The sequence below is a fragment of the Streptomyces sp. NPDC051310 genome (assembly GCF_044455245.1).
Classification (GTDB): domain Bacteria; phylum Actinomycetota; class Actinomycetes; order Streptomycetales; family Streptomycetaceae; genus Streptomyces.
Genome location: NZ_JBITEO010000016.1, coordinates 1 through 115,343 on the forward strand (window position 1 = coordinate 1; position 115,343 = coordinate 115,343).

Annotated in this window: 90 protein-coding genes, 4 pseudogenes and 2 riboswitches (1 of these 96 running past the window's edge); of the genes and pseudogenes, 46 read left to right on the plus strand and 48 right to left on the minus strand. The window is 73.4% G+C overall.

Annotation, left to right across the window (positions count from 1 at the left end):
- Together dnaK and grpE are read left to right on the plus strand one after the other, a co-directional pair.
- A pseudogene (gene dnaK, locus ACIA79_RS22550) lies at positions 1-241 on the plus strand (molecular chaperone DnaK); the annotation flags it as partial.
- Positions 238-846 (plus strand): nucleotide exchange factor GrpE, encoded by a 609-nt coding sequence (gene grpE / locus ACIA79_RS22555; protein WP_399430131.1) that lies wholly within the window; start codon positions 238-240, stop codon positions 844-846. The pseudogene dnaK and the gene grpE, both read left to right, overlap by 4 nt.
- A 189-nt stretch (positions 847-1,035) precedes the next feature.
- Here the strand turns inward: grpE and ACIA79_RS22560 are convergent, their stop codons facing one another.
- Positions 1,036-3,258, minus strand: coding sequence for an NADP-dependent isocitrate dehydrogenase (locus tag ACIA79_RS22560; RefSeq protein WP_399430132.1), 2,223 nt, complete (start codon positions 3,256-3,258; stop codon positions 1,036-1,038).
- Between the two features lie 314 nt (positions 3,259-3,572).
- On the opposite strand from ACIA79_RS22560, the gene ACIA79_RS22565 reads away from it, so the two are divergent.
- From ACIA79_RS22565 to ACIA79_RS22580, 4 genes are read left to right on the plus strand one after another with little or no spacing between them, the layout of a single operon-like run.
- Positions 3,573-6,041: a nitrate- and nitrite sensing domain-containing protein gene (locus tag ACIA79_RS22565; RefSeq protein WP_399430133.1), complete on the plus strand. Its 2,469-nt coding sequence runs from the start codon at positions 3,573-3,575 to the stop codon at positions 6,039-6,041.
- Complete coding sequence (locus tag ACIA79_RS22570) at positions 6,038-6,439, plus strand: roadblock/LC7 domain-containing protein (RefSeq protein WP_399430134.1); 402 nt, start codon at positions 6,038-6,040, stop codon at positions 6,437-6,439. Before ACIA79_RS22565 ends, ACIA79_RS22570 begins: the two co-directional genes overlap by 4 nt.
- Positions 6,439-6,804, plus strand: coding sequence for a DUF742 domain-containing protein (locus ACIA79_RS22575; protein WP_399430135.1), 366 nt, complete (start codon positions 6,439-6,441; stop codon positions 6,802-6,804). Before ACIA79_RS22570 ends, ACIA79_RS22575 begins: the two co-directional genes overlap by 1 nt.
- On the plus strand, positions 6,791-7,396 hold the full coding sequence (locus ACIA79_RS22580) for a GTP-binding protein (protein WP_399430137.1): 606 nt from the start codon (positions 6,791-6,793) through the stop codon (positions 7,394-7,396). Before ACIA79_RS22575 ends, ACIA79_RS22580 begins: the two co-directional genes overlap by 14 nt.
- Here the strand turns inward: ACIA79_RS22580 and ACIA79_RS22585 are convergent.
- Positions 7,368-8,642, minus strand: coding sequence for a Tm-1-like ATP-binding domain-containing protein (locus tag ACIA79_RS22585; RefSeq protein WP_399430138.1), 1,275 nt, complete (start codon positions 8,640-8,642; stop codon positions 7,368-7,370). The two genes, ACIA79_RS22580 and ACIA79_RS22585, sit on opposite strands and share 29 nt — an antisense overlap.
- Positions 8,643-9,091: 449 nt before the next feature.
- A riboswitch (cyclic di-AMP (ydaO/yuaA leader) is annotated at positions 9,092-9,255 on the plus strand.
- Between the two features lie 2 nt (positions 9,256-9,257).
- Between ACIA79_RS22585 and ACIA79_RS22590 the strand changes: the two genes are divergently transcribed.
- Positions 9,258-10,052 (plus strand): transglycosylase SLT domain-containing protein, encoded by a 795-nt coding sequence (locus ACIA79_RS22590; protein WP_399430139.1) that lies wholly within the window; start codon positions 9,258-9,260, stop codon positions 10,050-10,052.
- A 178-nt stretch (positions 10,053-10,230) separates the two neighbouring features.
- Here the strand turns inward: ACIA79_RS22590 and ACIA79_RS22595 are convergent, their stop codons facing one another.
- A complete protein-coding gene (locus ACIA79_RS22595; RefSeq protein ID WP_399430140.1) occupies positions 10,231-11,247 on the minus strand; it encodes an isopenicillin N synthase family dioxygenase in 1,017 nt (338 codons plus the stop codon).
- A gap of 499 nt (positions 11,248-11,746) precedes the next feature.
- On the opposite strand from ACIA79_RS22595, the gene ACIA79_RS22600 reads away from it, so the two are divergent.
- Complete coding sequence (locus ACIA79_RS22600; protein ID WP_399430141.1) at positions 11,747-11,980, plus strand: DUF5133 domain-containing protein; 234 nt, start codon at positions 11,747-11,749, stop codon at positions 11,978-11,980.
- A 129-nt stretch (positions 11,981-12,109) separates the two neighbouring features.
- Here ACIA79_RS22600 and ACIA79_RS22605 read toward each other — a convergent pair whose 3' ends face one another.
- The 7 genes from ACIA79_RS22605 to ACIA79_RS22635 form a co-directional block, all read right to left on the minus strand.
- On the minus strand, positions 12,110-12,397 hold the full coding sequence (locus ACIA79_RS22605) for a hypothetical protein (protein ID WP_399430262.1): 288 nt from the start codon (positions 12,395-12,397) through the stop codon (positions 12,110-12,112).
- A 145-nt stretch (positions 12,398-12,542) separates the two neighbouring features.
- Positions 12,543-13,148, minus strand: a complete 606-nt coding sequence (locus ACIA79_RS22610) for a hypothetical protein (RefSeq protein ID WP_399430142.1) — start codon at positions 13,146-13,148, stop codon at positions 12,543-12,545.
- 165 nt (positions 13,149-13,313) lie between these two features.
- Positions 13,314-14,069, minus strand: coding sequence for a class I SAM-dependent methyltransferase (locus ACIA79_RS22615; protein WP_399430143.1), 756 nt, complete (start codon positions 14,067-14,069; stop codon positions 13,314-13,316).
- Between the two features lie 42 nt (positions 14,070-14,111).
- The gene (locus ACIA79_RS22620; RefSeq protein WP_399430144.1) at positions 14,112-15,302 is read right to left on the minus strand and encodes an aminotransferase class V-fold PLP-dependent enzyme; all 1,191 of its coding nucleotides are present in this window, start codon (positions 15,300-15,302) and stop codon (positions 14,112-14,114) included.
- A 1-nt stretch (position 15,303) separates the two neighbouring features.
- On the minus strand, positions 15,304-16,626 hold the full coding sequence (locus tag ACIA79_RS22625) for a pyridoxal-phosphate dependent enzyme (RefSeq protein ID WP_399430145.1): 1,323 nt from the start codon (positions 16,624-16,626) through the stop codon (positions 15,304-15,306).
- On the minus strand, positions 16,623-18,101 hold the full coding sequence (locus ACIA79_RS22630; RefSeq protein ID WP_399430146.1) for a Y4yA family PLP-dependent enzyme: 1,479 nt from the start codon (positions 18,099-18,101) through the stop codon (positions 16,623-16,625). The genes ACIA79_RS22625 and ACIA79_RS22630 overlap by 4 nt, the downstream gene beginning before the upstream one ends.
- A gap of 267 nt (positions 18,102-18,368) precedes the next feature.
- A complete protein-coding gene (locus ACIA79_RS22635; protein WP_399430147.1) occupies positions 18,369-20,318 on the minus strand; it encodes a M28 family metallopeptidase in 1,950 nt (649 codons plus the stop codon).
- A gap of 320 nt (positions 20,319-20,638) precedes the next feature.
- On the opposite strand from ACIA79_RS22635, the gene ACIA79_RS22640 reads away from it, so the two are divergent.
- On the plus strand, positions 20,639-22,336 hold the full coding sequence (locus tag ACIA79_RS22640) for a M4 family metallopeptidase (RefSeq protein WP_399430148.1): 1,698 nt from the start codon (positions 20,639-20,641) through the stop codon (positions 22,334-22,336).
- 133 nt (positions 22,337-22,469) lie between these two features.
- On the opposite strand, the gene ACIA79_RS22645 is transcribed toward ACIA79_RS22640, so the two are convergent.
- The 4 genes from ACIA79_RS22645 to ACIA79_RS22660 are packed head-to-tail and all read right to left on the minus strand — an operon-like array spanning position 22,470 to position 25,525.
- A complete protein-coding gene (locus tag ACIA79_RS22645) occupies positions 22,470-24,137 on the minus strand; it encodes a polyamine aminopropyltransferase (protein ID WP_399430149.1) in 1,668 nt (555 codons plus the stop codon).
- Between the two features lie 10 nt (positions 24,138-24,147).
- Positions 24,148-24,585: a DUF350 domain-containing protein gene (locus ACIA79_RS22650; protein WP_399430150.1), complete on the minus strand. Its 438-nt coding sequence runs from the start codon at positions 24,583-24,585 to the stop codon at positions 24,148-24,150.
- Positions 24,586-24,632: 47 nt separating this feature from the next.
- On the minus strand, positions 24,633-25,034 hold the full coding sequence (locus tag ACIA79_RS22655) for a DUF4247 domain-containing protein (protein WP_399430151.1): 402 nt from the start codon (positions 25,032-25,034) through the stop codon (positions 24,633-24,635).
- Positions 25,031-25,525, minus strand: coding sequence for a DUF2617 family protein (locus tag ACIA79_RS22660; protein WP_399430152.1), 495 nt, complete (start codon positions 25,523-25,525; stop codon positions 25,031-25,033). The genes ACIA79_RS22655 and ACIA79_RS22660 overlap by 4 nt, the downstream gene beginning before the upstream one ends.
- 297 nt (positions 25,526-25,822) lie before the next feature.
- On the opposite strand from ACIA79_RS22660, the gene ACIA79_RS22665 reads away from it, so the two are divergent.
- Together ACIA79_RS22665 and ACIA79_RS22670 are read left to right on the plus strand one after the other, a co-directional pair.
- A complete protein-coding gene (locus ACIA79_RS22665; protein ID WP_399430153.1) occupies positions 25,823-26,722 on the plus strand; it encodes an oxygenase MpaB family protein in 900 nt (299 codons plus the stop codon).
- A gap of 179 nt (positions 26,723-26,901) precedes the next feature.
- On the plus strand, positions 26,902-27,555 hold the full coding sequence (locus tag ACIA79_RS22670) for a maleylpyruvate isomerase N-terminal domain-containing protein (RefSeq protein WP_399430154.1): 654 nt from the start codon (positions 26,902-26,904) through the stop codon (positions 27,553-27,555).
- Between the two features lie 40 nt (positions 27,556-27,595).
- On the opposite strand, the gene ACIA79_RS22675 is transcribed toward ACIA79_RS22670, so the two are convergent.
- The gene (locus ACIA79_RS22675; RefSeq protein WP_399430155.1) at positions 27,596-29,017 is read right to left on the minus strand and encodes an MFS transporter; all 1,422 of its coding nucleotides are present in this window, start codon (positions 29,015-29,017) and stop codon (positions 27,596-27,598) included.
- Between the two features lie 87 nt (positions 29,018-29,104).
- Here ACIA79_RS22675 and ACIA79_RS22680 point away from each other — a divergent pair, with 87 nt between their 5' ends.
- Positions 29,105-29,233 (plus strand): hypothetical protein, encoded by a 129-nt coding sequence (locus ACIA79_RS22680; protein WP_399430156.1) that lies wholly within the window; start codon positions 29,105-29,107, stop codon positions 29,231-29,233.
- Positions 29,234-29,492: 259 nt separating this feature from the next.
- Here ACIA79_RS22680 and ACIA79_RS22685 read toward each other — a convergent pair whose 3' ends face one another.
- The 4 genes from ACIA79_RS22685 to ACIA79_RS22700 form a co-directional block, all read right to left on the minus strand.
- A complete protein-coding gene (locus ACIA79_RS22685) occupies positions 29,493-30,419 on the minus strand; it encodes a hypothetical protein (RefSeq protein ID WP_399430157.1) in 927 nt (308 codons plus the stop codon).
- Between the two features lie 2 nt (positions 30,420-30,421).
- Positions 30,422-30,835 carry a hypothetical protein gene (locus tag ACIA79_RS22690; protein WP_399430158.1) on the minus strand — a complete coding sequence of 138 codons (414 nt, stop codon included), beginning with the start codon at positions 30,833-30,835 and terminating at the stop codon, positions 30,422-30,424.
- Positions 30,822-32,615, minus strand: coding sequence for a hypothetical protein (locus ACIA79_RS22695; protein WP_399430159.1), 1,794 nt, complete (start codon positions 32,613-32,615; stop codon positions 30,822-30,824). The genes ACIA79_RS22690 and ACIA79_RS22695 overlap by 14 nt, the downstream gene beginning before the upstream one ends.
- A 112-nt stretch (positions 32,616-32,727) precedes the next feature.
- Positions 32,728-33,606, minus strand: coding sequence for a nuclease (locus ACIA79_RS22700; protein ID WP_399430160.1), 879 nt, complete (start codon positions 33,604-33,606; stop codon positions 32,728-32,730).
- A gap of 575 nt (positions 33,607-34,181) precedes the next feature.
- Here ACIA79_RS22700 and ACIA79_RS22705 point away from each other — a divergent pair.
- Positions 34,182-34,685, plus strand: a complete 504-nt coding sequence (locus ACIA79_RS22705) for a potassium channel family protein (protein ID WP_399430161.1) — start codon at positions 34,182-34,184, stop codon at positions 34,683-34,685.
- Positions 34,686-34,698: 13 nt separating this feature from the next.
- On the opposite strand, the gene ACIA79_RS22710 is transcribed toward ACIA79_RS22705, so the two are convergent.
- Together ACIA79_RS22710 and ACIA79_RS22715 are read right to left on the minus strand one after the other, a co-directional pair.
- Positions 34,699-35,130, minus strand: coding sequence for a hypothetical protein (locus ACIA79_RS22710; RefSeq protein WP_399430162.1), 432 nt, complete (start codon positions 35,128-35,130; stop codon positions 34,699-34,701).
- Between the two features lie 147 nt (positions 35,131-35,277).
- Positions 35,278-36,063 (minus strand): response regulator, encoded by a 786-nt coding sequence (locus ACIA79_RS22715; protein ID WP_399430163.1) that lies wholly within the window; start codon positions 36,061-36,063, stop codon positions 35,278-35,280.
- 242 nt (positions 36,064-36,305) lie between these two features.
- Here ACIA79_RS22715 and ACIA79_RS22720 point away from each other — a divergent pair, with 242 nt between their 5' ends.
- Complete coding sequence (locus tag ACIA79_RS22720; RefSeq protein ID WP_399430164.1) at positions 36,306-36,653, plus strand: STAS domain-containing protein; 348 nt, start codon at positions 36,306-36,308, stop codon at positions 36,651-36,653.
- Between the two features lie 75 nt (positions 36,654-36,728).
- Here ACIA79_RS22720 and ACIA79_RS22725 read toward each other — a convergent pair whose 3' ends face one another.
- Positions 36,729-38,426 (minus strand): GAF domain-containing protein, encoded by a 1,698-nt coding sequence (locus tag ACIA79_RS22725; RefSeq protein WP_399430263.1) that lies wholly within the window; start codon positions 38,424-38,426, stop codon positions 36,729-36,731.
- Positions 38,427-38,492: 66 nt separating this feature from the next.
- On the minus strand, positions 38,493-39,449 hold the full coding sequence (locus ACIA79_RS22730; RefSeq protein ID WP_399430165.1) for a LysR family transcriptional regulator: 957 nt from the start codon (positions 39,447-39,449) through the stop codon (positions 38,493-38,495).
- A gap of 70 nt (positions 39,450-39,519) precedes the next feature.
- Between ACIA79_RS22730 and ACIA79_RS22735 the strand changes: the two genes are divergently transcribed.
- The 3 genes and pseudogenes from ACIA79_RS22735 (at position 39,520) to ACIA79_RS22745 (ending at position 44,306) form a co-directional block, all read left to right on the plus strand.
- Positions 39,520-40,140, plus strand: coding sequence for a maleylpyruvate isomerase family mycothiol-dependent enzyme (locus tag ACIA79_RS22735; protein WP_399430166.1), 621 nt, complete (start codon positions 39,520-39,522; stop codon positions 40,138-40,140).
- Between the two features lie 64 nt (positions 40,141-40,204).
- Positions 40,205-40,351 (plus strand): annotated as a pseudogene (locus ACIA79_RS22740) (hemin transporter); the annotation flags it as partial.
- A gap of 562 nt (positions 40,352-40,913) precedes the next feature.
- Positions 40,914-44,306: an amidohydrolase family protein gene (locus tag ACIA79_RS22745; RefSeq protein ID WP_399430167.1), complete on the plus strand. Its 3,393-nt coding sequence runs from the start codon at positions 40,914-40,916 to the stop codon at positions 44,304-44,306.
- A 59-nt stretch (positions 44,307-44,365) separates the two neighbouring features.
- Here ACIA79_RS22745 and ACIA79_RS22750 read toward each other — a convergent pair whose 3' ends face one another.
- Positions 44,366-44,752, minus strand: a complete 387-nt coding sequence (locus ACIA79_RS22750; protein WP_399430168.1) for a VOC family protein — start codon at positions 44,750-44,752, stop codon at positions 44,366-44,368.
- 177 nt (positions 44,753-44,929) lie between these two features.
- Entirely contained in the window at positions 44,930-45,223 is a 294-nt protein-coding gene (locus ACIA79_RS22755; protein ID WP_399430169.1) for a hypothetical protein, read from the minus strand.
- Positions 45,224-45,403: 180 nt separating this feature from the next.
- Between ACIA79_RS22755 and ACIA79_RS22760 the strand changes: the two genes are divergently transcribed.
- Complete coding sequence (locus ACIA79_RS22760; protein ID WP_399430170.1) at positions 45,404-45,952, plus strand: DUF2165 domain-containing protein; 549 nt, start codon at positions 45,404-45,406, stop codon at positions 45,950-45,952.
- A 57-nt stretch (positions 45,953-46,009) separates the two neighbouring features.
- On the opposite strand, the gene ACIA79_RS22765 is transcribed toward ACIA79_RS22760, so the two are convergent.
- From ACIA79_RS22765 to ACIA79_RS22775, 3 genes are all read right to left on the minus strand, one after another.
- The gene (locus tag ACIA79_RS22765) at positions 46,010-46,315 is read right to left on the minus strand and encodes a hypothetical protein (RefSeq protein ID WP_399430171.1); all 306 of its coding nucleotides are present in this window, start codon (positions 46,313-46,315) and stop codon (positions 46,010-46,012) included.
- Positions 46,316-47,034: 719 nt separating this feature from the next.
- Positions 47,035-48,348, minus strand: coding sequence for a cation:proton antiporter (locus ACIA79_RS22770; protein WP_399430172.1), 1,314 nt, complete (start codon positions 48,346-48,348; stop codon positions 47,035-47,037).
- A 78-nt stretch (positions 48,349-48,426) separates the two neighbouring features.
- Positions 48,427-49,326 carry a YihY/virulence factor BrkB family protein gene (locus tag ACIA79_RS22775; RefSeq protein ID WP_399430173.1) on the minus strand — a complete coding sequence of 300 codons (900 nt, stop codon included), beginning with the start codon at positions 49,324-49,326 and terminating at the stop codon, positions 48,427-48,429.
- 369 nt (positions 49,327-49,695) lie between these two features.
- On the opposite strand from ACIA79_RS22775, the gene ACIA79_RS22780 reads away from it, so the two are divergent.
- Both ACIA79_RS22780 and ACIA79_RS22785 read left to right on the plus strand, forming a co-directional pair.
- Positions 49,696-50,412 carry a GNAT family N-acetyltransferase gene (locus ACIA79_RS22780; protein WP_399430174.1) on the plus strand — a complete coding sequence of 239 codons (717 nt, stop codon included), beginning with the start codon at positions 49,696-49,698 and terminating at the stop codon, positions 50,410-50,412.
- Positions 50,409-50,915, plus strand: a complete 507-nt coding sequence (locus ACIA79_RS22785) for an NUDIX domain-containing protein (RefSeq protein WP_399430175.1) — start codon at positions 50,409-50,411, stop codon at positions 50,913-50,915. Before ACIA79_RS22780 ends, ACIA79_RS22785 begins: the two co-directional genes overlap by 4 nt.
- A gap of 41 nt (positions 50,916-50,956) precedes the next feature.
- Here ACIA79_RS22785 and ACIA79_RS22790 read toward each other — a convergent pair whose 3' ends face one another.
- Positions 50,957-52,171, minus strand: a complete 1,215-nt coding sequence (locus ACIA79_RS22790) for a PucR family transcriptional regulator (RefSeq protein WP_399430176.1) — start codon at positions 52,169-52,171, stop codon at positions 50,957-50,959.
- 223 nt (positions 52,172-52,394) lie between these two features.
- Here ACIA79_RS22790 and ACIA79_RS22795 point away from each other — a divergent pair, with 223 nt between their 5' ends.
- The 4 genes from ACIA79_RS22795 to ACIA79_RS22810 all read left to right on the plus strand — a co-directional run bounded on the left by ACIA79_RS22795 (position 52,395) and on the right by ACIA79_RS22810 (position 57,273).
- Entirely contained in the window at positions 52,395-54,002 is a 1,608-nt protein-coding gene (locus ACIA79_RS22795) for a hypothetical protein (RefSeq protein ID WP_399430177.1), read from the plus strand.
- A gap of 220 nt (positions 54,003-54,222) precedes the next feature.
- Positions 54,223-54,419, plus strand: a riboswitch (cobalamin riboswitch).
- A gap of 72 nt (positions 54,420-54,491) precedes the next feature.
- Positions 54,492-55,487, plus strand: coding sequence for an ABC transporter substrate-binding protein (locus ACIA79_RS22800; RefSeq protein WP_399430264.1), 996 nt, complete (start codon positions 54,492-54,494; stop codon positions 55,485-55,487).
- Positions 55,484-56,497, plus strand: coding sequence for a FecCD family ABC transporter permease (locus ACIA79_RS22805; protein WP_399430178.1), 1,014 nt, complete (start codon positions 55,484-55,486; stop codon positions 56,495-56,497). Before ACIA79_RS22800 ends, ACIA79_RS22805 begins: the two co-directional genes overlap by 4 nt.
- Positions 56,494-57,273 (plus strand): ABC transporter ATP-binding protein, encoded by a 780-nt coding sequence (locus ACIA79_RS22810; protein ID WP_399430179.1) that lies wholly within the window; start codon positions 56,494-56,496, stop codon positions 57,271-57,273. The genes ACIA79_RS22805 and ACIA79_RS22810 overlap by 4 nt, the downstream gene beginning before the upstream one ends.
- 58 nt (positions 57,274-57,331) lie before the next feature.
- Here ACIA79_RS22810 and ACIA79_RS22815 read toward each other — a convergent pair whose 3' ends face one another.
- On the minus strand, positions 57,332-57,811 hold the full coding sequence (locus ACIA79_RS22815; RefSeq protein WP_399430180.1) for an AAA family ATPase: 480 nt from the start codon (positions 57,809-57,811) through the stop codon (positions 57,332-57,334).
- 278 nt (positions 57,812-58,089) lie between these two features.
- Here ACIA79_RS22815 and ACIA79_RS22820 point away from each other — a divergent pair, with 278 nt between their 5' ends.
- Positions 58,090-60,234, plus strand: coding sequence for a SpoIIE family protein phosphatase (locus ACIA79_RS22820; protein WP_399430265.1), 2,145 nt, complete (start codon positions 58,090-58,092; stop codon positions 60,232-60,234).
- Positions 60,235-60,311: 77 nt separating this feature from the next.
- Here ACIA79_RS22820 and ACIA79_RS22825 read toward each other — a convergent pair whose 3' ends face one another.
- The 6 genes from ACIA79_RS22825 to ACIA79_RS22850 all read right to left on the minus strand — a co-directional run bounded on the left by ACIA79_RS22825 (position 60,312) and on the right by ACIA79_RS22850 (position 66,534).
- Positions 60,312-61,940, minus strand: coding sequence for a cation acetate symporter (locus tag ACIA79_RS22825; protein WP_399430181.1), 1,629 nt, complete (start codon positions 61,938-61,940; stop codon positions 60,312-60,314).
- On the minus strand, positions 61,937-62,452 hold the full coding sequence (locus ACIA79_RS22830) for a DUF485 domain-containing protein (protein ID WP_399430182.1): 516 nt from the start codon (positions 62,450-62,452) through the stop codon (positions 61,937-61,939). Before ACIA79_RS22830 ends, ACIA79_RS22825 begins: the two co-directional genes overlap by 4 nt.
- Before the next feature lie 600 nt (positions 62,453-63,052).
- Positions 63,053-64,471 carry a DEAD/DEAH box helicase gene (locus tag ACIA79_RS22835; RefSeq protein ID WP_399430183.1) on the minus strand — a complete coding sequence of 473 codons (1,419 nt, stop codon included), beginning with the start codon at positions 64,469-64,471 and terminating at the stop codon, positions 63,053-63,055.
- A gap of 150 nt (positions 64,472-64,621) precedes the next feature.
- Positions 64,622-65,737, minus strand: coding sequence for an AI-2E family transporter (locus ACIA79_RS22840; RefSeq protein WP_399430184.1), 1,116 nt, complete (start codon positions 65,735-65,737; stop codon positions 64,622-64,624).
- Positions 65,738-65,785: 48 nt separating this feature from the next.
- Positions 65,786-66,118, minus strand: a complete 333-nt coding sequence (locus tag ACIA79_RS22845) for a winged helix-turn-helix domain-containing protein (protein WP_399430185.1) — start codon at positions 66,116-66,118, stop codon at positions 65,786-65,788.
- A complete protein-coding gene (locus ACIA79_RS22850; RefSeq protein ID WP_399430186.1) occupies positions 66,115-66,534 on the minus strand; it encodes a hypothetical protein in 420 nt (139 codons plus the stop codon). The genes ACIA79_RS22845 and ACIA79_RS22850 overlap by 4 nt, the downstream gene beginning before the upstream one ends.
- Before the next feature lie 220 nt (positions 66,535-66,754).
- Between ACIA79_RS22850 and ACIA79_RS22855 the strand changes: the two genes are divergently transcribed.
- Positions 66,755-67,210: a VOC family protein gene (locus ACIA79_RS22855; protein ID WP_399430187.1), complete on the plus strand. Its 456-nt coding sequence runs from the start codon at positions 66,755-66,757 to the stop codon at positions 67,208-67,210.
- 21 nt (positions 67,211-67,231) lie between these two features.
- On the opposite strand, the gene ACIA79_RS22860 is transcribed toward ACIA79_RS22855, so the two are convergent.
- Positions 67,232-68,647 (minus strand): amidase, encoded by a 1,416-nt coding sequence (locus ACIA79_RS22860; protein ID WP_399430188.1) that lies wholly within the window; start codon positions 68,645-68,647, stop codon positions 67,232-67,234.
- Positions 68,648-68,783: 136 nt separating this feature from the next.
- A pseudogene (locus ACIA79_RS22865) lies at positions 68,784-69,155 on the minus strand (VOC family protein); the annotation flags it as partial.
- Between the two features lie 377 nt (positions 69,156-69,532).
- Between ACIA79_RS22865 and ACIA79_RS22870 the strand changes: the two are divergent.
- Positions 69,533-69,694 (plus strand): annotated as a pseudogene (locus ACIA79_RS22870) (GTP cyclohydrolase I); the annotation flags it as partial.
- A gap of 105 nt (positions 69,695-69,799) precedes the next feature.
- Entirely contained in the window at positions 69,800-70,342 is a 543-nt protein-coding gene (locus ACIA79_RS22875) for a DUF488 family protein (protein WP_399430189.1), read from the plus strand.
- On the opposite strand, the gene secD is transcribed toward ACIA79_RS22875, so the two are convergent.
- From secD to ACIA79_RS22895, 4 genes are all read right to left on the minus strand, one after another.
- The gene (gene secD, locus ACIA79_RS22880) at positions 70,315-72,627 is read right to left on the minus strand and encodes a protein translocase subunit SecD (protein WP_399430190.1); all 2,313 of its coding nucleotides are present in this window, start codon (positions 72,625-72,627) and stop codon (positions 70,315-70,317) included. The genes ACIA79_RS22875 and secD overlap by 28 nt on opposite strands.
- A 75-nt stretch (positions 72,628-72,702) precedes the next feature.
- A complete protein-coding gene (locus tag ACIA79_RS22885; RefSeq protein WP_399430191.1) occupies positions 72,703-73,110 on the minus strand; it encodes a hypothetical protein in 408 nt (135 codons plus the stop codon).
- A gap of 92 nt (positions 73,111-73,202) precedes the next feature.
- Positions 73,203-73,865 (minus strand): response regulator, encoded by a 663-nt coding sequence (locus tag ACIA79_RS22890; protein ID WP_399430192.1) that lies wholly within the window; start codon positions 73,863-73,865, stop codon positions 73,203-73,205.
- Positions 73,858-74,823, minus strand: a complete 966-nt coding sequence (locus ACIA79_RS22895) for a HAMP domain-containing sensor histidine kinase (protein ID WP_399430194.1) — start codon at positions 74,821-74,823, stop codon at positions 73,858-73,860. The genes ACIA79_RS22890 and ACIA79_RS22895 overlap by 8 nt, the downstream gene beginning before the upstream one ends.
- A gap of 424 nt (positions 74,824-75,247) precedes the next feature.
- Between ACIA79_RS22895 and ACIA79_RS22900 the strand changes: the two genes are divergently transcribed.
- Entirely contained in the window at positions 75,248-75,574 is a 327-nt protein-coding gene (locus tag ACIA79_RS22900; RefSeq protein WP_399430195.1) for a TraR/DksA family transcriptional regulator, read from the plus strand.
- Between the two features lie 61 nt (positions 75,575-75,635).
- Entirely contained in the window at positions 75,636-76,007 is a 372-nt protein-coding gene (locus ACIA79_RS22905) for a TraR/DksA family transcriptional regulator (protein ID WP_399430196.1), read from the plus strand.
- Here the strand turns inward: ACIA79_RS22905 and ACIA79_RS22910 are convergent.
- Positions 75,988-76,518: a hypothetical protein gene (locus ACIA79_RS22910; protein ID WP_399430197.1), complete on the minus strand. Its 531-nt coding sequence runs from the start codon at positions 76,516-76,518 to the stop codon at positions 75,988-75,990. The two genes, ACIA79_RS22905 and ACIA79_RS22910, sit on opposite strands and share 20 nt — an antisense overlap.
- Positions 76,519-76,664: 146 nt before the next feature.
- Between ACIA79_RS22910 and ACIA79_RS22915 the strand changes: the two genes are divergently transcribed.
- The 4 genes from ACIA79_RS22915 (at position 76,665) to ACIA79_RS22930 (ending at position 82,737) form a co-directional block, all read left to right on the plus strand.
- Entirely contained in the window at positions 76,665-77,363 is a 699-nt protein-coding gene (locus tag ACIA79_RS22915) for a helix-turn-helix transcriptional regulator (RefSeq protein WP_399430198.1), read from the plus strand.
- A 175-nt stretch (positions 77,364-77,538) separates the two neighbouring features.
- A complete protein-coding gene (locus ACIA79_RS22920; protein WP_399430199.1) occupies positions 77,539-79,254 on the plus strand; it encodes a GMC oxidoreductase in 1,716 nt (571 codons plus the stop codon).
- The gene (locus ACIA79_RS22925) at positions 79,251-80,798 is read left to right on the plus strand and encodes a patatin-like phospholipase family protein (protein WP_399430200.1); all 1,548 of its coding nucleotides are present in this window, start codon (positions 79,251-79,253) and stop codon (positions 80,796-80,798) included. Before ACIA79_RS22920 ends, ACIA79_RS22925 begins: the two co-directional genes overlap by 4 nt.
- Before the next feature lie 82 nt (positions 80,799-80,880).
- On the plus strand, positions 80,881-82,737 hold the full coding sequence (locus tag ACIA79_RS22930; RefSeq protein ID WP_399430201.1) for a hypothetical protein: 1,857 nt from the start codon (positions 80,881-80,883) through the stop codon (positions 82,735-82,737).
- Between the two features lie 113 nt (positions 82,738-82,850).
- On the opposite strand, the gene ACIA79_RS22935 is transcribed toward ACIA79_RS22930, so the two are convergent.
- Both ACIA79_RS22935 and ACIA79_RS22940 read right to left on the minus strand, forming a co-directional pair.
- A complete protein-coding gene (locus ACIA79_RS22935; RefSeq protein ID WP_399430202.1) occupies positions 82,851-85,196 on the minus strand; it encodes an MMPL family transporter in 2,346 nt (781 codons plus the stop codon).
- Between the two features lie 48 nt (positions 85,197-85,244).
- Positions 85,245-92,717: an SDR family NAD(P)-dependent oxidoreductase gene (locus ACIA79_RS22940; protein ID WP_399430266.1), complete on the minus strand. Its 7,473-nt coding sequence runs from the start codon at positions 92,715-92,717 to the stop codon at positions 85,245-85,247.
- Positions 92,718-93,243: 526 nt separating this feature from the next.
- On the opposite strand from ACIA79_RS22940, the gene ACIA79_RS22945 reads away from it, so the two are divergent.
- From ACIA79_RS22945 to ACIA79_RS22970, 6 genes are all read left to right on the plus strand, one after another.
- A complete protein-coding gene (locus tag ACIA79_RS22945; RefSeq protein ID WP_399430203.1) occupies positions 93,244-94,644 on the plus strand; it encodes a hypothetical protein in 1,401 nt (466 codons plus the stop codon).
- 37 nt (positions 94,645-94,681) lie between these two features.
- Positions 94,682-95,500, plus strand: coding sequence for an SDR family NAD(P)-dependent oxidoreductase (locus tag ACIA79_RS22950; RefSeq protein ID WP_399430204.1), 819 nt, complete (start codon positions 94,682-94,684; stop codon positions 95,498-95,500).
- Positions 95,497-97,284 (plus strand): ABC transporter ATP-binding protein, encoded by a 1,788-nt coding sequence (locus ACIA79_RS22955; protein WP_399430205.1) that lies wholly within the window; start codon positions 95,497-95,499, stop codon positions 97,282-97,284. The genes ACIA79_RS22950 and ACIA79_RS22955 overlap by 4 nt, the downstream gene beginning before the upstream one ends.
- Positions 97,285-97,417: 133 nt before the next feature.
- Positions 97,418-98,566, plus strand: coding sequence for an SDR family oxidoreductase (locus ACIA79_RS22960; protein ID WP_399430206.1), 1,149 nt, complete (start codon positions 97,418-97,420; stop codon positions 98,564-98,566).
- A 51-nt stretch (positions 98,567-98,617) separates the two neighbouring features.
- Positions 98,618-106,078 carry an SDR family NAD(P)-dependent oxidoreductase gene (locus tag ACIA79_RS22965; protein WP_399430207.1) on the plus strand — a complete coding sequence of 2,487 codons (7,461 nt, stop codon included), beginning with the start codon at positions 98,618-98,620 and terminating at the stop codon, positions 106,076-106,078.
- A 95-nt stretch (positions 106,079-106,173) separates the two neighbouring features.
- Positions 106,174-106,317 carry a hypothetical protein gene (locus ACIA79_RS22970; RefSeq protein WP_399430208.1) on the plus strand — a complete coding sequence of 48 codons (144 nt, stop codon included), beginning with the start codon at positions 106,174-106,176 and terminating at the stop codon, positions 106,315-106,317.
- A 347-nt stretch (positions 106,318-106,664) separates the two neighbouring features.
- Here the strand turns inward: ACIA79_RS22970 and ACIA79_RS22975 are convergent, their stop codons facing one another.
- The gene (locus ACIA79_RS22975) at positions 106,665-107,024 is read right to left on the minus strand and encodes a cold-shock protein (protein WP_399430209.1); all 360 of its coding nucleotides are present in this window, start codon (positions 107,022-107,024) and stop codon (positions 106,665-106,667) included.
- A 301-nt stretch (positions 107,025-107,325) separates the two neighbouring features.
- On the minus strand, positions 107,326-107,697 hold the full coding sequence (locus ACIA79_RS22980; RefSeq protein WP_399430267.1) for an STAS domain-containing protein: 372 nt from the start codon (positions 107,695-107,697) through the stop codon (positions 107,326-107,328).
- A gap of 141 nt (positions 107,698-107,838) precedes the next feature.
- Between ACIA79_RS22980 and ACIA79_RS22985 the strand changes: the two genes are divergently transcribed.
- The 3 genes from ACIA79_RS22985 to ACIA79_RS22995 all read left to right on the plus strand — a co-directional run bounded on the left by ACIA79_RS22985 (position 107,839) and on the right by ACIA79_RS22995 (position 110,890).
- Positions 107,839-108,168 carry a helix-turn-helix transcriptional regulator gene (locus ACIA79_RS22985; protein ID WP_399430210.1) on the plus strand — a complete coding sequence of 110 codons (330 nt, stop codon included), beginning with the start codon at positions 107,839-107,841 and terminating at the stop codon, positions 108,166-108,168.
- Between the two features lie 1,532 nt (positions 108,169-109,700).
- Positions 109,701-110,087, plus strand: a complete 387-nt coding sequence (locus tag ACIA79_RS22990) for a DUF2637 domain-containing protein (protein ID WP_399430211.1) — start codon at positions 109,701-109,703, stop codon at positions 110,085-110,087.
- 644 nt (positions 110,088-110,731) lie between these two features.
- On the plus strand, positions 110,732-110,890 hold the full coding sequence (locus tag ACIA79_RS22995) for an AAA family ATPase (RefSeq protein ID WP_399430268.1): 159 nt from the start codon (positions 110,732-110,734) through the stop codon (positions 110,888-110,890).
- 205 nt (positions 110,891-111,095) lie between these two features.
- On the opposite strand, the gene ACIA79_RS23000 is transcribed toward ACIA79_RS22995, so the two are convergent.
- On the minus strand, positions 111,096-111,479 hold the full coding sequence (locus ACIA79_RS23000; protein ID WP_399430212.1) for a hypothetical protein: 384 nt from the start codon (positions 111,477-111,479) through the stop codon (positions 111,096-111,098).
- Positions 111,480-111,744: 265 nt separating this feature from the next.
- On the opposite strand from ACIA79_RS23000, the gene ACIA79_RS23005 reads away from it, so the two are divergent.
- The 3 genes from ACIA79_RS23005 to ACIA79_RS23015 form a co-directional block, all read left to right on the plus strand.
- A complete protein-coding gene (locus ACIA79_RS23005; RefSeq protein ID WP_399430213.1) occupies positions 111,745-113,469 on the plus strand; it encodes a hydrogenase maturation protein in 1,725 nt (574 codons plus the stop codon).
- Positions 113,470-113,525: 56 nt separating this feature from the next.
- Positions 113,526-114,614 (plus strand): hydrogenase expression protein HypE, encoded by a 1,089-nt coding sequence (locus ACIA79_RS23010; protein ID WP_399430214.1) that lies wholly within the window; start codon positions 113,526-113,528, stop codon positions 114,612-114,614.
- Between the two features lie 80 nt (positions 114,615-114,694).
- Positions 114,695-115,343, plus strand: the 5' end (the start) of a protein-coding gene (locus ACIA79_RS23015; RefSeq protein WP_399430215.1) for a nickel-dependent hydrogenase large subunit. The gene runs 1,133 nt beyond the window's last position; the window shows 649 of its 1,782 coding nt (coding positions 1-649); its start codon is at positions 114,695-114,697; the stop codon falls past the right edge of the window.

A 115,343-nucleotide genomic window follows, 5' to 3' on the forward strand; every position in this document is an offset into this window, starting at 1 on the left:
GGAGAAGCTGAAGGGCGAGGACACCGCGGAGATCCGCACCGCCACCGAGAAGGTCGCGGCCGTCTCCCAGAAGCTCGGCCAGGCGATGTACGCCGGCGCGCAGGGGTCCGCCGGCGCCCAGGCCGCCGGGGGCGCCGGCGGTGCCGGTGAGGCTCCCGGTGCCGCGCAGGATGCCGCTGCCGACGACGTGGTCGACGCCGAGATCGTCGACGACGACAAGCCGAAGGGGGACACGGGGTGAGCCGCCTGACCGACGTCTCCAGCGGGCCCGGCACCCCGCTGATGCTCACCGGGCCGGGTCCCGCCCGCGCCCCCGCGCCCGCCGAGCGGCCGGCCCGCCGGGAGCGCCCGCCCCGGGCCGTCGGCCCCGCGCCGGTCCAGGACCCCGCCCTCCAGGCGACCCTGCGCGAGCGCACGGCCGACCTCCAGCGGCTGAAGGCCGAGTACGACAACTACCGCAAGCGGGTCCGCCGCGACCGCGCCGCGGTGCACGGGATCGCCGTGGCCAATGTGCTCGCCCGGTTCCTGCCGGTGCTCGACGCGCTGGACGCCGCCGCCGACCAGGGCGAGGTGACCGGCGGCTTCCAGCAGGTGGCGCGGGCCCTGGAGACGGAGCTGAGCGCGCTGGGCCTGCTGCCCGTGGGCGCGGTGGGCGACCCGTTCGACCCGCTGGTGCACGAGGCCGTCGCGTACCACCCGTGCCACTGGTTCGACCGGCCCACGTGCACCGTGGTGCTGCGGCCGGGGTACGCGGTCGGCGAGCACCTCCTGCGGCCGGCCACGGTCGTGGTCGCCGGGCCGCCGCCCGGCGAGCGGACGGCCACCGCCTCGGGGCCCGTTCCCTGAGCGCGGTGTTCCGACGAGGGGGCCGGGGGTGACGGCCCGGCCCTCTCGGCCGCGCGCCTGCCGCGGACCCCTGTCCTTGCGGAACGGACCGCCCGGAACACGACCGCCCGGGAACACGACCGCCCCGGCCGGGCAGGATGCCGGCCGGGGCGGAACGGTGCCTCAGGGGCGCGCGGAGGGACGCCGGGCTCAGGCCAGGGTCGCGAGAACCTGGTTGAGGGTCTCCGACGGGCGCATCACGGCCGCGGCCTTGGCCGGGTCCGGGTGGTAGTAGCCGCCGATGTCGACCGGCTTGCCCTGGACCGCGATCAGCTCGTCGACGATCTTCTGCTCGTTGTCGGTGAGCGTCTGGGCGACCGTGGCGAACGCCTTGGCCAGCTCCGCGTCGTCGGTCTGCTTGGCCAGCTCCTGGGCCCAGTACATGGCCAGGTAGAAGTGGCTGCCGCGGTTGTCGATGCCGCCGAGGCGGCGGGAGGGCGACTTGTCCTCGTTCAGGAACGTGCCGGTCGCGCGGTCCAGCGTGTCCGCGAGGACCTGGGCGCGGGCGTTGCCCTCCTTCTGCGCGAGGTGCTCGAAGCTGACGGCGAGGGCGAGGAACTCGCCCAGGCTGTCCCAGCGCAGGTAGTTCTCCTTGACCAGCTGCTGGACGTGCTTGGGGGCCGAGCCGCCGGCGCCCGTCTCGAACAGGCCGCCGCCGTTCATCAGCGGGACGACCGAGAGCATCTTGGCGCTGGTGCCGAGCTCGAGGATCGGGAACAGGTCGGTGAGGTAGTCACGCAGCACGTTGCCGGTGACGGAGATCGTGTTCTCGCCGCGGCGGATGCGCTCCAGGGAGAACGCGGTGGCCTCCACCGGCGACATGATCTCGATCTGCAGGCCCTCGGTGTCGTGCTCCTGCAGGTACTGCTTGACCTTGGTGATGAGCTGGGCGTCGTGCGCGCGGCTCTCGTCGAGCCAGAACACGGCCGGGTCACCGGTGGCGCGGGCGCGGGTGACGGCGAGCTTCACCCAGTCCTTGATCGGCGCGTCCTTGGTCTGGCAGGCGCGGAAGATGTCGCCGGCGGAGACGGTCTGCTCCAGGACGACGTTGCCGGCCTGGTCGACCAGGCGGACGGTGCCGGTGGTGGGGATCTCGAAGGTCTTGTCGTGGCTGCCGTACTCCTCGGCCTTCTGCGCCATCAGGCCGACGTTCGGCACGGAGCCCATGGTGGACGGGTCGAAGGCGCCGTGGGCGCGGCAGTCGTCGATGACGGCCTGGTAGACGCCGGAGTAGCTGCTGTCCGGCAGGACCGCGAGGGTGTCGTGCTCCTGGCCGTCCGGGCCCCACATGTGGCCGGAGGTGCGGATCATGGCCGGCATGGAGGCGTCGACGATGACGTCGCTCGGGACGTGCAGGTTGGTGATGCCCTTGTCGGAGTCGACCATGGCCAGCTCGGGGCCCTCGGCGAGCTCGGCCTCGAAGGAGGCCTTGATCTCGGCGCCCAGGTGCGGGACGCCGTCCAGGCCCTTGAGGAGGGCACCCAGACCGTCGTTCGGGGACAGGCCGGCGGCGGCCAGCGCCTCGCCGTACTTCGCGAAGGTCTTGGGGAAGAAGGCCCGTACGACGTGGCCGAAGACGATGGGGTCGGAGACCTTCATCATCGTGGCCTTCAGGTGCACGGAGAAGAGGATGCCCTCCTCCTTGGCGCGCGCCACCTGCGCGGTCAGGAACTCGCGGAGCGCCGCGACGCGCATGACCGAGGCGTCGACGACCTCGCCCGCGAGGACCGGGACCGACTCGCGCAGGACGGTGGTGGTGCCGTCGTCGCCCACCAGCTCGATGCGCAGCGCGCCGTCCTCGGTGACGACCGTGGACTTCTCGGTGGAGCGGAAGTCGTTCTCGCCCATCGTCGCGACGTTGGTCTTCGACTCGGACGTCCACGCACCCATGCGGTGCGGGTGGGCCTTGGCGTAGTTCTTGACCGACGCGGGGGCGCGGCGGTCGGAGTTGCCCTCGCGCAGGACCGGGTTCACGGCGCTGCCCTTGACCTTGTCGTAGCGGGCGCGGATGTCGCGCTCCTCGTCGGTCTTCGGGTCGTCCGGGTAGTCCGGGAGCGCGTAGCCCTGCTGCTGCAGCTCGGCGACCGCGGCCTTCAGCTGCGGGATGGAGGCCGAGATGTTCGGCAGCTTGATGATGTTGGCGTCGGGGGTCTTGGCCAGCTCACCCAGCTCGGCGAGCGCGTCGTCGATGCGCTGGCCCTCCTGCAGGTACTCCGGGAACCCGGCGATGATCCGGCCCGCCAGGGAGATGTCACGCGTCTCCACGGTGACACCGGCCGTCGAGGCATACGCCTGGACCACGGGCAGGAACGAGTACGTCGCCAGGGCCGGGGCCTCGTCGGTGTGCGTATAGATGATGGTCGAGTCAGTCACCGGGTGCTCCGCTCCACGTCTGTAACATTGCTCGACATCAAGATATCTCGTGATCGACCCCTGTTCGACAGGACCCCGGTCACGGATGTCGCCCGCCCGGTCCCGCGATCCGGCACCCGCCCGGCCGAACCGTCCCGGCGCCCTACCACGCAGGGAGCACGGAGGCAACGTCTCCCTTTCTGCGCGTGGCTGGTTATGATCGGCATCCTTCTCGTCCCCGCGCCGAAGCCGGACCGGCCGTCCCCGAGCCCCTCCCCCAGGGCTGCGCCGTGCCCGGCTGCCGGTCGGTCCCCGCTTCTCCGCTCCGAGGGCTGATGTCTCCCATAGAACCCGGCACCGCACCCGAAGGACCGCCGACCCCGCCGGAACCACGCCGGCGCCGGCGCACCGTACGCCTCCGGACCCTCCTCGTCCTGCTGGCGGTGGTGCCCACCGTGGCGATGGGCACCCAGGTCGCCGTCACCGCGGACCGGTTGCTGGACCAGTCGCACCACCTGCGCGCGGACGTGGCGGCGGGCCAGCGGATCGGCGCGCCCCTGTACCGGCTGCTGGGCGCGATGCAGGCCGAGCGGGCGGCGAGCGCCGCCCGCTGGTCGGGCGCGTCCGTGCCGGAGCAGGAGCTGGAGGACCGGCGGGCGGCCACCGACCGCGCGGTGGCGGAGTTCCGCCGGGCCGCGGGACCGGGCGCCCGGTCCGAGGAGGCGCGCCGACGCCTCCAGGAGGTGACGGAGGGCCTGGACGACCTGGCCCCCTACCGGGAGCGGACGGACCTGCGCACCGGCAGCGCCGACAGCACGGTCGTGTACTACACGAACGTCATCGGCCAGATGATCCGGTTCTACCAGGACGAGTTCAGCCACACCGAGGACGCCGAGCTCACGCTGGAGAGCCGGGTCGTGGTCACGATGTACTCGGCGTCGGAGATGCTGGCGCGGCAGGACACGCTCCTGGCGCTGGCCGGGCCGTCCCGGGAGCTGAGCGCGACGCAGTTCTCGGACTTCGTCAACGCGGTCGGCGCCCACCGCTATCTGTACGACACCTGGGTCGTTCCGCAGCTGCCGCCCGCGGAGAGCGAGCTGTACGCGCAGCTCGTCGGCTCGGACGCGTGGCAGACCAAGGTCCGTATCGAGAACACCGTCATGTCCGACCACAAGGACATCGAGTTCGGCGTGCGGCTGCCGCGCGAGGTCACCGGCTGGCGGGCCGCGCAGGCCGTGTGGGGCGCCCGGCTGGACGCGCTGAACACCGCGCGGTCCCAGGGGCTGCTGGCGCGTGCCGACGCGAAGGCCGACGAGCTGGAGTCCGAGGTCACCTGGCTGATCACGGCCAGCGCGGGCGCGCTGCTGCTGGTCGCGGCGGGCGTCGTCGTCATCACGCGCTCGATGCTGCGGCGTCTGCGCCGGCTGCACGAGCGCACGGTGACCATCGCCGAGGAGACCCTGCCGGACGTCGTCGACCGGCTCCAGCGCGGGCTGCCCGTCGACTCCGGCGCCCTGCCCTCGGTCACCGGGAACCGGGACGAAGTCGGGCGGATCAGCGATGCGTTCGCGCGGGTCGTCGCCGTGTCCGTGGACGGCCACCGGCAACTGGCGGCGGAGCGTCACGGTTTCGGGATGTTCGCCGCGGGCATCGCCTCCCGCACCGGCAACCTGGTGAGCCGGCAGCTGACCCTGACCGAGGAGCTGCAGGACACCTTCGGGCACGACGAGACGCTGCTCGCCCGGTTGATGCGGTCCGACCAGCTGACGGTGGGGATGCGGCGGCAGATCGAGAACCTGCTCATCCTCGCGGGTGGGGAGATCCCCGATCCGCACACCGATCCCATGCGCGTCGCCGATCTGCTGCGGGAGGCCGCCGCGGAGGTGGAGGACTTCCGGCGCATCGAGCGGCAGGCACTGGACGAGATCAGCGTGGAACCGCGGGTGATCAGCCAGATCAGCCATCTGCTCGCCGAGCTGCTGGACAACGCGACCCGCTTCTCGCCGCCGCGCTCGAAGGTGGTCATCCGGGCCGAGCTGGTCACCGACGGGCTGTCGGTGGAGATCGAGGACCGGGGGCCCCGGGTCACGCCCGCGGCGTACGAGGAGATGAACGGGCGCCTGCACTCCGCGCCGCCGTACGCCGTCCTCGCCGAGAACGCCCACCGGCTCGGGCTCTTCGTCGTCGGCCACCTCGCCGACCGGCTCGGAGCCACGGTGACGCTGCGCCGGTCGGTCTACGGCGGGACCTCGGCCGTGGTGATCGTCCCGGCCGAGCACCTCGTACCGACCGGGCCCGGGAAGGACCGCGACGGCCGCGGCGCGGCGGGGAGCGGCGGGGAGCGGGAGCCGGTGCGCGCAGCGGTGACACCGCCGTCCGCGCCCGCCTCGGCCGGCGGACCGGCCACCGCGCACGAGACCTCCACCGCTCACGAGCCCGCGCCCGAGGCCGCGCGGGTGCCCGCGCAGCCGGGCCGGGCGGCTCTGCCGCGCCGTGCGGAGGGCAGTGCCGGGCCGGTGCCGCTCGCCGGCGCCGCCGGGCTGCCCGTGCGCCGCACGCAGCAGCGGGCGCAGGACGCTCCGCCGGTACGGCCCGCGGCGCCGGGGGACGGAGGCGGCGCCCGGCCGCCCCTCCCCGAGCGCGTGCCGCAGACCCACATGGTCCGGCAACTGCGCGAGCCTCGCGCACCGGAAGCAACGGTCGCCCCCGACACGGCGACCCCCGAGGAAGTGGCCGACGCCTGGTCGGACTACGAACACGGAACCCAGCAAGTCGAACAAGAGCTCCGACGGGATCAGCCATGACGACACCGAACGACATGATCTACAGCGTCCTGGACAACAACCTGAGCAGGATCGCCGGCATCCAGGGCGCCGTGCTGCTGTCCAACGACGGGATCAAACTCAGCGCCTACCTGCTGGACCGGCCCCAGGCCGAGCGCGTCGCCGCGGCGGCCTCCGGCATCGCGGCCACGATGAAGGCGATCTCCCGGGAGATCGACGGGGGCCGGGTGATCCGCCAGCTGGTGGAGATGGACGACCGGTACCTGTGCATCGTGGGCTGCGGCGAGGGCAGCACCCTCATCGTCGTGACCTCGCGCAAGGCGCGCCTCGGCGAGCTGGGCGGCGAGGCCGTGCGCACCGCGCAGGCGCTGGGCGAGTGGCTGGGGACGCCCGAACGCACCGAGACGTCCACGTCGTAATGGCGGACGAGCCGCCCCGCGCGGGCCGCCGGCGGACGCGGCTGTACGCCCTGACCGACGGCCGTACGGCAGCTCCGCACACCGCCCTGACCATGGACACCACGATCACGGCGGCCGTCGCCGCGGACGCGCGGGGCGGCCTGCCCTCGGAGTGGCAGGCCGTCCTGGCCATGTGTCCGCCGCCCGGCGGGCTGGCGGTCGCGGAGATCGCGGCCCGGATGCGTATGCGCCTGACTCCGACGACGCTCCTCCTCGGCGAGCTCGCGGACCGCGGGCTGATCCACCACCGGCCGCCGCTGGAGGAGTCCGAGACCACCGATGCCCGTCTGCTCATGAGAATCAGGGACAACCTTGCCCGTATCTGACCCCCGGTCCCCGTCCCGGGAAGCGCCGTCCGCGGAAGCGGCCCCCGTCAAGATCCTCGTCGCCGGGGGCTTCGGCGTCGGGAAGACGACACTGGTCGAGACGATCTCGGAGATCGAGCCGCTGCGCACGGAGGAGCGGCTGACGGCCGCGGGCGTCGGCGTCGACGACCTCGACGGCATCGAGTCCAAGGCCGTGACCACGGTGGCGATGGACTTCGGCCGGATCACCCTCACCGACGCCGGTGTGGTCCTCTACCTGTTCGGTACGCCCGGCCAGGAGCGCTTCTGGTTCATGTGGGACGACCTGCTGAACGGCGCGCTCGGAGCGGTCGTGCTCGTGGACACGCGGCGCCTGGACCGCAGCTTCCCGGCCGTCGACTTCTTCGAGAGCCGGGGACTGCCCTTCGTCGTGGGCGCCAACTGCTTCCACGGCGAACAGCCCTACACCGTCGAGGAGATCAGGGCGGCTCTGCGGCTGGGCGACCCGGACACGCCGGTCCTGCTGCTGGACGCCCGGTCACGGGGCGACGTCCGGGACGCGCTGCTGTCGCTGCTCGACCTGCTCATCGCGAAGGCCTCGGCACCTGCCTGACCGGTGCGCCGCTGATCATGCGGTGCAGCAGGTCGGAGGCGGCACGGCCGAACGCCGGGTCGTTGATGTGCGTGTCGATCTCGACGACGTCGACGGCGCTGCCGCGCAGCCCGTCGCGCAGGGCCCCGAACAGCGCTTCGTCCGCGGCCGGGTCGTGGTACGGCCCGCCCGGCTCCCCCAGCGTGGACAGTCCGCGCAGGGGCAGGCACACGGCGGCCGGGCCGGTGGCGGTCCGCAGCTTCGCCGCCACGCGGCGGCCGAGTTCCGCGCACTCCCGCGGCGTCGTGCGCACCACCGTGATGGACGGGTTGTGCACGCGCATGTCCCGGTCGCGCATCCGCGCGGGAACGGTGTCGGCCGGGCCGAACTTCACCATGTCCAGCGCGCCCGGGGCGACCACCTGGGGGATGCCGCGGCGCCCGGCGGCCTGGAGCCGGTCCGGGCCCGCGGTGAGGATGCCGCCGCAGAGGTCGTCGGCGAGCTCGCTGAGCGTGAGGTCGAGGACGCCCGCGAAAAGTCCCTGCCCGGACAGCGTTTCGAGGGTGCGCCCGCCCGCGCCGCTGGCGTGGAACACGAGCACTTCGTAGCCGAGTCCGGTCAGCCGTTCGCGGGCGGCGTCGACGCCGGGGGTCGTCACGCCCGCCATGCTCGCGGCGACGAGGGGGCGGCCGCCGTTTGCACCGGGGCCGGTGGGCAGCGGGGCCCGGCCGGCCGCGGCGAAGCCCTTCGCCATACCCGCGACGGCGTCGGCGGCGTTGGCGAGGATCGGCGCGGAGACGCTGTTGACGCCCGCGATGTCGACCACGCTGTACATCATGGTGATATCCGCGGAGCCGACGTACGGCGAGACGTCGCCCGCGGCCATGGAGGACACCATCACCTTGGGCACGCCGAGCGGCAGCGCGCGCATGGCGCGGGTCGCGATGGACGTGCCGCCGCTGCCGCCGAGGGCGAGCACACCGTGCAGCCGGCCCTCCCCGTGGAGGCGCAGCACGGTCTCGGCGGCGCCCCGGGCCATCGCGGTGACGGCCGCGCCGCGGTCGCCCTGGGCCCGTAACCGCTCCAGGTCGGCGCCGGCCGCCCGCGCCACGTCGGCCCGGGGCACGTCGGCGGGTATGCGGGGGGATCCGGCCACGCCGGTGTCGACGACCACGACGTCCACGTCGTGGCGCAGCAACCGCTCGCGCAGCCATCCGTACTCCAGCCCTTTGGTGTCCAGGGTGCCCACCAGTACGACGATCGCCATGGAGGCAACTGTCCGGGACATGCGGCGGAGCGGCAAGGTGCGTGCGCGGGGAAGATCGCGGTGCGTTCCCCGCCCGGGTCCGCCGCGGCCGGGGCGGGCGGAGCTCCTCGCGGGTGACCGGCCGACCGCTTCCCGTCACCTCGCCGGATCGGGCACCTTTCGCCTGAATGTCCCGATTACGGATGAGTCAGCCATCTTGCTTGGTTTCCCCCGCATGCCAACATAATTGCCCCTTATACACCGGCCGTGATATGACTCACCTCCGAACCCGGCCTCCTGGAGTCCTCCCCCCTCCATTTCCGCTGTTCGGAAAGAAAGTTGAGTTTCCGGGAGGACGCGAACGATGGCGTTCCCGTAACCGGCCGTGCGTAATTCAGGACTTGTTCGGCCGCGTTGCTCTCGCTTACCGTCACGGTCAATCCGGTCGGACCGCCGAATCCTGCCGCCGCCCGGAATCCGCACCCATCCACTGACGTACGGCAGGAGCGGGGGACCCAGGTAAGCCGCCGGCCCGGAAATACGGGACGGCTCGGGGTGAAGTCGCGCGCTGCGCGGCCGGGCATCTCCAGCCCGAACCCGACAGCTCACCTCGCAGGCGACGGAGAGGAATGTCCCATGCCCGCAAAGGGTAAGCACCGCCGCCCCGGCAACCATCCGATCACCCGGCGTCTCGTCGCCGCGGGCACGGGCGGCGCCGCCCTCGCCCTGCCGCTGTTCGGCGCCACCGCGGCCGAGGCCGCGCCGAACACGGCTCCCTCCGCCGTCGTGGAAAAGGCCGTGACCTCGCCCGTCACCTATTCCGTGATCGCCGGTGACACGCTTTCCAAGATCGCCCGGACACACGAGGTGACCGGGGGCTGGAAAAAGCTGTACGAGGACAACCGCAAGGCCGTCGGTGACAATCCGTCCCTCATTCACCCGGGCCTCAAGCTGACGATCGGCGCCAAGCCGAAGCCGAAGAACGAGGCGAAGGCCGCAGTGAAGACCGCGGTGAAGACCACGGCGAAGGCGAAGGCTGTTTCCACCGCCCCGGCGGAGCGGGCCGACCGCTCCACGCGCACCAGCCTCGCCCCGAAGCCCGTGGCGTACGCGGACAATCTCGACGGCTGGATCAAGGAAGCCCTGGCCATCATGGCCGAGCGCGGAATTCCCGGCACGTACGAGGGAATTCACCGCAACATCATGCGTGAGTCCTCGGGCAACCCGCTGGCCATCAACAACTGGGACTCCAACGCCGCGGCCGGAACTCCGTCCAAGGGCCTCCTCCAGGTCATCGACCCCACGTTCCGCGCCTACCACGTGCCCGGGACGTCCACCGACCCGTACGACCCGGTCGCCAACATCACCGCCGCCTGCAACTACGCCGCCGCCAGGTACGGCTCCATCGACAACGTGAACGGCCCCTACTGACGGGCGCCGTCACTCCCGTCGGGGGCCGGTCCGGGGAACTCACCCCGGACCGGCCCCTTTTGGCGCGTGCGGCGGCCACGCCGACCGGTCCGCGTGCCGCCGTGGACGGCGACGGCCATGAGCGGTGCTGCTCCGGCTCCGTGCAGGCTCCGGCGGGGCGCCCTCCCGCGTCCCGGGGTCAGCCGGCCACGAGTTCGGGGTGGTGACGGCGCGCCACCTCGGGGTGGGCCCGCACCCAGCCCTTGAGTTCGTTGCGGCCGTACTCGGCGTGCAGCGGGTTGTCGAGGTCCTGCGCGACGCCCGGCGCGTGCTCCAGGTAGGCGCCGGGCACGGTCCTGATCACCGCGTCGAGCCGCGGGTTGTAGAAGAACGGCACCGAGAACCGCTCCACCGCACCGGGTGGGCTGACGACCCGGTGGTCCGTCGCGGACAGGTAGCCCTCGGTGGCTATCTCCAGCAGCTCGCCGAGGTTGACGACGAAGGCGCCCGGCAGGGGCGGTACGGCGATGTAGCCGTCTCCCGACCGGACTTGGAGACCGCCCACCTCGTCCTGCAGCAGCAGGGTCAGGAACCCGTAGTCCTTGTGCGCGCCGACGCCCTGGCCGGCGCCCGAGGGGGCCGATCCGGGGTAGCGGATCAGCTTGGTGTGCAGGTGCGGACGGTCGGCGAAGTCCTTGTCGAAGAAGTCCCCGGGCGCACCCAGGGAGGCGAGCAGCTCCCGCAGCAGCCGGTGGGCCACCGCGGCCAGCCGGTCCTGCCAGGCGAGCACGACGGAGCGCAGCTCGGGCAGCGCGGCGGGCCACTGGTTGGGGCCCTCCAGCCACAGGTACGGCGGGTCGCCGGGGCCGATGGGGGGCGCCGGCCGCTCCGCACCCACGTCGAGCTGGTCGCGCCAGTCCGACCGGCCGCCGGTGAGTTCGTGGCCCACGCGGGTGTAGCCGCGGAAGTGGGGCGAGCGCAGGTTGGCGATCGCCAGCCGGTCGGCCTCGGGCAGGGCGAAGAACGCCCTCGTCACGGCCAGGACGCGCTCGGTCTCGGCCGGGCTCACGCCGTGTCCGGTGAGGTGGAAGAACCCGACGTCGCGTGCCGCCTCGTGCAGATCGCGACGGAATGCCGCCCGGGTGAGCGGATCGTCGGCCCGGGACAGATCGATGACGGGGAGGCTGGTGGGCAAGGCAGCGGGCATGGACGGCATGGTGGCCTTCCGTTTCTGGTCTGACGAGGGCCCTGCTCCCTGGGATGGCGGGATCGCGGCGTGCGGAAAGCGGTCGACAGGGGTGAGCCGTGCGTCGTCGGGCGTCCGCGGCAGGGCCGGGTGGAGAGGTGACGGGGTGATCAGGCCTGGGGCGGACAGCCCATGGTCGTGACGCGCGCGTAGTCCACGTGCCGGCGCATCACGAGAAGAGTCACGCGGCGATCATACGACGAATGCCCGGCGCGGACGATGTCCCGCTCGTCACATCACGCCAGCCGGGGCGCCGCCGCCCGGGCCCGCGCCCTCGGCCGGCCGCGGCCGGGAAGTGGCGCATGCCCGCCGATCCGTGCGCCGCACCGAACGCACGACGTATCGCATGCGCGACGCACCGAACGCGCCACGTGTCGCATGCACGACGTGTCGGACGCGGATCGCCGGGTAACAGGTGCGGCACGCGAGACGGAACAGGCACCTGCGGGTGCGGAAAAGGAGAACCGGCGTGCTGATGGCCCACCCCGCGGTCCTGAAGAACCTGGTCGAGCAGTACGAGACGCTGAAGCTGCTGCAGGCCGACGAGGCCGCCAGCCCCGAGGTGCGCCAGCGCATCGACGACATCGCCTACACGCTGTGCGTCTCGACCGGCACGCGCGATGTGGACGCGGCCCTCATCGCGGCCCGCTACCGGCTGCCGGGTGCGCGCCCCGAGGACGACTCCCTGCTGACCAGCGGCTGACCCCGGCTCCCGTCCGGCCGGGCAGCCACCGGGCCCCGGTGGCCCGCGCCGGGGCGACCGGCCCCGCCGGACACGGCGCAGCGGAGGCCGGGCGGCCCCTGCGACCGGTCAGCGGTCAGCGCTCAGGGCTCAGCGGTCGAGAGCTCCGGAGGCCGGGACGGTGGCTCCGCCTCCCGCGCGGACGGCCGCCACCACGGCCTCGTGCAGGACCCGGCTCTCCTCCTCCGTCGTGCACGCCACGGGGCTGCCGGTCATGGCGAACCAGTCGGAGGCCCCGCTGTGCTGCACGGCCACCCGGGCCTCGCCGTCGACCCACGTCGTGTGCACGTCGAGTTCACCGGTGAGCACACCGGCCGTCTCGGTGTGCACACCACCGCGGCCCGCGAAGACCCGGACTGTCGTCCACGATGCCCACATCACGTACCCATGCTCACCCCGCGGGGCCGCTCGCGCGACCCGCGGGCGAGCACGGGATCGGGGCACCCGGGACGCTGCCACGGACCGTTCCCCGCCGTGCGCGGGAGGTCGCGGCGGCCGGCCGCCGCCGGGAGGCCGCGGTCGCTCAGGAGCCGAAGCCGGCTATGCCGAACCCCTCCTTGGCCCGCGCCTGCCGCATCCAGTCCACGCAGGACTCGACGGCCTCCAGCACCTCCGGGTCGAGGGCTTCGCGCTGCTCGGGCGTGCTCGCCTCCCACTGCGCCAGGCCCTGCGCGCACTGCTCCGCGCTCCACTCGCCGTAACCGGGCAGGTCGCGGTGGGGCAGCGGAGCCGGCACGGACCCGTACATGAAGTCGGTGACGGCGACCGCCGTGATCCCCAGGGCGCTCAGCCCCGCGTCCACCTCCTCCAGCCAGGAGCCGCGGAACGGTGAGAAGTGGTTGTTGAACAGGAACCGCCCGTGGAACTCGCAGATCATCCGGTACGCGTAGCCGTACTGGAACGCGAACTCGGGGGCCGCGTCGAACGGTCCGCCGTCGATCACCGCGCGCAGCGCGTCGTACCGGGTGGGGGCGCCGCGCTCGATCTGGTCGGCGAAGTAGTCGTCGTCGTGGGCGAGCCGCTGCTTGAAGCGGCCGCCGATCATCCGTCGCAGCTTCGCGTCGCCGGAGCCGACGGCGCCGCGCACGACGGCCAGGTCGACCAGGTAGGGGCTCAGGGAATAACTCATGATCGCAAGAGTAGAAGGCGCCACCGACAACGCCCCCATGGCCCGCGCCGGTTCACCGCGCGGTGCGGTCCCGCAGCGCCGCCCGCAGGGCCGGCGCCGGCCCCTCGGGCCCGGACTCCGCCGCGGCGCGGAGCCGGCCCCGGGCGGGAAGTGCGTCCCGACGGCTCAGCGGACGGCGACCAGGACGTGGCCGGTGCCGAACTGCCAGACCGTTCCGGCGTCCCGGAAGCCGGCCTCCCGCAGCAGGGCGAGGTGACCGGAGAGGGACAGGTCGTTGCCTTCGCAGCGCGGGTGGCGGCGGTCGTCGTGGGCGGCGAAGAGGGCGGCCAGCTCGGGGTCGGCCGCGACGCCGGACCACCAGGTGTCCCAATCGTCGTGCGCGCGGGCCAGGCGCCGCTCGGTGCGGCGGCGCCCGATGTGCAGGGCGATCCCGGCGACCCCGGCGGAGTCGGGGCGGATGTGGTCGCCGTTCACGAGGACCCCGCCGGGGCGCAGCCGGGCCGCCAGGTCCCGGTAGACCCGGCGCAGGGTGCGTTCGCCGAGGTAGTGGAGGGCCGTCGAGGAGACGGCCGCGTCGAGCGGGCGGGCCGTGCCGAGGGCGTCGAGCCAGCCCGGCGCGCCGATGAGGGCCTCCACGTAGTGGACGGCGGGACCGTAGTGGGCGCGGCCCAGCTCCAGCAGCCGGGGGTCGGCGTCGACGGCGAGCACCCGGGCGCGGGGCATCCGTTCCGCCAGGCGGGCGGCCAGGGAGCCGGGTCCGCAGCCCAGGTCGGCGACGAGGGGCGCGGACCGGTCCGCCGTGACGGCCTCGACCACGTCGGCGATGACCGTGAACGTCTCCTCCCGGTCGACCGCGTACCGCTGTTGCTGGCTGTCCCAGCGCTCCACCCAGCGCGCGGCCGCCACCGTGCTCACACCCATGTTCGCTCGCGCCTCTCCCACACCCGGAAACGGTCATGGAAATCATTGCAGACTGGCGAGCGCGACAAGGAGTCCGTCGACCTCTTCGGGGGTGCTGTAGACGTGCAGGCTGACGCGGACCGAGCCGTCACCGGGGCCGGTGCCCGCCTGGCAGTGGCCGTCGGAGCGGACCATGAAGCCGTGGCTGTACAGGATGAAGCCGAGGTCGTGGGCGCTGATGCCGCGGTGCCGGAAGGTCACGATGCTCCGGCGGCGCTGGACCTCGGAGGCGGCGTCCAGGCTCGCCCGGCAGCCGAGCACCTCGTAGGAGTCCATCCTGGCCAGGCCGTCGGTCAGCCGGGCGGCCAGGGCGACGGTCCACCGTTCGATGCGGTCCGTCCCCGCCGCGTCCAGCCAGTCGAGCGCGGCCGCCAGACCGGCGATGCCGGCGGTGTTCGGGGTGCCCTGCCAGCCGCCGGGCCGCAGTTCGGGGCCGCGCCGGCCGCGCGCCCAGATCGCACCGGTACCGGGCGGCGCCAGCACCTTGTGGCCGGAGAACACGACGAAGTCCACGTCCAGTTCCCGTACGGACACCGGGAGGTGCCCGGCGCTCTGCGCGGCGTCCAGGCAGATCGGCACGTCCGGGCCGACCACCCGGCGGATGCGGTGCACGTTCATGTCGGAGCCGTAGACGTGGTGCACATGGGTGGCGGCGACGAAGCGGGTGCGCGGTCCGGCCACCCGGGCCAGGGCCCGCTCGTCGTAGTCGCCGGAGCCCGTCTGGTACGGCAGCTCCCGTACCCGGACCCGGATGCCCTGGCGTGCCAGCAGCCGGGCCGCCTCCAGCCAGGGCGAGAGGTTCGCCTGGTGGTCGGCGAAGGGGACGACGATCTCGTCGCCGTCGGACAGCAGCCCGGGGAGCCAGTCGCGGGCGACGGTCCGCAGGCCCTCCGACGCCCCGCTGGTGAAGTGCACGGCCGAGTGCGCGGGGTCCGGGTCGTCCAGGAACTCCTTGATCCGCTCCCGGACCCTCTCCACCAGGGCGGTGGTGTGGTTCGCCCACGGGTAGGAGCCGCGGCCGGCGTTCGCGTTCGAGGTGGTCAGATACGTCATGACGGCGTCCAGTACGGCCTGCGGCTTCTGTGCCGTCGCCGCGCTGTCGAGGTACGCCAGCTCCGGATGCCCGGTGATGATCGGGAACTGGGCGCGCAGCGGACGCTGCCAGGGGGTCAGCAGCTCGATGTCGTCGCCCATGTCAGTCCCGGACCAGCGGGGCGCCCGCGTCGCGCCACGCGATGATGCCGCCCGCGAGGCTGCGGACGTCCTGGTGGCCCATGCGGGTCAGGAGCGCGGCGTACCGGGCGGACTTCTCCCCGACCGGGCAGGCGAGCAGGACGGGCTGCCGCCTGCCGAACGGCAGGCCGCCGCGGACGAGTTCGTCGAACAGCTCGTCCACGATGTTGACCGAACCCTCGATGTGCAGCGCCCCGTACGCGAAGGGGCCGCGCAGATCGATGATCAGGGGGCGCTCCGCCGCGATCCACTTGCGGGCGTCGGCGACGTCGATGGAGGCGGCCGAGCGCACCTCGCTGTCGGTCAGTGTGGCCACCGAGTTCCTCGCGGGCGGCATCCCCAGCAGCTCGGGGCGGCGGGTGCGGACGTATCCGAGGTAGCTCTCGACGCGGTCGCAGACGATGAACACGGCCGTGCGGCGCCGCCCGGTCCCCTCGTCGTCCAGTGCCCGCAGGTGGCGGACCGCACCGTGGTAGGCCGCTCCCCCGGTCGGGCCGGAGAGGATGCCGCAGCGCCGGATGAGGGTGAGCATCCCGTCGATGGCCTCGTCGGCGCCGACGGTGTCGATGGTGTCGTACGTCGCCGGGTCGAACAGCCCGACCTCCTGCACCTCGTCGATGGTGCGGATCCCGGGTATGAAGTCCGTCTTGCGGGCGACCAGCCCGACGACCCCGACGGACGGGTCGTGCGCGCGCAGCGCCCCGGCCACGCCCGTGGAGGAGCCGGCCGTGCCCACGCAGGCGATGAACCAGTCGGGCGCCCGGCCGTCCAGGTCGGCGATGATCTCCGGGCCGGTGCCGGTGGCGTGCGCCTCGGTGTTGAGGGTGTTGAAGTACTGGTCGGTGTGGAGGTGGGCGCTGCCGGGCGCGTTGAGCCGCTGGTGGAAGAGGGTGAGCGGGTCGTCGGTGGCGGTCGGGTCGAGGCATTCGCTCTGCCCGGGCAGCTCCTCGATCTCCGCCCCCAGCAGCAGGAGCAGGTCCTTGATCTCGGGGATGCGCATCCGGTTGGTGACGCTCTTGAACCCGATGCCGTGCATGCCCGCGATGAGGGCCAGCGCCTTGGCCGTGTTGCCGCTGGAGAGTTCCACGATGGTCTCGCCGCGCTCCCGGGCGCCCGGCAGGCCGGCGCGCACCATGTTCCAGGCGGCCCTGTCCTTGACGGACCCGAAGGGGTTCAGCATCTCCAGCTTCGCGTAGAGGTCGATGCCGCGCAGGCCGTGCACGGCCGGGTCGATGCGCACCAGCGGGGTGTCGCCGATGGCGTCGGTGATGCTCTCGTACCTCATGCCTGTGGTCCCCCTGTGCGTGTGATCGGCCAGTACTGTTCGTCCAGGCACCAGTGCCAGGAGCCGTCCGCGTCCCGGCGTACGGCGGCCTTGCGGGCGACGGGCTGCTGCTGTGCGCGGGTGGCGCCGAAGTCCATGCAGTAGCCGGCGGTGTTGGCGAAGGCGAGCAGGTCGCCGGGGCGCGGCAGCCGGGGCAGGAACACCGTCCTGCGGGTGATGAGGTCCGCCTCCAGGCACAGGTTGCCCATGAGATGGACCCCCACCGGTGCGTCCGCTCCGGCGGGCGCCGGGGCCCGCGGCACCAGTACGGGGTCCATGAGGACACCGTGGTCCTCCAGGCTGACGTCGCCGGCGTTCATCGCCAGGCGCACCAGGTGCTCACCGCCGTCGGTGCCGCGTTCGTCGAGCACGCGGGCCAGGGAGATCCCGCACTGGTCGGTCAGGGCCCGGCCGGGTTCGGTGTACAGGTCGTAGAGGCCCTCCAGGAGCAGGGTGCCCAGGGGGCGGTCCAGGCCCGGGGCGGGGCGGGAGAGCAGGTCGTCGAGATAGGCGGCGCCCGTGATCTCGCGGTGGGCCGGGTAGAGGCCGAGGGTGCCGCGCAGGGTGCCGCCCTCGGCGTGCAGGCCGTAGCCGTGACCGCCCCAGGTGAGCGGGGGGCGGCGGCCCAGGACGGCGTCGGTGAGGGCCGTGGTGTACCGGTCCCACTGGGCGGCGTGCGCCAGGTAGCCGACGCCGAAGCCGCCGCCGATGTCGAGGGCGCGCGGGTCGAACCCGCGCAGGCGTAACTCCTCCGTCGCCCGCAGGCAGCCGGCGAACGCGGTCGCCTTCTCCTCGGGGCTGGTGGTGTCCAGGTGGTAGGCGACGCCGATGGGCTCCAGCTGGTCGCGGTGGCGCTCGACGGTGTCCAGCAGCCGGCCGAGCGATCCGGCGGGCGAGCCGAAGCGGCTCCTGCGGGACAACTGCCTCACCCCGGAGGGGGCTTCGAAGCCGGACAGGCGCAACAGGACGCGTACGCGCCGCAGTCCGTGCGTACGGACGAGGGCGGCGGCCTGCTCCAGTTCGCCGGCGCTGTCGGCGTTGAGCGTGACACCCGTGAGGAGGGCGAGCCACAGGAACTCGGGGTCCTTGGGGCCGGTGGCCACGATCCGGTCGGCGCCGAAGCCGGCGCCCAGGGCGTGCTGGAGCTCGCCGAGCGAGGCGACGTCGATCCCGGTGCCGGGGCCGGTCGCGGCGAGGTGCCGGATCAGGGCGCTGGACCGGTTGGCCTTGTGGGCGAAGAGGATCCGGCCGGAGAGGCTGTGGCGCCGGTAGACGTCGCGGAACCGCCGGGCGTTCTCCGCGATCTGCTCCGGCAGCACCACGTTGAGCGGCGAGCCGAGCGCGTCCACGAGCGTGTGCAGGAACGCGCCGTTCGCCAGCAGCTCGGCCGGCCGCCGCGCCAGCCGTGGCTCCAGGTACAAGGGGGCATCGCTCACGCAGCAGTCCTCCCCGACGAGGAATGCCGACGGCCGTCACGTCGGCACTGGGGTCCTATCCACGCCGACGGGTGTTAATGCCCGCCGGCGCGGCGTGATGGCGTGAACCCGGCCTGCCGTGCAGGCGCGTCGGGCGTCGGGGACCGGCCCGGGCGGTGCGGGCCGGTGCATCTCCCGGCGGCGGTGCGGGTGCACTTCCGCCGGCCGGCGAGGCCGGTGCGTCTCCGGCCGGCGGTGCCGGGCCGACGGCGGGCGAGGCCGCCGGCGTCACAGACCGGCGAGCGTCAGCGCGGCCGCGGTGACGGACTGCGCGACCGTCGCCGCGAACTGCGGGTTGTGGTCCTCGTCGAGGAGGGTGTCGCCCGGTGTGTGGTACTGCCGGGTGCCGGTCCCGGGCGTGCCGTCGGGGGTGGCGAACAGGTCCTCGGAGACGGCGACGGCCGCCCAGCCCCGCTCGTGGAAGCTCGCGTGGTCGCTGCGCCCGACCGCGGGGTCGTCGGGGCCGGTGAGCTGCTGGACCGTCAGCGCGGGGTCGATGACCGGGACGGCGCGTGCGACGCGGCCGCCCAGTTCGTCGGAGGCGTTGACGACCGGGCCCGGCACCAGGGAGCCGGCGTGGATCTCGATGACGGGCGCGCTGCCGCGCTGACGCCCCGCGATCATGTCCATCTGGAAGACGCCGGCGATGCGGTCGCCCGCCGCGGCGGCGGCCCGGGCGTAGTACTTGCTGCCGACGAGCCCCTGTTCCTCGGCGTTGAAGAGGACGAAGCGCACGCTGCGGGCCGGGACCCTGCCGTGCTGGAGCAGCGCCGTCAGGCACTCGGCGGCGGCCATCACGGCCGCGGTGCCGCTCCCGTCGTCGTCGGCCCCGGGCGCGGGGTCCACCGCGGGATCGTACGGGCGCGGCTCGCCGTCGGCGTCGGTGAAGACGCCGTTGCCCGCGGTGGAGTCCATGTGGGCGGTGATGAGCACGGTGGAATCGGCCCCGGCGACCCGGTGTTCTGCTTCGACGTTGAAGAGGCGGTGCCCGTGCCAGGGGAACGGATGCCGCCGGACCGTCAGCCCGAGGTCCTGGAACCGGCGCGCCAGCGCGTCGACGACCCGGACGTTGTCCTCGGCGGCCGCGTCCCGGCTCCGGACCTTCAGCGGAAGGCCCTCCTCCAGCGGCTCGGCGCCGGAGATGTACGCCACGTGCCGGCGCAGCACGTCGGGGGTGACGGCGGCACGCACCGCGTCGATGGTCGGACCGGACGGCAGACCGTCGCCGAACACGGCGGCGAGGCCCTCGGGGAGCGTCGTGCCGCGGCCGGCGAGGAGCGCCGGGTCCGGCAGCAGCCGCTCGGTGTGTCCCGGTTTCGCGCCGGGCAGATGCAGCTCCTCGACCGGGGTGCCGGCGGGCGCGGCGAGGTACACCCCGCCCGGCGCGGGACCCAGCGGTGTGACCGCGAGGGCCGCCGTGGCCGCCAGTCCGTCAGCGACGTGGCCGAAGACCGCCGTGGCGCGCCGCGCCGTCGCGGCGGCCGGACCGGGCGCGGCGTCCGCGGCGGCGCCGGCGGCCGGGAGGGGACGGTTGTCGCGGACGAGGAAGGCGGCCGTGTCGTCGACCGGTGCCCGCAGGTCCACCCGGAAGCCGGCGTCCTCGAGGGCGCCGGCGCCGCGGGTGGTCGTCATGGCGAGCACGAGCGTCGCGGAGGTGACGTGCACCGGGACGACCTCGGTCTCCTCCGCGACCGCCGCCAGCCGGGACAGCCGGTGCCCTTCGGGCAGTTCGATCCGGGTCCAGAAGACGGGCCTGTTCTCCAGAGCGGCGAGGGTGAACACGGGGCCGGGCGCGGTACGCATCCCCGCCTCGCGGGCGAACGCCCGCTCCTGGGGGTCCTCGCCCACGAAGACGCACTCGTCCGCCGAGTGCGGCCGCGCTGCCGCACCGGCCGCGCTCGTGACCGCCTCGTCGAAGAGCCGGCGGCTGTCCTTCGGGCCCCAGTGCACGAGCCGGTCGTCCGTGAAGCGGCCGGGGAAGGCCGCGTGGAGCGCGGCGGCGGCCGTCTCGGCGGCGCCTTCGTGCGTCCCGGGGTGGGAGAGGATCCCCTGCGGAACGTCACGGAAGGCGTCGAGCACGGCCAGGACGCGTGGCCGCGGCGTGAGCTCCAGCGAGCCGTCGGCCTCGATACGGGCGTCCGCCAGGGTCGCCCCGATGTCGAAGAAGAGCACGGACATATCGGATCCTCCGCGACCCGGAAGCCCGGGGGGCCGGCGGCCCGGCGCCGCGGCTCTCGACCGTGCACGCTGCTCCGGGGACAGGCTCCCGGCCACTCCATCCTCGTCCTGCGGTTGCGTGCCCGCATCCCGGGACGTAGGAGGATGCGGGCACGCGCCGGCCGTTCAACAGGCCACAGTTGAAGGGGATACGAGCGCGAGGGGGCTTACCGTCCGGTTGCCGTTCGCACAACCCGGTGTGAGCTTGGAAGGGGGGCGTGCGAGCAGGGAGGCGGCACGGGGGTCACCAGGAGCGAGGGGCGCAATGAGGGGTCGCAGTCATGGCTGCTTTGGAAAGATACCGCTATCACTTCGCCGATGACCCGCTGGCGCGCGGCGCGCCGCCCGGGCCCGAGGCGATCCGGGGGCTGGAGGCGCCGGAAGGCGCGGAGAGCCGGACGGGCTTCAACTCCCCCGAGTCCGCCGCGCGGTTCTACCTGGCCGAGAAGCTCGCCCAGGAGGAGGCGCCGGCGCTGCGCGGGGCCGTCCGGGAGGACCGGCCCGAGCGGGTGCCCGATCTGGCCCTGAGCACCGAGCGCCGCCAGGCCGGTACGGGCACCACGCTGGTGCGCTTCGAGCAGACGCAGAAGGAGATCCCCGTCTTCGGTGCCGAGGCGCTGGTCGAGATCGACGAGGACCAGCGGCTGGTGTCGATGGACTGCCGGCTAGGCGAGGTGACCGGCGTCGGCTCCGTGCCGGAACTGTCGGGCACGGAGGCACTGGAGCGGGTCAGGGCGGTGACCGGGAGCACGGTCACCGCCGAGGAGCTGCCGCCGCCGACGCTGGCGTACGTCAGCCGTGACGACCACTGGCACCTGGCGTGGCATTTGCGCGGGGTGCCGGCCCAGCTCCCGGAGAACCGCCGTGAGGAGGGCCAGCGCGGCCACGGCCTGGACGCGTCGCCCCGGGAGGACCACCCGGTCACCGGCTACCTCGTCGACGCGTACTCCGGCGAGATCCTCAGGTCGTACGGGATGGCTCCGACGATCAGGGTGCCCACCCGGCTGGAGGGCGAGGACGAGGCCCAAGTCCACCACCGGTTCCAGGGGAGCCGCCAGGACGGATCCTTCCTCCTCCACGACCAGTGGCGCGAGATCGCCACGTACGACCTGGACTTCGCCGACCTCGCGACCGCGGCGCCGCCGGCGGCGGCGATCGGGTCCCCGCAGGCGGACTTCGGCGGCGGGCACCGGGCCGGGGTCTCGGCGCACGTCAACGCCGAGCGGGTGGAGAAGTTCTACCGCGACCAGCTCTTCCGCAACGGCATCGACGACGCCGACATGGACCTGGTCTCCACGGTCAACTGCATCTACCGCGAGCACGGGCCGGGGCCCGAGTGGGTCAACGCCGTGTGGTGGAACGGGCGGATGTGGTACGGCCAGCGGTCGGAAGGAAACCGGCTGGTCAGCCTGGCGCGCTATCTCGACGTCATCGGGCACGAGATGACCCACGGGGTGATCGAGACCTCCAGCGACCTGGTCTACCAGGACCAGTCCGGTGCCCTGAACGAGTCCCTGGCGGACACGATGGGCGTGATCATCGCGAACTGGTACCAGGCGTCGGACCGCGAGGACGTGCGCACCTGGACCTGGGAGATCGGGCCCGGGCTGGGCGGCGGCGCGCTGCCGCTGCGCGACATGAGCGATCCGCGGCGCACCGGCGATCCCGACCACATGGACGACTACCTGGACACGCCGCACGACAACGGCGGGGTGCACACCAACAGCAACATCCACAACAAGGCGATGTTCCACCTGCTCACCTCGGTGGACGCGGTGGGCAAGCCGGTCCTGAAGGCCGAGGAGTGGGCACTGCTGGTCTACCTCGCCCTGGTACGCCTCCTGCGGCACTCCGGCTTCTCGGACATGCACCAGGCGCTGCGCGACGTCACCGCCACGTACCTCGCGGGGAACACCGCGCTGCGCACCGCCGCGCGGGCGGCGATCGACAGTGCCTACCGGAAGGTGGGCATCGCCTGACCGTCACGCGGGGGCCGTGGCCACGGACGGCCGGGCCGGGTCCCGGAAGGGGCCCGGCCCGCACCGCGCCGGGGACACCGCGGGGCGGGGTGCCCCCCTGCCGGTGCGGGGACGGGTGACAGGGCGTCGGGCCTCAGTAGTTCTTCCACTCGTCGCTCGTGTACTCCAGCACCGCGGGATCCATCAGGGTGCTCGCCCGTACGTCCTGGGGGCGGCGGTCCACGGGGAAGACGGTGGCGGCCGCGAGGACGGTGTCGTCCAGGAAGCGCAGGCGCGGGGCGTCCTCGGCCAGGCGGAGCGGCGGCGGGCCGCCGGTGCCCGGAGCCGCCAGGACGTAGCCCCAGTTGCCGAAGCTCGGCACGTCCACCTGGTAGGCGGTGGTGGCGTACCCCGCCTCGCCGATCGTCGTGGCGATGGACCAGTACGACTTGGGCGCGAAGAAGGGCGAGCCGGCCTGCACCACGACCCGGCTCCCGGGCGTGAGGACGTGGCCGAGCAGGTGGTAGAACTCGACGCTGTAGAGCTTGGCCAGCGCGGCCGTGTCCGGGTCCGGGAAGTCGATGAGGACGGCGTCGTAGCGCCGGCGGGCGTCCCGCAGCCAGTTGAAGGCGTCGGCGTGCACGACGGTGACCCGCGGGTCGGCGAGGGCCCGGTCGTTGAGGTCCCGCAGGGGGGCGTAGGTGCGCGCCAGCCGTGTCATCGCCGGGTCGAGGTCGACCAGCGTGACCTGCTCGACGTCGTCGTACCGCAGCACCTCCCGCAGGGCGAGCGCGTCGCCGCCGCCGAGGATGAGCACGGAGGAGCGCTTCCCCGACAGCGCCGGGTGGACCAGGGCTTCGTGGTACCGGTACTCGTCCACGGAGGAGAACTGCAGGTCGCCGTTGAGGAACAGCCGGGTGTCCGGCTCGCCGGTGAACGCGGTGGAGCGGGTGAGGACGATGTCCTGGTACGGCGTGGTCTCGGCGTGGATGATCGGGTCGCGGTAGAGCTGCTGGCGTGCGGTGACCTCGATGTCGTCCGCCAGGACGTACACCGTGCCCAGGATCGCCAGGACGCCGGCCGCCCCGGCCAGCAGCGCGGCCCGCACCACGCGGCGGGTCTCCTTGCGGAAGATCCACAGGACGACGACCACCCCGGCCACGGCGTTGACCGCTCCGACCACCAGCGCGCCCTTCAGCTGGCCGAAGGCGGGCAGGAGCAGCAGTGGGAAGCACAGCCCGCCGATCAGCGCTCCGACGTAGTCCGCGGCGAACATGTCCGCCACGGCGCTGCCGGCCTCCTGCCGCCTGATCCGCTGAAGGAGCGTCATCAGCAGCGGGATCTCCGCGCCGATGAGCAGACCGACGGTGAACGAGACCACCACCATGGCGGGCATGTAGAGCCGGAGCCAGGCGAACGCGGCGTACAGCACGAGGACCGACAGGCCGCCGACGAGCGCGAGCAGGATCTCGACGAGCGCGAAGGCGCCGACCGCCCGGTGCTGGAGCGGCTTGGCGGCCAGGGAGCCGATGCCCATGGCGAAGACCATGACCGAGATGACCACGGAGGTCTGGGTCACGGAGTTGCCGATGAGGTAGCTGCCCAGCGCCGTCAGCGCCAGTTCGTAGACCAGGCCGCAGGCGGCGCAGACGAACACCGCGAGCAGCAGCAGGAACCGCTTCCCCCGCGCACCGCCGGCCGCCCGCGGCGGTGCGGCGTGAGCGGTCTCCGCGCCGCCGGCGGCGTCCGTCCCGTCGGTGGAGGCAGCGGCGGAGTCCTTGTCGGCGGGCCGGGGGGTGTGGTCCAGGAGAGGGCTGCTCATGGCGGGCGGCTCAGGAGACGGCGGCGCCGACCATGAAGGCCGTACCGATGTACATGGCCGCCTGGACCCAGGCCGCGGGATGGGGGGCGACTCCGTTGTCGTCGAGCACGGCGGCGCCCATGCGGCCGGGGGTCAGCCAGCCCACGAGGCAGGAGATCAGCGTCATCACGACGACGCCGGCCAGGCCGTACAGCAGGGTGCTGAACAGGCCGTAGCCGAGGCCGAGCTCGGACTCGCTGGCGCGGATGGACTGCTCGATCACCAGGCCGATGGCGATCATCTGACCGGCGAGGAGGACCGCGGCGCCGCGGTTGCGCTCGGTCCACACCACGTGGAAGAGCTTTCCGGGCGTGACGAGGTCGAGCGCGATGAAGCCGACCACCATCACGACGAAGCCGACCAGGCCGTAGAGCAGGGCGACGCCTGCCGACTCGAAGATCTCTGCCACGGGTGTGCCTTTCGGGGACGTCGTCGAAGGGTGCGGGAACGGAGGGACTACTTGCCGGAGCCGGGGCCGCCGCCGCGGAAGGAGGCGCTGTCGGGATCCGGCCAGACGTTCCCCAGGCGGGGCTTCCAGCGGTGGTAGCCGGTGCGGTAGTCCGCGATCTCGATCAGGCTGCCGGTGCGGTACGGGGAGATGGCCACGATGTCGTCCCGGTAGCGCAGGAAGACCATGCCGTCGTCGCTGTGGCGGTCCTGGGCCGAGGTGTTGCCGTGGATCTCGTCGGCGACGCGTGACGTGGGGTCGCTGCTGTCGACGTAGCCGGTGTCGGCGGGGGTGTACGTCTCGCGGATCCAGCCGGACGGTACGGCGTTGCCCTCCTCCGGCTCCTCGGAGCACGCGGTGAGCGCGGCCGCGGCGAGGAGTACCGCACTGATCCGTCGAACCGTCTTCATCGGGCCTCCAGCCGGGTGTGCGTCGCCACGATCCGGCGGCTCTGCGGGTAGGTGTGCCAGGTTTGCCAGCTCAGGCCCGGGCCCTGCCGCTCGACGGTCAGCGCGGTGACCGCCTCGGGCGAGCCCGGGAAGACGCCGTGCAGGGCGCGGGGGTGGTCCTCCGCCAGGCTGCGGATCCGCGCCACCCGGGCGCTGAACTCCGCCGGCGCGAAGAGCCCCACCTCGGCGGTGAAACGGTACGCCCAGTCGTCGAAGTCCTGCTCCGCCGCGGCGGGCAGGCCGCCCGCGACCCCCGGCAGGCAGGCGACCGTCTCCCGGACGGGCCCGGCGAACACCTGGTGGGACGCGCCCAGGAGCCTCAGCTGCACCTCGGTCCCGCCGATCGTCAGGTCCCGCACGGCGAGCGCCTCGTGCGCGGGGCGTCCGAGCGTGAAGGAGAGCTGGTCGGCGTCGGTGTCCAGGTACGGGGTCGCCAGGGCTATTCCGCTCATCGCGGGCCACCGGGGCGGCGGCCGGCCGGCGTCCCGCGCGCGGCGAGCTTGACGTTCATCGAAAGATCCCCCGACTCCCGGAAAGGGCAAAGAGCGCGGCTGAGTATGGCACAAGGGAAAATCACGCCACTTCGAGGGGACCTCCGGCGCTGCCTGTCGTCAGCCTGCCGGGCTCCGTGCAAGGCCCGGAGGGGCGCCTCGCACTCCCCCGCGGCGTCGTCCCGGCGGCCGGCGCGGTCGGCGCGGCCGGCGCACAGGGCTTGCCCCGGCACGGGGCCGCGGGCGGATACTTGACGGGTGAACGTGTCCGCGCCCGGCCTGGCCGAGCTGCGCGAGCGACTCGGCAGCAGCCTCTTCACCCGTGTCGCGGGCCCGTCGGGCCCGGACAACCGCGCCCGCATCCACGGCACGCCGGGGCCCCGCTGGTTCGGCCCCGAGCGGCCCGTCCGCAGGGTGCACGGCGACGCCTCGATGTTCATCGGCGGGCTGCGCGCCCTGCTGCTCCAGTCCCTGCACCCGCTGGCCATGGCCGCCGTGGCGGCGCACTCCGGCTTCCGGGGCGACCCCTGGGGACGCCTCCAGCGCACCAGCACCTTCCTCGCGGTGACCACCTACGGCACCGCGGACGACGCCCAGCGCGCGGTGGACCGGGTCCGCGCCGTGCACCAGCAGGTGCGGGGCGTCACCGCCGCCGGGGAGCCGTACCACGCGGCCGACCCCCACCTGCTCGCCTGGGTGCACATCGCCGAGGTGGACAGCTTCCTCTGCGCGCACCAGCGCTACGGGGCCCACCCGCTGGACCCGGCCGGCTGCGACGCGTACGTCGCCGACATGGCGCGCGTCGCGACGGCGCTCGGCGTCGTCGACCCGCCGCGCGACCATGCCGAGCTCGCCGCGCGGCTCGACTCCTACCGCCCGGAGCTGCGCGCCACGCGGGAGGCCCGCGAGACGGCGCGTTTCCTGCTGCTGCACCCGCCGCTCCCGCTGCTCGCGCGGCCGCCGTACGCCGTCCTCGCCGCGAACGCCGTGTCCACGCTGCCGAGGTGGGCGCGCGCGCCGCTCCGGCTGCCCTATCTGCCGGGGCTGGAGGACACCTGCGTACGGCTGACCGGACACGCACTGACCAGGACGATCCGGTGGGCCATGACGCCTCCCCCGGCCGCAGTCCGCCCGCGGCCGGCCGCGGGCGGGGAGTGAGGGGGTAGCAGGCCGCCGCGCTCCGGTCCGGCCGGACGGCGGACGGCGCGGATGGCGCCGACGGCTGATGGCGGTCGGCGGGCGGCACGTCCGCCGACCCGTACAGGTGCGCGGGTGTACGGGCGGGGACCGTCCCTGAGCGGTTGTGGGCCGTTCCGGCCAGGCACTACCGTGCCGGAGTGGATCTCTTCTCGCGCTCCTGGACGGCGTTGCGCACGGCGGTCGACGCACTCTCCGACGAGGACTGGGAACGGCCCTCCGGCTGTGCCGGCTGGCTGGTGCGGGACCTGGTGTGCCATCTGGTCATCGACGCCCAGGACGTCCTCATCACGCTGGTCACGCCCGCCGATGCCGAACCCACCGTGGATGCGGACACCTACTGGGCCCTCGTCGAGCCCCCCACCGGCGAGGACCCCCTCGACGCGCTGGTGCCCCGGCTGGCCGCCGCGTACGGCGAGCCGAGGTGGCTGAAGTTCCACTTCGACGACGTCGGCTCCGCCGCCGGGCGCGCCGCCGTGCTCGCCGACCCGGCCCTCCGCGTCAGCACGCGCGACGAGGTGCTGACCGCCGGCGACTACCTGGCGGCGTACGTCATGGAATGGACCCTGCACCACCTCGATCTGATCGCGCACCTGCCCTCGGCCGCCGAACCGCCCGCCGAGACCCTCGCGGCCGCCCGCGCGTCGCTGGAGCGGATCGCCGGCACGCCGTTCCCCGCGTCGTTCCCGGACAAGGACGCGCTGCTGGTGGGGACCGGACGCCGTGCTCCGACGGATGCCGAGAGGGCCGCGCTGGGCGGGACGGTCGCGCGGATCCCGTTCGTGCTCGGCTGACCGGGCCGGGCGGGAGCCGGGCTGCGGCAGGCGGCGGGGCTCAGCGCGCCGGCGGGGCCGCGGGGCGGGCGGTGTCCTTCGTCTCCGTCCGCGACACGCGCGCCACGAGGAGCAGGAGCACTCCGCAGGCGGCCACCAGGAGCCAGCCGGGACGGGACGCCCGGGCCAGTTCCGCCGGTCCGGCGGCCGCGACGAGACCGCCGGCGACGGCGATGCCGAGCGCGGAGCCGAACTGGCGCGCGGTGGAGGTGATCGCCCCGGCGACACCCGCGCGGTCCGCGGGCAGTCCGCTCACCGCGGTGTTGGTGATCGGAGCGTTGGCGAAGCCGAACCCGATTCCGATGAGCAGGTAGGCCGACAGCAGCAGCCAGACGCTCGTGTGCCGCTCGAGTCCGACGAGGCAGAGTCCGCCGGCCGTGGTGAACCCGCCGGCCAGGGCGAGGGGCAGGCGGGGTCCGAGCCGGCCCACCAGACGGCCGGACCACGGTGCGCAGAAGGTCGCCCCGGCCGCCATGGGCAGGGTCGCCGCCCCCGCCGCCAGCGGCGTCCAGCCCCGGGCGTGCTGCAGGTAGAGGGTGGTGAGCAGCAGCGTCACGTTGAGCGCGACGAAGACCGCCACCGCGCCCAGGACCGCCCCGCTGAAGACCGGTCGCCGGAAGAGCCGTACGTCCATCAGCGGCTCCGGCCGGCGGGACTCGACGCGCACGAAGGCGACCGCCGCCACGACGGCGGACGCGTACAGGGCCAGCGCCGCGGGCGAGGTCCAGCCGATCCGGGGCCCTTCGATGAGGACGCCGACCGAGACGCCGATGACCACGGTCAGCAGCGCCTGACCGGGCAGGTCGAGCCGCTGCGCCCGCCGTGCCCGGGACTCGGGCACGAACAGGGCGGTGAGCACCAGGGCCGCGGCGATGACCGGGGCGTTGATCCAGAACACCGACCGCCAGCCGAAGGCCTCGATGAGGGCGCCGCCCGTGACGGGCCCGGCGGCCATGCTGAGCCCGAACACCGACGCCCAGACGCCGATCGCCCGCGCCCGTTCCCTCGGGTCGGGCATCGCGTTCACCACGATCGCGAGGGCCACGGGACTGAGCATCGAGGCGCCGATCCCCTGCACGGCGCGGGCCGCGACGAGTACGCCCAGGGAAGGGGCGACCGCGCAGACCAGCGAGGCCGCGCCGAACACGGCCAGTCCGGTGCGGAACACCCGCCGGCGTCCGAACCGGTCGGCCAGGGCACCGGAGGAGATCAGGCAACCGGCCAGGGCGAGGGTGTACGCGTCCACGGTCCATTCGAGACCGCGCGTCCCGGTGCCGAGGCCGTGCCCGATGGCGGGCAGCCCCACGTTGACGATGGTGGTGTCCAGGCCGACGAGGAACATGCTCAGGCAGCAGACGGCCAGCACCGTCCGGCGTCGGCGCACGCTGAGAAGGGGCTGAACGGGGTGGGTCGTCGTGGTCACGGGCTGCCTCTCACGTCGGGAGCATCTGCCCGGCAAGACTCCGGCCGGCCCCCGCTCTCCGCCCAGCGATGTTGCCGGGACGGCAACATGAGCTCCCTGGACGCGCGTGCGCACCGCGCCGCGCCCGGCCGGCTGGTGGCCGCAGCGGCCGGCGCCGAGCCGCGGGTGCACCTGCTCCCCTGCACGCCCTCCGGCGACGCCCCGCCGGTGGCATGACGCCCGGCGGTCTCCCCGTCCGCACGCCGTCCAGGGGCTCTTGTCCGTAGGGCCGGAGCCCGGCGTGACCGGCCAGACAGGGCCTAGGCCCTGTCGTCACATTCCCGTCTGCCCCGCGACGCCATGCACGCACTCTCGCCGCACCGGGCCCAGACCCGAGTACATCCAGTACGAGGGTCAGGCCCCGGCACACGCGAGAGCACGCACCTGACGCCGCAGGGCCGCCCTTCGGGCGACGACGGGAATGTGACGACAGGGCCTAGGAGGCCGCTCCCGGGGCGTAGAAGGTGGACAGCATCGTGTCCATGACCTCGCGCTGGCGGGGCCAGTCCGTGCCCGGGCCGGCGACCTGGACGCCGTAGACGGTGCCGTCGGGCGCGGTGAAGACCCGGTAGAGGCCGCGCCGCCGGGAGCCGTCCGTGGCGTCGTACGCGAAGTCCACCTCGACGGCCGCGCCGGGTCCGTCGCCGACCGGGCCGAGCGCGGTCTCCGTGTAGTTCGGCCAGACGGACCTCACCGCGGCCGAGAAGGCGCGTGCCGCCTCCGGCGGATCGGTCGCCGCGGGTGCCGGGCTCACCTCCAGGAACGAGGCGTGATCGGGGGCCACGTAGCCGTGCGCGGTCCCGTTGACCTGGTACGACCAGTCCCGCGGGACCGCGAGGCTGACGCCGCCGGGGCCGTCGGCGATGCGGTAGTCGCTGCCGGGGGCGGTCGGGGAGGCGGTGGGGAAGGCCGTCGAGGCGGGCCGGCCCGCCGCGCCCGGACCGTCGCCGTCTCCGGTGGCCAGCCACCACGCGGCCGTGGCCACGAGCGCCCCCGCGGCGATGCCCGCGACCAGCGGGCGCACTTGGCGGGCCCCGGCCCGGGTGCGGGGGCGCGCGCCGGCAGGACCGGGGGCCGCCCCGTCCGCGCCGCGACCCCGCTCGTCGGCCAGGGCGTCCTCGCCGGGCGGCTGCCAGGGGACCGGCGGCCGCGTCAGCGGGCGGCGGCCGGCACCGTGGCGCCGGGTGTCCGGCGAAGCCGCCTCCGCGGGTTCCGCAGGGCCGGGCGCCTCGGTCCCGGTCCCCGCACCGCACACCGCCCCGGGCGCCTCGGCCCCGGCGTCGGGCACCGCCCCAGGCTCGTCGCCGGCGTCGTACTCCCAGCTCTGCGCGCGGGCGTTCCAGCGCGGCGGACCCGGGTACACCCTCAGCCGCCCAGCAGGGCCGCGACGGCGGTGGCGACCGCGCCGCCGGAGGCGAGGAGCTCGACCACGGGCGCGGCCGACACGAGCGCGGCGCGCAGACGGGCGAGCCGGCCGGTGGCGACGGCGTCGCCGGTCTCGATCTCCTCCTCCACCGCGACCAGTTCGGCGTCGAGCACCGCCACTTCCGTCCGCTGCGTCACGGCCGATGTCAACCGCGCCAGGTCGGCTCGCAGCTCCCGTACGGCGGTCAGCAGCGCGGCCGTCTGCTCCTCGGTCGCCGACGGCCCGGCCGGCGGGCCGTTGACCGTCCTGACCTCGTTGTGGTCACCGACAGCGAAGGCGCTGCCGGTGACGGAACCGATGTGCACGGCTCTCCCGGGGCGCTCCGTCTCCGGTCCCGGCTCAGGTCGTGTCACCCTTGGCTCTCCTTTCTCCCCCGGCCGTGCGGGTCGACGCGGTGACGGCGTTGCCGTCGCCGATCCCGACGGCGCTGTTCTGCACCGACTGGATCCACACCGCGCCCTCGCCGAGGTGCACGGCCTTCCGTTCGAACTCGGCCGTCTGCCAGCCCGCCTCGTACAGCGCGAGCTGCACCCCGCGCGCCACCCGGTCCTGGACGGTCTTCAGGTAGCGGTCGACGTCCATCGCCTGGAAGAGCGAGGCGTCCGGATCCGCGCCCAGTTCGCGGACCGCGGCGCGCGGCCCGGCCGCCGGCGCACCGGAATCCGCGGCCGTCAGCACGAGCCAGAGGCTCCGCAGCGCGCGGGCGAGGGCGGCCAGCGCCGTCCCGAGCGCCCGGGGCGCCTCGACGAGGGCCCGCAGCGCGAGGGCCGCGGCGTTGTCGCCGGTCAGCCGCTCGGCGGCGCGGGCGTCCGCGTCCCGGAACCGGCGCCGTACGGGCCGCAGCACGTGCGGCGCGACCTCCAGCATCAGCATCCCGCCCTGCGTGTGCACCCGTACGAAGACGGTGACGACGATGTCCTCGTCCCAGCCGCCCACCCGGATGCGCAGGAAGTGCCGGCGCTTCTCGCCGCCCTCCTCGATGGCGCACGCGCGGTGCTCCTCGAAGTCCTCCTGGGCGAGCGGTACTTCCTCCCGCCGGAGCAGCCCGGCCACCGGGAGGAAGACGCACTCGTCCACGACGAGTTCGCGCAGCCGGTCCAGTACGGCGGCGGCGGCCTGCGGAGAGCCGTGCGGGGACGGCACCCGCAGCGCCTCGACCAGCGGGACGACCCGGCGGAGGATCTCCTCGTTGTCCACGGCCTGGGGCTCGGGGGCGCCGGGGTCGGTGCGGGGCCTCAGCTCGACGGACAGGTGCCAGGGCTTGAAGGGCATCCCCGCGCCGCAGAACGGGTTCTCCGTCGCGTACATCACCAGGGGCCAGTGCTGCTCTCCGCGGATCAGCTCCTGGACGAGGAGCAGACGGGCGTTGCGGGACCGTTCGGCGGGGTCGTGCGCGAGGTCCGGGTACCTCCGGGGCGACAACGGCCCCGACATGCTGCGGGCCACCCGCTCGCGCCGCAGGCCGACGAGCACCGCGAGCAGCAGCAGGAAGCCGAGGACGAGGTACGGCGCCGGCACCAGGCCGTCGTCCGGGCGGTGGTAGAGGGTGAACCGCCACTCCTCCGGCATGATCCGGTACTGGAGGTCGACGACGGACTCGGTGGTGTGGAGCAACTCCACGAGCCGGTTGTCCAGCAGGTCGCGGTCCGCGCGGATCAGCGGGGCCACCGCGGTGGTCAGCAGCAGCAGTCCGAGCAGCACCCGCGCGTACAGCCGCAGGCCGCGGCTCAGCAGACGCAGGGCCGGGGCCGCCCGGGTGACCTCGACCGCGCGCCCGGCCGCGCTCAGCAGAAGGCAGGGAAGCAGCAGCAGTACGGCGAACCAGCCGTCGGTGACGAGCGAGGCGACCACCCACACCGCCGCGATCGCCGCCGACCAGCCGACCTCCTCGCGCCGCGCACGCAGCGCATGCGCCAGGACGCGGGCCGCGTCGATGCCGTAGCTCGGTGCCGTGACGCGTTCGTCGTGGACGTACAGCTCGTCGATGACGCGGTCCCGGAAGCCCGGGTCGAGGTACGTGCCGGCGCAGAGCAGCCGGCCCGCCTCGCTGGCGGCCGGGTCGACGGGCGCCTGCCCGGACGGGAGGGGATCGCGGGCATCCGCCGTCGGGGAGGGAAGCGCCGTCTGGCTCATCCGGGTGACGATAGGGGCGCGCGAGGGGGTGCCGACAGGCGGAATCAAGCCACGCGCGGGCCGGCGCCGGCGGGCAGCCCCGTCGCGGGATCCCGGCGGGCGACCCCGTACGTCACTTCTCGACGATGACGATGTCCTCGATGAAGCGGGTCATCCTGATGGTGTTGCCGGTGATCTCGACGATGTGCTGCAGACCGTGGAGGGAGTCCTTCTGCCCGGCGATGAGGAACTCCTCGTACTCACCGGCCAGATAGGCGGGGAAGCAGGTCAGGGACGGGCCGAAGAGGCGGATGTGGTCCGCGAGGCGGCGGAACAGCTTCGGCAGGATCACCTGGTACTCGGTGATCGATTCCAATTTCTCGATCGTGGCGCCCCGCTCGAAGGTCACGTCGTGGGCCCACACGCCGTCAGGGGCCTTGGCCTCGCGCGCCCGGCGGGTGGTCTCGGCCATGTCCTCGCGCAGCTCCTCGGGGAACCTGCTGTAGAAGGTCGGATAGACCAGGCCGCGTTCGAGCAGGTGGTGGTTGGCGGTCTGGTGGAGGTGGTCGATGGTCACCACGGCCCGCCGGCCGTTCTCCAGGTCCTGGGGCAGTTCGCCCCGGCCGACGAGGGCGACGCAGCGCTGGAACGTGTCGGTGCCGCCGGCGAGGATGTAGCCGGGCACGGTCTGCGGGGTCGAGGCGGTGACCTTCTCCTTCTCGTTCATGACGACGTCGGTGAAGCCCAGCCAGCGGAGCAGCTCCTTGCGGGCGGCGCGGGCACCGAGATCCAGTGGCTGGTGGACCTCTTCGGGGCCGACGCCCTCGTAGTGGGTCTCCAGTGCGTCGATGGCGTCCATCCGGATCTTGCCGGCTCCGCGGACGTTGCGCTTGACCCGCTTCCCGGGCACGTCGCACCAGAAGGCGGGGTCCTGCGGCAGGAAGGAGAGGGTGTCGCCGTCGGGCCGGGTGTCGATGATCCGGAAGGTTCCCTTGATGGGCAGCATGGTCATGGTCGTCTCCGGTAGAGGGGGGGGTGGGGGCTGGGGGGGACATTGTCGTTCCGCGGTGCGAACGGCCTGGTCAAGGGCGGCAGTCCCGGGAGCCAGGGGACCTGCGGGAGCGCGCCGGGGGGCGCGCGGGGAGGCGGTGGCGCCGCGTGCCAACGGGTGAGCCGTTCGCGTGCCCTCCGCCGTGGACCGGACGGCGACGGCGAGCCGACCACGCGTGGGTCCCACCCGCACAGCCCCGCCCGTACCCCGCGGATTGCGCCCCGCGCCGCCCCGGCGTTGACTGATGTGCCATGCGGCGACCGCTCCGGCGCTGTTCGGCCGCACGTTCCGAGGGAGCAGCCATGCGCAGCGTCGCCACGCCGTTCGGGGTCGGGTACGGCCGGCCCGCGGGACGCGGTGGGCCCGGAGGCACCGGCGGGCTCGCGGCGAGGCCCGGATGACCGCCTCCCGGGCGCGGGGACCACGGCGGACGGCACGCTGCCGCTGCGGGGCCTCCCGGCCGGCCGCGGCCACCGGCGTCCGCTGCTGCTGCTCCTGCTCCTGCTCCTGCTTTGTACGGCGGAGGTGCGGCGGCCGTGAGGGGGTTGCGCCTGGCGGCGCCGGCCCTGGTGACGGCGGCGGTCGCGGGGTACTTCGTCCTGCCCATCGACGGCCTCGGCCCCCGCCGTCCCGTACTGAGCTGGACGCTGTTCGTCGTGGCGCTGGGCCTGATCGCCGTGCTGCTCCTGCGGCAGATCCGCGCCGTGCTGACGGACCGTCCCCACACCCGCCCCGGGCTCGTCATCCCAGTCCTCATGTGCCTGTCGGTGCTCGTCTTCGCCGGCGGATACCTCGCCCTCGCCCGGCATCCGGGGGAGTTCTCCGGGCTGCGCACACGCGTCGACGCGCTGTACTTCACCGTGGTGACCCTCGCGACCGTCGGCTACGGCGACATCACGCCGCGCGGCCAGACCGCCCGCGTCGTGGTGATGCTGCAGATCGTCTACAGCTTCGTCTTCCTCACCGCGGCCGCCACCGCGCTGAGCCGCCGGCTGCGCGCCCTCGTCGTCACCCGGCGGGGCCGCGGTGAAGGACCGTGACGGCAAGGCGCGCCTAGGAGCGGTCGTGTGCGGGGTGGGCCAGCACGGCCCACATGACGAAGAAGCCGGTGAGGATCAGGACGATCGACCAGAACGGCTGGTACGGCAGCCACATGAAGTTGGCGATGATGCTGAGCCCGACGATGACCGCACCCGCCGCCCGGGCCCACGGCGCGCCCTTGATCAGCCCCGCCCCGGTGACGACGACGATGATGCCGACGATCAGGTGGATCCACCCCCAGGACGTGAGATTGAACCGGAAGACGTAGTCGCCCAGGCGGGCGTACACGTCGTCCTTGGCGATGGCGGTGATGCCCTGGAGCACGGCGAGGACGCCGTAGACGATCATCAACGCCCCACCGAACGCCCGCCCTCCGGCGGCCAAGCCGTTGGGCGTCCCCCCAGGAGCCGAGCGGGTCGGGGGCTGGTGTGCGGAGCTGCTCATGACTGCCTCCACGATCGATGGGCCCCGAGGCTCCCCACTGTGGTGCGGACGGGGCCGGACGGCCCACAGGGAGTACGCCATACGAGTGAACGCGGCGCCGGACGCCGCGCCGCCCCCGCAGCGCCGACGTGTCCATGCGAGGTGCCCTCAGTACCCCGGGCGGCCGTCACACCCCGACGTGGCCGTGCGGGCAGCCCTCAGTACCCCGGGCCGGCCGTCACGCCCCGCAGCAGCGCGGCCGGGCAGCCCCGTCGTACGGCCTGACAGGGCCTGCGTCGCGATGACCGCGGCCTGCACCCGGCGTTCCACGCCCAGCTTGGCCAGCAGCCGGGAGATGTTGTTCTTGACGGTCTTCTCCGCCAGGTACAGCCGCTCGCCGATCTGCCGGTTCGTCAGCCCCTCCCCCACCAGGGCGAGGATCTCGCGCTCCCGGCCGGTCAGCTCGGGCAGCCCCCGCGGGTCCTCCTGCGGGGCCGGACCGCCGCGCAGCCGGGCCATCACCCGCGCCGTGGCGCCGGGATCCAGCATGGACCGGCCCGAGGCGACCGTACGCACGGCGTGGACCAGGTCGGTGCCGGTGATCTGCTTGAGGACGTATCCGGAGGCGCCCGCCATGATCGCGTCGAGCAGCGCCTCCTCGTCGTCGAAGGACGTCAGCATCAGGCACGCCAGGCCGGGCATGCGGGAGCGCAGCTCCCGGCAGACGCTCACGCCGTCCCCGTCCGGCAGCCGTATGTCCAGGACCGCGACCTGCGGGCGCAGCGCCGGCACCCGCACCAGTGCCTGCCCGGCCGTACCCGCCTCGCCGACGACCGTGAGGTCGGGTTCGTCGTCCAGCAGGTCGCGCACCCCGCGGCGCACCACCTCGTGGTCGTCCAGGAGGAAGACCGTGACGGGCTCCGTCCGGCGGGGGCCGCCGCTGCTGTCGGTCATCACGCGCTCCGTGTCGTCGGGCTCCGCCGTCCGAAGGGCGGATTCCCGTCCATCGTCCCGCGCCGCGGGGACCCGGGGCAGGGCCGGACGGCCCCGATCCCGGACCCGGGGGACCTTCGGCACCGCCGGGAGGGTCCAAGGGCCCTGCCGCCCGCCGCCGCGTCCCTGATGGACTGCCGGACATCGGCATCCGCCGGGGCGGCCGGCCCCGGGGCCCGCCCGGACGAAAGAGGGCTGTCGCCATGAGCACGGCGCGGATCAGCATCACGACGACACCGCTGGACGAGAGGACGCTGGCCATCGCCCTGGCCGGGGAGCTCGACATCGACACGGCGGAGCTCATCGAGCCGGCGCTGAGCCGCCTGACCGGCACGGCCCCGCGGGAGCTGGTGCTCGACCTGGCGGACGTCAGCTTCTGCGACAGCTCCGGCGCCGCCCTCTTCGAGCGTCTGCACCGGCGTTGCGCGGACGCGGGCGTACGGCTGTGCCTGTGCCGCATCCCCCGCCTCACCGCGCTGGTGATCCGCACGCTGGGCGTGGACCGTACGGTGCCCTGCTCCTTCGCGACCGACCGGCCGCGGCACCCGTGACCCGCGGTGGTGTCCCGTGCGGCGGGACCCGGACACATGAGAGCGGTGCGCGGCCATCCGGCGCCGCGGGTGAGGTCACCCGGCCGGGCCGGGCGGCAGCGGCGCCCGCCACACCAGGCGGCTGCCTCCGCCGGCGGGGCGCTCGATCTCCAGGGAGCCCCCCAGGGCGCGGGCGCGCTCGTCGAGGTTGCGCAGACCGCTGCGCCGGCCTCCGGCGGGGATGCCCCTGCCGTTGTCGGCGGCGGTGAGGACGACCTCGCCGGACGCGGCCTTCAGGGAGACCTCGACCCGCGTCGCACGGGCGTGCCGGGCGGCGTTGCTCAGCACTTCGGTGAGTGCGGCCAGCACGTGGTCGGCGACCTGCGGGGGGACGTCCGTGTCGAGCAGGCCCTCCATGCTGAGGCGGGGCGGGAACCCCAGGGTCGTCGCCGCCTCGCCGACCGCGCGGGCGACGCGGGCCCGCAGGCCCGGGCCGGTCCCCTCCTCGCGGCTGCGCAGTCCGAAGATCGTGGAGCGGATGATCTTGATGGTTTCGTCGAGGTCCCCGACGGCGCGCCCCACGCGTTCGGCGGCGCCCTCGTGGTCGATGAGCCGGGCGGCGCTCTGCAGCGTCATACCGGTCGCGAACAGCCGCTGTATGGCGAGGTCGTGCAGGTCGCGGGCGATGCGGTCGCGGTCCTCCAGCAGCGCGAGCTGCTCCGCGTCGCTGCGGCGCTGGGCGAGCTCCAGCGCGAGCGCCGCCTGTCCGGCGAAGGCCAGCAGCGGCTCCAGCTCCCCGTCGGTGAAGACGGGCTCGCCCTGGCGGCGGGCGAGGAGCAGGACCCCCCGGGTGTCCTTGGCCTCGGTGCCGAGGGGTACGGCGACCGCCGGGCCCAGTCCGTCGAAGCGCCGGGGGCCCGCGGCGTAGCGGTCGTCACAGGCGAGGCCGGCCGTGGTCACCGGCGCGCCCGCCTGGTACGCGGCACCGGAGAGCGTGCCTCCGACGGGCACCACCAGGCCGCGGCGCGTGTCCCCGTCCGTGCCGACGGCGAGTTCCACGACGAGCTCGTCCGTCCCGGTGACGGGCACCGACACGTCGGCGAGCGCGGCGCCGGTGATCTCCGCGGCTCGGCGGGCGATCAGCTCCAGGACCTCCGGCCGGGGGCTGCCGGAGAGGAGGCTGCGGGTGATCTCGGCGTTGGCCCGCAGCCAGTGCTGCTGGCGCTGCGAGGCTTCGTACAGCCGGGCGTTGTCGATGGCGACGCCCGCGGCGACGGAGAGGGTGGAGATCACCGATTCGTCCTCGGCGTCGAAGTCCTGGCCGTCCCGCTTGTCGGTCAGGTAAAGGTTGCCGAAGATCTCGTCGCGTACGCGGATGGGCACGCCGAGGAACGTCTTCATGGGCGGGTGGTGGGCCGGGAAGCCGTACGACGCCGGGTGGGAGCCGAGGTCGGTGAGACGCAGCGGCTCGGGGTGGCGGATGAGTTCGCCCAGGATGCCGTGCCCGGCGGGCAGCGGCCCGATCCTGGCGATCTCCTCCCCGCCGAGGCCGACGGTGAGGAACTGCGAGAGGGTGCGGCCGTCGGGGCCGATCACCCCGAGCGCCCCGTACTGGGCGTCGACCAGCAGCGCCGCGGCTTCCACGATGCGCCGCAGCACCTGAGGCAGGTCGAGCTCGCGGCCCACGGAGACGACGGCCTCCAGCAGGATGTGCACCCGGTCCCGCGTACCGCGGGCCGCGTTGATCCGTGCCTGCAGCTCCTCCAGCAGCTCGTCGAGCCGCAGCTGGGGCATCCTCGACAACGGCTCTTCCACGGCCACGAGGACTCCTCCGCCGATCACCCGGTGTAGACGGACAGCCTATCGACCGGGCTGGTCGTCCGGCCCGGCCGTCGCCGGCTCGGTCATGCGGCCCCCGCCCCCGGCGTGGCGCAGACGCGCCAGGAGGGCCCGGGCCGCGGGGCTCGCCGGGCCGTCGGTGCGCCAGGCGAGGGCGATACGGCCGCGCATCGCGGGGTCGGTGAACGGCAGGGTGCGCAGCCCGAGCCCGGTGGCCGCGGGCGGCGGGAGTTCCGGCAGCACCGCCACGCCCAGTCCGCGGGCGGCGAGCCGGGCGAGCAGGGCGGGGGCCGCCGCTTCGAAGGCGATGCGGGGGCGGAAGCCCGCCCTGGCGCAGGCGTCGTCGAGCACGCCCCGCAGGCCCGTTCCGCGCGGCAGGCTGATAAGGGCGCGGTCACGCAAGGCCGTCAAGGGGACGCCGTCGCGGCCGCAGGAGGCCAGGAGCGGGTCGCCCGGGGCGACCGCGGCGACCAGCGGCACGTCGATCACCACGTCGTGGGCGATGCCCGGCTCGGGCGCCCGTCCGGTCAGTCCGATCACGGCGATGTCGAGCTCGCCGCGGGCGAGCGCTGCCAGCATCCGCTCCGAGGTGTCCTCGGTGAGTGCGATGTCCACCCTTGGATGCGCGTCGTGGAAGTCGGCCAACAACCCGGCCACGTCCAGTTCCTCGTCGGCGGCGCCGGAGACGAGGCCGATCGTGACGCGGCCGCGCAGGAGCCCGGTGTACTCCTCCACCGTGCGCCGTACGCCCTCCGCGGCGGCGAGGGCGGCGCGCGCGTACGGCAGTACCGCCTCGCCGACCTCCGTCGGTGTCACCGTCCTGCCGGACCGGTCGAGCAGCGGCTGTCCCAGCTCCCTCTCCAACTGCCGGACCTGCGCGCTCAGTCCGGGCTGCGCCAGGTGCAGCCTGGCTGCGGCGCGGGTGAACCCGGCCTCTTCGACGACCGTCAGGAAGTACCGCAGCTGCCTCAGCTCCATAACCGCTGATTCTAGGTCCGAGAAGAAGCATCTCCTGGACTTCTGCGGGCCCTGTGGTGAGGGTGGAGGCATGGACCTCACGAGCCTCATCGCCGCCGAACGCCGGGACATCGCCGACCTGTTGGACGGTCTTACGGCACCGCAGTGGGACGCGCCGAGCCTGTGCGCGGGCTGGCGGGTGCGGGATGTCGCGGCCCACATGTCGATGGGTTTCCGCTACTCGCTGCCCCAGGTGGCGGTGCGGCTCGTCCGGGCGCGCGGCAGCCTGCACCGGATGACCGACCGGCTCGCCCGCGAGGACGCGGCGACCGCGAGCACGGAGCAACTCGCCGCCTGGTTGCGGGACAACGCCCTGCACCCCTGGACGCCTCCCGTCGGCGGGCTCGTCTCGGCCCTGGGGCACGACGTGGTGCACGGTCTGGACATCACCGTGGCACTCGGACTGGACCGGCAGGTGCCGGCGGACCGCGTGCGGGTGCTCCTCGACCATGTGACGTACCGGAGCGCCAAGTTCTTCGGCGCCGACCTGACCGGTGTTCAGCTGCGGGCCGACGACGCCGACTGGACCTTCGGCACCGGCACACCGCTGACCGGCAGCGCGCAGGACCTGCTCCTGGTCGCCTTCGGACGGAAGCTGCCTGCCGGCCGGCTCCGGGGTGCGGCGACGGCACGGCACACCGCGGCCGGGTGACGCCCCGCCCGTCCGTGGTCCACGGCCGGTGGGAGGCGCGAGCTCACCGCCCGGCGGCCGGCCGGATGCTCCCGCGGGACTGACCGCCTCCCTGTGCGGGCCCCCTGCCCTTGATGCGTGCGGTCCGCGGCGACCTGCTGCGCCGCGGGGTGCCGGCGGAGAGGACCCACTACGAGGTCTCGGCCCGGACCTCTGGCTGGGCCTGCAGTAACCGGGCGCCGCCGGGCACGACGGCGACGCGGCGCGGATGTTCCTCCGGCCGGAGGACGGGCGCACACCGGTGCGCGGTGGTGGCTGCCGTGCGCCGGGGGGCGCACACCGTCCGGCAACCGTGCCCCGGCGGCGACGCGGGCCGGGCGGTGTCCGCGCCGCTCCCGCGCCATACGTGCGGGATCATGGGTTCCCGTCGGTTCCCGTCGCCCCGGCGGCCACGACCGGGCCGGAGCCGGCTTCCTTGAGCGGAGGACCTGTTGCACTCCACAGGAACGCACGCGGCGGAGACCGGGACGGCCACGGGGACGCCCCGCGACGAGGCCGTGACGGGCACGGGGAGGACGACGGCCGACGGTGGCGCGACGGCACCGGACCGGGACGTACCCGACGGTGACGCTCCGGCCCCGCCCGCCCCGGCCGGCGTCCCGGCGACAACGGCCCCCGACGACAGGCCCCTTCCGGACGCCGGCGCCCGGACCGCACACGCTCCCGCTCCCGTCGCGCACGCTCGGGCCTCCGACACTGCGGACCCCGGCCCCCGGGACACGGGCACGCCGGACATGCCGAACGCACCGGCCGCCGGCACCCCGGACCCCGGCCCCCGGGACACGGACGCACCCCACGCACCGGAGGGGCCGCACGCACCGGCCACGGCCGGAGCTCCCGCGGAGCGACGGCCGGCGGCCCCGGCCGGTCCGCCGGCCTTCACCCCCGCGGTGACGCGCCGCCGGTTCCTCGCGGCCTCCGGAGCCGCCGCGGGGGCCGTGGCCGGAGCGTCTGTGGCGGGCCCGGCGGCTGCCGCGGGAGCGGCCCGGGACCGGTTCGTCCCCCTGCACTACACCGCCGCCACGAACGGGGCCGCCGACCTCGCCCCCGCCGGCGACCGGCTGATCGCCGAAGTGCAGGGCGTCCTGTGGTCGTTGTCCCGCACGGGCGGCCCCGCCGTCGCCCTCACCCCGGCCGCGCTGGAACCGAACCGGCCCGTGCACTCCCCCGACGGCTCGCTGGTCGCGTTCTGCGCGTACCAGGGCGGCGGGTTCCACGTGTGGACCATGCGGCCCGACGGCTCGGACGTCCGGCGGCGCACCGACGGTCCGTGGGACGACCGGGGCCCGGCGTGGGCCCCCGACGGACACCGGCTCGCCTTCGCCTCCGAGCGCGGCGGGGATCCCGTCACCGGCGCCCCGTACCGCATCCGGGTCCTCGATCTGCGCACCGGTGAACCGGCCGCCGTCACGGGGCTGCCGGGCCAGAGCGGCCCCCTCCAGGAGGGCCGCTGGGAGGACTTCGACCCGGCGTGGTCACCGGACGGTACGAGGATCCTGTGCGTGCGGGCGGCCGTCACGGCCACGGATTCCGGGACGGCTCTCGATGCCCGGACCGTGGTCTCCGTACCGGCGGACGGCAGGGGGCCCGTGACGGTCGTGCACACCGACACCGGCGCCGGTCAGGTGATGGCCCCCGCCCTGTCGCCGGACGGGAAGCGGCTCGCGTACCTGAGGGTCACCGCGTCCCCGGACGGAGGGTGCACCCTCGTGGTGGACGGTGAGCCGGTGGACATCGCCGGGGACATCGCGCCCGTACCGCCGCGCTGGACCGCCGGCGGCGAGCTCCTGATCACCGTCGACGGCCGGTTCACCCTCGTACGCCCCGAGGCGCCCCGTGCGGTGGAGCGGATCCCCTTCGACGCCACCGTGCCGGTCCGCCGGCCGCGCTACCGGCCCAAGGCGTACGACGCCGACGACAGCCGCGCGCGCCCCGTCCGCGGGATCCACCTGCCGGCGCTGGCACCCGACGGGCGCCGGCTCGCCTTCGCGGCGCTCAACTCCCTCTGGGTGGCCGACACGACGGGCGGCCGGCCCCCGCGCCGGCTGCTGCGGGCGGGCACGACGCGGTACCTCCTCGGCCCGGTGTGGGCGCCCGACGGGCGTTCCCTGCTGTACGCCGACGACAGCGACGGCCTGCTCGGGGTGTACCGCCACGACCTCGTCGCGGGTGCGCGCACGGCCCTGGCGACCGGCGGACGGGTCCATCCGGCGCTTTCGCCGGACGGCGGCCGGCTCGCGTGCCTCGACATGACGGGCCGTCTCCTCGTCAAGGACCTGGCCTCGGGCGCCGAGCGCGTACTCGCGGCCCCCCTGGGCGGCGGCGGCCTGCCCGGCCGGCCCAGTTGGTCCCCCGACGGGCGCTTCCTCGCCCTGTGCGACCGCAACCGGCTGAACCAGCGGTTCCGGGAGGGCTACAACCTCATCCGGATCGTGGACGCCGCGACCGGCGCCGCCCGGCTGCGCGCCGTCGCGCCGCACGTCTCGATCTCCGACCGCTACGCCTCCGGGCCCGTGTGGTCGCCGGACGGCCGCTGGATGGCGCTGGTCGTGGAGTCCGCCCTGTGCCTGCTTCCGGTCACGGCGGACGGCGAGCCGGCGGGGCCCTTGCGTCCGCTCACCGACGAACCCGCCGACCACCCCTCCTGGTCGGGCGATTCGCGGCAGCTCCTCCATCTGTCCGGCCATCGCCTGCGGTTGACGCGTACCGACGGACGCGGGGCGCGCACCGTGCGCGTCCCGCTGGACCACCGGCGGCCCGCCCCCGCCGACACCGTCGTGCACGCCGGCCGGTTCTGGGACGGCACGGGCGGTGACGCCTCGGTCCGGGACGACGTCGACGTCGTGGTGCGCGGCGGACGCGTCGCGGCGGTGGAACCGCACCGGCCCGGCCGCGCCAGGCCGGCGGTGCGACGCGTGGACGCCTCGGACCGGACGGTGCTCCCGGGGTTGTGGGACGCCCACACCCACCCCTGGCAGAGCACGTACGGCGGGCGGCAGACCGCGTGCCAGCTGGCGTACGGCATCACGACGGCCGTGTCGCTCGGCGGCTTCGCCCACGAACACGCCCGGATCCGCGAGGCCGCCGCATCCGGTGAGCTGGCGGGTCCCCGGCTGCTCAGCTGCGGCGAGCTGCTGGACGGCTCCCGGGTGGCCTACAGCATGGGCAGGGCCCACCGCACGCGCGAGGGGCTGCGCCGGTCGCTGGAGCGGGGCGCGGACCTGGACTGGGACGTGGTGAAGACGTACGTCAGGGCTCCGGGCTGGGTGATGGAGGAGGCGGCGCGCTTCGCCCACGAGCGGCTCGGCGCGCGGGTCGGCAGCCACTTCTGCTCGCCCGGGCTGCAGACCGGGCAGGACATGACCACCCATCTGCAGGCGACGCAGCGCGCGGAAGCCGGTCACGCGGTGACCGCCACCGGGCGCGCCTACCAGGACGTGCGGGAGCTGTACCGGCGCGGTACCGGCTTCACGTTGATCGCCACTCCGTTCACCGCGATGTGGCTGGTCGGCGCCGACCCGGCGCTGGCCCGGGACGAGCGGGTCACGTGGATCATGCCTCCGTGGGACTCCGCTCTCGTGCGCCGGATGTCGGAACAGCCGCCGAGCGCCGCGCAACGGGAGACGCTGCGGACGGAGATCGGGGTGTACCGGCGCGTCCTCGCGGCCGGCGGGACGGTGGCGCTGGGGACGGACGCGCCGATCGTCCCGGTGGGGCTGTCCCTGCACCTGAACCTGCGGGCCCTGCACCACGGCGGTCTGTCACCGGCGCAGGCCCTGGCCACGGCGACCCTGCTTCCCGCGCGGGCCTTCGCCCTGGACCGGGACCTGGGCACCCTGGAGGTCGGCAAGGTCGCGGACCTCACGGTGGTGGACGGCGATCCGTTCAGCGACTTCGACGCGCTGGTCCGCACCAGCTCGGTGTTCACGGGCGGGGTGCACCACGAGACGAGCTCCCTCGTCGGGGCGTTCCGGCCGCCGGGCGGCGAACGGGCCGGTGACGGTCCGCTGCATGAGCGGCCGGGCGACCCGCACCGGCGGGACCGGGAGGACTGGCTGGACGTCGGCCGCGCCATGCGGCGGGACGGCTGCTGCTCCCCCGATCCGGCCGGTCCCGCCCTCGGGTGACCGCCGCCCGGCGCGTACCGGGGACCCGGTCGTGCCGACGGCGGCCTCGGGGGGCGCGCTCAGTCCTGGGCGTCCTGCGGGTACCAGCGCAGCTCGACCGTGTTGCCGTCCGGGTCCTTCACATAGACCGACTGGGCGCTGCCGCGCGCGCCGAAGCGGCTGACCGGGCCCTCCAGGACGTCGAACGTGCCGGAGTCGATGACCTCCTGCCAGTCGAGGGGGTCCACCACCAGGCAGATGTGGTCCACATTGGATGCGCCGCGGGGGCGCGCGAACAGGTCGATGATGGCCGTCGGGCTGATCCGCACGGACGGGAACGGCACCTTGCCGGCCCGCCACTCCTCGACGCGTACCGGTTCCAGGCCGAGGGGTCCGCAGTAGAACTCCAAGGACCGCTCGACGTCCTCCACGTTGAGCACCACGTGGTCGAAATCCTTGACCCGCACAGGGCCACCCCCTCCCGTGGTCCGGCCCACCGGCCGGACCGCTCGTACACCGCAGGACGGTCACCGGGCGCCGTCACGCCGCGGCGCCGGGACGCTGCGACGGCGTGGCGGGGCGCCGGGACACCGGTCAGCCACAGTACCTGCGGCCCGGACGAGGGGGCGCGGGCGGGGACGACCCTACCAGCGGACGCCGGGCACCAGACCGAGCGCGGGCGCCACGGGCGCGACGAGCTGCCTGAGTTCACCGAGGCGCTGCACCCCGCCGAGCCCGCCCAGCTGCTGGGTGAGCCGCGGCACCTCGGCGCGGCGCTCGGGGCTGACATGGCTCACCGACAGGTCCTCGACCTGACTGATGAGGGACGGTCCCTGCGGTCCGACGGGCACGATGGCGGCGTCGGCCGCCGGGGCGGCCAGTGCGGAGGACCCGGCGGCGAGTGCGAGGGCGGTGAGAACGCGCTGTGTCTTGGTCATAACCGGACCAACGCCGCGACTCCGCGGAGGATACGGCTTTCTCCGCCATCGGGGTCGAGCCCGGTCGCACGCCCGCGGGAGGAGCGTGCCTCGCACCGGCTGCGGCGCGCGGGCGTCCGAACGGGAATTCCCGGCATGCCAAGGGGCGTTGAGGACATGACGGCACACAGGGAGGGTGACATGTCAGGCATCGGCGAGCGCACCGGCACCCGCGCGGAGCGGCGGTGGAGCCTCGGCTCCCTGCCCGTGGCGGCGACCGCGCTGACGGGCACGGTAGCGGTGTACATGGCCCTGGTGGCCTTCGGGAACCTGACCGACTTCGGGACGAACCAGCAGTTCGTCCAGCACGTGCTGGCGATGGACACCACCTTCCGGGACCCGGACCTGATGTGGCGTGCGATCGAGTCGCGGACCGTGCAGAACGCCGTGTACGTCGCCATCATCGCCTGGGAGACGCTGACCGCGTGCGTGCTGCTCCTGGCCACCGGCCTCTGGGGTAAGGGGCTGCGCAGCGGACGCCATGAGCGGGCGCGCCGGGTGAGCACCACCGGACTCGTCATGGTCCTGCTGCTGTTCGGGCTGGGGTTCTTCGCGATCGGCGGGGAGTGGTTCGCGATGTGGCAGTCGTCCGAGTGGAACGGCCTCGACGCCGCCGCGCGCAACGTGATGCTGGCCGCGTTCACGCTCGTCGTGGTCCACCTGCGGCCGGCGTCCCGGGACGACGACTGAGGAGCCGGCGTCCCGGGACGAGGGCCGAGGAGCCGGAGCAGCGGACCCCGGCCGGGATCACCGCTCGGCCGTCAGTGCCCAGCGGACCGCCGAGGGCGCCGTGACGCGCACGCGGCCCTCGGCGGTGGCCCTCTGCAGATGGACCTCGTTGTAGGTGCTGCTTCCCCGGTCGGCGCACTCGAGGGAGAAGGCGAGCCCCACGGGTTCGACCACGGCGGAGAGGGTCCCCTCCCCCCGGCACACCACCTGAATGCCCAGCCGTCCGGTGCCGATCGCGCCGAGTGGCACGGTGGCGCCGCCGGCGCGGGAGTGGATGGCGGCGAGCGGTGTGCCGCCGTTCAGTGGTTTCGGAGCCGCGCTCACCGTCTCCGCGCTCGCCGTCTCCGCGGGGCCGCCTCCGCGGGCGGAGGATCCGCCCGGTTGCGGCGCGGCGGCCGGGGCGCTTCCGCCGGAGGGCCGGGCGCCGGGCGCCGGGCGCCTCACCACTGTGGCAGCCGCTGAGGGCCAGCGCCATGAGGCAGGCCGACAGGGCACGGCTGCCGCGCCGGCCGCGTGGCGAACATGTCGGTCCTCGCATGCGTACCCCTCCCCGCCACCGCGGACCGTGGCGCTCCCAGTAAGGCACGCACAGGACATGACGCGCAGCGGAACCGGGCACTCCTGAGCGGAACATGAGCCGACGGATCGGCGCACACCCCGGGCGCCGATGCGCGACAGCAGCATCCTCATGCGTCACCCGGGCATCCGCCACGGCGTTTCGGCCACGCCCGGGTGCGGTGTGCTCCGGGCGGCCCAAGGGCCCATGGCCGCTGCACGAGCCGCCGCCCACCCGGTCCTGCGGATCCCGCCGCGCCCGAAACACGTGTGTTCTATATCGCGGTGCGGGTCGTTGTCCCGGATGCCGCCGGCAACATCCGCGAACAGCCGCATCACCGAACAGGGCCGGTACGACGACCTGGTCCACGCGGGCGGCACCTTCGCCGAGCTGCTGGAGCTCTCACAGGACCGCTGGGCCAGGGCCGGGTGCCGAACGAACGTCCGCCCCGGGGGGCCGGCCCGCCGCAGCCTCTCGCCTGCCCGGCTCACAGCCGCTCGACGGCCACCTCGTCGTCGGTCGGGCGCTTCCCGGAGGGCCGGCGGCGGCGGGCCCGCAGGGCGCGCAGCCCGTCCAGCCGGTGGATGACGGGTGAGGCCGTCACCCCGTGCAGGGCGACCGAGGCCAGCACGGTGAAGGTCACCACGGCCCACAGCTCCTCCGCAGGGACGTGGAAGTCCTCCGTTCCGAGCGCGTGGGCGAGGTAGTACAGCGACCCGATGCCGCGGATGCCGAAGAACGCGATCACCGCGCGCTCCCGGGGCCCCGCGGCCGTGCCTGTCTGCGAGACCCAGCCGGCGAGGGGGCGGGCGACGAGCAGGAGGAGCAGGCCCACGGCGGCACCCTGCCAGGTGAGGGCGGCCAGGCCGCCCTGGGCGACGTAGGCCCCGAGCAGGAAGAGCAGTCCCGCGGTCAGCAGCCGCTCGATCTGCTCCACGAAGTCGTGCAGCACGGTGTGGTAGCCATGGGCCCGCTCGGCGGCGCGGACACGGCAGGCGGTGATGAAGACGGCGAGGAACCCGTAGCCGTGCAGGAGTTCCGTCAGCCCGTAGGCGAGGAAGGTGGCGCCCAGTGCGACGAAGCCCTCGCGGTGCTCGGCCAGCCGTACCGAGGCGCGGCCGGCGCGGAAGAAGAGCCAGCCGAGCATCCTGCCCACGGCGAGACCGGCCAGGACGCCCACCACGCACTTGTAACCGACGTCGACCAGGAGCCAGTGCCCGACCCAGCTGCCGGACAGCCCCGTGCCGGCCGCGGCGGCGAGCGCGACGGCCGCCATGACGAGGGGGAAGGCGAGACCGTCGTTCAGGCCGGCTTCGCTGGTCAGGGCGAACCTCACCTCGTCCTCGTCGTGTTCGGACTCCGTCGGTTCACCGACCCGGACCTCCGAGGCGAGCACCGGGTCGGTGGGTGCCAGGACGGCCGCGAGCAGCAGCGCGGCGGCCGGTGGCCAGTCCAGCAGCCACCAGACCGCGGGGGCCACCGCCACGACCGTCAGCGGCATGGCGATACCGAGCAGTTGCCAGGAGGCCCGCCACCGGCGCAGTCCGGCGGGACGGTTCAGGGCGAGCCCGGCGCCCATGAGCGACACGATCACGCACATCTCGGTCAGGTGCTCGACCCACGTCCGGTCGCGCACCGGATCGATGACCGGCAGGGACGCGAGCAGCGGTTGGAGGGCGACTCCGCCCGCCAGGAAGACGAGGGGCATGGACAGCGGGCGGCCGGCCACCAGCCGCGGCAGCACGGCCGCGGCGAGCGCGCCCGCCCCTGACAGGGTGTAGAGAAGATCGGCCGAGGTCACGGAAGTCCACTGCCCCGGTCGCGTGATGGCACGCCTGTGCGATGCGGCCGGTACGGGCCGGGCCGACGGGGCCGGGGTTCACGCCGGGGAGGAGCAGGGATCCGGCTTCGGCCGCCCGCGCCGGGACAGCTCGGCGTTGAACTGCGCTCCCGCCAGGAGCACGACATGGGAGACCCACAGCCACACGAGGAACGCCACCATGCCCGCCAGGGAGCCGTAGAGCCGGTTGTACGTCGCGATGTGCGAGGCGTAGAACGCGAAGCCCACCGAGGCGAGCAGCCACAGGACCACCGCCAGCGCCCCGCCGGGCAGGTTCCGGCGCAGCCCGCGGGTCTCGGGGGGCCCGGACCGGAACAGCAGCAGGACCAGGGCGACCACCACGAGGAACAGCAGCGGCCACTTCATGGCCGCCCACACGAGCGCCGCCTGGTGGTCCGCGCCCGTCCCCCGGCCGATGGCCCGCGCGATCCGCCCCGTGGCGGTCAGCGTCAGCACTCCGCTGAGCAGCAGTGCCAGCACGGTCAGCGCCCGGAGCAGGATGGCGGGGAACGCCTGCCACGCGGGGCGGCAGTCCGCGACGCCGTACATCGCGTGCAGGGCGCGCCGGAACACGGCCAGGTAGCTGGAGGACGACCACAGCGCGGCGCCGAGGGTGAGCATCACGAGCAGCCAGGGCACCGAGGCGTCCTCCTGGCGGCCGCCCAGCGCCTGTTCGAGCACGGGACGGGCCTCCTTCGGTACGAAGGCGCCGAACTGGGCGATGAGTTCGTGGGGGGAGCCCGTGCCGAGCAGGGCGATGGCGAAGACGATGACCAGCAGGGCGGGGAACACCGCCAGGACCGCGTAGTAGGTCAGCGCGGCCGCCCAGTCGGTGAGGTCGTCCTCCCACACGGCGACCGGCGTGCGCGCCAGCGCTCTCGCGTACTCATCGCGTTCGCGAGGGGGCACAGCCCCGTTCGCGGGGACACCGATCGCCATGCAACCACCGCTTCCGTCCCGCCCGGCGTGAGCCCGGCCCCGGTCCCGTCCCGTGCCGCGACAGGGGCTTGCCCTGTCTGCTGCCCCGCACGGACGCTCTCACGCCGCGCGGCGCCCGGCCGGTTCGACAGGCCGCACAGCGCCCCGCGGGTGGCGGCGGTCCCTCACGTGCGCCTCACCCGAACCGGGGGCTTCGCGCCCTTCTCCCGTGAGGGGAGGGTGCCGCCGCCTTAGCCTGGCGCTGGACGGCACGGCCGCGCTCCCGCGTCCGCGCGGTGGTGCTTCCGGCGGGCACGACGTCCGGGGCCCGGAGCCCCGTGCCGGACGGCCGCCCCACGGCACCTCGCACGCCCTTGGAAGGAGCCCGACGTGGAGCGTTCCGCAGTACCGCAGAGCCCGGCTGCGCCCCGGAGCCCGGCCGCACCACCGAACCCGGCCGCACCACCGGGCCCGGCCGCACCACCGGGCCCGGAAGCACAACGGGACGCGGCCTCACCACAGGACTCTGCTGCACGGCAGAACCCGGCTGCGCAACGGAGCCCCGCTCCACCGCAGGGCCCGGCTTCCTGTCGGAGCCGGGTCGCGGAGGCGGGAGCCGGCCGGCTCTTCGCGCCCCGCGTCGCCACTCCCGCCGACGCCGGCGAGATCGCCCGTCTGCGTTCCGAGTTCATCCTCTCCGAACGGCTCGACGACCACTGGCTCGCCGTCTGCCGCGAGCAGCTCGCCGCACGGCTCGTACCGGGCGGCGATGCCCGGGCGTACGTCGTCGACGCGCCCGCCGGAGGACTGGCCGCCTGCGCCCTGGGGCTGGTCCAGGCGGTCCTCCCGGCACCCGCGTACCCCAAGGGGCTGGCGGTGCGGATCCACTCCGTGGCCACCGAGCCCGCCTACCGCAGGCGCGGTTGCGCCAGGGCCGCGCTCTCCGCCCTGCTGACGCACCTGGAGGAGGAGGGGGTCACCCTGTACGAGCTGTACGCCCACGGCGAAGGGTCCGCGCCGCTGTACGCGTCGCTCGGGTTCGCCGGCGACCCCGCGCTCATGCGCATGACCCGCCTGACCGCCCGGACCGGGACGCACGCGTCATGAGCGCGACGTGGCTGCCGCCCGAGCAGTACGCCGAGACGCTCGTGAAGGCGACGGCATTCGCCTGCCTGTTCGTCACCGACGAGCACGACCGTCCGGTGCAGCTGCGTGCGGTGTACTCGCAGGACCATCCGTGGCAGTGGCCGGGCGGAACGATGGAAGCGGACGAACGCCCCTGGCAGACAGCCGTGCGGGAGTGCCGGGAGGAGACCGGGCTCGTCTTCGGCGGGCCCCCTCGGCTGCTGGCCGCGGTGTTCGGGCTCCCCGGTGCCCAGTGGCCGTACAACACGGTCGGCTTCGTCTTCGACGGCGGCCGGCTCAGCGCCGAGGAGGTGGCGGGCATCACCTTGGACCCGGAGGAGCACGACGAGGTGCGCGCCCTGCCGTTGGAGGAGTGGCGGGCGCACATGCCCCCGCAGGACTTCGCCCGGCTGGAGGCGGTCATGGCGGCCCGCCGTACGGGCACGACGGCGTACTTCGACACATGGGACTGGGAGGACTGCTGACCACCGCGGCCCCCGGCCGCAGCCCGTGTGCGTGCGGGACGTCAGTGCCCGGCGTCCTGAGCTGACAACGTTGTGCCGGACCGCCCGTGCACCCGCTGGTGGGCCAGCGCCCACCAGACCTCCGCCAGGGCGGCCGGGTCGCGCAGGCTCGTCCCGGACAGTGCCTCGAACCTCCGCAGGCGGTTGCGCAGGGTGTTGGGGTGCACGAACAGGCTTCGCGCCGCGGCCTCCAGCCGGAGGCCGTGGTCGAGGAAGGCCGCCACCGCCTCCTCCAGTTGCGTGCCGTCCTCCCCGTGCTCGCGCAGCGGGGCGAGCCGTTGGAGCGTCAGGCGTTCGCCGATCTCCGGCGTCTGCACCACGGCCGTGCGCAGGCCGAGTTCGTCGGTGGTGTGGACACCGCTCAGGCCGAACGCCGCGGCGACGCGCAGGGCCAGCGACGCCGAGACGAATTCGTCGGCGACGTGGCACGGCCGCACCGCCGCGCCCAGTCCGAGCACGAGATCGCGGAAGAGCCGCGGCGGACGGGCGGCGAGCAGCCCGGCCACGTCACCGTCGACCACGGTCACCATCAGGCCCCCGGCGGGACCCTTCGCGATCCAGGGGCGCAGCTGCTCGATCACGCCCACCGCGTCCGTGGCGCCGCGGGCCGCCCGGGCGCGGAACGGCAGGGCGGGCGTCGCCGATGCGCCGGCCCGGCCCCGTACCGCCGCGGCGTCCACCGGGACGAGCAGCAGCATGCGGACGTACTCCTCCAGCGGCGGCCCGGCGGCCCGGCCGCCGCCCGGTGGACGGGCGCCGTCCCGCACGGCTCTGCGGCGGACGATCCGTACCGTCATGGCGGCTGCCCAGGCCCACACCTGTTCGCCGATGGCCAGCAGTTCCTCGGGGTGCGCACGGCGCTCGGTCATCTCCCGGCTGAAGCGCGACCACACGACGTCGACGCCGATCCGGTGCGCCCGGATGACGTCGTCGACCGGGAGTGCGTCCCCGATGGCGGCGGGGCCGGCCGGCCGCCGTGCGCCGCGCTCCCCGGGCGGGGGATCCACCGGTGCCCGGCCCTGGGGAGCGCAGAGCCGGTGCACGACCGTCAGCCCCCGGTCCACCGCACGCGCGACCCGCAGGTCGAGGAGGTCGGGCGGGACGCGGGCGTAGGAGGGCAGCTCGGCGCGCAGACGGCCCGTCACCTCGTCGACCAGCGCGCCCAGATCGGCCCGCAGGGCGGCCACCGCCGCCGGCACCGTTGTGGAAACCTCCACCACACTCCTCATCGCCCGGTGCCTTCCTCCATGGTGCGCGTCCTTGACGATCGCCATGCTAGGGAGTGTCCGCACAGCAGCGACCTCCGCCCGCCGGGCGGACGGGAGTTCGCGGACACGACCAGGACCCCGCCGCCCGGCTTCCCCGGCTCCACGTGGCGCCGGAGCGGGCGGACCCGGGGCGCCCGAAGAGGCGCCCACCCCCCACTGCACAAGGACTTCCATGGCTGTTTCCTGGAGACGCGCGGCCCTGCCCGCCGCCGTCCTCGGCATACTCGTACCAGCCGGTTTCGGCGCCCAGGCATTGCTCTCCTCGTCCGGTGACGGACCGGCGGAGGGCGCCGCGGCGGCCCGGCCGTCGGGCAGCGCGTCCGCACCGGCCTTCGCCGGGGCGGAGACCGACCGCAGCGACGCGGTGGTGGCGCAGCCGTCGTCCGAACCCGGCCGGCAGGTGCACGCGTCGTCCGTGCGCGTCGCCTCGTACGACCCGCAGATGCATCGCGCCGTGCTGAAGACGTCCGGCGACCGGGCGGTGCGTACGGGCGACGTCGTGGCCGCGGCCCCGAACCGGTCGGCTCCGGCCGGTGCGCTGTTCAAGGTGGCCCGGGTGACCGGCGCCTCCGACGGCGAGGTCACCGTCACCACCGCGCCGGCGACCCTGCCGGAGCTCCTCGGCGACCGGACGGTGAAGCAGCGGGCCGTGGTCTCCCCGGACCGGCTGCGGGTCAAGCCGCTGTCGTCGGGCGTCACCGCGACGACCGGCGGGCCCACCGCGGCCCCGAGCGCGACCGCCGGCGCGACCTCCGGGCCCGCGGACGGCACGCGGCCGTCCCCCGCGGCGCCCGGTGGCACCGCCTCCCCCTCGCCCTCGGGATCCCCGTCCGCGTCCGCACCGGGGACGCCGCACGGCACCGCGACGGAGGCCGCGCCCGCGGGGGCGGGCGACCGGCCACCGGAGGTTTCCGGCGAGCCCGCCGCGCGGGCGGCCACCACGGCGCCGCCCGCGCCGGCGGACGCGTCCTCGCCCGCACCGGCCGGCTCCGGGCTGCCCCGGGAGGCGGCCACGCCGCTGACCACGCTCAAGCTGGCCCTCGACGTCCCGCTGCCGGCCGGCATCGAGGCGACCGACCGCTCACCGGCCCGGCTGGCGGGCGAAGTGCGCTTCACCCCCGAGGTGTTCTTCCAGTACGAGAAGCGCGGCGGACTGTCCGTGCTGCCGGAGCGGGCGGCCGTCGGGCTCGGCGGTTCGTACGGGTACGACTGGCAGGTGCACGGCAAGGTGTCCCGCGCCGTGGACACCGGCGAGGTCACCAAGCCCCTCGCGTCGGTGACGGGTCAGCACACCTTCTGGGTCGGCCCGGTGCCCGTGGTCGTCAACACCGAGGTCGTCTTCGTCTACCGCTTCACCGCGGACGGCCGCATCGTCCTCGACGCCGAACAGCGCACGGCCGGTTCCTTCGACATCGGCGCCCGCTACGACCGTGCGCAGGGCTGGCAGGCGGTCCGTCACGCGCAGCAGCGCACGGAAGGCGACCCGCCGCGGGTGGAGGGAGCGGCCTCCGCGAAGGCCTCCATCGGGGCCCGCGCCACGGTTTCGCTGTACGACGCGGCGGGCGTCGGCGGCGACCTGTCCGTACACCTGCGGGGGCGGGCGGCCGCGGCCACGGACGGTTCGCCCGCCTGGGAGCTGAGCGCCGGTTACGACCTGAAGACCGAGCTGATGCTGCAACTGAAGATCTTCGGCATCCGGATCGTGGACCTGCGCACCACTCCCTGGGCGGTACGCGACGAGCGGCGCCTCTTCGGCGAGGGCACCCTGCCCCCGGTGTGAGTCCGTCGTGCGCCCCCGCGGGCTCCCGGGGACCCGCCGGCGGGCCTGGCCTGCCGGTGCCGCGGGTGCCTGCGGTGCGGCCGGTTCCTCCGGTGCTGCGGCTGCCTCGGTGCTTGCGGTGCAGCACGGCCGGCCCCGCCGGACTTCCCCCGCCGCCCCCGGCGGCGGGGGAAGTCCCCGCTCTCTCAGGTCGGTTGCCCGCCGGGGCGTCCCGCGTGTGTGGTAGCTTGCCGCAGCCAGTCGAACTCCGTACGTGTGTGTACGTGGGTCAGGGAATCCGGTGCGAATCCGGAACTGACGCGCAGCGGTGAGGGCGACGGGCGGGGCACGAAGCCACTGGGCCGACCACCGGTCCGGGAAGGCGCCTCGTCCGGATGACCCCGAGTCCGAAGACCTGCTGGTGTGCACCGTACGGACGGGCTCCGCGCTTGGGCCCTCGACGCTAGGAACAACGCCGTGCCCCTCACGCGCCCGACCGCTGCCTTCGCCATGCTCCTGAGCGGGGCCCTCCTCCTGACCGGCTGCGGCACCTCCCCCCGGCCCGCCTCCGCTCCGCCGGGCGCGGCACGCGTGCTCGACAACTGCGGGAAGAAGGTGGAGATCCGGGGGGACGGACCGCAGCGTGCCGTCTCGCTGAACCAGGGCACCACCGAGATCATGCTGTCGCTGGGCCTCGCCGACCGGATGGCGGGAACCGCCACCTGGACGGACCCCGTCATGAAGGGCTTGGAGAAGGCAGCCGGCGGCGTGGACCGTCTCGCGGAGAACAACCCGTCCTTCGAGAAGGTCCTCGACGCCGAACCCGACTTCGTGGCGGCTTCGTTCGCCTCCACGCTCGGCAAGGGCGGTGTGGCCACGCGCGAGCAGTTCGAGCGGCTCGGCGTACCGACGTACCTGTCCCCGTCCGACTGCCTGGGCAAGGACAACAGCGGCGACGGCGACGGGGTGCGCACCACCCCGCTCACGATGGACACGGTCCACGGCGAGGTACGGGACCTCGCGCGCGTCTTCGGCGTCGAGAAGCGCGGCGAGGAACTGGTCGCGCGGCTCAAGGGCCGTGTCGACCGGGCGACCGCGGGCCTCGACGCCTCGGGCGTCACGTTGCTGTACTGGTTCGCCAACGCCGAGTCCCCGTACATGGCGGGGTGCTGCGGCGCACCCGGTGTCATCACGCGGGAGACCGGGGCGGAGAACGTCTTCGACGACACCACGGAGGAGTGGCCGCAGATCAACTGGGAGACGGTCGCGGACCGCAACCCCGACGTCCTGGTGATCGGTGACCTCACCCGCAAGTCGCAGACGGCGGAGAGCGCCGCCGCGAAGATCCGGTTCCTGGAGACGAACCCGGTGACCCGGAACATGGACGCCGTGCGCCACAAGCGGTACGTCCTGCTCAGCGGTCAGGCCATGAACCCGACGATCCGCACGGTGGAGGGCGTCGAGCAGGTGGCCGCCGCGCTGCGCCGGTTCGGCCTGGCGAAGTGACCGCTTCGCTGCTGCGCGCGGCGGCCGGGCTCGCCGCGCTCGCCGTGTCCACGGCCCTGGCGATCACCATCGGGCCGGCGGACATCGGCGTGGCCGACGTCTGGTCCGTCGTGGCCGCCCACGCCGGCGGCGCCCCCTCCGGGCTCACGCCGATCCGTGACGGCATCGTGTGGGAGCTCCGGCTGCCGCGCACCCTGCTGGCGGCCGTCTGCGGAGCGGGGCTGGCGCTGTGCGGGGCGGTGATGCAGTCGCTGCTGCGCAATCCGCTCGCCGACCCCTTCGTCCTCGGTGTCTCCTCGGGGGCGTCCACCGGTGCCGTCGCCGTGGTCGTCCTCGGCGTCGGCGGCGGGGTGCTGCCGGTCTCGGGCGGCGCGTTCGCGGGCGCTGTGTGTTCGTTCGCCGCGATGCTCCTGCTGAGCCACACCCTGGGCGGTACCACCGACCGTGTCGTGCTCTCCGGTGTCGCCGCGATGCAGCTGTTCTCCGCGCTCACCTCCTTCATCGTGGTCACCTCGGCCGACGCGGAGACGACCCGCGGCGTGCTGTTCTGGCTGCTGGGCTCGCTGAGCGGGGCCGGCTGGACCGATGTGTGGCTGTGCCTGGCCGCGTTGGGGATCGCGCTGGCCGTCTGCCTCGGCCACGCCCGGACGCTGGACGCGTTCGCCTTCGGCCAGGAGGCCGCCGCCACCCTGGGCGTGAACGTCGGTCGCGCGCGGCTGGTCCTGCTGTGCGTCACCGCCCTGCTGACGGCCGCCCTGGTTTGTGCGGCGGGCGCCATCGGCTTCGTCGGTCTGGTGCTTCCCCACGCCGCCCGTGCACTCGTCGGCCCGGGACACAGCCGGCTGCTGCCCGCCGCCGCCCTGGGCGGAGCCGTGTTCCTGCTGTGGATCGACACGCTGGCCCGTACCGTCATCGACCCCCAGGAGGTGCCGGTCGGCGTCATGACGTCGCTGGTCGGCGTGCCCGCCTTCGTGCTCGTCCTCCACCGCACCCGGAGAAGCCCCCGATGACCCTCGGCGCCGACCGCGTCTCCCGCTCCGCCGGCGGGCGCCTGATCCTCGACGGGGTCAGCGTCGCACCGCCCGCCGGCGCCGTCACAGGGCTGCTCGGCCCCAACGGCTCCGGCAAGTCCACGCTTCTGCGCCTCCTCTGCGGCGTGCTGCGGCCCGCCTCGGGAGTGGTGACGCTCGACGGCCGCCCCCTGGAGGGGCAGCGCCGCAGGGACGTCGCACGCCGGGTGGCCGTCGTGGAACAGCAGGCGGACACCCTCGTCGAACTGACCGCCGCCGATGTCGTACGGCTCGGCCGCATCCCCCATCGGCGGGCCTGGGCGCCTCCGTCGCCGGCCGACGAGCGGGCGGTCCGCGACGCCCTGGAGCGCACGGGTCTCGCCGACCGGGCGGACCGCCCGTGGCACACGCTGTCCGGAGGCGAGCGCCAGCGCGTGCAGATCGCGCGGGCCCTCGCGCAGGAACCGCGGGAGCTGCTGCTCGACGAGCCGACGAACCACCTCGACATCCAGCACCAGCACGACCTGCTCCATCTCGTCCGCAGCCTCCCCGTGACCGGCGTCGTCGCCCTGCACGACCTCAACCTGGCCGCGATGTACTGCGACCACGTGGTGGTGCTGCGCCAGGGGCGCGTCGTCGTCGCGGGCACGCCCGAGGAGGTGCTGACCGAGACGCTGATCGCCGACGTCTACGGCGTACGCGCCACGGTGACGGCCTGCGCGCCCGACGGCCGCCCGCACATACGGGTGCTGGGCACCCTGACGCAGGTCCGGTGAACCTTCCCCTGGCCGGGGGCCTTCACCGAGCCGGGGCCTGCCGGAGTCGCCCACGCCGTCAGGGCCGCCGGCGCGGTCGGAGCCGTACGTCGAAGCCGCCGCGTCCGTCGAACCGCACCTCCCGCACGTCGTCGAAGCCGTCCGCCGTCGACGGTCCGCGCAGCCGCTTCAGCGTGGCGAGCACACCGATGTCTGGGACCCGGTCCCGGCCCTCCCGGGCGGCATTGCGCCGCAGGGAGCCGGTGAGGTCCGGCGGGAACCAGTAGGCCGTCACCGTCGCGTCATGGGCGTGGGCCAGGTCCACCAGCGGGCCCCACTCCTCCGGTGAGGGATTGGTGTTGTCCACCGCGACCGGCCGCCCGGACGCCAGCGCCTCCTCGACCAGGCGCATCTGCCGCCGCTGCTTGTTGCGGGCGCCCCGGGGGAACAGGTCCTTGCTCACCAGGTCGTACCGGCCCGCCAGGCACTGCGCGTAGAAAGTGGACTTCCCGGACGCCTGCAGTCCGACGAGGACGGCCATGTCCAACCCTGTCGCCATACCGGCCACGATGCCAGGCCCCGGGCGTGCGGTGGAAGCCGGGGGCGGCGGTGGGACGACCGGCTTCGGGCCAGGTGGGGCTCCTCCTGCCGTCGGTCCCGTGCCGCGACCGCGGCTTGGGCGTATCGTCCCGATATGGGGCTACGCGTGGTGCGCGGTGCACGCCTCGGGTGCGAAGCGTCTCCCGGCAGGTGGGGGCAGGGCGCGCCCGCCGGGGGCCTGTGCGCGCGAGCACAGGGGCTCCCCTGTTCGCGGGGCCGGCTTGCGAGGTGGGACCACTGACCGGAAAGGCTGAACGGCCGCGGGACGCCCCCCACCCGGACGAGGCGCTCGCCGCGGTCGTACGCCGTGCCGGCGCCTCGGCCGGGGGCGTGTACCTGCTGTCCGCTGACGAACCGGTGCTGCACCTGGTGGTGATGTGCGGGGTGTCCGCGCTCGTCGCCGGGCCATGGCGGCGGGTGCCGCTGGCGACCGTCGGCCCGGTCTCCGACGCCGTGCGCGAGGACCGCCTGGTGTGGGTGGGCGGGCAGGACGACATGGCCCGGACCTATCCGCGGACCGCGGCGGCCCTGCCGTACCGCTTCGCGATGGCGGCCGCCCCGCTCGACGGGGCCCGGCAGTGCTGGGGCGCCCTGCTGCTGTTGTGGCCGGCCACCCACCCGCCGGCCCTCACCCGCCGGGAGCGGGGCAACATCACCTCCAGTGCGCGGCGCATCGGCCGCCTGCTGGACGAGGGCGGCCGGCGGCCGGCCATCCCGGAGCAGCCGCGTTTCATCCGCCTGAACCGTACGGGCACCAGCCCGCCGCAGTCTGCGCTCGCCGCCGCGGACCTCATCGAGCGCCTGCCCGTCGGCACCATGGCGCTGGATCTCGAAGGCCGCGTCACGTACCTCAACACGGCCGCCCTCGACCTGCTGGGCCGCAGTACCGGCCAGCTGCTGGGAACCCTGCCGTGGCAGTCGCTCCCCTGGCTGGACAACCCCATCTCCGAGGACCACTACCGCACCGCCGTGCTCAGCCGGGAGCCCGTGGCCTACACGGTGCTGCATCCGCCCGACCGGTGGCTCGACTTCCGGCTCTACCCGGACGACAGCGGCATCAGCGTCCTGATCACCCCGAGCGGCGCGGGCGGGCGTGAGCCCCGGACCGGCGCGGTGACGCCGTCCCCGGGCCCGGCCGGTCCCGGCGCGAAGGACGGTGCCGTCGGGCGCATCCACCAGTTGCTGCACCTGGCCGCGGCCCTGACCGAGACGGTGGGCGTGCAGGACGTCATCGACCTGGTCGCCGACCAGGTCATGCCGGCCTTCGGAGCGCAGGGCATGGTCCTCTCCACGACGGACGCCGGCCGGCTCAGGCTCGCCGGGCACCGGGGCTACCAGCCGGGCACCGTCGAGCGCCTGGACGGACTCTCCCTGGACACCGGCCTCACCCCCGCCGGGCGGGTGCTGCTCACCGGCGCCCCGGAGTTCTTCACGGACCCCACCGAGATGGAGCGGGCCCACCCGCTGGCCCCCGCGCTGAGCGGCAAGGAGGCCTGGGCGTTCCTGCCCCTCGTCACCCGCGGCCGGCCGGTCGGCTGCCTGGTCCTGTCCTACGACAGCCCGCACCCCTTCACCGCGGGGGACCGCGCCGCCTTCACCTCCCTCGCCGGCCTCATCGCCCAGGCCCTGGACCGGGCCCGCCTCTACGACGCCAAGCACGACCTCGCCCACAACCTGCAGCAGGCCCTGCTGCCGCACTCCCTGCCCCACCTCGACGGGCTGGACGTCGCCGCGCGCTACCTGCCCGCGACGCACGGCATGGAGATCGGCGGCGACTTCTACGACCTCATCCGCCTCGGCGAGAGCACCGCTGCCGCCGTCATCGGCGACGTACAGGGCCACAACGCCACCGCCGCCGCCCTGATGGGGCAGGTACGCACCGCCATCCACGCCCATGCCACCGCCGGAGCGAACCCGGCCGAGGTCCTCAGCCGCACCGATCGCGTCCTGGCCGACTTCGACTCCGAGCTCTTCGTCTCCTGCCTCTACGCGCACATCGATCTCGACCGCCGGAGCGTCCAGCTGGCCAGTGCCGGTCACCCACCGGCGATCGTGCACCACCCGCGCCACCACCCCAGCGGCCGTGTCCTCGACGTCGAAACCGGTCCCCTGCTGGGCATCGGCCTCGACGCGCCGTTCCCCATCACCACGCTGCCGCTGCTGCCGGGGACCGCTCTCGCGCTCTACACCGACGGTCTCGTCGAGACTCCCGGCACCGACATGACCCGGGCGATCAGCAGCCTCGCCCGCCACCTCGCGGACGTCCGGGGACAGAGCGTGGAGCACCTCGTCGACAGCCTCATCCGGCGCACCCTGCCCACGGGCCGGCACACCGACGACATCGCCGTACTCCTGCTGCGTGCCCGGGCCCGCTCCGGGTGACCCGGAGCGGAGCCGTGCGGCGCACAGGGCGCCCGGCCTGCGGGCAGGCCGGGCACCCGTTGCCGCCGGGGCGGGGGTCAGGACGTGCCGCTGCCGCTGCCCGCCATCGCCGGTGCCGGCGCACCGGCCAGGATCGTCGGCTCCAGCTCCTCGTAGCGGCGGCGCCGGCCGGCCGCGTCCCGGTCCTGCAGGACCGTGGCGAGCCAGCCGGCCAGGAACCCGAGGGGGATGGAGGCGAGGCCGCTCGTCGTGTACGGGAACCAGTTGAAGTCCTGGTCGGGGAAGACCGACTGCGGTGATCCGGACACCAGGTTGCTGCCCGCCATCAGGACGAGGGTGGCGGCAGTGCCCACGATGAGGGTGGCGAGCAGCCCCGTGCGGGTGTAGCGGCGCCAGAAGAGGCTGTACACGAGTGCGGGGGCGATCGCGGAAGCACCGATGCAGAAGGAGAGGATCAGCAGCGCCTGGAGGTTCAGGTGCCGTACTCCGGCCGCGATCGCGATCGCGACCAGCCCGACGCCGGCCGCAGCGGTCCGGGCGATGGCCATCTCCGTGGAGTTCTTCAGGCCGGCCCTGCGGAACCCGTGCGCGATGAGGTCGTGCGCCAGCGTGTTGGCGCAGGCGAGGGTGATCCCGGCGACCGAGGCCAGCAGCGTCAGGAAGACCGCGGTGGCCACCACCGTGAACAGCAGGGTTTCGATCGCGGTCGGATCGGTGCCCATGACGGCCTGGCTGACCATCAGGAAGGCAGTCTGACCCTGCGGGCCGCCGGCGACGAGGCCCTTGTGCCCGACGATCGCGGACGCGCCGAACCCGATCACCGCGAGCAGCAGGCAGGTGACGACGACGGTCGAAACGGCCCAGGACATCGAGCGCCGCACGGCTCGCGCACTGCGCGAGCTGAAGGTGCGCATCGTGATGTGCGGCAGCACCGCCGCACCCAGCACGACCGTGAGCTGGGTGGCGATCATGTCGACGCCGTCGCCCGCGAACTGCAGCCCGGAGGCGAGGTACGCCTCTCCCGCGCCGCTCCCGTTCGCGGCGGCGTCCAGCAGCAGGGGCAGGCTGAAGTCGAACCGTTCGAGGACGAGCACCGCGATGGCGGTGGCCGCGCCGAGCAGGACGACGGTCTTGACGATCTGGATGAGCGCGGTGCCCTTCATCCCGCCGATGGCCGCGTAGGCGATCATCAGCAGGCCGAGGAACACGATCGCCCCGGTCTTGAAGCCGTCGGTGTGGAAGCCGAGGACGACGGCCAGCAGGTCGCCCGCGCCGGCGAGCTGGAAGATCACCAGCGGCAGCAGCGCGGCGAGGGTGACCACGGCGGTGGTGATCCGCACGATCGGGCCGGGGGCGCGGCGGGCGAGGACGTCGCCCGTGGTGAACCGGCCGGTGTTGCGCAGCGGTTCGGCGAGCAGGAACATCAGCAGGACCAGAGAGAGCACGGTGCTCAGGGTCAGCGTGACTCCGTCGAAGCCGAGGAGCGCGATGATGCCGATGGTGCCGAGCACCGTACCGGCCGAGATGTAGTCGCCGGCGATGGCGAGGCCGCTCTGCACGGGCGACAGCGAGCGGTAGCCGGTGTAGAACTCGCCGAGGTCGCCGTGGTCGGGTCCGGTCATCACGCACACCAGCAGGGTGACCGTGATGACGGCGATGAACGCGACCAGCGACATGGTCTGGGCGTCGGAGCCGAACTCGGTCATGACCGGTCACCCCCCGCGGGCCCGCCGGGCCACTGGAACGGGTCCCGGCCGCCGGGGAACCCGGCGGCGTCCGCCCGCCGGCCGCCGCGCCCTCCGAAGGCGTGGGGCTCCTCCGCCGGCGGCGGCGTGCTCTCGCGGATGGCGACCGCGAGTGGGTCGATCCGGTGGCGCGCGATGCGCTCGTACAGGGCGATCGCCGCGAGCGCCACCGGCAGCTGGCAGAGCCCGAGCAGCAGGCCGGTGGTGAGTCCGCCGGTGACCGTGCTGGTCATCAGACCGGGCGCGAAGGCCGCGAGGAAGAGGAAGAGGACGAAGTACCCCAGCGCGGTGAGCGTCGAGACGCGACGCAGCTTGCGGTAGCCGGACCGGAGGGTGTCGAGGTCGCCATGGGGACGGTGCGGCTCGCGCCGTGCCTGCTGCTGCGGCGGGGTGGGTGAGTCCCAGCGGTACGGGGCGGCGTCATGGGGCGGGTGGGAGGGGGGTGGATCGGGGAAGGTGCGGTGGTACGACATCACGTGCTCCTAGCCGCCGTGGGGGCAGGCGGGCGGGTGGGTGCCGGTTGGTGCGCGCATGTTACTCACCGGTAGAGCAGGGGCGTAAGAGTCGTCCCACCGACTGGACGGACAGTTCCGTGGAGATTCCGGGCAGGCGGGGCTTAGCGAGGGGGCCGCGTGATCGGCGCCGGCGGGCGGGGCGTAACCCTCGGTGGTCGGCACCCCGCGACGCAGGCGGTGCGGGGGTGCCGAGGTTACGGGCGCCGGGCCCCGGGGGTTCCTCCGGCGTGCCGGGCCCGCGGCGGCGGGTCCGCCGTGGGGCGGACGAGCGGCGCGCGGCGGGCGAGCGGCGCGCGGCGGGCGGCGGTGCGCGGAGGTCGGATCCGGTGCAGCGCGGCGGCTTCGTACCAGGGCACGGCAGGCCCGGCGGCGGACGAGCCGCACACCGGAAATACGGCGAGCATCGCCCACCCCGCGCCCCAGCGCCCACGAGATTCGCGGCCCCCGGCCCACGCCAGGGGCCGCAGGGGCGGCAGGCCCGACAGGAGCGGCACAGGCGACAGGGGGGCGGCATCATGCCGCCGCGCCGGATCCCGCGCCGGCAGGTGCGGCCGGGCGTCAGCGGCTCTTGCGCACCCGGGCCGCCGCGCGGGCTTCCGCCGCCTTGCGGGCCTCGGCGGTCTTGCGCGACTCCTTCGCGGGGCGGCCCGGGCGGGTGCCGAGACCGCGGAAGGGTGCGTTGCCGGTGGCCGTCTTCGCCGGTGCGGGCGGCCGCTTCGCCCCGGTGATGGCGGTGAGCTTCTGCTCGCCCGAGCGCACCTGTGTGACGATCGGCCGGATCCCGGCCTCGGACATCAGCCGGTTCACGTCGCGCCGCTGGTCGGGGGTGACGAGGGTGACCACGTTCCCGGACTCCCCGGCGCGGGCCGTCCGCCCGCCCCGGTGCAGGTAGTCCTTGGCGTCGGCCGGCGGGTCGACGTTGACGACGAGGTCGAGCGCGTCGATGTGGATGCCGCGCGCCGCGACGTTGGTCGCCACCAGCACGGTGATCCCGCCGTCCTTGAACCGGGCGAGCGTGTGCGTGCGCTGCGGCTGCGACTTCCCGCTGTGCAGGGCGGCGGCCCGTACGCCGCTGGCCTGGAGGTGCCGGGTGAACCGGTCCACGGCGGCCTTGGTGTCGAGAAACATCAGCACACGGCCGTCCCGCGCGGCGATCTCGGTCGCGGTCGCGTACTTGTCGGCGGGGTGGATGTTCAGTACGTGGTGTTCCATCGTGGTGACCGAGCCCGCCACCTCGTCGACCGAGACGAGCACCGGGTCGTGGAGGTAGCCCTGCACCAGCCGCTCGACGTCGCGGTCGAGCGTGGCCGAGAACAGCAGCCGCTGACCCCCGGGGCGGACCTGGTCCAGGATGTCGGAGACCTGCGGCAGGAACCCCAGGTCGCACATCTGGTCCGCCTCGTCCAGCACCGTGATCCGCACCTCGCCCAGGTGGCAGTCCCGGCGCGACACCAGGTCGGTCAGACGCCCCGGCGTCGCGATGACCACGTCGGCACCGCTCCGCAGCAGGGCGGTCTGCCGGTTGACCGACAGCCCGCCGACCACCGTGGCCAGTCGCACGTTCAGCGCTCGCGCGTACGGCTCCAGCGCGTCGCTCACCTGCTGGGCGAGCTCCCGGGTCGGCACCAGGACCAGCCCGAGCGGCCGCTTCGACTCGGCGCGCCGGCCCGCCGTCCGGACGAGCAGCGCGAGCCCGAAGGCGAGGGTCTTGCCGGAGCCGGTCCGCGCGCGGCCGAGGACGTCACGACCGGCCAGCGCGTCGGGCAGGGTCGCCGCCTGGACGGGGAACGGCTCCTTCACCCCGAGACCGGTCATCGTCGCCACCAGCTCGGGCGGCAGCCCGAGTGCGTCGAAGGACCCGGCCGGCGGCCGGGCCGCGGCGCCCGTCCGCGGCGCCGGGAGGTCGCCCTGCGGTGCTGTCTCCCGCCGGGGCTTGCCGCCACGGGGGTGCTCGGGGTCGTGCGGCTGCGCGTTCATGGGAAACCTTCCTGGGTCCGGCGCCCGGAACGCGCCGGGGCCCGTACCTCTTGGTACGGGCCCCGGCGGTGTCGAAGCGTGCTGCCGATTTTACCAGTGGGCGCCAGGTGCTCCCCCGGGGTTGCGCCGGGGGCCCGGCCGTTCCGGCCCCTAGGCAGGGACCGTCGTACGGGTCTGCGGCTCGTCGGGGTCGGGTTCCTGTGACGGCTCGCTGAGCTGCTCCCGCAGGTAGTTCCAGACCACCGCGATCAGCGCGGCCGCCGGTACGGCGAGCAGGCTGCCCACGATGCCGGCCAGGCTGCCGCCCAGGGTGACCGCGAGGAGGACCACCGCCGCGTGCAGGCCGAGCCCCCGGCTCTGGATCATGGGCTGGAACACATTGCCCTCGAGCTGCTGGACCACGACGATGATCGCCAGCACGATCAGCGCGTCCGCCGGGCCGTTGGAGACCAGGGCGATGAGCACCGCGACCAGCCCGGCGAAGAGGGCACCCACGATCGGCACGAACGCGGACACGAAGGTCAGCACCGCGAGCGGGAGCACCAGCGGAACCTTGAGGATCCACAGACCGATGCCGATGAGGACGGCGTCGAGCAGACCGACGAACGCCTGGGACCGTACGAACGCGCCGAGGGTCTCCCAACCGCGCTCGGCCACGACCGGGATGTCCGTGGCCAGCCGGCCGGGGAGCTGGCGGGCCAGCCAGGGCAGGAACCGCGGGCCGTCCTTGAGGAAGAAGAACATCAGGAACAGCGCCAGGACGGCGGTCACCACACCGTTGACCACGGTGCTCAGCCCGGTGACCACCGCGGTGACCATGCTGCCGATGCTGTCCTGGACGCGGGCGACGGCCGAGTCGAGGGCACCGGTGATCTGGTCGTCCCCGATGTTCAGCGGCGGCCCGGCGGCCCATTCGCGCATCCGCTGGACGCCTGCGGCCACGCCGTCGGCCAGTTCACCGGACTGCGACGCCACCGGGACGGCGATGAGCGCCACGATGCCGGTGACCACGAGCAGGAACAGCACGGTCACCACCGACGCGGCCAGGGCCGGAGGCCACCCGCGCCGCCGCAGGAATCGGGCCAGGGGCCAGGTCAGGGTGGTGAGGAACAAGCCCACGATGAGCGGCCACACGACCGACCACATCCGCCCCAGGAGCCACAGGACTACCGAAGCCGTCACGAGGACGAGCAGCAACTCGACGGAGGCACGCGCCGATGTCCGCAGGGCGGCGGCGGTTTTCACGGGACTCAACGAAGCAGGCATGGAAGCACTTTAGGGGCACTCACCGCGCGTCCTGCGCCCCCGTCGCCCTCAGCTCAGCGGGCCCGCGATCGCCGCGAGCGCGGCGAGGTGACGCCGGTAGGCGGCCAGCCCTTCCCCGGTCAGGCACAACCAGGTTCGCGGCCGACGCCCGACCTGGCCCTTCTCGACCGTGACCCACCCCGCCTCCTCCAGGCGCGAGACCTGCTTCGACAGTGCGGAGTCGGTGAGCTCCACGAGGTCCCGCACATAGGCGAACTCGGCCTTGTCCACGGGGGCGAGGGCCGCGACGATCGACAGGCGTACGGCCGACGTGAGCAGGGGTTCGAGTGCGTGGCGCGGGTGCGGGCCCGGGCCCGGTCCAACCGGCGCTGCGGTCGTCATGCGGTGCGCCGCCCTTCACGCCACGCCGCCGAGGCGGCCGGCAGCGCGCATCCGAGAGCGGCCACGACCGCGAAGACGACGCTGTCCGGGAAAGCGGTCAAGGCGAGGGTGAGGCTGAGCAGATAGGCGACCGTCCAGGCGCCGATCACCTTGAGGTGTCTGCCGCCGTAGCCGCGCGGGACCACGGGCTGCCGGGTCGCGACGAGCGACAGGCCTACGACTACCAGGGCGTTGGCAAGGGTGCTGACGAGCGCTCCCGTCCGCCCGTGCCACAGCACCACCATGGGGACGAGAACGAGCTGCCACCCGGCGAACACCCACAGGTATCCGGCGTACCAGCCGCTACGCCCCCGGGCCGTCGCCTCGATCCGCGCCGTGTCCTTCAGCGATGCCGCCGCATCCGCCCGTGCACTCATCACACGTCCCTCCCGTTGCGCCGGGCATGCTCGTGTCGCCGACCCGGCAAGTACTTTCCACCTTAGCAAGTACTTGCCGATAGGGATACGGTCTGCCGCCCTTCGGAGCATCCCGGGGCCGGGCGCCGCGCGGCGTCGGCGCACCGGCGGGGGGCCCGGGATATCAGTGGTGGGAGGCGGCGATCAGCGGTGATCGCCACTGTCCGGAAGGCGGGAGACCGTGTCCGTCCAGCCCATTCCCGAGGGATACCCGCGCGTCACGCCGTACCTCTGCGTCGATGGAGCCGCGGCCGCCATCGACTTCTACGCGGCCGTGCTCGGCGCGGAGGAGCGGATGCGGATGCCGGCCCCGGACGGGAGGATCGGCCACGCCGAGCTGACGCTGGGCAACTCGGTCATCATGCTCGCGGACGAGTTCCCGGACATGGGGTTCCGTTCCCCCAGGGCGGTCGGGGGCACACCGGTCACCCTGCACGTGTACGTGGCGGACGTCGACGCGGTCTTCGCCCGGGCCCTCGCCCGGGGCGCCCGGGAACTGTCCCCGGTCAGGAACGAGTTCTACGGGGACCGCACGGGCCAGTTCGAGGATCCTTACGGGCACCGCTGGAGCATCGCCTCGCACGTCGAGGACGTCCCTCCGGAGGAGTTGGAGAAGCGGGCCCGGGAGGCCATGTGACCTCCTGGGGCGGAGACGGCGTCACACTTCCTGGATACGCCGGAACGGCCGGTCCGCCTCCAGCTGGAACGCGACCTCCAGCAGCGTCCGTTCGCTCCCCGGGCGGCCGGAGAACATGACGCCGATGGGGAGCCCGTCCTCCGTCGCACGCGCCGCGGGCACCGAGATCGACGGAGTTCCGACCACGTTGTTGATCGGCGTGAAGGCGACGTACGCGATGATGCGCTCGATCAGCGCCGGGTACGGAACGACCGGGCTGAGGTGACCGATCCGCGGCGTGGTGTGGGCCAGCACGGGCGTGAGGACGAGGTCCAGTCCGCGGAACGCCGCCGCGTACGCCGTCTTCGTACGCTTCAGCCTGCGCAGCACACCCGGGGTGCGCTTCCAGTGCTGCAGGTACGCCTCGCGCAGCCCCCGGCTGAGGCCGTCCATGCGGCGCCGGTCGAAATCGGCGCCGAGTGTGCGGCCCGTGACGCCGAGGAGGAACGACAGCATTCCCCAGTAGGTGAGGAAGTCGTCGGTGAAGCGGGGGTCGAGGCGCAACTCCACCGGCTCCACGGAGTGGCCGAGCCGTTCGAGCGTCGCCACGGTCTCCGTGACGGCCGCCCGGGTGGCGGTGTCGGTTTGGACACCGTTCGGCGAGTCGATCAGGAACCCGATGCGCAGCCGCCGTCCCGAGGGGCCCTCGACCAGGCCGAGGGGCGGCAGCTGCGGGCTGGGCCGGTACGTCTCGGCGGCGGCGAGGAACGCGGCCGTGTCCCGCACGGAACGGCTCACGATGCCGTCGGAGATGATGTCGATCGGCAGTTGACGGCTCTGGGCGTTCGCCACGACCCGGCCCCGGGTCGGCTTGAGGCCGACGAGTCCGCAGCAGGCGGCCGGGATCCTGATGGAGCCTCCGCCGTCGTTGGCATGCGCGATCGGCACGGCCCCGGCGGCGACGAGCGCCGCGCTGCCGCCCGACGAACCGCCTGCCGAGCAACGTGTGTTCCACGGGTTGCGCACGGGCTCGGCGCCCTCGTACTCCGTTGTCGGGCTGAACCCGAACTCGGGCAGCCGGGTCTTGCCCAGCACCGTGACGCCGCTGCTCAGGAACTGCCGGGCGAAGGGGGCATGCCGCCGGACGGCTTTCGGGGTGAAGGCCGCGCTGCCGTGACCGGTGGGCAGTCCGAGGTAGTCGGTGTTGTCCTTGACGAAGGTGGGCACTCCCGCGAAGGCACCGTCCGCGCCGGCCGCGTGCGCCGGAGCATCGATGTGCACCTGGACCGCGTTGAGCCGCGCCTCGACCGCCCGGACCCGCTCCCGCGCGTCCCGGGCCACCTCGGCGGCGCCGACCTCACCTCGCCGGAGCGCCTCGGCGAGCCCGACGGCGTCGTGCTCGCCCAGGGCGTCGTCGCGGAAGGCGTGCACCGTGGTCCGTTCCTCGAAAGTCGTCACCGCTGCCTCAGCCTTCGCCGTGTGCCGTCGTTGCCCGCCATCATTCCTTACCGGCAAGTAACACGCGAGGGGTCGGAGGCCGCCCGACACCACGAGTTGTCCCGCCCCGGTGCACATTCCGTCGTCCGACGACCCGCTATCGCGGGGTCAACAGACAGAACTCATTGCCGTCGGGGCCGGTCATGGCCACCCGGTCGCTCCCGTCCCGGCCGGTGCCGACGCGCGCCGCGCCGAGGGAGACGAGCCGGTCGACCTCTGCCTGCTGGTCCCCGTGGAGGGGCGGAGCGAGGTCGAAGTGCAACCGGTTCTTCCCGGTCTTCGGCATCAGGGGCGGACCGCCCCAGGTGATCTTCGGGCCGCCGAGCGGCGAGCGGATCGCCGTCTCCTGGTCCTGGTCCCAGACCAGCGGCCACCCCAGCGCCTCGCTCCAGAAGTACCCGACCTCCTGCGAACCGTCACACGCGAGCGCTCCGACGAACCCGCAGTCGGCGAGGAACTGGTTGTCCGGTACCTCCGGTCCGCCGGCTCACCGCCGCGAGCAGGGCGCGCCCTGCCGCGCCCATGGGGAGAGCGGCGCTAGGCCCTGTCGTCACATTCCCGTCGTCGCCCGAAGGGCGGCCCTGCGGCGTCAGGTGCGTGCTCTCGGTGTGCCGGGCCCTGACCCTCGTACTGGATGCATGGCGTCGCGGGGCAGACGGGAATGTGACGACAGGGCCTAGGCGCGCCCGGGGCCCGCCCGCAACGCGTTATGCAGGTGCGCGGAGCTGCCGTCTACCGCGCGCCGTCCTGGTCGTCCGGCGCGGGGGCGCACGTATCCCTGGCGCAGGCGCCAGAAGGGAGCCGGGCGCATCGGCGTCGTCGGAGGCGGCGCGCAGCTCCACATCCAAAGGCGTCGGCGTCGTCATCGAAGCCGGGCACACCTGCATGACCCTGCGCGGTGTGCAGGCCACCGGGACCACCACCATGACGTCGACGCTCCTCGGCCTGCTGCGCTCCGACGCCCGGTCGCGCGGCGAGTTCCTCGCCCTGACCGGTCTGCCCCGCTAGCCCGCACCGATCGGGGAAGACGGTCCGGGAGAGAGTCCCGTCGGGGCGGTGACGAACCCGGCGGCGACCCGTCCGTCCGCAGGTACGGCGTCCTGGAAGGTGCTGATGCCCCCACCCCGGCTGTTCACCTTCGGTCACAGCACTGCCGGCCCGGCGGCGCTGACCGAACTGCTGCGCGGGGCCGGCATCGCCGCCGTGGTGGACGTGAGGACTGCGCCCGGCAGCCGCCGCGACCCGGACCTGGCGCGGCAGCGGCTGGCCGAGTGGATGCCCGCGGCGGGCATCGCCTACCGGTGGGAGCGGCAGCTGGGCGGGTTCCGCACGGCGCCACCGGACTCCCCCGACACGGTCTGGCGTCACCCCTCCTTCCGCGGCTACGCCGCTCACACCCGGACCCCGGAGTTCGTCACCGCCATGGACGAGCTTCTGCGGCAGGCGGCACAGGAGCCCACGGCGGTGATGTGCAGCGAAGCGGTGTGGTGGCGATGCCACCGCCGCCTCATCGCCGACTTCGCCGTGGTCGCCCGCGGCGTGCCCGTCGGCCACCTCATGCACGACGGCCGGCTGACGGCCCACTCCCCCACACCGGGAGTACGGCTCCGGGCCGACGGCCTCCTCGTCTACGACGAGGAGCCGGCACGGTCCTGACGGGCGCGTGGACCGACGCCCCGGCCCCGTTCGCCGGCAGGGGCGCCGGCCAGGGGGGCGGTCGCCCGGTGCCCGCGCGCGTGGAGTTCGACCGCGAGGGGCGCCGCGGTGAACATCGAGGAGTACGTGCCGACGACGATGCCGATGAGAAGCGCCAGGGCGAAGTCGGTCAGGGAGTCACCGCCCAGCAGGGCGAGGGCGGACAGGATGAACACCGCGCCCATGCCGGTGTTGAGGGTGCGCGGAACCGTCTGGAGGATCGCGGTGTTCGTGACCTCGGCGAAGGGGGTGCTGCGGTCGCGGTTCCACCGCTCCCGGATGCGGTCGAAGACGACGACGGAGTCGTTGACGGAGTAGCCGATGACGGTGAGCAGGGCGGCCAGGAACACTCCGTCGACGGGCTTGCCGAGCCAGGCGAAGACACCGATGAGGATGAGCGTGTCGTGCGCCATGGCGGCGACCGCCGCTGTGCCGGACGTCCAGCGGAAACGGACGGCGAGGTAGAGCAGCTGGGTGGCCAGGGCCACGCCGAGGGCGATGACGGCACCGCGGCGCAGCTCGTCGCCGAGGCTGGGGCCGATCAGTTCGTCCCGGACCTTCTCCGCCCTGCCGGCGAGGCCGCTGATCGTGGCGCTGACCTTCGCTTCCCCGGCGTTCGTCAGCCGGTCGGTGCGGACGGTGAGCGCGTTGTCGCCGGAGGTCTGGACGACGGCGCGGGGGAAGCCGGCGTCGGCCAGGGCGTCACGGGCACGGTCGGCCGGCACGGGCGCGGCGGTGGAGTACTCGATGAGCCGGCCGCCGGTGAACTCCACTCCGAAGTCGAGCCCCCGCACGGCGATGCCCGAGGCGGCGAGGACGAGGGCTCCGGCCGAGAACGCGAGCCAGCGGCGCCGGTGGCGCATCAGGTCCGGGCCGCGGCGGCTGAGCCGGTCGCGCACGCGGCCGGTGCCGGCGATGCCGGCGAGGCGGGGCCGCCGGCGTACGGCGCGGCGGGCCACGGCGGCTTCGGCGAGCACACGCGTGATCACCAGGGCGCTGATCATGGAGGCGAGCACCCCGATGCCGAGGGTGACGCCGAAACCGCGCACCGGCCCGGAGGCGAGGAGGAACAGCAGGCCGGCGGCGATGAGCGTGGTGATGTTGGAATCGGCGATGGCGCTGAAGGCGTTGCGGAACCCGGCCGTCAGGGCGGAGCGCAGACTCTTGTGACGGCGGCCGGTGTACTCCTCACGGGCCCGTTCGAAGACGAGCACGTTGGCGTCGACCGCCATGCCGATGGCCAGGACGAACCCGGCGAGCCCGGGCAGGGTCAGGGTGGCGCCCAGGGCGGCGAGCGCGGCGTAGGAGATCAGCCCGTAACATCCCAGGGCCAGCACGGCCAGTGCGCCCATGAGCCGGTAGACGGCGATGAGGAACAGCGAGGTCAGCGCGGTGCCGATGGCGGCGGCCCAGGCGCTGGCCCGGATGGCCTCGGCCCCCAGGGTGGGTCCCACGGTGCGCTGCTCGGCGGTCTCGACCGGTACCGGCAGGGCGCCGCCGTTGATGAGCAGGGCCAGTTCCCTGGCCTCTTCCGTGCTGAAGGAGCCGGTGATCCGGGTGGATCCGCCGGTGATGCCGCTACGGCAGCGTACGGAGGGATCGACCTGCGGCGATGAGATGATCTTGTCGTCCAGGACGATGGCGACGCGGCGCGCGGGGTCGCCCGCGGGCGCGCAGGCCGCCGCGCCGGTCAGCTCGGCCCAGCGGTCGGCGCCGGCGTCCTTGAAGTCGACGCCGACGAACCAGCCGGCGAGCCCCTGCTGATCGATCCCGGCCTCGGCGCCGTCGACGTCCGCCCCCGTGAGTCCGGACGGGCCGAGGCGCAGGGGGCGTCCCTCTTCGTCGGGCAGGGTCCGTTCCCCGGGGCGCTCGGGCAGCTGCCCGGGCGTCTGTGCGGTGGACCCGGCCGGGCCGAGCACGGGGTGGAAGGTGAGCTGGGCGGTACGGCCGAGGACGTCGGCGGCTTGCTCCGGATCCTGGACACCGGGCAGTTCGACGATGATCCGGTTGTCGCCGGAGCGGGCGATGGTGGGCTCCGTGACGCCGAGCGCGTCGACGCGGCGGCGCAGTACCTCCAGGGTGCGGTCGGTGGCGGCCGAGTCGGCCTCGGCGGTCGGCGAGTCTTTCGTTTCCAGCACGATCTGGGTGCCGCCGCGCAGATCGAGTCCGAGGCGGACGGGGACGGCCGCGGCGATGTAGAGCGACAGGGCGACAACAGCGAGGGCAAGGAATGCCCGTACACGCATGGCGCGCGTCAAGAGTGCCTCCAGCAGGCATACCGCGGCCGCCCCGGGCGGCGCGGGAGAGGACAGGGGGGATCGTCAGGTGCCTGCGGGAGTTGGTGGTGCCCGCCCCGTGGGGCGGGAGGTGTGCTGGGGGGACGCGGCCGCCCGCCGCTCGGGCTGCGGCAGGGCGACGGGCCGGGGCAGCAGCAGGGCGGGGGACCGCGGGAGGAACGCGCCGCCGGGCGGCGGAGCCTGCCGCTCGACCGGGGCGTCCCGGCACAGTCGTACAGGCGTGCCGCAGAGGGCGGCGGCACACGTGTCGTCGGCGTGCGCGGCGCCGCCCGCGGCCACCGGCGCACTGGGGGCCGGTGGACTCTGCGCGGGTGGCGCGAAGGCGGCGAGAAGGGTGAGGAGCCCGGCGAGGGCGATCAGCGCGGTCAGCAGTCCGCGCGCGGATGCCCGGCGTGAACCGCCGCTGGGGGCGGCGCTGCGGGGCCGGGCCATGCGCGCCTCCTCCTCGGCGGCTCGGGGCGCTCGCGGCCCGGCGCGGGCGGCGAGCGGCATCTGGTGCGGCAGGTGCGGCAGGTGCGGCAGGGTCAGGGTTCGATCAGACCGGCCCGGATGGCGTAACGGGTCAGCTCCAGGCGGTCCCGCAGACCGAGCTTGTGCAGCAGGTTCGCCCGATGGCGCTGGACGGTCTTGACACTGATGACCAGTGTTTCGGCGATCTCCTTGGAGGAGTGGCCCTCGGCGACGAGCTTGAGGATCTCCTCCTCGCGCGCGGTGAGGATCCGGTCCGAGACCTCGTCGCCGTTGCGCGCACGGTCCAGGTAGTTGCGGATGAGGGCGGTGACCGCGCCCGGGTAGAGGAAGGACTCGCCGCGCATCGCCGCCCGGCACGCGTCGACCAGATCGCGGTCGGCGACGGACTTCAGGACGTATCCGCAGGCCCCGGCCTTGAGCGCCTCGAAGAAGTACTGCTCGTTGTCGTACATCGTCAGCATCAGGATGCGCAGGTCGGGCCGGAGGGCGGACAGTTCGCGTGCCGCCTGCAGTCCCGTCATACGCGGCATGGCGACGTCCAGCACGGCCAGGTCGACGGTGTGGGTGCGGACCATCGCGATGGCCTCCGCGCCGTCGCCCGCCTCGGCGACCACCTCCAGGTCGGGTTCGCCGTCGAGGATGAGCCGGACGCCGCGGCGGACCAGGGCGTGGTCATCGGCGAGCAGGATCCGGATCGGGGCTTTCCCGTCAGGCATGGTCCGCGTCCTTCGCTGCGGCGGCGGGTACGGACAGGGACACGCGCGTGCCCTGCCCGGCGCCCGGGACGATGTCGAGTGAGCCGCCGACGAGCAGGGCGCGCTCGCGCATCCCGCGGATCCCGGCGCCTTCGCGGACGATGCCGCTTCCATGGCCGTCGTCGCTGACGCACAGCACCAGCCGGTCGGCGCTTCGCCGCAGACTCAGCTCGGCGTGCTCGGCCTCGGCGTGACGGGCGACGTTCGTCAGCCCCTCCTGCGCGACCCGGTAGAGCACCAGCTCGGCCTGCGGCTCCAGCGGGGGCAGGTCCGTGTCGAAGTGACGCGCGACCTTCAGCCCGGTGTGGGTCGTGAACTCGTTGGTCAGCGCCGTCAGCGCACTGATCAGACCGAGGTCCTCCAGGACGCCGGGACGGAGCCTGCGGGCGAGCCTGCGGACCTCGTCGAGGCTCTCCCGCGTGATCTCCTGCGCCTGCTGCAGCTCGGGGCGCAACGACTCGGGGGCCCGGTCCGCCGCTCGCTTCAGACCGAGCAGGACGGCGGTCATGCTCTGCCCGACCTCGTCGTGCAGTTCCTGGGCGATGCGCCGGCGCTCGGCCTCCTGGGCGGACAGGGCGCGGGCACTGCTGGTGGCGCGTTCGGTCTCCAGCCGGTCCAGCATGGAGTTGAACGTGCGGATCAGCTCGGCCACCCCGCCGTGCCCGGCCACCGGCAACCGCTGCCCAGGGCGCAGCAGATCGACGCTGGTCATCAGCCGGGTGAGCCGGTCCAGCGGGGCCAGCCCGATGCGCAGCAGTGCGGCGTTGGCGACCAGCATGACGGCCAGGCCGAGGACCAGGATCACGGCCTCGGTGAGCAGCACCGGCACCGAGACGGTCACCGGCGCCCACAGCAGCAGCGCGGTGGCCGCCCCCAGGACCAGGGCATTGAGTCCGAAAATCCGCCAGAACAGGGACACAGCGGGTAGAGCCTCCTCGATTCGCACAGTCCCCACCACTATCGGCTACGACCGGACACGGCCCCACGCCAGGCGGCCGATCCCGGCAGGCTGCGCAGGTCGTGTCCGCCACGACAGCCTGCCCGCACCACGGCAGTGGGGTCGAGGGGGTGGCCCAGCCATTTCAGTCCCCGAACGGGCACACCACCTCCGGCCGCATACATCCTCGAACCCCCCGTACATGGGTACCGCGGCCGATGGCCCCCGGCGGGCGGGAGGACCAGGGTGGGGCCATGAACCCCGCAACCGACCCGGCGCGACGGCCGCGCGCCGCCGTGGCACGCGCACCGCCGGCCCGGCCGCGCCCTGCCCCCGTCGTCCCGCCACTGTCGTCCCGTCACCGCGCCCCGCCGACTCCCACACCCTCGACAACGACTGGATCGCCATGCCCCTCGATACCGCCCGCCCCGGATCCCGCCCCGAACGTCTCACCGCCCAGGAGGCCCGCCGGCGACTGGAGCACGAGCGCGCCTCGCGGCTGGTGCAGCTCAAGGCGATCGAGGAGGCCGGAGGGGAGGAGGGCGACCACCTCATGGCCGCGCAGAAGGACTCCGCGCAGCGCGTCCTGAAGGACATCGACGCCGCCTTCGACCGCATCGAGGCCGGCACCTACGGAACGTGCCAGGAGTGCGGCCAGCCCGTTCCGGTGGAGCGGCTGGAGATCCTGCCGTACGCACGCTGCTGCGTCGGCTGTCAGCGCCGCACCGCCTGACGAAGACGGTCGGCGGCACGTGGACCGCTCTCGTGTTCCGCTCCCCGGGAGGCGTGAAGAAATGAACGACCAGGTCATCGGCGTCCGCAACGCGGGCCTTCGCCCCGCTGACCTCGCCGCGTTGCGCGAGAGCCTGCACGAGCAGCGCCTGTTCCGGCAGGAGCAGCTCCGGCAGATCGGTGCGGCCACGCAGACGCGAGGCGACCGGGTACGCGGCCGGCAGGCCCCCGCGCAGGTCGAGGTGGACATCAAACTCGCCGCCTCCGCCCGCATGGTCCTGGCCGACGTCGAGGCCGCGCTGGAGCGCATGGAGCGGGGCCACTACGGCAGGTGCCACCTGTGCACGCGTCCCATCACGCTCGACCGCCTGGAGATCGTGCCGCAGGCCCGCTACTGCACCCGTTGCCAGCAGGTCAAGGAGGCGGGACGGTGACCGACCGCGCGCCGTCGTCCGCCACGCCGGTCCCGGCCGGGCCGGCGGTCAGGCACCGAGCGTGGTGAAGCCTTTGGCGATGGCTCCGTAGCCGACGCGGGCGAGGACGGTGATCACGGGCGTGCTCGGTCCGTAGTTGAGCATCAGGAAGCCGGGGGGTTCCAGCAGGGCCACCTCGGGGGCGCTGGTGGGCGGGATGCCCATCCGGGGCTGGATGAGCGGCAGGAGAAGGGCTGATCAGCGCGGTACCGGCGAACAGGCCGTGCAGGAAGCCGAAGAGGGCGCCCAGCCACCAGCCGGCCATGCCGATGGCGATGAAGACGGCGTAGTAGGCGAAGGCGAAGACCTCGCCGTTGAGGAAGTGCATCAGGTAGCCGGCGGCCTTGGCGCGCGTGCGGTCGACGGTCACCGCCGTGCCGAGCAGGAACGGGAGGTCCATGCGCGTCAGGCGCATCTCGCCGGCGGCGCGCAACGCCGTGGTCAGCACCGGCGTGCCGACGAACTTCACCATCTCATCGGGTCCGCCCCGCCGCTCCCGTATGCGGTCGGCCAACGGCTGCGGACCGACTGCGCGGGCCTGTGGTCGTCGAGGCCATCACGCCTCCTTGTAACGACAAGCTTCATTACCGATAGAAGCGTGGTGCGCCTCTTTAGTCAATGGCCACGGGTTTTACACTGGTGTTCGTGGATGTCCCCGAGGAAGCACGCGACGCCGACGTCTCCGCCATCGCCGCTCTCGACGAGCCGACCCGCAGGAGGCTGTACGACCACGTGGTGCGCCAGCAGGGCCCCGTCAGCCGGGACGAGGCGGCCGCCGCCCTCGGCCTGGCCCGGCAGACCGCCGCGTTCCACCTGGACCGGCTGGCCGGTGAAGCACTGCTGGACGTCGTCTACGAGCGCCGCAGCGGGCGCTCGGGACCGGGCGCCGGAAGGCCGGCCAAGCTCTACCGGCGCTCGGCGAAGCAGGTCGCCGTCAGCCTGCCGGACCGCCGCTACGAGCTGGCCGGGCGGCTCCTCGCCCAGGCCGTGGAGGAATCCGACGCGACCGGTGAGCCGGTGCGCAAGGTGCTGCACCGCAAGGCCGAAGAGCTCGGCGCGCAACTGGGCGAGCAGAACGGGACGGAACTCCTCGACCTCCTGGAGCGGTACGGCTTCGAGCCACGCCGCGAGGGCGATGCCATCGTGCTGGCCAACTGCCCCTTCCACGCACTGGCGCAGGAGCACACCGAGACGGTGTGCGGCATGAACCTCCACCTGCTGCGCGGTGTTCTGGACGGCCTGGACGAGGCCGGACTCGAAGCGTGCCTGGCGCCCGTCCCCGGACGATGCTGCGTCCGGCTGCAGCCGGCCGCCTGACGCCGCCGGCCCCTTTCGCCGGCTCCCGCACCCGCGGGGGCTCGCGGGCGTACCCGTACGCGGCCCGGCGCTCCGACGTGCGCGTCACTCCACACGGGTGAACCATGGAAGGAGAGTGCGCGCGCAGCGACCGCACGCAGGGGGAACGCCAAGGCAAGGGCTCCGACTTCCAGGGGTGACGAGCGTGGACGTTTTCGATGCCGTCGTCGTGGGGTCGGGCTTCGGCGGGTCCGTGACAGCCTTTCGGCTGGCCGAGGCCGGCTTGAGCGTATGCGTTCTGGAACGGGGAAAACCGTTCCCTCCCGGCTCCTTCCCCCGCAGCCCCCATGACGCGGCCAAGAACTTCTGGGATCCGGACTCCCAGCTGTACGGGATGTACGACATGTGGAGCTTCTCGAAGCTCGACGCCCTGGTGTCCAGCGGGCTGGGCGGAGGCTCGCTGATCTACGCGAACGTACTGATCCGCAAGCCGGAAAGCTGGTTCGTGCACGAGTCGTTCGACGGCGGCTACGAGGACTGGCCCGTCACACGCGAGGACCTCGACCCCCACTACGACCGCGTCGAAACCATGCTGGGTGCGCAGCAGTACCCGTTCGACGCGGAGCCGTATCGGGACACGCCCAAGACCATCGCCATGCGGCAGGCGGCCTCGCGCCTGGGTGTTCCATGGCAACTGCCGCCGCTGGCCGTCTCCTTCGGGAATCCTCCGGCGCCCGGCGTCCCCATCGAGGGCGGCGAGGACAATCTGCACAACAGCCCGCGCTACACCTGCCGACTTGTCGGTGAATGCGACATGGGCTGCAACTTCGGCAGCAAGAACAGTCTGGATTTCACCTATCTCAGCGCCGCAGCCCGGCACCGGGCAGTCATCCGGCCCCTCTGCGAGGTCCGCTCGTTCGAACCCGTCCGGGACGGGTTCCTGGTCTCGTACATCCACCACGGTGCCGGGGACGGAGATGCCGCCGGGGACGGGAATCCGCCCGCTCCTCCCGCGTTGCACACCATCAGGGCCGGACGGCTGATCCTCTCCGCCGGTACGCTCGGCACCACTTATCTGCTGCTGAGGAACCGCAGCGCCTTCCCCGCGCTCAGCCCGGCGCTGGGCACTCACTTCTCCGGGAACGGAGACTTCCTCGGGCTGGTGCTCAAGGCGCGGGAGAGGCGTCAGGACCGGCCCGGGGAGACGGTTCCGCGCATGCTGGAGCCGAGTTTCGGGCCGGTCATCACCAGTGCGATGCTCATGGACCGCAAGGAGCACGACGCGGCCGACCGGGGCTTCTACATCGAGGATGCCGGTTACCCGGAATTCCTCAACTGGCTCGTCGAGCACAATGTCCTCACCATGTCGAACCGGGTCGCGAGGTTCGTGCTGCGGCGAGGGTGGTCGCAGCTGACGAGAACCGCCAGGAGCCGCGTGGGCCGGCAGCTCGGCGACGCCATGGGCAAGGGGCTTTTCACCGCGACGTCCCTGCCGTTGCTCGGAATGGGACGGGACGTCCCCAACGGCCGCATGTTCCTCCGGGACGGGCATCTGGACCTCGACTGGGATCCGGCCGCCTCCGACCCGTACTTCGACCGGATGAACGAGACCATGACGGGTGTGTCGCGCAGTCTGGGCGGACGTTACGCCTCGAATCCCCTGTGGTGGCTCAACCGCCTCATCACCGTGCATCCGCTGGGTGGCGCGCCGATGGGGCGTACCGAGCGGGAAGGCGTCGTGGACTCCTTCGGGCGTGTGTACAACTATCCGGGCCTGTCGATCGCCGACGGCTCGGTGATGCCCGGCCCCGTGGGCCCGAATCCCTCTCTCACCATCGCGGCGCTGGCCGACCGGTCGGCCGACCGCATCATCGAGGATCACCGGCGGCGGAACCCTGCGAGGCCCTCATGACGACCGAACGGAACGGCGAGCACCGCAGCGGCTCCCCGCGCAGATCCCTCCTCCTCGCCGGCGGCGGGCTGAAGGTGGCCTACCAGGCGGGAGTCCTCCAGGTCCTCCTCGACGAGGCCGAGTTGCGGTTCGACCATGCCGATGGTGCCAGCGGGGGTGTGTTCAACCTCGCGATGTACTGCCAGGGGATGTCCGGGCGCGAGATCGCCGACAACTGGCGGAATCTCTCCCCGCTGCAGGGCGTCAGCCCGAACTGGCGTGAGTTGCCGAAGGGCCCGTACGCCCGCTCCCTGTTCACGCTGGACGGCTACCGGCGCCGCGTCTTCCGGGACTGGGGGCTGGACTGGGAGAGGATCCGGGCCACCGATCGCGAAGCCACCTTCAACCTCTACAACTTCAGTGCCAATGAACTGGAGACGGTGACCGCCGCCGGCATGGACGAGGACCGCCTCTGCGCCGGGGTGGCGCTGCCCATGTGGTTCCCTCCGGTCGTCATCGACGGGCAGACCTACATCGACCCGGTCTACCTGACCGACGCGAACGTCGAGGAGGCGATCCGGCGGGGCTGCGACGAACTGTGGATCATCTGGACGGTCAGCCGGCGCCACCGCTGGCGGGACGGCTTCGTGGCCAACTACTTCCACATCATCGAAACGGTCGCCAACGGCCAGTTGCAGCACTGGCTGCGCCGGATCGAGGCCAGCAACGCGGCCATCCGCCGGGGAGAGCACGGAGAGTTCGGCCGTCTGATCGATGTCAGGCTGCTGAGCGCCGAGGTCCCGCTGAACTACCTCATCAACTTCAGCAGGGACCGCTTCGCCCAGGCCGTGGAACTCGGCGTCCACCGCGCCCGCGACTGGTGCACGGCCCAGGGGATTCCCTGGCGGCCCGGCGCCCCTCCGGGCCGTCCCGACGACCCCACCCGCATCCGGTTCACCGAACGCATGGTCGGCCGCGTCGTCTTCGGCGGGGACGACGGCCGGCAGGTGTCCTCGCCGGAGGGTGCGGCGGCCGCCGACCTGGCCCTGCACCTGACCATCGACATCCGCGGAGTGGACCGCTTCCTCGCCGACCCGCAGCACGAAGCCGCACTGCGGGGAGAGATCGTCTGCCAGGAACTGGGCGGACGCCTTGCGGTGGAAGGGGGAACCTTCCAGCTGTTCGTGGAGCGGTCCGACCCGCAGCACCTGCGGATGCTCTACCGCCTGTTCTTCGCCGACCGAGCCGGTCACCGGCTCACGCTCAGTGGACACAAGGACGTCAGTGAGGACTCCCGCCGCGGGATCTGGAAGGACACGTCCGTCCTCGCCACACGCATCGTCCGTGGCCACGTCGGCGCCGGCGAAGAGCCCGGAGCCGAGTTGGTGGCCTCGGGAGCCGTGCACATCCGCCCGACCGACTTTCTGAAGCAACTCACCACCTTCCGGGTCGAAGCGGCGACGCTGCCCGGCAAGGTGACCACGCTGGGCCGCTTCGGGCAGTTCTTCTGCGGAAAGCTGTGGGACGTGTACGCACAGAACGTCCTGCCCTGGTCACCGCTGTGACGGACGGCCGCGCCGGCAGGGTGACGCCGAACGGCGACGACACGTGCCGCAGCAGGGACCCCGGGCCGACGGAGGAGCCATCGTGAACGTTGACGAGTTGCGCAAGCACGCGGCGGAGCTCCGGTTCACGCCGCAGGAACCGGTGCGCTGGCTGGCACCGAAGGAACTGGCCCGTACCGCGGTCAAGGTCGGGCTGGCCGCCGTGTTCGCCGGCTACTCGGACAAGCGCGAGATACAGGGCGCGCTCGAGATGGGCCTCCTGCGGGCGCCCCTGGCGAACCCCGGCGCGGAGGAGATCTGGATCGACTTCGTCGCGGACCTCGGTGACGGCTTCGAGGCGACGTACTCGGTGGCCTCCGCCCTGGCGGCGGACCGGCTCGCCGTCGCCGGGGCCGGCTCGCTCCCCCGCGGCTCGCTGCTCGTGCTCGGCGGGGACCAGGTGTACCCGGTGGCCTCGACGACGGCGTACGAGGACCGGATGAAGGGGCCCTACCGGGCGGCGCTCCCGTCGGCCCCCGACCAGCCGCTCATGGTCGCGCTGCCGGGCAACCACGACTGGTACGACGGGCTCACCGCGTTCCTGCGGGTGTTCGCCCAGGGCAGGCGCATCGGTGGCTGGCGGACCCGGCAGACCCGGAGCTACTTCGCCGTGGAGCTGCCGCAGCGCTGGTGGCTCGTCGGGCTGGACAGCCAGCTCGGCTCGTACTTCGACGATCCGCAGCGGCGCTACTTCGAGACCTGCCTGTCGCCACGGCTGCGTCCGGGCGACAGCGTGATCGTCTGCTCCGCCGCGCCCACCTGGGTGAAGAGCGACGAGGAAGCCGACGCCTTCAACTCCCTGCACTGGTTCGACCGGAACATCGTACGGACGCGGTTCGACCGGGAGAGCGGCAGACGCGAGGAGACGGGCGCGTCGATCCGGCTGTGGCTGACCGGTGACAAGCACCACTACGCCCGCTACGCGGAGCGGCTGCCCGACGACCGGGCCGACGACGCCCTGCCCCCGGACCCCCGGCGCCGCCAGATGGTGACCTGCGGCCTGGGCGGCGCGTTCCTGGCATCCACCCACAGGCTGCCGAAGACCCTGCCGCTGCCGCCCGCCACCTCACGGATGCGGGAGAAGGACGATCCGCCGCCGGGGTTCGCCCTCGCCCAGCACACCTACCCCGGCGCGAAGGAGTCCCGCACCCTCGTGCGCGCGATCGCCACGCCGTGGTCGCCGTACTGGCTCCCGCGGCGCAACCGCGGGTTCGCCGTCCTGGCCGGAGCGCTCCAACTGGTACTGGTCCTGCTGGCGACCGGCGCGTTCACGGTCGCCGAAGGCAGATTCCATCCCCTCGACGCCCTGCGGAGGGCCGGCGCGGACGACGTGTTCGGCCTGCTCTGCACGAGCGCCGCCCTCTTCGTACTGCCCTTCTTGTTCGGCTTGTCGAGGCGGCTGCTGACCGGACAGCTGCCCAGGCCGCCGTCCGGTCCGGTCGTCGCCGTGCTGTTCCAGTCGGCGGTCGCCGTCGCCGCGCTGTCCGTCGCCGTCGCGCTGGCCCGTGCCGTCCCCCTCTCCTGGAGCCGGCTGTGGATCCTGGCGATACTGCTGTCCGTCGCTGCCGTGCTGGGCGCCCTGCTCGGGTCCCAGGTCTTCGCGCTGTGGGTGCTGTGGACGCGCAGCGGCACGGTCGCCGAGTGGCAGATGTCCGGGCAGTCCATCGACGACCGCACGGGATTCCTCCGGATGCACATCGCACCGGACGGCGCACTCACCCTCCACGCGCTGGCGCTCGACGGCACCTGCCGCGACTGGCTCCTCGCCAAGGTCGCCGACACCCCGGCCGCCTGGGCGCGGCCGGTTCCCGGGACGCCGCCGACCGTGCGGCCCATCGAAGAGCCCGTCGTGATCGCGGCCTCCGGGCGACCGCGTACCGGACCCGGCACACCGGGATGACGGCGGCGGACCTGGCGGCCGGACGTGCCCCGGGATCGTGCCCTGCGCGGTGAGACGGGTCGTTGTCAGCGACGCCGGTCGGCTGAGGCACTGACACCCGCGCGCGCCGGCCGTCATGTCGACGCCCCGGTGTCGGCGGGCGCCACCGGGGCGGTGGGGTGCCGGGGTGGTGGCAGCTCCGGATGGCGGGGCAGGCGGCGTCGCAGGAACACCGGAAGGTACCAGTTGGCGGCACCCGCCAGCTTCATCACCGCCGGTACGAGGAGCGGACGGATCACCACGGCGTCCAGGACGACGGACAGGGCGACCGTGACGGCGATGCCCTTCACCATGGCCACCTCCGTCGCGGCGAGCGCGAGGAGCACGACGAGGACCACGGCGGCGGAGGCCGTGAAGAGGGGCGCGGCGGCCTGGAGGCCCTCGGCCGTCGCACGGGTCGTGTCGCGGGTGCGGTGGTACGCCTCCGAGATGCGGGCGAGGAGCAGGATCTCGTAGTCCATCGACAGACCGAAGGCGAGGAAGAACGAGATCAGCGGCAGCATGAGGTCGGTGGTCCCCGTGACGGTGAAGTCGCCGACCAGCCGGCGCAGGTGCCCCTGCTGGAAGATGAAGACCATCGCGCCGAAGGTCGCCGTCAGGCTGAGGAGGTTGATGACGAGGGCCTTGACGGGCAGGAACAGGCTCCGGGTGAAGAGGAGCAGCAGGGCGAGCGTCCCGAGGGCCACGCCGGCGAGGGCGCCGGGCAGCCGCTGGACGACGACGTCACGGGTGTCCAGGAACTCGGCGGTGACCCCACCGGTCAGGGCGGGCGCCGGACCCGGCTGGGCGCGGATGCCGTGCAGCAGGTCGATGCCCTGGGGGCTGTAGGGCAGGGGTTCGGCGCTGATGACCAGCCAGGTGCCGGTCGGCAGGGTGAACTGCCGCAGCCCGGTGCACGGGCTCTTGGCGGCCGGGGCGGCACCGGGGTCGCAGAGCGCACCGACGGGCGCACCCTTCAGGTAGGTGCCCGTGGCGGTGCGCAGTCCTTGCACGCCGGGCAGGGCGGAGAGCCGGCGGGCGTAGGCGTCGAGGCGGGCGGCGCCGTCACGGCCGGTGGGGTGCCAGTCCGGCAGGACGACGTCGACCTCCGTCCCCACCTGGGGGAAGCCGGTGCGCAGGTCCTGCATGGCCCTGGCGACCGGCGAGCCGGCGGGCAGGGCCCGCTCGTCGCTGAGGCTGAGGGCGACGTCGCGGAAGGGCAGGGCGAGCAGGAGCAGCAGTGTGCCGGTGACCGTGAAGACGGCGAGGGGGCGGCGCATGACGGTGGTGGCCAGGGTGTGCCACCGGGCCGAGGACCGGGCGGAGCGGCGCCGCCGGGCGAGGATGTCGCGGCCCGCCAGGCGCTCACCGAAGCAGGCCAGGGCGGCCGGGACGATCAGGAGGGACGCGGTCGCGGCCAGCGTGACGACGCTGAGGCCCGCGAGGGCCAGGGAGCGTAGGAGGACGAGCGGGAACAGCAGGAGGGTCAGCAGGGCGGCGGCGACGGTACCCGCCGAGACGATGACGGTGCGCCCGGCGGTGCGGGTGGCGCGGATCAGCGCCCGGTCGTGCGGCAGGCCGCCGGCCGTCTCCTCGCGGTACCGGGCGACGATGAACAGGCTGTAGTCGACGGCGAGGGCCAGGCCGACGGCGGTGGTGAGGCTCAGGGCGAAGGCGGAGACGGGGGTGACGGCGACGAGGGCGCGCAGGATCGCGGTGGTGCCGGTCACCGCGACGGCGCCGACGGCGAGCGGCAGGAGCGCCGCCGGGATGCTGCCGAACACCAGGAGGAGCAGGACGAGGGTGGCGGGCATGGCCAGCAACTCCATGCGCATCAGGTCCCGTTCGCTGTGGAGCTGCAGCGCACGCGTGACGGCGGACTGACCCGCCGCCCGGGTCTCCAGCGGCTCGGCCCGGGCGGCCCGGGCGAGGACGCGTTCCGTGACGTCGAGGTCGTCGCGGTGGTCCGCGTCGAACCACAGGGCGATGAGGGCCGTACGGCCGTCGGTGGAGCGCAGCAGCGGGTCGGGCGGCGGTGACGACGGTCCCTCGGCGGCCGGGCCGAGGGGGCCCGTCCAGTACGAGTCGACGGCGGTGACGCCCGGCTCGTGCCGCAGGCCCTCGACGAGCCGGGTGCCGGCGCTCCGCGCTGCGGCATCGTCGACGGAGCCGGTGCTGCGGGCGAGGAGCAGAAGGGGCGGCATGCCGCCGTGGGGCACCTCACCGAGCATGCTGCGCACCCGGGCCGAGGGGGTGTCCCCGGCGATCCAGCCGCCGGCGCCGAGGTGCGCGGAGACGCCGCTGGACAAGAGGCCCGCCACGACGGCGAACAGCGCGGCGGCTGCCAGGACCAGCCGGTTGCGGCGTACGGTCCAGCGGGCGAGCACGGCGAGAAGCCCCCGGTCGAGCGGGTGGTCGGGGTGCGCGGGCTCTCCGTGCATGGGGAACGCTCCTTCACAGGGCGGGGGCGGGCGGACACGCTGCCGGGATCAACGGACGGGTGTCCGGGCCGGGGCCTGGTGGCCCATGCGGATCAGGGCGCGCCTGGCGAGGTCGGTGATGCCCTGGGCGTTGAGGAATTCGAGCGTCGGCAATTCGCAGCCCAGCCGGCGGCGGGCGGCGATGACGGCTTCGACGGCCATGAGGGAGTCCAGCCCGAGTTGGTCCAGGCGGCGGTCGCGGTCGAGCCGGGCGGGGTCGGTCTGCAGGATGTCGGCGAGGACCTGGGTGATGGTGTCGGCCGCCAGGGTGAGGGCTTCCTCGGGGGTGGCGGTGGCGAGACGGTGGCGCAGGTGGTCGGGGCCGTCGTCCTGGGGTGTGTGGGCGGGGATGAGCCCGGCCAGCCGGGGCGTCTGCACCGCCGGCATCATGCTGCGGATGCGAGCCCAGTCGATCCGCGCGGCGGCGCTGACGTCGGTGTCCGCGGCGATGGCGTCCTCGAGGGCGGTGCAGGCTTCGCGGGGGGTGAGGTTGTCCAGGCCGAGACGGGCGAGCATGTCGGTGATGCCGTGGCGGGCGGCATAACCGGTGTCTCCGACGGCGCCCCAGGCCACGGCCGTACCGGGCAGGCCGGCGCCGCGCCGGTGGCGGGTGAGCGCTTCGAGGTAACCGTTGGCGGCGGTGTAGTTGGCCTGGTACGCGTTGCCGAACCAGGTGGTGACCGAGGAGCAGGACGCGAAGAGGTGGAGGCCCCGGTCGCGGGTCAGGGCATCGAGGAGGGCGGCACCCAGCATCTTGGGTTCCAGCGCCGCGCGCAGGCGCTCGTCGGTGAGTTCGGCGAGCGGGGCGTCGTCCAGGGCCATCGCGGCGTGGATCACTCCGCGCAGCGGGTGGGGACCGGCGTCGACGGCGGCCAGTGCCCGGCGCAGGTCCGCTTCCCTCGTGATGTCGGCCGTGTGGGCGGTGGCCCGGGCGCCGCGGTCGGCCAGGGTCCGGATGAGCTCGCCGGCGCCGGGGGTGTCGGCACCCCTGCGGCCCAGGAGGGCGAGGTGGCGGGCGCCGTGGTCGACGAGGCGGTGCGCGAGGGCGGCCCCCAGGCCGCTGAGCCCGCCGGTGATCAGGTAGGTGGCGTCCGGAGAGAGCCGCAGGGGCGGGTGGGGCCTGTCGAGGGACGGCGGCTCCTCGAAGGTGATCACGACCTTGCCGAGGTGCCGGGAGCGCTGCAGGGCGCGCAGGGCCTCGCCGATGCGGGCGGCGGGGTAGGACAGGTGCAGCAGTGGCCGGTAGGTGCCGTCGGCGATCCGCTGCGCCATCTCGTCGAAGCAGGTGCCGGCCTGGGGCAGCCGCGCGGAGATGAGCTGGTGCGCGTCGACGCCGAAGAAGGCGATGTTGTTGCCGAAGGGCCGCATCCCCAGGGGGGTGGAAGTGTAGATGTCGCGCTTCCCGAGCTCCAGGAAGCGCCCGCCGGGCCGCAGGAGTTCGAGGCTGCGGCTGATGGCCTCGCCGGCGAGGGAGTTGAGGACGACGTCGACGCCCCGGCCTCCGGTGAGGTCGCGGACCTGTTCGGCGAAGTCCAGGGTGCGTGAGTCCAGGACGTGGGGGACGCCGAGCATGCGCAGCAGGTCGCGCTTGGCGGGGGTGCCGGCGGTGGCGATGACGGTGGCGCCGCGTGCCCGGGCGAGCTGGAGGGCGGCCAGGCCGACGCCGCCGGCGGCTCCGTGGACGAGGAGGGTCTCGCCTGCCTGGAGGCGGGCGAGGCGTTCGAGGGCGTGGTGGACGGTGAAGCAGACCACGGGCAGGGTGGCGGCTGCGGTGGACGTCATGCCGTCGGGGACGGTGCCGACGAGGCGGGCGTTGACCGTCACGTGGGAAGCGAGGCTGCGGGGCGCGAGCGCGTAGACGCGGTCGCCCGGTGAGAGGTGGGTGACGGCGCTGCCGACGGCGGTGACCGTGCCCGCGCATTCGAGGCCCAGGGCCGGCCCGTCCGGCAGCGGTGTCTCCGCTCCCGGCGGCAGGAGGCCCACGGCCAGCATGACGTCCCGGTAGTTGAGCGCCGCCGCTTCGACGGCGATGGTGACCTCGTCGTCGGCGGGCCGCTGCGGGCGGTCGGGGACCCAGGTGAGCCGCGGGTGCAGGCCGGCGTCCTGCAGGCGCAGGGTGAAGGGCTCCGAAGCGGGGGCGCCGTGGGTGCCGGTGGCCGCCCGGGCGGCGACCGTGCGGGGGACGAAGCGTCCACCGCGGGTGAGGACGACCTCGACCTCGTCGGTGGGCCTAAGCAGTTCGGCCGCCAGGCGAAGGGCGTCGTCCGCGGCTCGGGGCCCGGCGTCGAGGGAGACGCGCCGGACGGCCAGGTGGGGGATCTCGTTGGCGAGGGAGCGGGTGGCGCCCCACAGCACCGCGTCCTGGGGAAGCCGGGGCTCCTCCGGGGCGGAGTGGATGCCGCTGGGACCGGTGACGATCCACAGGGGGGCGGTGGATCCGGTCGGCAGCTGCGAGGCGGCACCGGCCAGGGCCCGCAGCACGCCGAGCCTGGCGACGGCCTGTTCGCAGGCCGGGGTGGGCCCGTCTCCGGGGTTGCCGGCGTCGAAGACCAGGACGGTGTTGGGCGGCTGCTGGTCCTCGGTGAGCCCCTCCCAGTGCCGGGGGACCTCGTCGGGGGCGGCGAGGTGGACGTCGGCGCCCGCGCGGGTGAGGGCGTCGGCGAGCGTGCGGATCAGTTCGCTGTCCCGGCGCTCACCGGCCAGCAGCCAGCGGGTGCCCTGGGCGGCCGGCAGCGCGAGGGACGCGGGGCGTGTGCCGGCGGCCCGCTCGGTGCGGCGGGCGCAGAGCACGGAGTACTCGAGGTCGGCCGGGGGCCCGTCGTGCCCGAGCTGGGCGACCTCGTCGAAACCGCACTCCCGCAGCAGTGGTTCCCAGGCGTCCGCGGGCAGCAGCGGGGAGTTCTGCCGCAGCGCGGTGTCGGTGAAGTCCCAGAAGCCTTCGAGGGTGCCGAAGCACGGAGCGAGCAAGCCGGGCTCGTGGGTCTCGTGGGCGAGGAGCTGCCCCCCGTCGGCGAGGAGGTGGGTGATGCGGGCGAGGGTCGCGCGCAGATCGCGGGTGGCGTGCAGGACGTTGGTGGCGATCACCACGTCGAAGGACGCCTCGGTGAACCCCTGCTCGGCCGGATCCTGGTTCAGGTCGAGAGTCCGGTGATCGACGAAGTCGAAGTCGGCGAAACGGGCCTTGGCGTGGGGGAAGAACCCGGCGGACAGGTCGGTGAAGGTGTAGGAGGTGCGTTCGGCCGGGAGATGGGGCAGCAGCAGGGCGGTGCTGCCGCCGGTGCCGGCGCCCACCTCCAGGATGCGCAGCGGCCGGTCGGCGGGCCAGGTGCGGACCTGCTCGCGTACCAGGGCGCGCAGCAGCTGGTTGTGGAAGCGGGGCTGGACCGCGTCGCTGTAGAAGTACTCGATCAGATGGCGGTCGGGTTCGTCGAAGAGCAGCGTCAGCGGATCGCGCGTGCCGCGCAGGACGTCGGCCAGGTGCAGACAGCACCTGCCGAACAGGGAGGTCTCGACCGCTTGGTGGGGGAAGTCCCGTACGAGCCGCTGGAACAGCTCCAGCGGGGGTACGCCGTCCGCGTCGGGGAGGCGCCAGCGGGCGGGGCGGTCCCCCTGGGCCGGCCGGCACGCGCGCACCAGCCCGCGGGTGGCGTGGGCGAGGAGCTCGGCCAGGCGGGTGTGCCGGGGCAGCATGCCGCCCGCCACCAGGTCATCGGTGTCGAACTCAACCTGTCCCGGCGGCAGCAGCCGGGCGAATACGTCGGCGATCAGACGGGCGCAGCACTCGCGCAGGCGTTGCAGTGCGGTGTCGTGGCCCTCCACGCGCCAGGTGTTCTCCAGCCGGTCGCGGTAGGGCAGGCATGCCGCAGCCAGGGCGGCCGGCGCGGGCAGGGGCACGGGTGCGGTCCGTACCGGCCCGGTGGCACCGGGGGCGGCGCGCAGTACGTTGACGAGGTGCTGCACGGGTTCGGTGGGGGTGTTGCCCATCCGGCGCAGCCGGCAGCCGGTGAGTTCCAGGCAGACCTGGCCGTCGGTGTCGGCCACGGTGATGTCCCAGCACTGTTCGTGCGGGCTGCTCTCGCGCAGGCGTACATGGACCAGCCCGGTCGGCGGCGGGCTGTGCCACAGGCGGAGTGCTTCCGCGGCGACCGGGAGGAACGGCAGGTACTCGCCGTCGGCGGTGGTCAGGCAGCCGCCCGCCTGCAGGGCGCCGTCCAGCAGGGCGGGGTGGACGTGGTAGCCGTCGGCGGGTTCGTTCAGCGTGTAGGAGGCGAGGACCTCGTCCTCCCCCGGGCGAAGGCCGGTGAGGACCTGGAAGGCAGGGCCGTAGTCGAGGCCGGTGCGGCGGGCGCGGGCGTAGTGCTCGGCGGGGTCCAGGCGGGTGTGCAGGCGTGAGCGCAGGGCGGCGGGGTCGATGGGGGCCGGCGCGGCGGCCAGCAGACGCCGCACCCGGGCGCGGGCGTACGGCTGCCAGGGGAGGTCGTCGCCGGTACGGGCGGCGATCTCCAGGGCCTGGTCGGGCTCGTTGAGGGAGACCTGCACGCGGACGTCGGCGGTGTCGTCGTCCCAGGGCAGGTCGAGCGCGCGGGTGATGAGGAGGTGGTTGACCTCGACGGGGGCGTCGTGGACGAGACGGCCCGCGGCGAGCGCCATCTCCAGGTACGCGGCGGCCGGCATGACGACGGCGCCGGCCACCTGGTGGTCGCTCAGCCACGGCAGGCGGGTGGGCTCCACCAGGGCGGACCAGGCGGGGTGCTGCACGGGGACGCGCGCTCCCAGCAGGGGGTGCTCGACGGGCGTGGTCTCGCCGGTGACCCGCAGCCACCACTGCGGGTCACCGTGCCAGTGCCGTTCGCGCTGCCAGGGGTAGGCGGGCAGGTCCGCCGTGCGGCCGGGCCGGGGGAAGAAGGTGTCCCAGTGGGCGCGGGCTCCGCCGGCCAGCAGCTGGGCGGCCGCGGTGTCGACGGCGGCGGGCCCGGGGACCGCGCGGGCGCAGGTGCCCGTGGTGACGACGGGCCGTTGCAGGTCTTTGGCGGCCTTGCGGAGGTAGGGCCTGAGGACGGGGTGGGGTCCGATGTCGACGAAGGTGTCGTAGCCGTCGTCGAGCAGGGTGCGCAGCGCCGGTCCGAACAGGACCGGTTCGCGGACGTTGCGCCACCAGTAGTCGGCCCCGAGGTCCTCGCCGGGGCAGGTGGTGCCGGTGACCGTCGAGACGAACCGGATGCCGGTCGCCGCGGGGCGCAGCCCGCCCAGGGAGTCGATCAGGCCGTCCCGGATGGGGTCCATGGCGCGGCTGTGGAAGGCGTAGTCCAGCTCCAGCATGCGGAAGAAGACCGCCCGCAGGTCCAGTTCACGGCCCAGGGCGCGGAGTTCCGCCTCGCGGCCGCAGACGGTGACGTCCTGGTCGCCGTTGACGGCGGCGATCTCCAGCCTGCCGGCGTACGGGGCGAGTTCCTTGACCGCTTCCTGTGCGGACAGGCCGATCGCGGCCATGCGCCCCCGCCCGCGGGTGGCGGCCTGCGCACGGCTGCGTTCGGCGACGACGCGCGCGGCCGCGGGCAGGTCGAGTGCGCCTGCGACGTGGGCGGCGGCGATCTCGCCGACGCTGTGGCCCAGGACGGCGGCCGGCCGGATGCCGCGGGCCTCGAGCAGTTCCGCCAGGCCGATCTGGAAGGAGAACAGCAAGGGCTGGGCGATCTCGGTGGCCTGGATGCGGTCGGGGTCGGCCGCGGTCATCTCCTCGCGCACCGACCAGCCCAGGTGGGGGGTGAGCGCGTCGTCGACCCGGGTGAGGGCATCGCGGAACACCGGCTCCTCGCGCAGCAGATCGGCGCCCATGCCGGCCCACTGGGATCCGTTGCCGGCGAAGGCGAACACCACGCGGCCGTCCGTCACCGCCCGTCCGGTGGCGGTGGCGGGGGGCAGCGGCAGCGTGCCCCGGCCCACGGCCTCCAGCGCCTCGGCTGCCTCCTTCGCGCCGGAGGCGAGGACGACGGCGCGGTGGGGGTGCAGGGTGCGCCGGCGTGCGGCCGTCCACGCGGCGTCGTAGAAGCCCTCCGGGGTTTCCTCCCGCAGCCGCACGGCCATGCCGGCAGCCGCGGCTTCCAGTGCCTCGGGGGTACGGGCCGAGACCACCACCGGCAGCGGGCCGCCGGGGCGCGCGGACGGGCCGGCGGGGGGAGCCGCCGGTGCGGCGGCGAGGACGGCGTGTGCGTTGGAGCCGCCGAAGCCGAACGAGTTGACGCCGACCACGGGCCGTTCCTGGTCCAGGGGCCTGGCCTCGGTGCAGGGGTCGAGTCGCCAGCCGTCGAAGTCGATGTGGGGGCTCAGCGGCCGCGCGTGCAGTGTCGGCGGGATGTGGCGGTGGCGCAGGACGAGCAGGGCCTTGAGCAGTCCGGCCATGCCGGAGGCGGCCTCCAGGTGACCGGTGTTGCTCTTGACGGATCCGATCGGCAGCGGCCCGACGGTGCGGCGGGCGCCCAGGGCGCGGCCGATGGCGTCGCACTCGATCGGATCGCCCACCGGGGTGCCGGTGCCGTGGGCTTCGAGGTAGGAGAGGTCGTCGGCCGATACTCCGGCCTGGGCGTACACCTGGTCCAGCAGGGTCGCCTGGGCCTGGGCGCTGGGCAGGGCCAGCCCGGTGGTCCTGCCGTCGCTGTTGACACCGCTCGCCAGGATCACCCCGTGGATGCGGTCGCCGTCGGCCAGGGCGTCGGGCAGGCGCTTGAGCGCCACCACGCCGCCGCCTTCGGCGCGCACATAGCCGTCGGCGTCGGCCGAGAAGACCCGGCAACGGCCGGTGGGCGACAGCATGGAGGCGGCGGAGAAGCCCGCGAAGCCGAACGGGCTGAGCAGGACGCTCACTCCGCCGGCCAGCGCCATGCGGGACCGGCCCGCCCGCAGGGTCTCGCACGCCTGGTGCAGGGCGGTCAGCGCCGAGGAACAGGCGGTGTCCACCGTCATGCTCGGCCCGTGCCAGTCGAGCAGGTGGGAGATGCGGTTGGCGGCGTTGGTCGCCGCGAGGCCGGCCATCGTGTACGCGTTGGGGGCGTCCGCACCGGAGGCCTGCAGGTCGGCGTAGTCGTGGCTCGACATGCCGACGAACACCGCCGTGTCCGAACCGGCGGTCGCGGTCTGGTCGATGCCGGCGTCGTCCAGGGCCTCGACCGCCATCTCCAGCAGCAACCTGTGCTGCGGGTCCATGCGCGCCGCCTCGCGGGGCGAGATCCGCTGGAAGTAGCCGGTGTCGAAACCGGTCACGTCGGGGAGGAACCCGCCTGCGGCCGTGTAGCTCTTGTTGCCCTTGCGGTGCTTCGTGTCGACGAACCGTTCGGCGGCGAACCGGTCGGGCGGCACCTCACCGACCAGGTCGCGTCCCTCCCGCAGCGCCTCCCACAGCTCGTCCGGCCCGGAGATGCCCCCCGGCAGGCGGCACGAGAGGCCGACGATCGCCACAGCCGGCCTGTCGGGGTTCGCGGGGGCCATGGTCACGGAACTCTCCCGGTGCGCAAAGGGGGTGGGTGGCAGCGACGCGCTGCGTGCGACGGCAGTCCGGCGGTGCGCATCGGTCGCCGAAGCCTCCGCGATCCTAGGGAGCCGCGGCGGCGCCGCTGTATCCGTTACGGCATTCGGGGGAACGCCGGCGGTGGTGACGACGCCTGCGGAGGGGGGTTCTCCGGCCGGCAGGTGCCCGTGCCGCTCCCGAACCGTTCACCCCCGCGGGTGAATGTGCGGAGCCCCGTCACCCCCCGCCACCTGCGCAGCAGCCTGATCGGACGGTGAGTGATCGTCAACACGGCACGCCCCGGCCCCTGGAAGGGGCATGGCGCCCCGCCGGTCCGGCCCGCCGCCGGTAGGGTCGCCGTCGCCCCGATGCCGTCCGCGGAGCCTTTTGCCGCGCGCTCCCCGGCATCGGATCCGTGTCGCGGTGGCGCTCACGAGCGGCTGGACACGCCAGGCCGACGGGAGGCCACCCCGGGGCGACCTCGACGACGTTTCCGGAAGGTAGGCCATGAGCAGTTCACCGATTGCCGCACCCACCGTCTGCAGCGACCTGACCGCGTGCGGCTGGTGGCGTCCGTGCACGGTGCAGGTCGTCGGAGAGGTGCCGGCCGGCCGGCCGGCACTGCGGGCGTTCCTGGACCGGCTGATCGCTTCGTTCGAGGCCCAGGGTCACACCGTCCTCGACCGGTCCCACGGCGATGTCGACCTGATGCTCATGTGCGGGCAGATCCCGGACGGCCCCGGAACCCTGCGCGAGAGGATCCCCGAGGACTACCCGCCGCTGAGCGCGATGCTGCGCCGGCACCACGGGCTGCGCCGCAACCCGCGCCACGTCGTCGCCGTCGTCGAGGTGCCCGAGCGGCTGACCGCGCTGCCCCACGCCGAGGTCGTCGCCACCGCCCGTACGGCCATGGGCCGGCTGGGCGCGGCGAAGGTGCTGTTCGTGTCACGCGGTGACGCGGCCGGCCAGGTGCGGGAGGTGACCTTGTGCACCATGGAGGGCGGCCACCCCACCGAGGTGGAGGACATCGCCGACCGCATGCGCGACCGGCTGGTCACCGCGGCGTGTGCGCAGCAGGTCGCCGAGGACTACGACACCGTACGGGACGCCATCACCGCCGAGGCGTGGAAGGCCAGCACCACCCCCGAGCAACTGGCCGCCGCGGGCCGCCGGATGGGCGAGCTGGGCCTGCTGTCCCCGCCGCTGAAGGTGTCCGACTTCGTCTCCGAACAGCTGGCCGACATGTATGAGATCTACATGGGGGTGCGGGGCTTCAGCGAGGGCATGCTGTTCGCCTTCGACCCCGACCTCGACTGTCTGGTGGTCAGCGCCTCGGGTTCCTGGGACGTCGACAAGCGGGCCCTGACGCGCGAGCAGGTCGTGGCGGTCGAGCCGCGCCTGGTCGGAGGGCGGCGCCTGCGCGTCCTGGCCCCGAGCGGTGTACTGCCGATGCAGCCGTCGGTGGAGACGTGGGAGATCTGCGCCCTGATGGAGGCCTGCCCCACCGTCCGCGTCACCAGGGACGGAGCCGGCGCGTGGGTGCCGGACCCGAACGGGGAACGCGAGGTTCCGCTCATCAGGGCCGGCATCCACGCCCACGTCGGCGTCACCGCCAGCGACGACGAGGTGATCGAGACCGTGGAAGCCGACCGCGAGGAGTTCCCCTACGGCTTCGGCTGCGGAACGGACCTGACCGTCGAGATCGCCCGCAACACCGTCCGCCGCTCACAGGCCGTCAACGACCCCCAGGACCCCCGGACGTACGTCCGCTGGCCCCTGCTGTACCACGGTGAGATGGCTGTCGAGCTGTGGAAGCCCGGCCTGCCCTCCCAGCCCTTCCGGGGACTGCTCGACCTGTACGGGACGGCCGTGCGGTTCACGCCCGACCACGTCCCCCAGCCGGTATGAGCGCAAGCTCGCCTGCCCTGCGGAGAGAAGAACCGTCATGCCCACAGCGGTGATCACGGGTGCCACCTCGGGCCTCGGCCTGGCCTTTGCCGCACACCTGGCCCGGGCCGGTCACGACCTGACCCTGGTCGCCCGCACCGAGCGCGACCTGGAGAGCACCGCCGACCGGTTGCGGCACCCCGGCTGCCGGGTCACCACCCTCGCCGCCGACCTGGCCACCGCCGCCGGCAGCCGCCGCCTCACCGACAGCCTCACCGGGAACGTCCCGGACCTGCTGGTCAACAACGCCGGGATCGCCCTCGCCGCGGCCTTCCCCGCCGGAGACGCCGACGCGGAGGAGGCCCTCCTGCAGCTGAACATCGGCTGTGTGCTGCGCACGACCCGGGCCGTTCTGCCCGCCATGATGCGCCGCGGCTCCGGCGCCGTCGTCAACGTCGCGTCCGTCGCCGCCTACGGACCCACCTGGCTGGCCAGCACCTATCCCGCCAGCAAGTCCTGGGTGCTCGCCTTCACCGAGTCCGTCGCCCGCTCCGCACCGGTCAGGCACAGCGGAGTACGCGTCATGGCCCTGCTGCCCGGCTACGTCCGCACGGCGTTCCACCAGCGGGCGGGCCTGGAGGTCGGCCACCTGCCCCGGTGGATGTGGCTGGACAGCGAGCAGGTGGTCACCACCGCCCTGCGCGACCTGGGCAGGGGCCGCCTGATCAGCATCCCGAGCCGCCGCTACCGGGCCTGCGCCTGGGGTCTGCGCCACCTGCCCCGGTCCCTGACCACCGCGTTCAGCCTGGACCTCGCACGCGACCGGCCGGTCCCTTCCCGGGCCGGTGCCCACCGGTCCGCGGACCCGGGGGCATGACCCTCCCGACGGCTCGCACCCCGCGGGCCGGGACGCCCCTCTCCTCCGCCCGCGGCACACCGCCCGGTCCGCGCCTCGGCCGGGACCTCCTTCGCGGCGATCGCGTACGGCTCGCCCTGGCCGCCGTCCTGTCCCTCACCTCGGCGGCCGCCGGCCTGGCCGGGCCGTGGCTGGCCATGGGCGTGGCGGACGCCCTCACCCGGCACGCGCCGATCGCCCGGCACGCCGTGGGCATGAGCGTCGCCGTCCTCGGCGCGGCCGTGCTCCAGGCCCTGTGCGGCTGGCTGCTGGCCGGAGTGGGCGAACGCGCCGTGCTGCGCCTGCGCCGCCGGGCCATGGACCACGTCCTGCGGCTGCCCCTGCGGACGGTCCGGGACGAGGGTGCCGGCAGCCTGACCGCCCGGGTCACCTCCGACGCCGTGCTGCTGCGCATACTCGTCGAGACGGGCCTGGTCCACCTTCCGGTGGCGCTGATCGCCACCGCGGCCACGCTCACCGCCATGGCCGTCCTCGACCCCGTCCTGACCGTGATCGCCTCCGGCGCCTTCTGCCTGACCGGAGTCTGCGTCGCCCTGATGACGGCCCGCATGAAACACCTCGCGGGGGCCCAGCAGCGCGCCCTCGGGCGGCTCGCCCAGGGCCTCACCGCTCATCTGACCGCGCTCGTCACCGTCAAGGCCTGCCGCTACGAGGCCACGGCCGTACGGAAGCTCGGACACGCCGCGGCCGATGTACGCGCCGCGTGCCTGCCCGCGTCGCGTCTGCAGTGCCTCCTCGGTCCGGTCGTGAGCCTGGGCCAGCAGGTCGCGGTCCTGGCCGTCGCGCTGGCCGCCGGGCAGCGGATCGCACAAGGGGAGCTGTCGCTGGCCTCCTTCAGCGGCTTCTTCCTCTACCTGCTGCACCTCTCCTCCCCCGTCGCCGTCGCCGCCGTCGGCGTCGGCCACCTGCAGTCCGGCCTGGCCGCCCGGCGCCGCTTCGACCACCTCTTCGCCCTCCCGGCGGAGACGGACCGCACCGCGCCGCCCACCCCGCGGCCGACCCGCCCCGCAGCGGCAGCCGTGGTCTTCCGCCAGGTCTCCTTCGCCCACCGCGGAGGCCGCGCGGTCCTGGACCGTGTGAGCTTCCACGTCCCCACGACCGGTCTGACCGCCCTCGTCGGCCCCTCCGGTGCGGGCAAGTCCACGGTCCTGACCCTGATCAACCGTCTCGCCCAGCCCGACCGGGGCGAGATCCGGGTCCTGGGGCGGCCCGCGGGCGACTGGCCCCTCGGCGAGCTGCGGCGGCGCACCGCCTACGTCGACCAGCGGTCCACCCTGGTGGAGGGCACGATCCGCGAGAACCTCCGGCTCGGCCTGGCGCAGCCGGCCGACGACGAGGAGCTCCTGGACGTCCTGGAGACCGTCGGCCTGCGCGAGACCGTCCTCGCCCTCCCCCGGGGCCTCGGCACTCCCCTCGGCCGGGCGCAGGACCTTTCCGGCGGTCAACGGCAACGCCTGGCCGTGGCCCGCGCGCTGCTCGCGGCGAGCGACATCGTGCTCCTCGACGAGCCGCACTCCCAGCTCGACGGGGTCAGCGCACAGCGCGTCGCCCTGGCCGTCGACCGCCTGGCGGCCACCCGCTGTGTCATCGTCACCAGCCACCGGCTGTCGACGGTCCGCAACGCCCGGCACGTCATTCTGCTCGAAGGGGACGGGTCGGTGGTGACGGGCAGCCATGAACACCTGCTCACCACGAGCGGCCGGTACCGAGCCCTCCTCGGCGGTGGCGCCATGTCCCGCCCCTGAGCGTCCCCGGTTCCGGCCGCACCGGTCGCATCTCCCCGGTCACCCAGCGGAGGAACGATCCTTCAATTGCGCTGCGCGTTCGAGCGGTTACGCTCGGTTTGTGCTGGCCGGGCTCCTGGTACATGCTGCTGCGGTGACGGCATTGATCACCGGAGCCACCGGCTTCCTTGGTTCCCGTATCGCCCACTCCCTTCTGACCAGCCGGAGGCAGCGCGTCATCACCCTGGGCCGCGGGGAACCCTCCACGCTGCGCGCACGCACCGTGAGTGCTCTGCGAGCCTGCGGCGCGGGGGCGTTGGACGAGCAGGCACTCGGCCGCCTGCGGTGCGTCAGCGGGGACATCACACGCCCGTGGCTCGGGCTTCCGCCGGCCCTGTACGCGCGCCTGGCCCAGGACGTCGATGACGTGTGGCACTGCGCGGGCGACATCGCGCTGGCCGGTGAGCGGGAACGGCTGTTCGCGACCAACGTCCGAGGCACCGCGCACATGCTGGAGTTCACCGACGCGACGTCCTCCGGCTGCCTCCTCGTGCACGTCAGCACGATGGTGGTGGCCGGCGGACGATCCGGCGGTCACATCATGGAGGACGACCTGACGGACGCCCACGGCTTCGCGACCTCCTACGACGCCTCCAAGTACGAGGCGGAGAAGCTGGTCCGGCAGTGGGCGGAAAGCCGCAGGCGTGGCGCTGTCGTCCTGCGCCCCAGCGTGGTGGCCTGTGACCGGCAGCTGCCCGACGGAGCGCCGGGCCATCCGCTGTCGGTGTTCGGACAGCTGCTGGAGACGGTCGCTCGCGGCGGTGCACCCGGGATTCCGGCTCAGCGCCCGCAGGGGACGCGGGTGAGGCTGCGGCTCCAGGCATCGCCGCAGGCGACGTTCAACATCCTGCCGGACCGCTACGCCACGGAGGCCATGGTCCGCATCGGATGCGAGGCGCCACGCGGCCGGCAGGACGTCCGGACGTTTCACGTGGTGCACCCCCGGGCGACCCCGATGAGCCGGCTCGTCGACGTGATCGAGGACCACTTCGCGGGCTTGCGGATCGAGTGCGTCGAGGAGGTTCCCGACCCGACCGACGCCGAGCGGTTCATCGCCTCGCATCTGAACGGCTTCCTCAGCTACTGCCGTCACGACCGCACCTACGACCGCACGCACACCCTGGCCGCCACCCCGGGCCTGACCGAGCCCGCCGCCATCGATGCCGCGTACCTGCGGCGTGCACTGGGATTCGCGCCGCCCCGGCCGTCCGACGCACCGTCGTCATCCGCCTCCCGCCGCTAGCCGGCGGCTCCGTCCCGTCCTGCTCGTTCCTTTCCCTTGGGGAGTACAGCGTTGTCTTCGCGTGTGTCGTTCCTGCCCGATGATGCTCCGGCGATCGTGGGCATGGCCTGCCGCCTGCCCGGTGGCGTCTCCAGCCCGGAGGACTTGTGGGCGGTCCTGTCGACCGGCCGCGACGTCGTCACGGAGGTGCCGGCCGACCGCTTCCCGGCGGACGACTTCGTGGATCCGGTACGGCGTCGCAACGGCCAGTCCTACACGGCCGCCGGCGGGTTCCTGGAGGACATCACCGGCTTCGACGCCTCGTTCTTCACGGGCATCTCCCCCAGGGAAGCCTCCCGCATGGATCCTCAGCAGCGGCTGCTGCTGGAAATGGCGGTCGAGGCTCTGGACGACGCAGGGCTGGATTCCACCGAGCTGGAGGGTTCGGACACGGCCGTGTTCATCGGCTGCTCCAGCCGTGACTACGGCGAACTGCAGACGTGCGTACCGGAGTCCGGCAACGCCTACACCGTCTCCGGGATGGCAGCCTCCATCGTGGCGAACCGGCTGTCGCACCACTTCGACTGGACGGGCCAGTCCACCACCGTCGACACCGCCTGTTCCTCGGCCCTGACCGCCGTGCACCAGGCCTGCGAGCACCTGCGCTCGGGCCGTTCCCGCATGGCGGTCGCCGGCGGAATCAACGTTCTGCTCAACCCACAGGGCTTCGCCGCGTTCTCGGGCGCCTCCATGCTGTCGCCGAGCGGCCGGTGCCGGGCCTTCTCCGCCCGGGCGGACGGGTTCGTGCGGGCCGAGGGCGGTGGGCTGGTGCTGCTCAAGCGCCTGGCCGACGCCCGCGCCGACGGCGACCGCATCCACGGCGTCATTCTCGCCGGCGGCACCAACAACGACGGCCGCACCCCGGGCCTCGCCTTGCCCAGCAGCACCGCCCAGCAGGAGTTGCTGCGCCGGGTGTACGACGGCGCCGGCCTGGTCGCGGACGATGTCGCCTACCTGGAGGCGCACGGCACCGGTACCCAGGTGGGCGACCCACTGGAGTGCGAGGCCATCGGCCGGGCTCTGGGCCGGTGGCGCCACCGTGGCGCGCTGCCGATCGGCTCGGTCAAATCCAATGTGGGGCATCTGGAAGCCGCCTCGGGCATGGCCGGCCTGCTCAAGGCGCTGCTGGTGCTCAAGCACCGCAGGATCCCGGCGACGCTGCACGCCGAGGAGCTCAACCCGGCCATCGACTTCGCCGGCCTGAACGTCCGGCCCGTCACACGCGGCGAACCTCTGGGACACGAAGGTCTTCCGCTCGCGGGCGTCAACTCCTTCGGGTTCGGCGGCGCCAACGCCCACATCGTGCTCGCCGCCCCTTCGCCGGACGTTCCCGGAACGGCGCCGCGAGCGGGCCGAAGCGCTGCGGGGCACCTGCCGGTCGTGGTGTCGGCGCGTACCGGCGAGGCGCTGCGGGCGGCGGCCGAACAGCTCGCCCAGCACCTGCAGTTCGCCGCACATGAGGACTTCTACGACCTCGCCTACACGGCGACGGTGCGCCGGCGTCGCTTCGAGCACCGTGCCGCCGTCGTGGCCTCGACTCCGGCCGAGGCAGCCGAGGCACTGCTGGCTGTGGCCGCTGGTGACAACGGCGACCGGGCAGTGACGGGGGTGGCGGGCCGGCCGGGGAAGGTCGCGTTCGTCTTCAGCGGCAACGGCTCGCAGTGGCCCGGCATGGGAGCCGACCTGCTTCAGGAGCCGGCATTCCGTGCCGGTGTTCAGGCCGTCGACACGGAACTGCGGCCCGTGACCGGCTGGTCGGTCCTCGACGAGCTGACCGCACCGGCACCGCGGGTGCACCTGACCGACGTGGCGCAGCCCTTGCTGTTCGCCGTCCAGGTCGGAATGGTGCGGCTGCTGGCGTCGTACGGCATCGAGCCGGACGCCGTGGCCGGGCACAGCGTCGGAGAGATCGCCGCCGCCTGGGCGAGCGGCAGTCTGAGCCTGCAGCAGGCATGCCAGGTGGTGGCCGCCCGGAGCGCGGCCCAGGCGGTGACCGCCGGAACGGGACGGATGGCGGCCGCCGCCCTGACCTACGAGGAGGCGTGCGAGGAACTGGCCCCCTTCGACGGGCGGATCGAGATCGCCGGCATCAACAGCGACCGGGACGTCACCGTCGCCGGCGGTGCCGAGGCCCTTGCCGAGCTCGGACGCAAGCTGGCCGCGCGGGAGGTCTTCTTCCGGGAACTCGATCTCGACCACGCCTTCCACAGCCGGGCCATGGATCCCATCCAGCAGTCCGTGAGGCAGGCCCTCGCCGGGCTGCGGCCCGGCGACCACCGGTGTGCCTTCGCCTCGACCGTCACCGGCGGCCTCCTGGACGGCCGGCAGCTCGACACCGACTACTGGTGGCGCAACGTACGGGAACCGGTGCGGTTCGCCCAGGCGGTGCGGGCGCTGGCCGACGACGGGTGCAGCCAGTTCCTGGAGATCGGCCCGCACACGGTCCTGACCGGCTATCTGCGCCGCCTGCTGGGAGCCGAGGCGGTCGTGCCCGGCTGCCGCCGCGACCAGGACGCGGCTGCCGCGGTGCGACGGGCCGCCGCCCGGCTGATCGCCGCCGGGGCACCGCCGAAGGGCTGCTTCCCGCAGCCGGGCCGGGTGGTGTCACTGCCGTCCTACCCCTTCCAACGGGAACGCTGCTACAACGGCCGGCCGGACTGGTGGGTGACCGTGCCGCAGGACAAGACGCTCGTCCACCCCCTGCTGGGACGCCGCGCCGCGGTCGCGGAACCGACGTGGCACCAGTTGCTGAGCACCACCCGCCTCGCCTGGGTGACCGACCACCAGGTCGACGGCAGCACCGTCCTGCCCGGTACCTGCTACCTCGAAGCCGCCCTCGCCGCCGCCCGTGATGTGTTCACCACGCCCAGCGAGGTCACCGACCTGGACATCGTCCGGCCCCTCACCCTCCCGGGAGAGGACGATCCCGTACAGCTGACGGTGCAGACCTCCCTGTCGGCCGAGGACGGCATCGTCGCCTTCGCCTCGCGCACCGGTTCCGGCAGCGAGTGGACCCTCCACGCCCGCGGACGGGCACGGCGCCTGCTCATGTCCCGCCCCGAGGCGCTGGACGTGGCCGCGGTACGCGCGCGCCTGACCGGGCCGGTGGTCGCCGCCGGCACGCACTACGCGCACGCGGCACAGGCCGGCCTGGTGTACGGCCCCGCCTTCCGGGTCCTCACCACTCTGCACGTGGGGGACCGGGAGGTCCTGGCCGCCTATCGCCTGCCGCACACCCGGGGCCGGGAAGACTTCGAGGCGCACCCCGTCATCCTCGACGGCGCCCTGCAGGCCGGCGCTCCCCTGCTGGCCGCAGCCGCCGGCGGCCGCATGTTCCTGCCCACGGCGATCGAGGCGAGCCGAGTATGGGACCGGCTCCCGGAGGCCGGACTGGTACACGTCCGGCTGCGGGACACGGCCGGGCCGGACGCGGTCGTCGACATCACCGTCACCGCGGAGGACGGCTCCGTCACCGCTCAGCTGACCGGCTGCCGACTGCGCGGCGTCAGCGCCGGCCACCACGGTGCGGTGCAGGAACTGACGCAGGAACTCCGGGCCGCCGACCGGCCCGGTCACACCGGCGGCACGAGCCCGCTGCCCGCCCCGCGGGCGCTGGTGAGTGCCACGGCCGCCCGGCGGGCGCGGCTGGAAGCCCAGCACCCGGACGGGTACGCCGACTTCGCACCCGGCGTGAAGACCGCCGTCGGGCACTGGGGGGCCGCGACCTTCAGCGATCTCCTGCCGGGATGCGAGGAGTTCGGAACGGACGACCTGCTGGAGGCCGGGGTACGCCCGGGACATCTGCCCTTCACCCACCTGCTGGCCCGCATGGCCCACCGGGCCGGACTGCTGTCGCCCGTGGCGCCCCGGGATCCGGCCACCGGCGCGGAACGCTGGCGGTTCACGGGCCGGCCGCGGCCGGACCAGCAGGTGCAGGAACTCGCCGCCCGCTTCCCGCAGTGGATCGGCGCCATCACCGTCTACACCCGCTGCGGGAGGCGGTGGGCCGACGTCCTGACCGGACGTACCGATGCGAGGGAACTGCTGTTCACGGAGTCCGACCGGCACCTTGCCGAATCCTTCTACGCAGGCACCCCGCAGATGCGGCTGCACTCCCGCTACGCCCGCATCGTGCTGAGCGACATGCTCCATGCCTGGCCCGCGGGACGACCGCTGCGCATCCTGGAGGTGGGCGCCGGTACCGGCAGCCTCACCCAGCACCTGCTGCCCGTCCTGCCCGCGCACCTGACGTCGTACGTCTACAGCGACATCTCGCCCGCCTTCTTCCCCCGCGCCAAGGCCCGCTTCGCCGAACACGACTTCGTCACCTACCGCACCGTCGACCTGAACGCCGACCCGGACGAACAAGACCTCACACCGGGCAGTTTCGACCTGGTCGTCGCCTCCAACGTGCTGCACGCCACCCGCGACGTGCACGCCACCCTCACGCGCATCTCCCGACTGCTCGCGCCCGGCGGGCAGCTGATGGCCGTCGAAAGCCACGACGAGGACATCCTGGGGCCCTGCTTCGGCCTGCTGGAGGAGTTCTGGTCCTTCACCGACACCCATGTGCGCAGCACCCCGCTGCTCGCCCGCGAGGACTGGCTCCGGGCACTGCGCGACTGCGGGTTCGAGGACGCGGCCTCGATCGGCAGCGGCCAGGCGGAGGCCGACCAGGACTACTCCCTGCTCCTCGCCCGCCGCGCACCGGACACCGGTCCGCCCCGGACGCTGCCCGCCCCGGACGGTGCCGTGGACGCCGACTGGCTCGTCGTCGGCGACAGCCCCCGCAGTGAACTCCCCGGCCGCCTCGTGCGGGCCCTGCGGGCCGCCGGCGCCACAGCCGCCTCGGCGACCACCGCGGCCGGCACCTCGCAGGGGACGGCACGCCCGCGTCATGCCGTGGTCGTCCTGTCGAGTGCCGCCCGCGACGGCGAGGATTCCGCGGAGGCCATCACCCGGGCGGCGGAGCTCATCAAGACGGCGGCCGCCCAGTGCACCCCCGCACCCGACGGCAGGACCGCCCTGTGGCTGGTGACCGGGCCCACCGGCCTGTTCAACGGGTCGGACGACCGGGCCGGCACATCGGCGGTCGGCGCCGCGGCATGGGGCGTCGGCCGGGTTCTGGCCAATGAACGCCCCCTGCTCACGGTGCGCCGCGTCTCGCTCCAGGCGGGTGACGACCCGGCCGCCGATGCCCGGCGAGTGGTCCGCGAACTGCTCGCCCCCGGCCCGGACGACGAGATCGTCCTCACTCCCGGGGGCAGGTTCGTCCCCAGGGTCCGCGCGTGCCGTCCTCCCGTGCGGGATGGGCGTCCAGGCGAGCACTACCGTCTGCGTCTGGACCGCCCCGGTCGTGATCCCGTCCTGGTCTGGACCCCGACGGCCGCGCCCGCCCCGGCTCCCGGGGAAGTCGTGGTGCGCGTCCGTGCCGCCGCGCTGAACTACCGCGATGTGATGCTCGCCCAAGGACTGCTTCCGGCCGGGGCCGAACCCTCCACCGGCATCCCGCCCCGGCTCGGTCTGGAGTGCGCCGGCGAGGTCGTCGCCGTCGGATCCGCCGTCACCGGCCTCACCACCGGGGACCGGGTCTTCGCGTTCGGACACGGCACGCTGGCCTCGCACGTCACCGTGCGCCCCGAGCAGACCGGCCGGATCCCCGGGAGCATGACGTACACCGAGGCAGCCACCCTGCCCGCCGTCTGCCTGACCGTCCAGCACAGCCTCGACACCTGCGCCCGCCTCAGGGCGGGCGAAACGGTGATGGTGCACGGCGGTGCGGGCGGGATCGGCCTGGCTGTGCTGCGCCACGCCCATCACGTCGGGGCCCGTGTCATCGCCACCGCCGGCAGCCCCGCCAAGCGGGACCTGCTGCGCACCCTGGGGGTCGAGCACGTACTGAACTCGCGCAGCCTGTCCTTCGCCCACGACGTCCATGCCCTCACCGGGGGCCGCGGCGTCGACGTGGTGGTGAACTCGCTGGCGGGCGAGGCCATCGGGCGCAGCCTGGAGTGCCTGCGCCCCGGCGGGCGGTTCGTCGAGCTCGGCAAGCGCGACATCCACGCCAACGCGCCGCTGCTGCTGCGGCCCTTCCGCAACAACCTGTCGTACTTCGCCGTCGACATCACCCGCCTGATCGCCGACTCCCCGCAGGAGGCGGCCGATGCCTTCCGCACGGTGGCCGAGCGTGTCGCCGACGGGAGCTACCGGCCACTGCCCCACCAGACCTACCCGGCCTCCGAAGTCCGCGACGCCATCGCCGCCCTGGGCCACTCCCGGCACATCGGCAAAGTCGTCGTCACCTTCACGGACAGCGACCCGGTCGCCCTCGAACACCCCGGCTCGGCGCCCGTGCTCGACCCGTCGGCGACCTACCTGATCAGCGGGGGCCTCAGCGGCCTCGGCGCGGCCACCGCCCGCCACCTGGTGTCCCGCGGCGCCCGGGCGCTCGCGCTCATCGGCCGCCGGGGCACCGCGGCCCCGGAAGCCGCCGCCCTGCTGGACGACCTGACGCGCCAGGGCGTCGACGTCACCGCCCACGCCGCCGACATCACCGATCGCGAGGCCGTCGCCCGCGTCTTCAAGGACGCCCACACCGCCGGACGCCCGGTACGCGGCATCGTCCACGCCGCCATGCAGCTGGACGACGCCCCCCTGGAGGAACTCGACGCCGACCGGTTCCGCGGTGTGCTCGCGGCGAAGGTGCGCGGAGCCGACGTACTCGACGGCCTCAGCCGCGACACGGACGTGGACTTCTTCGTCGCCTACTCCTCGGTCGCCGGCCTGGTCGGCAACGTCCACCAAGCCCCCTACGCCGCCGCCAACCTCTACCTGGAGAGCCTGATGCGCGCACGACGGGACGCCGGTCTGCCCGGCGTGGCCCTGGCCTGGGGCGGCATCAGCGACACCGGCTACGTCGCCCGGACCCGGCTGAGCGACACCCTCAACCGCTCCGGTATCGGGCTGATCACCCCTGATGCGGCTCTGGCCGCTCTCGACCGGCACCTGGCTTCCTCCGTCACGCCGACGGTGGCGGTCGGCGTCATGGACTTCGAACGGCTCGCCCACATCCTTCCCGCCCTCGACACCCCCCGCTTCGCGGCCCAGCGGCAGGGCGCCTCCGGCACCGCGACCGCGCGAGCGGCCAGTGACCTCCGCCGGCGTCTGGCGGCGGCCGACGACACCGAACGGCTTCCGCTCATCACCGAGGCCCTCACCGCGCTGGTGGCGGACATCCTGCACACCAGCCCCGACCGCGTCAGCACCACGGCCGACCTCGCCGATCTGGGCCTCGACTCCCTCATGGGTGCGGAGCTGAAGGTACAGATGCAGCAGACCTTCCGCTGTGAGCTGACGCTGATGGAACTCATGGCCGCGGCCACCCTCAACGGGGTCGCGGAGCGGCTCGACCGGCTGCTCCACCGGAGCGCAGGGACCGAGCCCGAGCAGGCGGCGCAGTCACCGGCCACCTGACGGAACAGGCCGGCCTCCCCGGGCACCCGGCGGCACCCTCCTCCTGGACGTGGCCGGAAAGGAGCCACCACCTCGGCCGGATGGAGTGGCACCGCATGGAGGCCATCGGCTCCTGCCGGTACAAGCCCGACTTCCCCCACCTGTGGAGCAGCCGCGACCTCGCCGCCTGGGGCATTGCCCGCCTCCCCCACCGCAACGCCGCCCACCCCGAGTGGGCCACTCCCCGAAAGGGGGTGTGAGTACGAGCGACACCAGCACGGCCGCGGTGACGCCAACCGCGGTCGTGGTGCGGCAGGCCGGCGTCGATGTCCCCGCCGTGCCTGCGGTGGGGACATCGAAGAGCCGCCAGGACAGCGACGCGATCCGCGGGGAGCCCCGCGTGGCGGGAGCGCTGGCTGATCAGCACCCTCGAGCTCAGCTCCCATGCGTGTTCCTGGTCGTCGTGCACGCGACGTGTGCAACGAAGCAACGTGCGACCTGGCCGGCATCCCTCACGTGCGAGGTAGGCCCGCAGGCGGGACTCCCCGCTCCCTCACCGGCGCCCGGCCGCCGCCATCGGGCCGCTGCGGTGGCCGCTCCGGCGAGCTCACCCCAGAGACGCCGGACGGGCCGGCGAGCGTGACTGCCGGGCTGGCCCACAGCCTTCGGCCCGACAAACGTTCTCTGCCCGGACACCTTGAGAGTCCTGGATGATGTCGAAGCAAACCCTGTCGCCCTTCGTCAGCCCGCGGGGCCGACAGCAGACCTGGATGGCAGTGGACCACACGATGGCGTCCGGCCCTCCGCCGTCCTGCACGATGACGCCATACCACTCCCCCTGACTGAACCACTTCACGGTTCCCCTGGGCACAACCTCACTCCTTCCTGACGGGGATGTGATGCAGGACTCTGGGCAGAGCCTTACGGTTCGCGCAGACGGAGTCATTTCACCCAGGCGAGCCAACATTGCTCCGACCCGGAACCACGAGGCGCCGGTCGGGCACGTCACGCGCCGCCGCGGAGACGGGGGTCGTGCGGCTCGCTGCGCCAGTGCCGAGTCGGGCGGCGTTCACCCTGTTGCGCGTCGACGGTGACAGCCATTGACATGTGGCGCGGTCACTCGGCGTGGAGCTGGGGGTCGGTCCAGACGTAGCTCCGAGGATGCCGACCGAGGGCAGACGTCGGCGAGGGGGCGTAGAGATCACCGATCCGTACGGACGGACCAGCGAGCTCCGGCTCGTGCGGGCTCCGGTCGGCAGCCGTGGCCCTCACGAGACGGCAGCGGCGTCGACCGTGCCCCGGATCTCCAGGTAACCGTCGACACCCGCGATCTCGAAGAGCTGCCGCACGCGGGCAGGTGGCGCGGCCACGCGCAAGGTGCCCGCTTGGTGGGTGCGGATCAGCAGATTCAGGAGCGTCGAGTCCGCGAAGGTGATGCCAGAGGCGTCCAGGATCACCTTGGGGTGCTTCCTGGCCGACGCATCCAGCGCCTCCGCCAATGGCGTGATCGAGTGCATGTCGTAGTCACCATGAGCAGCAACCACCCAGGCCCCACGCCATGCGTACTGGAGCACGCCAGGCCCCGGCGATCCGTGCGCGGTGGACCGCTCCGGGCGGGACGTCCCACCGCTGTTGCTCATGAGGGTCGGCGAGACAACCTCGTCCCACGGCACCTTCGGGCTCCTCCCTGTGGCTCTCCACGAGAGAGCATGACATCGATAGCATGAAAACTATGTCATGTAATCGGGTTCCGGCAACCACGGTCCTCTAAAATGCAGGACATGGTTGGAGTGCCCGAATCACACACCGGATGGACGTTCATCACCAGCCACGCGCGCGTCCTGGCAGCCATCGCCGACAACCCGAACGTCCGCATCCGCGACATCGCCGCCCGCTGCCGACTCACGGAGCGCGCCGTCGCGCGGATCATCTCCGACCTCGAGCGGGATGGTTACCTCTCCCACACCCGCGAGGGGCGCACCAACACCTACCGCATCGAGCCCGACAAGGTGCTGCGCCACCCGGCCGAAGCCGGGCTCCCCGTCGCCTCCTTGCTCTCCCTGCTCGTGCAGGACGAGACCGAGCGCACCAGGACGCCGGCCACCCACTGACCTGTGAGGGGTCGGCTCGGAAGCCGAAGCGGTCCGAGGCCTCCATGCTGATGCTGCAGCGAGCCGACCGTGCCGCCGCCCCGCGGACGGCTGCCGCCCGGACCGGCCGGTCCTGCTGGCGCCGGCTTGGATGGTCGGGCCGGCGTCGGTTTGCTGCCGTTGCCGCCCCGGCTCGTCGGCGGGGTCACACAGGTGGACGGCGGTGCGACCGGTGATCAGGCACCGTGCCGGTGGGGCGGCGGTGGACCCTCAAGGACCGGTACACGGTTCAGAAAAGCACGTCAGCGACGATCATGCGCCTGTCGCGTCACCTGGACCCCACGGCTCGCATGTCGACCACTGGCCGACCGATGCCGTCACGGAAGGGCACGATGCCGCCCGAGCGCGGCCACCATGACACGGCGCTCTCGGTAGTCGTGCCGGACGGCGGCCCTCGGAGCCTGGAAGCAGGGGCAGAGCCGCGGGCCTGATTACGGACGGTGTGCGAAACGATCCAGAGACGTCTCGCCCATTCACCGCTACCCGCATCGCCGGTCTCGATATGAACGTCCCGGCAAAGCGGCCGACAGAGAATGACTTTCCCTGACTTCCCGCACCGACCTGCGGATCCACGCATGAACTCACCAGCCACAGGTGCCACAGCTCTTGCACATGGGTCGAAAATATGCCCAGTCACCGATGCGTGGGCGTTTTGCCGGGAGTTGTCTCCCGCGCGGTCTGTTAATTTCTCCATTGGGCGCACTTGCAGAACTGATTAACCTGCAAAAGGTCGCTCGGACGAGGGACTGTCTCCACTCGTATGGCTCAGACCCGGGACGTTTCATGGGCGCGTTAGCTGGTTATGGCAGTGACACTCACCCATGGTTACCCCGCCGACCCACACAGGACGCAGCATTGGGCGACAAAGCCTGTCGCCGTAGGTGACTTCCTGTTCGTTCGGGGATCGTCTCCCGACGCAGACAATGACGGAGCGCTGCATGAACAGGGCGCAAAGATGTCTTTGACTTGGCCAGCGACGACACTGCGGGAAGTCACGAAAGCAATGGATGACCTTGAAAGGAAATTTCTGTCGTCCTGGAGAGGAGCTGGACTCCCCATGGAATCCGACGGAGGACGGACAAGGATCCATAAACATGCGTGATTTTTACGCCGGGGACTCGTTCGGCTCCCACGTGTCCGTCGCCGATGCCGACCCGCCCCGGGTTGCACCGTCCCGCTCGGCTGCCCCTCACGGCCCGCTCGGGCCGACTTCGTCGGTACACGGACAAGTGCCGGTCTGGGACCCGGCTGAAGAACTCGCCTCCCTCCTGCATGCGGCCCTGGAGGAGGACAGGGGCCGTCCCTCCGTCCAGCTTCCGCCGGACGGTACGGACTGCCCCCTCGAGCGCGACGGCATGGCGAAGCTCGCCGACATGGCAGGGGCCGTTCCGCCGGTATGCCCGACCCGTCACAGTCGTCGCAGGGCTCGTCCGCCGGCCTTCACCTGGTCACGCATCGGCAGCGTCGTTCTGGCCGGGCTCTCAGTGGGGCTGGTGACTACGGTGAGCGCGTTCAGCGGCATCATCGCCTACGACCCGCTGCGACACGTCGCCCAGAGGTACTCGCCCGCGAGCACGGCCAGTTGGTGGCCGCTGCTCGTCTACGGACCCTGGGCGGTAGCCTCCCTGTCAATCTTGCGGGCCGCCCTGCACCAACGTCGCGCCCTGCACTCCTGGGCGGTTGTCCTGCTCTTCTCCTTCGCCGGAATGCTGCTGTGCGTGGCGGAGGCTCCGCGGCATTACACGGACATGACGGCGGCGGCACTGCCCACCGTGGCGGCGCTGGCCTGCTTCCAGCAGATGGTCCGCTGCATCACCCTGACCAGGCCACTTCGCAGGGCCAAGCCGCGACACCGAAATCACGGACAGCCCCCCGGGTGACCCCTGTCGGAGGCAATGTCCACGCTGCACGCACGACCGGCGGGACAGACCGGTGGACGCGTGTCCCGCCGCCCGTAGTGCGCCCCCGATGTCCCGCGATCACTACCCCAAACAGTTCATTCCGCACGAGCGTCCGCGCGCCGCTCACTCGATTGAAGTCCCGAAAGGACGGTCAACCCATGAGTGCATCATATTGGTCGATCTTGGTGTGTGCTTCGGCATGTTCGATGGTGCCGGCGGTCGCCCTGTCGATGCGCACCGGGATGTCCAGGCTCGACACGCGGGAACTGCACCGCCGTCAGCTCATGGTCCGTGTGCTGCGGAACAACCTCAGCAAAGCCCTGTCAGCCGGGCAGCACGTGAGTGTTGTCGGCGCGGACGCCATCGGCATCACAGGTGCCGTCGAACAGCAACCTCATGACGGGCAGCAACGTGCGGTCCGGGCCGTGGATCGCCGACGTACACGCCAGGACGTCGCCCCGGCCGGCGTCCACCACCAGGACTCGTGATCAGCATCTCGGTGTCAGCACAGCCTCCGCCCACCTACCGCATCCGGCAACCAGCCCTGCGGGCTGCCCGCAGGTTCCCGGAACGAAGCACTCGACTGCGCGGACGGCCTCAACCGTAACGCCCTCACATCGGCCATTCCGGTACCGGCAGGACTCGTTGTACTCGTCGGTCCACCAGCCTCGGGAAAGACCAGCTTCGTTCGGGCACTGATCGCGCGCCAACAGATCGACGCCGATGCCGTGGTATCCAGCGACGAGATCCGCGAAGCCGCCGCACACTTCTCCTTCGCCTGAAGGACTGCGCCAGCAGCGGCGGTCCGGTCCCCGTCCACGGCCGTCGCCCGCAGGTGCCCCTCGCGGTGGCCCCGCGCACACCCACATCCCTTCCGGGCAGTCCCCCACGGCCACCACCGCGACTCCGTACAGCCGCACGGCGCCGCATTCCGCGCCGGGCCGCGCGGCTGCCGGCGGGGGCCGGCGGTCCCCGCGGGTCGGGGCGTCAGCCCGGGCGGGGGCCGCTCTCGGAGTCGTTGGGGTCGACACCGGTGAACGCGGTGTCGTCCTTCGTCCCGGAGGGGCGTCCGGAGCGGCCCTTGCGGCCGGTGTCCCGCATGCCCTTGTCCGACTTCTCCCCGTACTCCTCACCCCGCGTGGTGCCGCTCTCGGCCTCGTCGCCGGGCACGGAGGTGCGCTCCTCCTTGGAGACCTTGCGGCCCGGGCCGGGTGGCGGGGCGTCCTGTGCGCGGAAGGAGCGGCGGGCGCTCGGGTTCTCCTGCTGCCGGGTCTCGTCGACGTCGGGGGACCAGCCGTGGTGCTCGGATCCCTTGTGCCGGCTCGCCCCCTGGCCGCGTGACGGCTTCGATGGCTTCTGTTCCTTGGGCATGCGCCGACCTGCCTGTCCGGTGCGGTGGAGGCACGTCTCCCGTGCCATGGCAGTAGGAATTCTTCCACTCCCCCACAAAATCGGCATATCGGCCAGGACCGGAGGCGCGCGGTCACGAGGCTGTCCATGCCGACCATGTGGCACGAACCGCGACCCTTACGAGTGATGCGCGGGATTCATGCCGACGGCCCGGTGAGCCCGTGCCGGAGCATCTCAGGCAGCCGGTTCGCGTCACCACCGACCGCCGCACCCTGGGAGGGTCGCCATGCGCATCCTGCTCGTCGCCAGCGCTTACAACAGTCTCACCCAGCGCGTGCACGCCGAGCTCCGCGAGCGGGGGCACACCGTCGCCGTCGAGGTGACGCCCCAGGGCAGTGACGTACGTGCCGCCGTCGACCGGCACGCGCCCGAGCTGGTGGTGGCGCCCATGCTGAAGGCGGTCGTACCGCGTGACGTGTGGACGGCCAGGACATGCCTGATCGTGCACCCGGGACCCGTGGGCGACCGGGGCCCCTCTTCCCTGGACTGGGTCGTCCGCGAGGGCGCCGGCGAGTGGGGCGTCACCGTGCTCCAGGCTGAAGAGGAGATGGACGCCGGGCCCGTCTGGGCGACGGCGACGTTCCCCGTTCCGCCGGTGGCCAAGAGCGATCTGTACCGCAACGAGCTGGCCGACGCCGCCGTCGAAGCGGTGCTCCTGGCGGTCGAGCGCTTCGCCTCCGGCCGGTACGTTCCCCTCGACCAGGGCACCCTCCCCAAGGCGGCGGGCGCGCGCACCAGGCCCCCGATGCGCCAGGCGGCCCGCCGTATCGCGTGGGCCGACGACACCACCGACACGGTGCTGCGCACGCTGCGTGCCGCCGACTCCCAGCCAGGTGTCCTGGACGACCTCCTCGGCGGGGAGTGGTTCCTCCACGGCGGCCACCCCGAGCACGGGCTGCGCGGCCGCCCCGGCGAGCTGCTCGCCACCCGGGCGGGCGCGATCTGCCGGGCCACCGCCGACGGGGCGGTGTGGATTCCCGAATTGCGGGCGCGTACCGGACCCGGCGCTCCGCGCGCCTGCAAGCTGCCCGCCACCCTCGCACTGAGCGGGTGCCCGGAACTGCCCGGCCTGCCCGAGCTGCCCTCCCCCGCACTCCCGCCCGCCGACGACGACAGCACCTGGTCGGACATCCGGTACCGGGAGGACGGCCCGGTGGGCGTCCTGTCGTTCTCGTTCCCGGGCGGCGCGATGTCCACCGAGCACTGCCGGCGTCTGCTGAACGCCTACCGGGCGGCGTGCACCCGGCCCACCACCGTGCTGGTCCTGGGCGGGGGCCGCGACTTCTTCTCCAACGGCATCCATCTGGGCGTCATCGAGGCCGCGACCGATCCGGCGGCCGAGTCGTGGGCCAACATCAACGCCATGGACGACCTCGTCGAGGCTGTCCTCACCACCACCGACCGCCTCGTCGTCAGCGCGATCGGCGGCAACGCCGCCGCCGGGGGCGTCATGCTGGCCCTGGCCGCCGACGAGGTGTGGTGCCGCTCCGGCTCCGTGCTCAACCCGCACTACCGGCGTATGGGGCTGTACGGCTCGGAGTACTGGACCTACAGCCTGCCCCGCCGGGTGGGCGCCGCCATGGCCGAGCAGCTCACCGAGGAGGCGCTCCCGGTCACCGCCGCCCGCGCCCGGGACATCGGCCTGGTCGACCGGGTGGTCGAGTGCGCCCCGTCGCGCTTCACCGCCGAAGTCACCGGGCTGGCCGTACACCTCGCCGCCTCTCCGCGCGCCCAGACGCGCCTCGCCGGGAAGAAGGCGGAGAGCGAGCGCCGGGAGGCCGTCACCCCATTGGCGGACGTCCGTGAGCGGGAACTGGCGCACATGCGGGACATCTTCCAGAACCCGTCCGCTCCCTACCACGCACTGCGCAGGGCGTTCGTCCGCAAGGAGCCGCGCGCCGCCGAACGAGTCACCGCGGGTGCGAGGAGCGCCCCGCTGGCGGACTCTTAGCCCGGTAAAGGCTTACTCGAGCGGTTTTGCCGTTTGCCTCCCCAAGGAGGGCTTCGATGAACACAGCGTCGCCGACCACGGTCGAACAGACGGGCACCCCCGGCTCCCCCGACACCGAGGAGAAACCGATCCACATCCTCTGGATCAACGCCGGGCTGAGCTGCGACGGTGACTCGGTCGCCCTCACGGCCGCCATGCAGCCAAGCATCGAGGAGATCGCCCTCGGGGCCCTGCCCGGCCTGCCCAAGATCGCCGTGCACTGGCCGCTGATCGACTTCGAGTGCGGGCCGGTGGACGGGGCGGACACGTTCATCGAGTGGTTCTTCAAGGGTGAGCGGGGTGAGATCGACCCGTTCGTCCTGGTGATCGAGGGATCCATTCCCAACGAGGCGATCAAGCAGGAGGGCTACTGGTGCGGTTTCGGCGACAACCCGGACACCGGCCAGCCCATCACCACCAGCGAGTGGATCGACCGCCTGGCCCCCAAGGCCCTCGCCGTGGTGGCGATCGGCACCTGCGCGACGTACGGCGGCATCCACGCCATGGCCGGGAATCCCACCGGCGCGATGGGCGTGCCCGACTACCTGGGCTGGGACTGGAAGTCGAAGGCGGGCATCCCCATCGTGTGCGTACCGGGCTGCCCCATCCAGCCGGACAACTTCGCCGAGACCCTGACCTACCTGCTCTACCAGGCGGCGGGGTCGGCGCCGATGATCCCGCTCGACGACAAGCTCCGTCCCACCTGGCTGTTCGGAGCCACGGTCCACGAGGGCTGCGACCGGGCCGGTTACTACGAGCAGGGCCAGTTCGCGATGGAGTACGACTCGCCCAAGTGCCTGGTGAAGCTGGGTTGCTGGGGCCCCGTCGTCAAGTGCAACGTGCCCAAGCGCGGCTGGATGGCCGGCATCGGCGGCTGCCCGAACGTGGGCGGCATCTGTATCGCGTGCACCATGCCCGGCTTCCCCGACAAGTTCATGCCGTTCATGGACGAACCTCCTGGCGGAAAGCTTTCCAGCACCGCCAGCGGAGCCTACGGCGCGGTGATCCGGCGCCTGCGGACGATCACGGCCCGGACGGTGGACAAGGAGCCCAAGTGGCGGCACACGGGCCGGGAGATCACCACCGGCTACCGGCCGCCGTGGTGACCGCGCCCGGCACGGCATCCGTTCCGTATCCCCGCCCCCTCCCCCGCTCACAGCACTGACCGAAGGGCATCACAGAGACAATGGCGACCTCGACGACGTCCGGTGACGGAACCGGCCTGGTGGAGATGGCGTGGGACCCGATCACGCGGATCGTGGGCAGCCTCGGCATCCACACGAAAATCGACTTCAAGCAGAAGCGGGTCGCCGAGTGCTACAGCACCTCGTCGGTCTTCCGCGGCTACAGCGTCTTCATGCGGGGCAAGGACCCGCGCGACGCGCACTTCATCACCAGCCGCATCTGCGGTATCTGCGGCGACAACCACGCCACCTGCTCGGTGTACACGCAGAACATGGCGTACGGGGTGAAGCCGCCGCACCTCGGCGAGTGGATCATCAACTGCGGCGAATCCGCCGAGTTCATGTTCGACCACAACATCTTCCAGGAGAATCTGGTCGGGGTCGACTACTGCGAGAAGATGGTCCGCGAGACCAACCCGGGGGTGCTCGAACTGGCCGAGCGCACCGAGGCGCCGCACGCCGCCGACCACGGCTACCGCACCATCGCCGACATCATGCGCTCGCTCAACCCGCTGGAGGGCGAGTTCTACCGCGAGGCCCTCTCGGTCAGCCGCTACACCCGGGAGATGTTCTGCCTGATGGAGGGCCGCCATGTGCACCCCTCCACCCTGTACCCGGGCGGCGTGGGCACCATCGGCTCCGTACAGCTCT

Excerpts from the sequence above, each read along its gene's own strand:
- ACIA79_RS22695 (WP_399430159.1), bottom strand. The coding sequence starts at position 32,615 with ATGAGCCAGACGGCGCTTCCCTCCCCGACGGCGGATGCCCGCGATCCC.
- ACIA79_RS22850 (WP_399430186.1), bottom strand. The coding sequence starts at position 66,534 with ATGAGTGCACGGGCGGATGCGGCGGCATCGCTGAAGGACACGGCGCGG.
- ACIA79_RS23005 (WP_399430213.1), top strand. The coding sequence starts at position 111,745 with ATGCGCATCCTGCTCGTCGCCAGCGCTTACAACAGTCTCACCCAGCGC.
- ACIA79_RS22815 (WP_399430180.1), bottom strand. The coding sequence starts at position 57,811 with ATGGCGACAGGGTTGGACATGGCCGTCCTCGTCGGACTGCAGGCGTCC.
- ACIA79_RS22885 (WP_399430191.1), bottom strand. The coding sequence starts at position 73,110 with ATGGCCCGGCCCCGCAGCGCCGCCCCCAGCGGCGGTTCACGCCGGGCA.
- ACIA79_RS22985 (WP_399430210.1), top strand. The coding sequence starts at position 107,839 with ATGGTTGGAGTGCCCGAATCACACACCGGATGGACGTTCATCACCAGC.
- ACIA79_RS22625 (WP_399430145.1), bottom strand. The coding sequence starts at position 16,626 with ATGAGGTACGAGAGCATCACCGACGCCATCGGCGACACCCCGCTGGTG.
- ACIA79_RS23010 (WP_399430214.1), top strand. The coding sequence starts at position 113,526 with ATGAACACAGCGTCGCCGACCACGGTCGAACAGACGGGCACCCCCGGC.
- ACIA79_RS22575 (WP_399430135.1), top strand. The coding sequence starts at position 6,439 with ATGGCGGACGAGCCGCCCCGCGCGGGCCGCCGGCGGACGCGGCTGTAC.
- ACIA79_RS22700 (WP_399430160.1), bottom strand. The coding sequence starts at position 33,606 with ATGACCATGCTGCCCATCAAGGGAACCTTCCGGATCATCGACACCCGG.
- ACIA79_RS22830 (WP_399430182.1), bottom strand. The coding sequence starts at position 62,452 with ATGTCGTACCACCGCACCTTCCCCGATCCACCCCCCTCCCACCCGCCC.
- ACIA79_RS22615 (WP_399430143.1), bottom strand. The coding sequence starts at position 14,069 with ATGGGTGTGAGCACGGTGGCGGCCGCGCGCTGGGTGGAGCGCTGGGAC.
- ACIA79_RS22975 (WP_399430209.1), bottom strand. The coding sequence starts at position 107,024 with ATGTTGGCTCGCCTGGGTGAAATGACTCCGTCTGCGCGAACCGTAAGG.
- ACIA79_RS22710 (WP_399430162.1), bottom strand. The coding sequence starts at position 35,130 with ATGAGCAGCTCCGCACACCAGCCCCCGACCCGCTCGGCTCCTGGGGGG.
- ACIA79_RS22635 (WP_399430147.1), bottom strand. The coding sequence starts at position 20,318 with ATGTCCGTGCTCTTCTTCGACATCGGGGCGACCCTGGCGGACGCCCGT.
- ACIA79_RS22620 (WP_399430144.1), bottom strand. The coding sequence starts at position 15,302 with ATGGGCGACGACATCGAGCTGCTGACCCCCTGGCAGCGTCCGCTGCGC.
- ACIA79_RS22725 (WP_399430263.1), bottom strand. The coding sequence starts at position 38,426 with ATGCCCCAGCTGCGGCTCGACGAGCTGCTGGAGGAGCTGCAGGCACGG.
- ACIA79_RS22840 (WP_399430184.1), bottom strand. The coding sequence starts at position 65,737 with ATGCCTGCTTCGTTGAGTCCCGTGAAAACCGCCGCCGCCCTGCGGACA.
- ACIA79_RS22610 (WP_399430142.1), bottom strand. The coding sequence starts at position 13,148 with ATGAGTTATTCCCTGAGCCCCTACCTGGTCGACCTGGCCGTCGTGCGC.
- ACIA79_RS22735 (WP_399430166.1), top strand. The coding sequence starts at position 39,520 with ATGGACCTCACGAGCCTCATCGCCGCCGAACGCCGGGACATCGCCGAC.
- ACIA79_RS22940 (WP_399430266.1), bottom strand. The coding sequence starts at position 92,717 with ATGGCCCCCGCGAACCCCGACAGGCCGGCTGTGGCGATCGTCGGCCTC.
- ACIA79_RS22980 (WP_399430267.1), bottom strand. The coding sequence starts at position 107,697 with ATGAGCAACAGCGGTGGGACGTCCCGCCCGGAGCGGTCCACCGCGCAC.
- ACIA79_RS22945 (WP_399430203.1), top strand. The coding sequence starts at position 93,244 with ATGAGCAGTTCACCGATTGCCGCACCCACCGTCTGCAGCGACCTGACC.
- ACIA79_RS22910 (WP_399430197.1), bottom strand. The coding sequence starts at position 76,518 with ATGGTGAAGTTCGTCGGCACGCCGGTGCTGACCACGGCGTTGCGCGCC.
- ACIA79_RS23000 (WP_399430212.1), bottom strand. The coding sequence starts at position 111,479 with ATGCCCAAGGAACAGAAGCCATCGAAGCCGTCACGCGGCCAGGGGGCG.
- ACIA79_RS22785 (WP_399430175.1), top strand. The coding sequence starts at position 50,409 with ATGAGCGCGACGTGGCTGCCGCCCGAGCAGTACGCCGAGACGCTCGTG.
- ACIA79_RS22800 (WP_399430264.1), top strand. The coding sequence starts at position 54,492 with ATGCTCCTGAGCGGGGCCCTCCTCCTGACCGGCTGCGGCACCTCCCCC.
- ACIA79_RS22925 (WP_399430200.1), top strand. The coding sequence starts at position 79,251 with ATGACGACCGAACGGAACGGCGAGCACCGCAGCGGCTCCCCGCGCAGA.
- ACIA79_RS22715 (WP_399430163.1), bottom strand. The coding sequence starts at position 36,063 with ATGACCGACAGCAGCGGCGGCCCCCGCCGGACGGAGCCCGTCACGGTC.
- ACIA79_RS22835 (WP_399430183.1), bottom strand. The coding sequence starts at position 64,471 with ATGAACGCGCAGCCGCACGACCCCGAGCACCCCCGTGGCGGCAAGCCC.
- ACIA79_RS22645 (WP_399430149.1), bottom strand. The coding sequence starts at position 24,137 with ATGAGCAGCCCTCTCCTGGACCACACCCCCCGGCCCGCCGACAAGGAC.
- ACIA79_RS22640 (WP_399430148.1), top strand. The coding sequence starts at position 20,639 with ATGGCTGCTTTGGAAAGATACCGCTATCACTTCGCCGATGACCCGCTG.
- ACIA79_RS22825 (WP_399430181.1), bottom strand. The coding sequence starts at position 61,940 with ATGACCGAGTTCGGCTCCGACGCCCAGACCATGTCGCTGGTCGCGTTC.
- ACIA79_RS22680 (WP_399430156.1), top strand. The coding sequence starts at position 29,105 with ATGAGCTCCCTGGACGCGCGTGCGCACCGCGCCGCGCCCGGCCGGCTG.
- ACIA79_RS22900 (WP_399430195.1), top strand. The coding sequence starts at position 75,248 with ATGCCCCTCGATACCGCCCGCCCCGGATCCCGCCCCGAACGTCTCACC.
- ACIA79_RS22890 (WP_399430192.1), bottom strand. The coding sequence starts at position 73,865 with ATGCCTGACGGGAAAGCCCCGATCCGGATCCTGCTCGCCGATGACCAC.
- ACIA79_RS22935 (WP_399430202.1), bottom strand. The coding sequence starts at position 85,196 with ATGCACGGAGAGCCCGCGCACCCCGACCACCCGCTCGACCGGGGGCTT.
- ACIA79_RS22760 (WP_399430170.1), top strand. The coding sequence starts at position 45,404 with ATGTCAGGCATCGGCGAGCGCACCGGCACCCGCGCGGAGCGGCGGTGG.
- ACIA79_RS22595 (WP_399430140.1), bottom strand. The coding sequence starts at position 11,247 with ATGCCGTCCATGCCCGCTGCCTTGCCCACCAGCCTCCCCGTCATCGAT.
- ACIA79_RS22565 (WP_399430133.1), top strand. The coding sequence starts at position 3,573 with ATGTCTCCCATAGAACCCGGCACCGCACCCGAAGGACCGCCGACCCCG.
- ACIA79_RS22795 (WP_399430177.1), top strand. The coding sequence starts at position 52,395 with ATGGCTGTTTCCTGGAGACGCGCGGCCCTGCCCGCCGCCGTCCTCGGC.
- ACIA79_RS22845 (WP_399430185.1), bottom strand. The coding sequence starts at position 66,118 with ATGACGACCGCAGCGCCGGTTGGACCGGGCCCGGGCCCGCACCCGCGC.
- ACIA79_RS22755 (WP_399430169.1), bottom strand. The coding sequence starts at position 45,223 with ATGACCAAGACACAGCGCGTTCTCACCGCCCTCGCACTCGCCGCCGGG.
- ACIA79_RS22775 (WP_399430173.1), bottom strand. The coding sequence starts at position 49,326 with ATGGCGATCGGTGTCCCCGCGAACGGGGCTGTGCCCCCTCGCGAACGC.
- ACIA79_RS22570 (WP_399430134.1), top strand. The coding sequence starts at position 6,038 with ATGACGACACCGAACGACATGATCTACAGCGTCCTGGACAACAACCTG.
- ACIA79_RS22810 (WP_399430179.1), top strand. The coding sequence starts at position 56,494 with ATGACCCTCGGCGCCGACCGCGTCTCCCGCTCCGCCGGCGGGCGCCTG.
- ACIA79_RS22970 (WP_399430208.1), top strand. The coding sequence starts at position 106,174 with ATGGAGGCCATCGGCTCCTGCCGGTACAAGCCCGACTTCCCCCACCTG.
- ACIA79_RS22950 (WP_399430204.1), top strand. The coding sequence starts at position 94,682 with ATGCCCACAGCGGTGATCACGGGTGCCACCTCGGGCCTCGGCCTGGCC.
- ACIA79_RS22605 (WP_399430262.1), bottom strand. The coding sequence starts at position 12,397 with ATGTGGGCATCGTGGACGACAGTCCGGGTCTTCGCGGGCCGCGGTGGT.
- ACIA79_RS22585 (WP_399430138.1), bottom strand. The coding sequence starts at position 8,642 with ATGGCGATCGTCGTACTGGTGGGCACCCTGGACACCAAAGGGCTGGAG.
- ACIA79_RS22875 (WP_399430189.1), top strand. The coding sequence starts at position 69,800 with ATGCCCCCACCCCGGCTGTTCACCTTCGGTCACAGCACTGCCGGCCCG.
- ACIA79_RS22730 (WP_399430165.1), bottom strand. The coding sequence starts at position 39,449 with ATGGAGCTGAGGCAGCTGCGGTACTTCCTGACGGTCGTCGAAGAGGCC.
- ACIA79_RS22655 (WP_399430151.1), bottom strand. The coding sequence starts at position 25,034 with ATGAAGACGGTTCGACGGATCAGTGCGGTACTCCTCGCCGCGGCCGCG.
- ACIA79_RS22955 (WP_399430205.1), top strand. The coding sequence starts at position 95,497 with ATGACCCTCCCGACGGCTCGCACCCCGCGGGCCGGGACGCCCCTCTCC.
- ACIA79_RS22905 (WP_399430196.1), top strand. The coding sequence starts at position 75,636 with ATGAACGACCAGGTCATCGGCGTCCGCAACGCGGGCCTTCGCCCCGCT.
- ACIA79_RS22745 (WP_399430167.1), top strand. The coding sequence starts at position 40,914 with ATGCCGAACGCACCGGCCGCCGGCACCCCGGACCCCGGCCCCCGGGAC.
- ACIA79_RS22915 (WP_399430198.1), top strand. The coding sequence starts at position 76,665 with ATGGCCACGGGTTTTACACTGGTGTTCGTGGATGTCCCCGAGGAAGCA.
- ACIA79_RS22660 (WP_399430152.1), bottom strand. The coding sequence starts at position 25,525 with ATGAGCGGAATAGCCCTGGCGACCCCGTACCTGGACACCGACGCCGAC.
- ACIA79_RS22590 (WP_399430139.1), top strand. The coding sequence starts at position 9,258 with ATGCCCGCAAAGGGTAAGCACCGCCGCCCCGGCAACCATCCGATCACC.
- secD (WP_399430190.1), bottom strand. The coding sequence starts at position 72,627 with ATGCGTGTACGGGCATTCCTTGCCCTCGCTGTTGTCGCCCTGTCGCTC.
- ACIA79_RS22720 (WP_399430164.1), top strand. The coding sequence starts at position 36,306 with ATGAGCACGGCGCGGATCAGCATCACGACGACACCGCTGGACGAGAGG.